Source organism: Saccharothrix sp. HUAS TT1 (assembly GCF_040744945.1).
Classification (GTDB): Bacteria; Actinomycetota; Actinomycetes; order Mycobacteriales; family Pseudonocardiaceae; genus Actinosynnema.
In genome coordinates this window covers 2,719,323-2,833,211 of sequence record NZ_CP160453.1, presented here as the reverse complement: position 1 = coordinate 2,833,211, position 113,889 = coordinate 2,719,323, and the positions used below count along the sequence as shown (strand labels likewise).

The following is a 113,889-nucleotide window of genomic DNA, read 5'->3' as shown; positions in this document are numbered from 1 at the left end:
GCGGACCACTCCCCCGGACGGTTCGAGCGCCCGGTACACGCAGCGCAGCGTGGTCGACTTGCCGCTGCCGTTGGGGCCGACGATGCCGTGCACCTCGCCCGCGGGCGCGTCCAGGTCGATGCCGTGCAGGATGCCGTCGACGGTGACCCGCTCCAGTCGGACGTCCATCAGCGGCCGCCGAACACGTAGCCGCGGCGGCGCATCAGCAGGACGAAGCACGGCACGCCGAGCGCGGCCGTGATGACGCCCAGCGGCAGCTCCTCGGGCGCGGCGAGCAGGCGCGCGGCGACGTCCACCCAGATGAGGAAGCAGGCGCCCGCCAGGGGTGCGACGGCGAGCACCTTGCGGTGGTCGGCGCCGACCGTGAGGCGGACCAGGTGCGGCAGCATCAGGCCGACGAAGCCGACCGCGCCGCTGACCGCGACCAGCACGCCGGTCATGGCGGCGGTGACCAGGAACAACGCCTTGCGGGTGCGGCCGACGTCGATGCCGAGGGTGGTCGCGGTCTCGTCGCCCATGGAGAGGGCGTTGAGGTGCTTGGCGCGGGTCCGCAGGTAGGCGACGCCCGCCAGCACGACCGCGGCGGCGATCGGCAGGGACGTCCACGTGACGCCGCCGAGGCTGCCGAGCAGCCAGAACATCGCGGCGCGCGCCGCCTCGCCGCGCGGCGACTGGAAGACCAGGAGCATCGCGACGGCGGAGAAGCCGTAGGCCATGGCGGTGCCGGTGAGGACCAGGCGCAGCGGCGTGAGGTGGCGGCCGGTGACGACGTAGACCAGGCCCATCGCGGCGAGGGCGGCCAGGAACGCGGCCGTGGACAGGGCGTAGATGCCGAGCGAGGCGAACAGGCCCGTGGTGGCGACGGCGGTGGCGCCGACGCTCGCGCCGGAGGAGATGCCCAGCACGTACGGGTCGGCGAGGGCGTTGCGGACCATGGCCTGGATGGCGACGCCGACCACCGACAGGCCGGCGCCGACGACGGCGGCGAGCAGGACGCGCGGCAGGCGGATGTCCCAGACGATCCGGTAGGGGCCCGCCTCGGCGGCGTCGATCGGACCGCCGGTGACGGCGGCGTGGAGGAAGCGCAGGACGTCGCCGAAGGGGACGGACACCGGTCCGAGCGCGACGCCGCAGACGACCGAGGCGGCCAGCGCGGCGGTGAGGGCCAGGCACAGGCCCGCGGTGGGTGGGCGGCGCGGCGCGGCGGGCGGGGCGCCGCCGGTCGGGACGCCCTCGGTCGGCGTTCGGCTGCTGGTCCGGGTCACCGGTCGCCTCTCGGACGGGTGGCCTCGACCGGCAGGCCGGCGTCCGCTCGTGGCAGGCCGGCGCGCCCGTCCCGCAGACCACGGCAGGAGTGGAGCTTCTTCCCACCGCCCACGGGTGATCGGGCTCGCCGAGCGCGGGGCTCGGCCTACCGTTGCGGGTCAGCGCCGGAATTCGACCGGACTTCCCCCACGGGCGGTACCGGCGACCCTACGGCCCGGAACGCGCTCAGGGCCACCACGACTTCGCCGTGGTGGCCCTGATCACTACTCCACCGCGAGAGTCCTACGCCCAAGTGCCGAGAGTCCTACGCCCAGCGAGGGTGAGTTCAACGCTCAGGTCGGTTCGCACCGCTGCTGAGCGTTGAACTCAGGTGTCCTGGAGGTAGGACTCTCGCGTTCTGGGTGTTGGACTCTCGCGTGCTGGAGGTTGGACTCTCGCGGGGGTCAGGCGGTGCGGACGTTGGAGGAGACCAGGGCGGCCAGGCGGTCGCCCACCGCGTAGGTCGCGCCCGGCGACGAGTGGTCGCGGGTGGCCAGGTCGAACGCCACCGACGCCTCGATCCGCCGAGCCGCCTCCGACTCGCCCAGGTGGTCGAGCATCAGGGCGACGGAGAGGACCGCCGCCGTCGGGTCGGCGATGCCCTGGCCCGCGATGTCCGGCGCGCTGCCGTGCACCGGCTCGAACATGCTCGGGTTGCGCCGCGTCACGTCGAGGTTGCCCGACGCCGCCAGCCCGATGCCGCCGGTCACGGCCGCCGCCAGGTCGGTCAGGATGTCGCCGAACAGGTTGTCCGTCACGATCACGTCGTACCGGCCCGGGTCGGTGACCAGGTGGATCGTCGCCGCGTCCACGTGCTGGTAGGCCACCGTCACGTCCGGGTGCTGCAACGACACCTCCTCGACCACGCGGGACCACAGCGACCCGGCGTGCGTGAGCACGTTGGTCTTGTGCACGAGCGTGAGGTGCTTGCGCGGCCGGTTCGCGGCACGGGCGAACGCGTCGCGCACCACCCGCTCGACGCCGAACGACGTGTTGATCGACACCTCGGTCGCGATCTCGTGCGGCGTGTCCTTCCGCAGGAGGCCGCCGTTGCCCGCGTACAGGCCCTCGGTGCCCTCGCGCACCACCACCATGTCGATCTCCGGCGGGTCGGAGATCGGGCTGCGCACACCGGGGTAGAGCCGGGCCGGGCGCAGGTTCACGTGGTGGTCGAGCTCGAACCGGAGCCGCAGCAGGAGGCCGCGCTCCAGGATCCCGCTCGGCACCGACGGGTCGCCCACCGCGCCGAGCAGGATCGCGTCGTGCTGGCGGAGTTCCCCGAGCACGGACTCCGGCAGCAACTCACCTGTGGCGTGCCAGCGCGCCGCGCCGAGGTCGTAGCGGGTGATCTCAGCCGCTGGAACGACCTCACCGAGCACCTTCAGGGCCTCGGCGACGACCTCGGGCCCGATCCCGTCTCCTGGGATCACTGCGAGCCGCATCCACACACCTCCCAGGTATCAGTCCCAATTCTCGGGACTAGTTTCCTTTGCGAAAGGCTACCGGTCCGAGGCGGTGAAACCGCACACGGAACACCCCTCCGTGGCCATATCTCCCGGACTGCGGGACACCCGAACGGTTCAGTGCCCCCGTTCGGTCGTCACCCGATGCGCGTAAACGGCTCTGGCCGGCCGGGGCAACCCCCGACCGGCCAGAGCGGCGCACGGCGATCAGTCCGCCGAGCGGTTCTTCGACTTGCCCTTCACCTTGACCACGTCCGCCTTGTCACCGGTGGCGTTGTGGTGGTGCAGCACCAGCAGGCTGTCCGCGCCGTCGGCGGCCAGCGACTCGGCGTCGCGGTTGACCACCAGCGCGGTGCCCGGCCGGGACTGGTAGGACAGCGCGGCGTCGCCGCCGCCCTGCACCCACAGGCCCGGCTTGAGCGGGTCGAACGACAGCGCGCCCGGGATCGAGTCGATCAGGCCGTTCGACGTGCCCGGCGCCACGTAGTAACCGGCCACGCCGACCTGGTAGCTGATCCGCGAGGTGTCCGCCGACGGGTCGATGCCCAGCGCCGACAGCAGCACCGGCAGGACCACCACGTTCGTGTCGAACACGTTCGTGTCGACGTCGCCGAACTGGCCGTTGACGCCCTGGATGTCGACCGTCGCGCCGGTGGCCAGGTCGACCGTGGACGCGACCAGCAGGTCGGTGTCGGTCAGCTTGGTCGCGTAGACCTCGTAGTCGAACGCGCCGTCACCGTCGGTGTCGATGTCGACGAACGGGACGGTGTTGTTGCCGAGGTTGTACCAGTTGCCCCAGGTGGCGAGGCCGAACGCGAGCACCGCGTTCTCCGGCTCGCCCTGCGCCTTCGCCAGCGGAGCGGTCGACGTGACGCCGACGTACCGCAGGTCACCGCCCTTGGCGGTGTTGTTCAGCACGCAGTTGGTGGTGACGTTGCGACGGCACTCCGACAGCCTCGGCGAGGACGCCTGGAGCTCCAGCGCGCTCACCAGGGACTGGTAGCCGCCCTGGTTGACGCCCCGACCGGTCAGGTTCAGCACGCCTTGGCCCGAGCCGGAGACCTTCACGCTGTTGGCCACGTTGATGTCCGACACCGGCTTCGGCGCGGAGTACACCGGGACGCGCAGCGCCACCGACGAACCGCCCTTGGGCGTCAGCACGACCCGGCCCGACGCGTCGGCCAGGTACTGGCGCGGCACGTCGAGGTGGTTCGCCTCGATCGTCGGGTCGACCGTCTTGCGCAGGTCGGCCGGGCGGTCGATCTTCAGGGTGACGGTGACGCGGGCGATGCCGCGCGGGCTGAGCCGCACGGAGCCGGTCGACAGCTCGTAGCGCACGCCCGGGATCTGGGTCAGCGCCTCGTAGCCGACGGTGTAGTCCACCCACTTGGTGGACTTGTTGACCACCTTGATGGTCTTGGTCCGGCTGATCGGCCCGGACACCTCGACCGTGCCGAACGACGCGGACACCGCGCCCGGGTCGTCCTGCACGTAGGCGAGGACCTGGTTCTCGACCGCGGCCTTGCCGTCGACGCGGCCGGCGCCGACGCGGTTGGGCGCGTAGGTCTTGCCGTCGGCCTTGACGTCGTGGCCGGCGGTGTTCATGACCGCCGCCTTGACCTCTTCCGGCGTCCAGTCCGGGTGGACCTGGCGCACCAGCGCCGCGATGCCGGAGATGTGCGGCGCGGCCATCGACGTGCCCGAGTTGACCATCGTCTTGTCGCCCGAGCCCACCAGCACCGAGGCGATGGTGTCACCGGGCGCGGCCACGTCCGGCTTCACGACCGGGCCGCGCACGCCGCGCGAGGTGAACGAGCTCGGGGTGTCGCTGATCGAGGGGTCGAACGTGGACAGCGAGGTGCGCAGGTCGCCCGCCTGGCGGACCACCAGCGTGCCCGCGGCCAGCGCCGGGCGCAGCGCCGCGGTGGCCGAGCCGGTCAGCTGGAACACCGGGATCGTCGCGTTGCCGGAGATGCCCGCGTTGAAGTGCTCCAGGTTCGAGGTGAACAGCGCGCCGACGGCGCCCGCGGCGGTGGCGTTGTTGGTCCGGCCGACCGAGCCGCAGCGACGCGTGGCGTCGTTGTCGTCCCACTCCAGCCACACCATCTTGCCCGCGACGGCGGCCTTGTCGGCGGCCGAGAACACCTGGCAACCGTCCTTGTTGGTCGCGTCGCCCATCGCCACGACCGGCGCGGTGACGTTCAAGCCCTCGTAGTTGAACGCCACGCTGTACTGGCCGGGCTTGCGGCCCGCGGCGGAACCGGGCGCGGTCACCTCGACGGCGTCGCGCAGCACGTACGCGTCACGGGTGCTGGCCACGGTCAGCGCCTCGGGGGTGCTGCCCGGCGAGCCGCCGATGTCGTACAGGTCGCCGCCGTTGCCCGCGGAGAACACGGTCACGACGCCGGAGGCGTTGAGCTTGCGCACGAACAGGCTGTCCGGGTCGTCCGGGGCGCCGTAGTCCGAGCCGAGCGACAGGTTGACCACGTCGAGGTGGTCGGAGAAGTCGCCGTCGCCGTCGGGGTCGAGCGCCCAGTCCAGGGCCTGCGCGGTGACGTTGGTCGAGCCCTCGCAGCCGAACACCTTCAGCGCGTACAGCAGGGCCTTCGGCGCGGTGCCGGGGCCGATGCGCATCGCGTCCAGCGCCGCGGGGGTGAGCTTGGTGTAGTCGCCCTCGAAGGTGCTGCCGTCGGCGTTGACGCCGAAGCCCGCCGCGGTGCCGGCGACGTGCGAGCCGTGGCCGTTGCAGTCGAGCGGGTTCGGGTCCGGCTTCGGGGTGTTGACGGCCGGGTCGTCGCTCTCGCCGTCGTAGGCGTTGCCGACGAAGTCGTAGCCGCCGACCACCTTGGGCGTCGGGTAGTAGGACGCGTCGACCTTGGTCTCGTCGATCGCCTCGAACGCCTCGATGGTGCCGGGGCCCGCGAAGTCGCTGTGGGTGTAGTCGATGCCCGTGTCGATAATGCCGATGCGGGTGTCGTCACCGAGCTTGCCGTACTCCTGCCACGCCTTCAGCGTGTTCGTCAGCTGCACGGCGGTGGAGTTCTGGCGCTTCTTCGGCACCACGGTGCGGATGGACTTCACGTCCGCCCGCTTGGCCAGCTCGCGCACCTGGTCCGCGTCGGCCTGGACGACCACGCCCGGGACGCCGTTCGCGGTGCGGTAGAGCTCCTTGGTGGCGGAGTCCTTGCCCTTCAGGTCGTTGACGACCTGGTCGGTGACCCTGCCGGTGTCGTTCCTGGTCGCCTTGGCGGCGTCCTTGGCCTGCTGCTTCGTCGCGCCCTGGTCGGTCTTCTCGGCGAACGCGTCGACGGCGGGCTTGGCCTCCAGCTCGACGAACGCCGTGACCCGGCCGGTGGCGGCCGACAGCCGGTCGGACACCTTCAACTGCAACTTGCCCGCATCCAGCCCGCGCGCGTTGGCGACGGACGGTGCCAGTGGATCTTCCGCGGCCAGCGCGGTACCGGCGGTGGCTCCGGCGACGAGTATCGCGGCCAGCACCGGTACTGCGGATCTGGCGACGACGCGAGATCGGCTCACAACGTGCCCCAAGCGAGGTCGGATTCGACCGGGCAGGCAGCGTCGTCGTGTAGGAGGGCACTGCCCGCGTGGTGCCGTGCCCTCTACGGCACCAGGTCAACCTCGTGGAGGGAACCTAATCGCTCAGTCGAGCGGATCAATTAGCCCGAACGAGTGACGACACCCACAGTTTTAACCACTAACGGTTAACTGTGACACCGCCGAGACCTGCGACGATATACATCGACAGGTCTCGGCGGCATTAGTCCTTTTCGGGGAAATCCCAGCCCCGTCGAACGAGTCAGTCGAAGTTGACCGAGCGCACCGTGCGCGCGCCGACGGCCGCGCCGATCGGGTCGAGCACGGCGGTGTCCACCGGGCGGTCGACGCGCAGCAGCATGAACGCGTCCGCGCCGTCCTTGGTCTGGCTGATCTGCGCGGCCTCGACGTTCACGCCCGCCTCGCCGAGCAGCGTGCCGACGGCGCCCATGACGCCCGGCCGGTCCGGGTACTCCAGCAGCAGCACGTTGCCCTCGGCCCGCAGGTCGAAGCCGCGACCGTTGATGCCGACCAGCTTCTCGACCTGGTCCAGGCCGGTGAGCGTGCCGGACACCGTGATGACCGCGCCGTCGGCCTGCACCGCGCGCACCGTCACCAGGCTGCGGTGGTTGGCGCTCTCCGGCTCCTTGGTCAGCTCGACGCCCACGCCGAGCGAGTTCGCCAGCGCCGGCGCGTTGACGAAGGTGACCTGCTCCTCGACCACGCTGGAGAACACGCCGCGCAGCGCGGCCAGCGGCAGCACCGCCACGTCCTCGTTGGACAGCTCGCCGCGCACCTCGACGGTGACCGCGGTCGGGGCCTTGGCGCTCAGCGCCGCGACCACCGTGCCCAGCTTCTGCACCAGCGGCAGGTAGGGGCGGACCTCCTCGCCGACCACGCCGCCGCCCTGCACGTTCACCGCGTCCGGCACGAAGTCGCCCGCCAGCGCGAGCAGCACCGACTTGGCCACGTCCGTGCCCGCGCGGTCCTGCGCCTCGGTGGTCGACGCGCCCAGGTGCGGGGTGACCACGACGTTCGGCAGGCCGAACAGCGGGCTCTCGGTGGTGGGCTCGGTGGAGAACACGTCGATGCCCGCGCCGCCGACCTGGCCCTCCTTCACCGCTTCCGCCAGCGCCTCCTCGTCCACCAGGCCGCCGCGGGCGGCGTTGACGATGATCACGCCGCGCTTGGCCTTGGCCAGCTGCTCGGCGCCGATCAGGCCCTTGGTCTCCGGGGTCTTCGGCAGGTGGATGGAGATGAAGTCGGCGCGCTCCAGCAGCTCCTCCAGGGTCACCAGCTCGATGCCGAGCTGCGCGGCGCGGGCGGCGCTGACGTACGGGTCGTAGGCGATCAGCTCGGTGCCGAAGGCGGCGATGCGGGCGGCGAACAGCTGGCCGATCTTGCCCAGGCCGACCACGCCGACGGTCTTGCCCTGGACCTCGACGCCGTTGAACTTGCTGCGCTTCCACTCGTGCGCCTGCAGCGTGGCGTGCGCGGCCGGGATCTGGCGCGCGGTGGACAGCAGCAGCGCGACGGCGTGCTCGGCGGCGCTGACGATGTTGGAGGTGGGCGCGTTGACGACCATGACGCCGCGCTCGGTGGCGGCGGGCACCTCGACGTTGTCCAGCCCGACGCCCGCGCGGGCGACGACCTTCAGCTTCGCGGTGGCCTTGAAGACCTCGGCGTCGACCTTGGTGGCGGAGCGGACCAGGAGGGCGTCGGCGTCGGCGACGGCTTCGAGCAGCGCGGGACGGTCGGTGCCGTCGACGTGGCGCACCTCGAAGCCGTCACCGAAGACGTCGAGAACGGACGGTGCGAGCTTCTCGGCGATCAGGACAACGGGCTTGGTCACGGACGTCGCTCCCGGTGGTGTGAACGGGTGGGGAGCGCGGGGGCCGTCGAGCAGGTCGTCACCCGCGCCGGCCGGCCACGGCGATGTGTCCGGGTTGTTAACGAGCATAGTCAGCGCCCGCCCGGCGGTTGACACCCGGGTACCCCGTTTCACCTGGTGGAAAGCGGTACGCGCGTCCTACTAGGACCCCGGCGGACCGTCCTGAACGTTGAATTCAGGGGCCCTGAACGTAGGACACGGTGGTCGCGAACGTAGGACACGCGGGACGTGGGGGTACGACTCGCGCGAGGGTCACCAGGGTTCGTCGAATTCGCCGTCCTTGACGCCGAGGATGAACGCCTCCCACTCGGCGGGCGTGAAGACGAGCACCGGGCCCTCCGGGTGGGCGGAGTTGCGCATCGCCGTGTAGGTCACGCCGTCGGTGTGCTCGACGAACGCGATCTCGACGTGCTCCTCTTCCTCCTCCGCGCCCTCGTCGCTGCGGATCCACTCGGCGGCGGTGAGGTCGAGCTTGCCCCGGACGTGGGCCTTGTCGTCGTAGATGGGCGCGCTGTCGGTCATGGGCCCTAGGTATACCGGAGCCCGCAGCGTCCGGGGACACTGCGGGCTCCGCGGGGTGGCGCCGCCGGTCTCAGGCGGTTTCGGTGATCGGCCGGTCGACCCACGACATGAGGCCGCGCAGCTTCTTGCCGACCTCCTCGATCGGGTGCTGCTCGCCCTCCTGCTGCAACTTCTTGTAGTTGCCGCGGCCGGCGTCGTCCTCGTTCACCCACTCGGTGGCGAAGGTGCCGTCCTGGATCTCGCCCAGGATCTTGCGCATCTCCTCCTTGACGCCGGGGGTGACGACGCGCGGGCCCCGGGTCAGGTCGCCGTACTCGGCGGTGTCGGAGATCGAGTAGCGCATCCGGGCGATGCCGCCCTCGTACATCAGGTCGACGATCAGCTTCAGCTCGTGCAGGCACTCGAAGTAGGCGACCTCGGGCGCGTAGCCCGCCTCGGTCAGCACCTCGAAACCGGCCTGCACCAGCGCGGAGGCGCCGCCGCAGAGGACCGCCTGCTCGCCGAACAGGTCGGTCTCGGTCTCCTCCTTGAACGTGGTCTTGATGACGCCCGCGCGGGTGCCGCCGATGCCCTTGGCGTAGGACAGCGCCAGCGCCTGCGCGTTGCCGGAGGCGTCCTGCTCGACCGCGATCAGCGCGGGCACGCCCTTGCCGTCCACGAACTGGCGGCGGACCAGGTGGCCCGGGCCCTTCGGGGCGACCATGGCGACGTCCACGTTGGACGGCACGCTGATCAGGCCGTAGCGGATGTTGAAGCCGTGGCCGAAGAAGACCGCGTCGCCGTCCTTGAGGTTGGGCGCGATGTCGTTGGCGTAGATGTGCCGCTGCGCGGTGTCCGGCGCCAGGATCATGATCAGGTCGGCCTCGGCCGAGACCTCGGCGGGGGTGCCGACGGTCAGGCCCTCCTCCTCGGCCTTGGCGCGGGACTTGGAGCCCTCGGGGAGGCCGATCCGGACGTCGACGCCGGAGTCGCGCAGGCTCAGCGCGTGCGCGTGGCCCTGGCTGCCGTAGCCGATGACCGCGACCTTGCGCCCCTGGATGATGCTCAGGTCGGCATCGTCGTCGTAGAAGATCTCGACGCTCACTGGTGGTACTTCCTTCCTCGGAACCGGGAAAATCAGCGCACCGCGGTCGCGGTGATGGAGCGGGCGCCACGGCCGATGGCGACCATGCCGGACTGGACGATCTCGCGGAGCCCGTACGGCTCCAGCATCCGCAGCAGCGCGTCGAGCTTCTCGGACGTGCCGGTGGCCTCGACGGTCACCGCCTCCGGCGAGACGTCGACGACCTTCGCGCGGAAGAGCTGCACCGTTTCGAGCACCTGGCTGCGCACGGTCGCGTCGGCCCGCACCTTGACGAGCAGGAGCTGCCGCTGGACCGACGCGGCCGACTCCAGCTCCACGATCTTGATGACGTTGACGAGCTTGTTGAGCTGCTTGGTCACCTGCTCCAGCGGCAGCTCCTCGACCGACACCACGATCGTCATCCGGGAGATGTCCGGGTGCTCGGTGCGGCCGACGGCCAGGGACTCGATGTTGAAGCCGCGCCGCGAGAACAGGCCCGCCACACGGGCGAGGACACCGGGCTTGTCCTCGACCAGAACGCTCAGGGTGTGCCTAGTCATGTCACTCGTCCTCGTCTTTGCGATCCCCGCCGGCGGCCGGCGCGGCGCTACACATCGTCTTCGTCGAACAGCGGGCGGATGCCGCGCGCGGCCATGATCTCGCTGTTGCCGGTGCCCGCCGCGACCATCGGCCACACCTGGGCGTCCTTGCCGACCACGAAGTCGATGACGACCGGCCGGTCGTTGATCTCCATGGCCTGCTGGATGACCGCGTCCACCTCGTCGCGCGACTCGGCGCGCAGGCCGGCGCAGCCGTACGCCTCGGCCAGCAGCTTGAAGTCGGGGATGCGGTGCTTGTGCGTGCCCAGGTCGGTGCTGGAGTAGCGCTCGCCGTAGAACAGCGTCTGCCACTGGCGGACCATGCCCAGGTTGCCGTTGTTGATGACCGCGACCTTGATCGGGATGCCCTCGATCGCGCAGGTGGCCAGCTCCTGGTTGGTCATCTGGAAGCAGCCGTCGCCGTCGATCGCCCACACCTGGACACCCGGCACGCCCGCCTTCGCGCCCATCGCGGCGGGCACCGCGTAGCCCATCGTGCCGAGGCCGCCGGAGTTGATCCACGTGCGCGGCGACTCGTACTTCACGAACTGCGCCGCCCACATCTGGTGCTGGCCGACGCCCGCGGTGAAGACGGTGTCCGCCGGGGTCAGCAGGCCGATCCGCTCGATCACGTACTGCGGCGACAGCGTGCCGTCCTCGGGCCAGTCGTAGCCGAGCGGGAACGTCTCGCGCAGCACGTCCAGCTGCCGGCGCCAGGGCGCCAGGTCGATCGTGCGGGTCGCGTTCTCCTTCTCCGCCCGGACGGCCTCGACCAGCTCGCCGATGATCTCCTTGCAGTCGCCGACGATCGGCACGTCCGCGCGGCGGTTCTTGGAGATCTCGGCCGGGTCGATGTCGGCGTGCACGACCTGCGCGTCCGGCGCGAACGTGGACAGCTGGCCGGTGACCCGGTCGTCGAACCGCGCGCCGAGGGCGACCAGCAGGTCCGACTTCTGCATCGCGGCGACCGCCGACACCGTGCCGTGCATGCCGGGCATGCCCAGGTGCAGCGGGTGCGAGTCGGGGAACGCGCCGCGCGCCATCAGCGTGGTGACCACCGGGATGCCGGTGGACTCGGCCAGCGCCAGCAGCTCGGCCGACGCCTCGGCCTTGATCACGCCGCCACCGACGTAGAGGACCGGGCGGCGGGCCGCGGCGATCAGCTTCGCGGCCTCGCGCACCTGCTTGCCGTGCGGCCGGGTCGTCGGCCGGTAACCGGGCAGGCGCAGCTCCGGCGGCCAGGAGAACGAGGTCATCTCCTGGAGCACGTCCTTGGGGATGTCCACCAGGACGGGGCCGGGTCGGCCGGTGGAGGCCAGGTGGAACGCCTCGGCGATCGCCCGCGGGATGTCCGCGGCGTCGGTGATGAGGAAGTTGTGCTTGGTGATCGGCATCGTGATGCCGCAGATGTCGGCTTCCTGGAACGCGTCGGTGCCGATCAGCGGCCGGGACTGCTGGCCGGTGATGGCGACCACCGGGACCGAGTCCATGTTGGCGTCCGCGAGCGGCGTGACCAGGTTCGTCGCGCCGGGGCCGGAGGTGGCCATGCAGACGCCGACCTTGCCGGTGGCCTGGGCGTACCCGGTCGCGGCGTGACCCGCGCCCTGCTCGTGGCGGACCAGGACGTGCCGGACCTTGGTGGAGTCGAGGAGGGGGTCGTAGGCAGGCAGGATCGTGCCGCCGGGAATGCCGAAGACCACTTCGCAGCCCACCGCTTCGAGTGAGCGGACGAGGGACTGGGCACCGGTCACGCGGACGGGGGCGCCGCTCGGCGGGGCCGGTTTCGGCCGCGGTCCAGGGCGGGGCGACGGAGGCTCGCCGGGAGCCGGTCGCGAGGTTGCGCTGGTCATCTGTCTGCCTCGTGGGTAAGGAGAATGCACGGTCCGGGCACGAAAAAACCCTCGCCAACCCGAACGGGTCGCACGAGGGTCGCGCGTCGACGCAAGCTCGAATGCCTAGGCGTCGACGCGCCTGGGAAGTACGAGAACGAGGTTGCGCTGCATGCCGCTGACGTTAACCGTCAAAGGTGCGGAGCGTCAACTGTGCGGGACGGCACTCCCGGATCGTGGACGGCGCGAGGTGCGTGGACGTGGGCCGGAGTCACCCGCCCGGACGAGGGTGGCAGCATCACGGGCGTGTCGAAAGCCGTGTTCCGAATCCCCACCCCCGCCCTGCTCGCCGCCGGTCTCGCCACGATCGCCGCGACCCCGTTCGCCTGGGGCGCGCCCGGTCTGCAGGCCGTCTACCTGCTGCCGGCGGGGTTCGCGGTGTGGGTGCTGCGCAACCGGACCACGGTGGACGGGGAGCGGCTGGTGGTGCGGTCGACGTTCGGCTCGCGCGTGCTCGCGTGGGACGAGGTGAAGGCGATCAAGCTCACCCCGAAGGGGTGGTTGTCGGCCGTGCTGCGGGACGGCTCGCTGGTCCGGCTGCCCGCCGTCCGGGCCGGCCACCTGCCGACGTTGTCGCTGGTCAGCGGCGGCCGGGTGGCGGACCCGAACGCCACGCCGGAAGCCGGGCCCGCCGAGCCGGACCAGCCGGGCGACGCCGGTCCTGACGAGGACGCAACGCCGCCGCCCCTAAAGTCGCCGGAGTGAGTTCAGACACGCGGACCCCCGGCCGGGTGCCGGTCGTCAGCCTGCTGCTGTCCCTGGCGGGGCTGGCCGTCTCGACCTACCTCACCGTCGCGCACTACACCGCGGGCGCGCTGCTGTGCGCCGAGGGCGAGGTCATCGACTGCGGCACGGTCACCAGCAGCGAGCAGTCCGAACTGCTCGGCATCCCGGTGGCGGTGCTCGGCCTGGCGTTCTTCGCGTTCCTGACCGTGGTGTGCCTGCCGTTCGCCTGGCGCAGCGAGGCGCTGCACTGGACGCGGCTGGTGGCCGTCGGCGTCGGGGTGCTGTTCGTGGTGTACCTGGTGGCGGCCGAGTTCGTGCTCATCGGGAAGGTCTGCCTGTGGTGCACGGCCGTGCACGTGATCACGCTCGCGCTCGCCGCCGTCCTGGTCACCGGCGCGCTGCGGCGGAGTAACCTCTGAGGCACCGCCCCCGCCCCTTTCGCGCCCACCCCACGCGCGGCGTTCGCGTTCCACACCTCCCTTGAGAATTCTGGAGGAGCCGTGCCACCGCTCCGTTCCCGCACCACCACCCACGGCCGCAACGCCGCGGGCGCCCGCGCGCTGTGGCGCGCGACCGGCATGACCGACAGCGACTTCGGCAAGCCGATCGTGGCCATCGCCAACTCGTACACCCAGTTCGTGCCGGGCCACGTGCACCTGCGCGACCTCGGTGACATCGTGGCCGAGGCGATCCGCGAGGCGGGCGGGGTGCCGCGCGAGTTCCACACGATCGCGGTGGACGACGGCATCGCCATGGGGCACAGCGGGATGCTGTACTCGCTGCCCTCGCGCGAGGTCATCGCCGACTCGGTCGAGTACATGGTCAACGCGCACCAGGCCGACGCGATCGTGTGCATCTCCAACTGCGACAAGATCACGCCGGGCATGCTCAACGCCGCGATGCGGCTCAACGTCCCGGTCGTGTTCGTCTCCGGCGGGCCGATGGAGGCGGGCAAGGCGGTCGTGGTGGACGGCGTGGCCGTCGCGCCGACCGACCTGATCACCGCGATCTCGGCGTCCGCGTCGCCGGACGTGGACGAGGCCGGGCTGGCCGAGGTGGAGCGGTCGGCGTGCCCGACCTGCGGTTCGTGCTCGGGCATGTTCACCGCGAACTCGATGAACTGCCTCACCGAGGCGCTGGGCCTGGCGCTGCCGGGCAACGGCTCCACGCTGGCCACCCACGCCGCGCGCCGCGAGCTGTTCGCCGAGGCCGGCCGCACGGTCGTGGACCTGTGCAAGCGGTACTACGAGCAGGACGACGAGTCCGTGCTGCCGCGGTCGATCGCGAACCGCAAGGCGTTCGAGAACGCCATGGCGCTGGACATGGCGATGGGCGGCTCCACCAACACGGTGCTGCACATCCTCGCCGCCGCCCAGGAGGGCGAGGTCGACTTCACGCTGGCCGACATCGACGCGCTGAGCCGTCGCGTGCCGTGCCTGTCGAAGGTGTCGCCGAACTCCGACTACCACATGGAGGACGTGCACCGGGCGGGCGGCATCCCGGCCCTGCTGGGCGAGCTGTGGCGGGGCGGGATGCTCAACGAGGACGTGCGCACCGTGCACAGCCCGGACATGGCGTCGTGGCTGGGCGAGTGGGACGTGCGGGCCGAGTCGCCGTCGGAGCGGGCGGTCGAGCTGTTCCACGCCGCGCCGGGCGGCGTGCGCACGACGGAGGCGTTCTCCACGTCCAACCGGTGGTCGAAGCTGGACACCGACGCGGCGGGCGGCTGCATCCGGGACGTCGCGCACGCGTACACCAAGGACGGCGGGCTGGCCGTGCTGCACGGCAACCTGGCCGAGCGCGGCGCGGTGATCAAGTCGGCGGGCATCGACGAGGAGCTGTGGCGCTTCGAGGGCCCGGCGCGGGTGGTCGAGTCCCAGGAGGAGGCCGTCTCGGCGATCCTGAAGAAGGAGATCCAGCCGGGTGACGTGCTGGTGGTCCGCTACGAGGGCCCGGCGGGCGGTCCGGGCATGCAGGAGATGCTGCACCCGACCGCGTTCCTCAAGGGCGCGGGCCTGGGCCGCAAGTGCGCGCTGATCACCGACGGCCGGTTCTCCGGCGGCACGTCGGGCCTGTCCATCGGCCACGTCTCGCCGGAGGCGGCGGGCGGCGGCGCGATCGGCCTGGTCCAGGACGGCGACCGGATCCTGATCGACATCGGCGCGCGCCGGCTGGAGCTGCTGGTGGACGAGTCGGTGCTGGCCGAGCGGCGGGCGAAGATGGAGGCGTCCGAGCGGCCGTGGCAGCCGGTCGAGCGGGTCCGCCCGGTGACGGCGGCGCTGCGCGCGTACGCCCGGATGGCGACCGACGCGTCCACGGGCGCCGTTCGCGACGTGAACAAGTAGCCGGGGGTCGGCCGGCGGGGTCCCCGCCGGCCGGTTCCTCCCCTACCTGAAGACGTAGAGCGTCGCGGCGGTCGCGCCGGCGGCCAGCACCAGGCAGAGGAAGCCCGCCGGCAGCGGGTGGCGGAACCAGCTGCGGTTGTTGTCCAGGGCCGCCCGGCCCGGACCCGCGAACAGCGCGGCGAACGCCATCGCGGCGTAGGCGACCTCCAGCTCGACGCCGTCGGGCGCGAAGAACCCGCCCCGGTACTTCAGCGCGATCACGTTGGCCATCACGCCGAGCACGCCGGCCGCCGCCAGGGGCGTGAACAGGCCCAGCACCAGCAGCGCGCCGCCGCCCAGCTCGGTCACGCCCGTCACCCACGCCAGGATGCGCGGCTCGCGGAAGCCCGCGGACTGCAGGTACCGGGTGAACCCGTCGATGCCCGGCCCGCCGAACAGGCCGAACACCTTCTGCAGGCCGTGCACGGCGAACGCGCCGCCCAGCGCCAGCCGCAGCACCAGCAGGCCGAGGTCGGGGCCGGCGGTCCAGCCGAACGGCCTGCGCTCGTCGTCCAGCGGGTCGTGGTGCGCGGGCTCGTCGGTCAGGTCGGCGATCGGTGTGTACCCGGTGGTGTCGAAGCTCTGCGTGTCCTTGTCGAACCCGCCGCCGTCGAACGACCGCGTGCCGTCGTCGAAGTGGTGCACTCCTCCGCCCACGCCACTCGTCGAGTAGAACCCGTCGTCGGAGTAGCCGCCCGAAGCCTTCGAGCGGTCGTCGTGAGTAGCCACGCACCCGCACGTTAGGAGGTTCGGCGGACGTCCGCGAGCGTCCGTTCCGCAGCGTCGGTTCACCCGAACGGGCTAGTAATCGCCCTTGACCAGGTTGGCCGGCTGCTCGCCGCGGGCGAACCGGGCGACCTCGGCGGCCACCACGGCGTACGCGCGCTCGGCGTGGCCCGTGCAGCTGCCCGCCACGTGCGGGGTGAGGAACAGGCCCGGCGCCGTCCACAGCGGGTGGTCCGCCGGCAGCGGCTCGGGCTCGGTCACGTCCAGCGCCGCGCGCAGCCGCCCCGACGTCAGCTCGGCCAGCAGCGCGTCGGTGTCGACGACCTGGCCGCGGGCGGCGTTGACCAGGATCGCGCCGTCCCTCATCCGGGAGAGGAACCGGGCGTCCACCATCCCGGTGGTCTCCCCGGTCAGCGGCACCACGACCAGCACCGCGTCGAACCCGCCGAGCAGGTCGGGCAGCTCGGCCACGCCGCGCACCCCGGGCCGCGCGGTGCGGCCGACCATGGTGGCGGTCGCGCCGAACGGCTCCAGCCTGCGCCGGAACTGCTCGCCGAGGTCGCCCGCGCCGACCACGAGCACCTCCTTGTCCTGCAACGTCTCGGTGAGGTGGTAGTCCCAGCGCCGCTCCTGCCGGGCCCGCTCGAACACCGGGAAGTCGCGGTAGACCGCCAGCAGCGCGCCGATCGCCCACTCGGCCGTGCTGCCGCCGTGCGCGCCCCGGCAGGTGGACAGCAGCACGCCGTCGGGCACGACGCCGGTGAACCGCTCCGCGCCCGCCGACAGCAGCTGCACCAGCTTCAGCGACGGCAGCTGCTCGAACACGTCGCGCGGGTCCGTGCCGTGCAGGAACTTCGGCACCAGGACGTCGGCCCGCGCGGCCTCGGCGGGCAGCGGCTGCCCCGGCTCGTAGCGGACGGGCCGCACACCCTCCACGTCGGACAGCACGCGGACACCGAGGTCGTCGGGCACCAGCACGATGAGGCTCACGGGACCGCACGTTACGGCACACTTGCCGCCATGCGGGAGCACGACGTCTTCGCCGCGGACGGCACGCGGATCAGGGTGTGGCGCACCGACGCCGACGGGCCGGACGTGCTGCTGAGCCCCGGTCTCGGCGCGGTGCCCTCGGTGTGGCCCGAGACGCCCGCGGCGCGCGTGCACAGCTGGTACCACCGCGGCGCCCTGGGGTCGGCGCGGCCGGCCGACCCCGGTCGCATCGAGCCGGCCGACCACGTCGCCGACGCGCTGGCCGTGCTGGACGCCGCCGGGATCGAGCGGTGCGTGGTGATGGGCTGGTCGATGGGCGTGACGGTGGCCGTCGAGCTGGCGCTGCGCCACCCGGACCGGGTGAGCGGGCTGCTGCTGGTCGCGGGCACGCCGGGTGACACGTTCGCGAGCGTGCTCGGGCTGCCGGGCGTGCCGGTGCGGCTGCGGCGGGCGGTCGGCGTGGCCGGGGTGAAGGCGTTGAAGGCCGCCGGGCCGCTGCTGAACGCCGTGCTGCACCGGCTGCCGGTGCCGGACGTCGGCGGGCGCGTGGTCCGGACCGTGCGGCACTACCTCCAGCACGACTGGCGCTGGTACTTCACGCTGGCGCTCGCGCTCGGCCGCGCGCCCCGGCTGGACCCAACCGGCGTGACGTGCCCCACAACGGTGCTGGCCGCCCGGTACGACCCGCTGGCGTGCGTGAGCGGGGTGGTCGGCGCGGTCGCCGCGCTGCCGCAGGCCAGGGTGCGGGTGCTGCCCAACACGCACTTCCTGCCGCTGGAGGACCCGCGGGTCGTGGTGGAGGAGCTGGAGCTGCTGCTGGACCGGGTCGACGCCGTGCGCCGGGCCGTGCGCGGCGACGCGGGCGGACCGCTCACCCCGCGTTCACGACCGCGCGCCTAACCTGGGACCCGTGTCGCGTCTGCGTGGAGTGGTGATCGGTTCGGCCCTCGGCCTGCTGGCCGCGGGCTGTGCGAGCTTCCCCGAGCAGCCGGCGCCCGCCGGGTGGAGCGCGGCGCAGCAGCTGACGCCGCAGGCCGGGCCGGTGCCCGAGCTGCCCGGCGAGCTGCCGAAGGGACCGGACCAGGGTCAGCAGCCCGGGCAGCAGCAGGCGCCGGTGCCGCCGCCGCAGGGCTGCAAGGACTTCAACCCGGCCGTCGTCGGCACGTGCCTGGAGCCGGTGTCCGCGGTGGCGCTGACCGACGTGAACCAGACGACCGGCGCGCTGACCGCGCTGGCGACCGAGCGCACCACCGGCCGGCTGCTCAGGGTGACCAAGGACGTCGACCCGGTCGAGGTGGCGAAGTTCGAGGTGGACGCGTCGGGCGACGGCGGCCTCACCGGGCTCGCGCTGTCGCCGACGTACGCCGAGGACCAGCTGATCTTCGTGTACGCGACCACGGCGACCGACAACCGGGTGCTCCGGATCGCGCCCGGCGACGTGCCGAAGCCGGTGCTGACCGGCATCCCGAAGGGGCCGACCGGCAACCGGGGTTCGCTGGCCCACGACCGCGACGGCGCGCTGCTGGTGGCCACCGGCGACGCGGGCTCGCCCGCGGCCGCGCTCGACCCGGGCTCGCTGGCCGGGAAGGTGCTGCGGATCGACGCCAACGGCCGGCCGGCGCGCGGCAACCCGACGGCGGGCTCCGCGGTGGTGGCGAGCGGGCTGAAGTCGCCGGGCGGGCTGTGCGTGTCGGGTGACGGGACGAAGACGTGGGTGACCGACGCGGGCGCGGCGGCCGACCTGCTGTACCGGGTGGACCCGGGCAAGCCGCTCGGCGACCCGGCGTGGTCGTGGCCCGAGCGGCTGGGCGTCGGCGGGTGCGCGTCGTTCTCGAACATGGTGTCGGTGTCGACCGGCGCCACGCCCGGCATGGTGAACCTGCCGATGAACCCGGACGGCAGCTTCACCGGCAAGCCCGAGGCGACGCTGGACGGCGAGGACGGCTTCGGCCGGCTCGGCCCGATGGTGCTGCTGGACGACACGACGGCGCTGGTCGGCACGGTCAACAAGACCGCGGGCGGCGCGCCGGTGTCCAGCGACGACCGGGTGGCGATCGTCGTGCGCCAGGGTCCCGGCGGCAGCAAGGACTGAGCCGCCGCGGCCGGACCTCCAGGGCCCGCCTCACCCCGCGGTGCGGTAGATGGCGTCGGCCACCTGCCGGTACAGGCCCTTCGGGTGGTCGCGGAACAGCGGTTCGGTGCCGAACAGCACCGCCCTGGCGCCGCGCGGCGACGTGCCCGCCACCACCGCCGCCTGGCCCGCCGCCTCCTCCTGTCCCCCCGACCCGTCGGCGCGCGACGCCCAGTGGCCCGCGACCAGGTCCTGGTACCGCTGCCGCGCGCCCACCCCCGGCCCGAGGTCGGTGAACCAGTGCGGCGCGTACACGAACGAGTGGTCGACGCCGCCCGCCCCGTCCACCACCGACACGACGCCGTTCGCGTCCTCCCGACCCGCGACCGCCCGCACCGGCAGCACCCCGGCGTCGGCGTTGAACCGCACGCCGGTGGCGCCGCGGGTCACCACGCCGCCGCGGGTCAGGAACTCGTCCACCGCCGCCCTGGCCGGGGCGCCCAACTGGTCGTACCGCAGCCCCGACGACACCAGCAGCACGTCCACCCCGGTCAGGTCGAACCCGCCGTCCAGCACCGCCGTCGACACCGGCCGCACGTCGAAGCCCATGTCCCGCAACGCCTTCAGCTCGTCCGCCGCCACCGCGCCCGCCACCACCGGGCGCCGCAGCGGCGCGCCGCCCGGACCGGCGGGCGTGAACGCCACCCCGTGCCGGTCCGACACCTCCCGCGCCGCCGAGCGCGCCGACGCGGGCGCCACGATCGTGCCGTCGTCCTGCCTGCGCAGCTCGACGCCCCGGCCGAGCAGGTCGTTCACCGCCGCCACGTCCTCGCCGTCGGTCAGCGCCAGCGCCAGGTCGCCGCTCTCCGGCAGCGAACCCGTCGGCGACGCGGCCAGGACCTCGCGCCCGCGCACGTCCAGCGGCCCGTCCCGCACGACGTCCACCGAGGCGCCCCACAGCAGCCGGTGGCTCCACCCGCTGATGTCGTACATGACGTCGACGCGGTCCGAGAGGTCCCGCCCGGCCTCCAGCATCACGTTCGCCAGCGCCCGCTTCGGCTGGCGCATGTCCACCACGTACGACCCCGCCGGGTACGCCCGCCCGCCCGCCGTGAACGCCCGGTCGGCCCGCTTCACCCGGACGTCGTGCGCGACCAGGTGGTCGACCAGCCGCGCCGCCGCCCGCCCGGAGCGCTGCCCGGCGCCCACCGGCACGACGTAGGCGCGCGGGAACTCCGTGGTGTAGCGGTCCTCGGGGCCGAAGCCCGGCACGAAGCCGTCCGGCAGCACCCGCTGCGGCTCGCCCGCCAGGCCGCGGCGGAACACCTCGATCTGGTTGTCCACCATCGAGCGCCGGTTCTCCCGCGCGTACTCCAGGGCGCTGCGGATCGTCGCCGCCACGACGTCGGTGTTGATCGCCGAACGGCGGCGCAGCTCCGACTCCGGCTGGGTCGTGTACTCGCCCCGGTTCACCCGCAGGGGGACCTCGACCGTGAAGGCCACCGCGCCGTGGTACATCGAGTACTGCGCGGTGTAGATCGGCGCCCACCCGTCCCACACGCCCGGCGGGTGGTCGCGGAAGGGGATGCTCGGCGAGGCCGCCTCGGGGTGGCCGAGCGCCTTGACCGCGGCCTCCATGCGCAACCCGGCCGCGTAGCCGTGCCCGAGGTAGAGGTCGAAGTCGTAGTTCTGGCCGTGCGGCGGCGTGGTCGGCTCGATCAGCGTGCCGTCCACGTACCCGTGCTCGTCCAGCACCAGCAGCGGCTGGATCCGCCGCACCACGTCCCGCATGGCCCGCGACTCCGGCTGCGAGGACGTGACGAAGTCCCGGTTCAGGTCGAACCCGGCCGCGTTCGCCCTGGTGCCGGCCACCCGCCCGTCCGGGTTGGCGGTGACGTTCACGTGCACCCGGTGCCGGCGCAGGAACTCCAGGGTGGCCGGGTCGGTCGCGGAGGCGAGGTCTTCGACGACCCGCAGCGCGCCGTCGGTGCCCTCCCACTCGTCGCCGTGGATGTTGGCGTTGACCCACACGGGCGCCTTGTAGTTGCCGCGCAGGAAGAAGTCCCGAGCCGCGGCGGCCGGGTCGTCCTCGATCTTCCGGCGCCAGGCGTCCTGCCTGCGGGTCTCCGCGGGGCTCTCCGGCGCGGTGAGCGTGATCAGGTACAGGTCGCGGCCCGCCGTCGACTGGCCGATCACCTCGACCGACACCCGGTCGCCGCGGCGCTGGAGGTCGTTCAGGCGCGGCGCGAGCGAGTGGTACGGCGCGAGCCCGAGCTTGGTCGACCGGTCGGCCCGGTCCTCGGGGTGGACCCGCAGCCGGGTGCGGCGCGGGTAGCCGGGGTTGCCCTCGGGCCAGTTGTAGCCCGGGGCGGCGGTGCTCGGCGCCGGGTCGACGGCGGCGACCTGGTTGCGCTCCGGGCCGTTGCCCGGCTCGTGCGCCCGGCCCGCGGCGGGCGAGGGGGACGCGGGTGTGGTCATCGTGGCCAGCAGCAGGACCGTGAGCAGCAACGAGCGCATCGTGCCCCCCGGGGTGGTCGCCGAAGAACTCCTCCACCCTGAGTAGCGGGCGCGCGCGACCCGTGCAACCGGTAGGACGGCCGGTGGTGCGCTATCCCGACCCGAGGCACACGAACGGACGGCGCATCGGGTCCACCGCGATCGCCTCGGCCAGCGCCACCGCCGGCGACGCGCCGCCCGCGAGGATGCGGTGGAAGTCGGCCATCGCCGCCGCCGCCGGCTCGTCGCCGACCCGGCTGGAAGCGGCGATCACCGTCCGGGCGCCGCCCGCCAGCAGGGCCCCGGCGAACCCCAGCGGCTCGTCGCCGGGCCGCACCCGGTTCAGCGCCAGCTCGCACGCGGCCAGCACGACCTGGTGCGGCGGCCGGCGCACCCGGCCGACCTCGTGCGCGAACAGCGCGCCGTCCACCAGCTCCAGCCGGGAGAACAGCGCGTTCTCCGGCTCGTGCTCGCCGTGCGCGGCGATGTGCGCCAGCTCCACGCCGTCCAGCGCCTCCAGCACCGCGCCGACCTTCGCCTCGGTCACGCCGAGCAGCTTCGCGTCGCCGTGGTAGCCCGCGAGCCGGTCGATCTCGCCCTGCGCGGCCTGCAACCCGGGTCCGCGCACCAGCAGCACCCCGTTGGCGGCCTCCCGCTCCTCGCGGATCGCCGACACCCACGCGGTGGCGGACGGCACGGCCGTCGTCGGCCGGTTCGCGCACGTCGGCAGCACGCCCCACGGCACCACGTACAGCGCGCCGGTCGGCACCACGACCAGCGCCCGGTCGCCGATCATCGGCGCCAGCGGGCCGAGCAGCAGCCGGTCCAGCTTCTCCGCCTCGCGGCGCGCCGACCCCGAGATGACCTCCGCCAGCGGCGGCGGCAGGTGGTCCGGCGCGAGCGCGTTGAGGTCGGCGTGCAGCCGGCGCGCGCCCTCGGTGACCGCGGCGGCCGACCCGAGCCGCACCATCCGCACCCGGTCGCCCGCCAGCACGACGGCGATCAGCTCGTCGTCGGACACCGCGAAGCTCACCATGGCCCGGCCGTCCAGCCTGGCCAGCACCTCGTCCGGGGCGACGACCGGGCGCGGCGTGCCCCACGGGCTGGCGCTCCAGCCCATCCGGGTGGCGGCGCGCTGGCTCGCCTTGAGCCGCACCTCCAGCTCGTCGGTCGGCAGCCCGTCCAGCCGGGCGCGCAGCAGGGCCCGGCTGAGCCTGCGCACCTCGGCGATCCGCTCGCCCAGCTCGGAGTCCACAGTGGACTCCGCCGGGTCGTACCGGTACAGCTGCGCGCGGGTGCGCTCCAGCCAGGTGAACAGCCGCTTGGCGTTGGCCGCCGAGTCGCGGCCCCGCAGCACCAGCCGCACGGCCAGCTCACCCAGCTCACGGCCGTGCACGGCGGTGCCGGACACCAGTTCCAGCCCGCCCAGCCGGTCCCGCATCCGGCCCAGCTCGGCCAGCCCGGCCTTGGCCTGCGCCAGCGCCACCCGCTCGTTGCCGCGGGCCAGCGCCAGCTCGGCCCGGCACAGCCGCAGCAGCATCCGGTGGTCGATCGGCGCGATCCGGCGCGACTTCGGCACGCTGCGCAGCAGCTCCGCGCCCCGGTCCGGGTCGCCCCGGCGGATCTCCAGCCGGGCCGCCAGCACCAGCGCGAACGCGGCCTGGTCGACCAGCTTCAGCCGGGACAGCAGCTCGGACAGGTCGATCGCCCGCGTGGTCACCTTCGCGCCGGGGCGCCGGGAGTCCAACGCGCGCACCGCGTCCGCCCGCAGCGTGATCAGCCCGGCCACCGCCGCCCACGCCGGGCTGCCGCGGCCGAGCAGCTTGCGCTGCGCCGAGGCCGCCATCCGCCGGGCCAGCGGGAGGTCGCCGTCCTGCAGCGCCGCCGCGGCGCGGAACAGCTCGGCCTCGGCGACGTCCTGCCCGATGCGCTGGCGGCGCAGCTCCGGCAGCACCTCGTCCAGCAGCCGGCCCGCCTCGTCGGCCAGCCCGACGCTGATCATCGCCTCGGCCTGGTCGATGCGCAGGCGCAGCAGCAGGCCCGGTTCGAGTTCCTGGAACGCCCGGTTCGCCTCGTGGTAGTGCCGCAGCGCGTCCGGGATGTCGCCCGCCCGCTGCACCGCGTTGCCCAGCGCGTGCTTGGCGATGGCGGCGCGCAGCGGCAGGTCGTGCGCGGCGGCGAGGGCGGCGGCCCGGTCGAGGTCGCGGGCGGCCTTGTCGTGCCGGTGCACCTCGCCGTGCGCGTTGCCCCGGTTGGACAGCGCGGTCACCAGCAGGTCGGCGGCCTCCGGGTCGGCGCGCACGGCCAGCCGCCGCTCGCTGCGCTCGATCTCGCGGTCCAGCTGGGCGATGCCCTCGTCGATCCGGCCGACCCGGCACAGCAGCGCGGCCCGGTTCAGGTTGACCAGCGTGGACAGGTGCGCCTTCAGCGCCTCGTCGCGGACGCCGTTCAGCTCGCGGTCGACGCCGTCGAGCTGGGTGAGGCCCGCGGCCACGGTCGCCGTCTCGGCCAGGCAGAACGCCAGCGTGATGAGGATGCGGCTGCGGACGGCGAGCCGGTCCTGCGGGTCGGTGCCCGGTTCCTCCAGCAGCGCCAGGCCCCTGCGCAGCTGCCGGATGGCCTCCGGGTGGCGGTCGGCGGTGGCCGCCTCCAACGCGCTGCGGTGCAACCGCCGGGCCGACTCGACCGCGTGATCCGGTCCCCGACCAGGAGTTTTCGCAGGCACGGTCATATGAGATCACAAGCGACGGGCGAATGCTGCCAGCCAGTGGGCTGGCAGCATTCGCCGCGTTGTCACCGCACGGTCACCCTCCGGTGACCTACTTCGCCTCGACGGGGTCGCTCACCGGCTTGTACGGGCCGCCCATCGGCTTGATCAGCGGCTGGACCTCCGGGTCGTCCTCGACCGGCTTGTACGGACCCCCGTTGGGGTCGTCACCGCCGCCCACCGCGACCACGACCTCGGCCTCGTTCCCGATGACCTCGTCCTCGATGGCGTCGATCTCGGCGACCAGCTTCGGGTCAGTCTGGGTCATGACGTTGCCCTCCCCTACAACAAGACCCCTTTCGGGGCCGTCTTCTCCGTGTCTGCACCGGCATTTCGGAGACCCCCCGGCCTTCCGAACGGCTCAAGCCTTACACAGATGGACGCACCTATGAGGGGGGAATTTACTAAGAGCTACAACAAAGGTGATCTTGAGCTTCGCTGACCAGCGCCGAAGGGGCGTTTCAGGTGGCGTTACCACTCGAATGGGCGAACGCGTTAACAGCCCGGAACCGGGCCTGGAGCCGCAATAAGGCGACCCCGCGTCGTCCGTCCCACGTGGAATCCGCCACCGGCCGGCGCGGTGCGGACACGGCCCGTCCCGGAATGGTGACCGGCGGTGCCCGGAGCGGGCGGATCGCGAGTGGACCGATCGCGAGTGGACGTTCCGCCCGGTGGCGCAAAGGGCTGTGGGGCGGGAGGTCGCGGACCCACCGCCCCACAGCCCATCGGGCACTACGAACAGCGGGCGATGACGAGCTCGCGCACGCGCTTCGCGTCCGCTTGGCCCTTCGTCGCCTTCATCACCGCGCCGACGATCGCACCGGCCGCGGCCACCTTGCCGTCGCGGATCTTCGCCGCCACGTCCGGCTGCGCCGCCAGCGCCTCGTCCACCGCCTGCTCCAGCGCGGAGTCGTCCGAGACGACCTTCAGCCCGCGCGCCTCGACGACGGCCTCCGGCTCGCCCTCGCCCTCCAGCACGCCGGTGACGACCTCGCGGGCCAGCTTGTTGGTCAGCTCACCGGCGTTCACCAGCGCGACGACCCGCGCGACCTGCGCCGGCGTGATGCCCAGCCCGGACAGCTCGACGCCGCGGTCGTTGGCCTCCTTGGTCAGGTAGGACACCCACCACGAGCGGGCCTCGGCGGGCGTCGCGCCCGCGTCCACGGTGGCCGACACCAGGTCCACCGCGCCCGCGTTGACCAGGTCGCGCAGCTCGGCGTCGGTCAGCGACCACTCCTGCCGCACCCGCTTGCGGCGCTCCCACGGCAGCTCCGGCAGCGTGCCGCGCAGCTCCTCCACCCACTCGCGGGACGGCGCGATGGGCACCAGGTCGGGCTCCGGGAAGTACCGGTAGTCCTCCGCGGTCTCCTTCGTGCGGCCCGACGAGGTGGAGCCCGTCGACTCGTCGAAGTGCCTGGTCTCCTGCGTGATCGAGCCGCCCGCCGCCAGCAGCGCCGCCTGGCGGGTCATCTCGAACCGGACCGCCCGCTCGACGCTGCGCAGCGAGTTGACGTTCTTCGTCTCGGTGCGGGTGCCGAACTCGGTCGCGTCCTTGGCCATCAGCGACACGTTCGCGTCGCACCGCAGCGAGCCCTGGTCCATCCGGACGTCGGACACGTCGAGCGCCTTGAGCAGGTCCCGCAGCGCCGTGACGTACGCGCGCGCCACCTCGGGCGCCCGCTCGCCGGTGCCGGTGATCGGCTTGGTGACGATCTCGATCAGCGGCACGCCCGCGCGGTTGTAGTCGAGCAGCGAGTGCTCCGCGCCGTGGATGCGGCCCGTCGCGCCGCCGACGTGCAGCGACTTGCCGGTGTCCTCCTCCATGTGCGCGCGCTCGATCTCGACCCGGAACAGCGAGCCGTCGTCCAGCGTCACGTCCAGGTGGCCGTTGAAGGCGATCGGCTCGTCGTACTGCGAGGTCTGGAAGTTCTTCGGCATGTCCGGGTAGAAGTAGTTCTTCCGGGCGAACCGGCACCACTCGGCGATCTCGCAGTTGAGCGCCAACCCGATCCGGATCGCCGACTCCACCGCCTTGCCGTTCACCGCGGGCAGCGCGCCCGGCAGGCCGAGGCAGATCGGGCAGACCTGGGTGTTCGGCTCGCCGCCGAAGACGTTCGCGCACCCGCAGAACATCTTCGTGCGGGTGTGCAGCTCGACGTGCACCTCCAGCCCGAGCACCGGGTCGAACCGCTCGACGACCTCGGCGTAGTCCATCAGCTCGTGCACCGACGTCATGCCTTCCCGTCCTTCCGCAGACCCCGCACGGCCAGCGCCGCGCCGGTGATCGCCACCAGGATGCTCGCCGCGGCGTTGACCAGCGCGAGCTTGTCGTTCTTGCCACGAGCCGACTTCAGCGTGGAGAACGCGCCCGCCGCCGCGCTCGCGGCGCCCACCAGCGCGAAGACCGTGCGCGCCCGCTTCACCGCGCACCCGCCGGCTGCGGCACGGAGTGGATCACCGGCGCGCCGAGGGCGGCGTCGCGCGCCACCTCGTACGCCGCCGCCACCCGGTACATCCGGTGGTCCTGCAGCGCCGGCGCCATGATCTGCAGGCCGACCGGCAGGCCGTCCTCGTCGGACAGTCCACTCGGGACGCTCATCGCGGCGTTCCCGGCCAGGTTCGCCGGGATCGTGCACAGGTCCGCCCGGTACATGGCCATCGGGTCGTCGGTGCGCTCGCCGATCCGGAACGCGGTGGTCGGCGTGGTCGGCGAGACCAGCACGTCCACGGTGGCGAACGCGGCGTCGAAGTCGCGGCTGATCAGCGTCCGCACCTTCTGCGCCGAGCCGTAGTACGCGTCGTAGTAGCCGGACGACAGCGCGTACGTGCCGATCATGATGCGGCGCTTCACCTCGGCGCCGAACCCGGCCTCGCGGGTCAGCGACATGACCTCCTCGGCGCTGCGCGTGCTGTCGTCGCCGACCCGGATGCCGTAGCGCATGGCGTCGAAGCGGGCCAGGTTGGACGACGCCTCGCTCGGCGCGATCAGGTAGTACGCGGGCAGCGCGTAGTCGAAGCTCGGGCACGAGACCTCGACGACCTCCGCGCCCAGCTGCTTGAGCTGCGCCACGGCCGCCTCGAAGCTGCGCAGCACGCCCGGCTGGTAGCCGTCGCCGCTGAACTGCGCGACCACGCCGACGCGCACGCCGGACAGGTCGCCGCTCGCGCCCTCGCGGGCCGCCGCCACCACCGGCGGGACCGGCGCGTCGATCGAGGTCGAGTCCATCGGGTCGTAGCCGCCGATGACCTCGTGCAGCAGGGCCGCGTCCAGCACCGTGCGGGCGCACGGCCCGGCCTGGTCGAGCGACGACGAGAACGCCACCAGCCCGTAGCGGGACACGCCGCCGTAGGTGGGCTTCACGCCGACCGTGCCGGTGACCGAGCCGGGCTGGCGGATCGAGCCGCCGGTGTCCGTGCCGATCGACAGCGGCGCCTCGAACGCGGCCAGCGCCGCCGCCGAGCCGCCGCCCGAGCCACCGGGGATGCGGTCGGTGTCCCACGGGTTGCGGGTCGGGCCGTAGGCCGAGTTCTCGGTGGAGGAGCCCATCGCGAACTCGTCCATGTTGGTCTTGCCGAGGATGACCAGGCCGGCCTCCTTCAGCCTGCGGGTCACCGTGGCGTCGTAGGGCGGCACCCACCCCTCGAGGATCTTCGAGCCGACCGTGGTCGGCACGCCCTCGGTGGTGAGCACGTCCTTGAGCGCGATCGGCACGCCGGCCAGCGGGCCGACCTGGACGCCGGCCGCGATGTCCTCGTCGACCTTGCGGGCGGCGTTCAGCGCGCCCTCGGTGTCGACGTGCAGGAACGCGTGCACCGCGCCGTCGACCTCGCCGATCCGGTCGAGGTGGGCCTGGGCGACCTCGACCGCGGAGACCTCCCGGCCCGCGATCTTCGCGGCCAGCTCGGCGGCGGTGCTGCGGATCAGGTCGGTCATGCTTCCTCCCCCAGGATGCGGGGCACGCGGAAGCGGCCGTCCTCGGCGGCGGGGGCGCCCGCGAGCGCCTGCTGCTGACCGAGGCTGGGACGCACCACGTCCTCGCGGAACACGTTGGTCAGCGGAACGGCGTGCGAAGTGGGCGGGATGTCCGCGGTGGCGATGTCGCCCACCGTGGCCACCGACTGCAGGATCACGTCCAACTGGCCGGCGAACAGGTCCAGCTCGTCGTCGGTGACGGCGAGCCTCGCCAAGCGGGCCAGGTGCGCGACCTCGTCGCGGGAGATGCTGGGCACCTCGTCAACCCCCGGGGGTCTGGTTTTGTGGTTTTTGGACCTTCCGAGTCTATTGGCTGGTCAGAGCGACCTCCGACCGGGTTGCCCGCGCTCGCGCGCGGGGGTGCGCGATTTTACCCGTGCGCAACGCGGCTGGTGGGTCGGAAAGCGAAGCTGCGTCTGCGAGAATCAGCGACCGGCGAGTTCCCACCCCGACGCTCCACCACAGCCTTGGAGGCGTGCACCGTGTCCTTCCTGATCCGGGTCCAGCTCCCGGACCGTCCCGGCACCCTGGGCGCGGTCGCCTCCGCGCTCGGCGAGATCGGGGCCGACATCCTCAGCGTGGACGTGGTGGAGCGCGGGGCCGGCCTGGCCATCGACGACCTGGTGGTGGAGCTGCCGTCCGGCCGGCTGCCGGACGTGCTGATCACCGCCGCGGAGTCCATCGACGGCGTCGAGGTGGACGCGGTCCGGCCGTACGCGGGGGTGCTGGACACCCACCGCGAGCTGGAGCTGGTGGAGGAGGTCGCCGAGGAGCCCGCGCACGGGCTGGCGGTGTTCACCGAGGGCGTGCCGAAGATCATCCGGGCCGGGTGGGCGGTGGTGGTGTCCTGGGACGGCCGCACCGCCACCCGCCTGACCTCGTCGTCGGCCGCGCCGGAGACCAGGCTGGCCACCCCGCCGTGGCTGCCGCTGGCCCGCGCCACCGTGCTGGACGGCGAGGACGAGTGGGTGCCCGAGACCTGGCAGGAGCTGGGCACCGAGCTGGCCGCCACCCCCCTGGGCAAGCCGGACCGCGTCCTGCTGGTCGGCCGCCCCGGGGGCCCGATGTTCCGCGCCGCCGAGGTGGCCCGCCTGGCCCACCTGGCCGGCATCGTCTCCGTCGTCCTCCCCGACTGACCCGCGAGAGTCCACCGCTCAGGGCGCGAGAGTCCAACGCTCAGGGCGCGAGAGTCCAACGCTCGCGCACCCCGAGTTCAACGCTCAGGCAGACCGGCGGGTATGTCGAGCGTTGAACTCAGCGGTCGTGGACGTTGGACTCTCGCGGGCCGAACGTTGGACTCTCGCGGGTGTGGTGGGGTCAGTCCTTGCGGCCGGTGGCGGCGATGGTGACGCCCAGGCCGATCATCGCCACGCCGCCCGCGCCGCCGACCACGGCCAAGCGGCGCGGTGAGCGGGCGAACCAGTCGCGCGCGGTGGACGCGACCAGCCCCCACGCGCTGTCGCACGCCAGCGCGATGACGTTGAACAGCAGCCCCAGCAGCAGCATCTGACCGGCCACGTGCCCCTGCGCCCGGTCCACGAACTGCGGCAGCACGGCGGCGAAGAACACGATCGTCTTCGGGTTCGCCACGCCGACCGCGAACCCCTCCCACAACGTGCGCAACCCGCCCCGCGCCGCACCGCCCCCGCCGAACGACGCGTGCAGCGACCCGCGCTGCCGCACCGCCTTCACCCCCAGGTGCACCAGGTACGCGGCGCCAATCAGCTTCAACGTCGTGAACACCACCGCCGAGCGCTCCACCACCGCCCCGACGCCGAACGCGACGGCCACCACGAGCGCGTACGCGCCGAGCGTGTTGCCCAGCACGGTGATCAGCGCGGCCCGCCGGCCCTGCGCCAGCGCCCGACCGACCACGAACAGCACGCTCGGCCCGGGGATCAGGATCAGCAGCAGCGACGTCGCCGCGAAGGCGAGAAGCCGGTCGGTGGACACCATGACGTCACAAAACCACGCCAGCCACCCGCGCTACCAGTGCTTTTACCCTCGAGCAAGGCTGACGAGCTGCGCGTTGCCCACCGCCCGCGTGCCGTCACGCGCGATGAGCGTGTCCTCCAGCCCGATGCGCGTGTCCAGCCCCAGCGCCAGCGCGTGGTCGAGCACCGGCCACGCGCTGTCGTCCTCGCCGTGCAGCAGGATCGGCACGCCGAGCGGCGCGAGCAGGTCCACCAGCCGTTCGGCGTGGTCGACGGTCTCCCCCGGCTGCACCTCGGCCAGCACCCGCACCACCCCCGCCAGCACGCCGACGTCCGCCAGCAGCCGCGCCGCCCGCTCGTGGAACACGCCCAGCTCGATCCCGACCCCCGCGTCGCGCAGCGCGGCGGCGACGTCGAGCCAGCCCTCCTCGTGCACGTTCACCGACGCGAAGTCGGGCCGCCCGGACGCCAACCCGGCCCACCCGCGCACCAGCTCCGCCCGCCGCACGCGGTCCGGCACGACCCACGCCGCCGTCGTCACCCCGATCTCCGCCCGCGGCACCACGCCGCGCACCACGGCCACCGCGGTGGCCACCTCGGGCCCGGCCAGCACCTCCAGCCCGACCACGTCCCGCGGGTGCAGGTGGAACGACGTGACGCCCAGCTCCGCGCACGCCGCGGCGTCGGCCGCCAGCTGCTGCGGGGTGATCGGCACACTAGGGTGGCTGCCCGGCTCACGGGCGCCGTTCAGACAAGCCTGGAGCACGAAACCCACCGAACCACAAGGTGTTGGATACCGCCATGCCGACGCTGACCCCAGCCCTGCTGCGCCACCACGCGGGCGCCAAGTCGTACTGGCGCGGGCTGACCTACCGGGCCTCCGTGGTGGAGCTGGCCGTGCGCTCGCGGCACGTCGACGGCGTCGTGGTCGGCGCGGCCGAGTACCTGGTGGCGCTGCGGTGGGAGGACACCCGGCTGGTCGGGAGCTGCACCTGCCCGTACGGGTCGCAGGGGTTCTTCTGCAAGCACTGCGTCGCGGTCGGCCTGGTGCTGCTGGAGCGCGGCCTGACCGTGCCGCCGCCGGACGCGGAGGACGAGGAGCTGCGCGTCCGGCTCGCCGAGCTCGACCACGCGACGCTGGTCGGCCTGCTCTACGACCGGGCCGCGCGGGACCGGGCGCTGCGCGACGAGATCATGCGAGTTCGAGGCTGAACCCGAGCGCGGTCACGTCCACACCGGGCACCGGCTGCCAGTCGCGCTCGGGCGACCGCCGGAACCCCAGCCGCCGGTAGAGCCGGTGCGCCGTGGCCATGTGCTCGGAACTGCTCATCACCAGCCGCCGCACGCCCAGCTCGCGCGCCCGTGCGATCACCGCCCGCACCAACGCCTCACCCACACCGCGACCGCGGGCCGCCGGGCTCACCGCGAGCATCCGGAACTCGACCTCGCCGTCCCGGCTGACCTCGGCGTACGGGGTGCCGGGCCGGACCACCGTGACGGTGCCGAGCACGGCCCCGCCCGCGTCCACCGCCACCAGCAGCTCGCCCTCGCGGGCTCGGGAGGGCGCGTCGACCAGAGTGTCGGCGTACTTGCCGGTGTGGCTGTCGATGTGGCGGTCTGCCTGGTAGGCCGCGACGGTGAGCGCACCCGCCGCCGCCCACTCGTCCTCCCGAGCGGGTCTCACCACGATGTCGGCCATCTGCGACTCCTCCACCTCACCGGACCGCCGTTCCCCGTCCAGACAACTGCGCCGGAAGGGGTGCGATCAAGGCCCGGACCGGAAGTCGCCCCTCGCCCACCCGCGGGACCGCGGAGCGCGATGATGGGCGGATGAGCCTTCCCGGTGCGATCGAACTCCCTGACGGCTCCCGGGTGCGCGGTCGCGGACTGCGCAACCCCACGCCCGAGGGCACACCCGAGTACGCCCTCTACCTCGGTTCGCCCAAGATGCGGCGCGCGGTGATGGCGCGCCCGGACGCGCCCTCGTGGGCGCACGAGTGGGTCGAGTGGCCGGACTTCCGGCTGCCCAGGTCGCCGGAGCAGGCCGTGGCGCTGATCCGCGACCTGCACGCGCGGGCTGTGGCCGGGGAACGGGTCGAGGTGGCGTGCGGCGGCGGTGTCGGGCGGACCGGCACGGTCATCGCCTGCCTGGCAGTGCTCGCGGGCGTCCCTTCGGGTGAAGCCGTGACGTGGACGCGGGCCAACTACAACCGCCGCGCGGTGGAGACGCCCTGGCAGAAGCGGTGGGTGGGCCGCTTCCCGGACGTCACGTCCCGGCGTTGATCGAGCGCTCCCTCAGCGTCACGCCCGCACCCGCACCTATGCCTGCACCCGTATCTGCATCCAGGCCCGCGCTCTCTGTTCAGCCCATGCTGTCCAGCCCATGCTCCACGTCCAGGTCCAAGCCCCCGCTCATGCCTGCGGCTGGCTGTGTTCTCGACACCTGCGGGTGCGAGGCGGGGGTGCTGGGTTGGTTGCGTGGGTTGGGGAGGTCGGAGGTGAGTGGGATGGGTGGGTGGTTGGTGCGGGCCTCGTTGTTTTAACCGACGTTTGGCGGGTTTGGAAACGGCGTTATGTTGAGGTCCGTGGTGCAGGTTCACTCGATCGGGGGCGAGGGGGTGGGAGAAGTGCTGGTCAGAGGGGTGGAGGGAGAAAGGTCGGCAGGTGGGGTGTTGTCGGTGGTTGAGGGGTCCGGGGTGGGAGGGGTGGGGATTTGGGCTACTTCGGTGGCGGCGGTGGGGCCCTCGGTGAGGAGGATTCGGAAGCCTGCTTCGGTCAGGATGGGGACCTTCAGCTGTGCTGCCTTGTCGGCTTTGGAGCCGGGGGATTCGCCTACGACGACGAACGCCGTCTTCTTCGACACCGCGCCCACCGCCTTGCCGCCGCGGGACAGGATGGCTTCTTTGGCTTCGTCGCGGGAGAAGGTTTCGAGGGAGCCCGTGACGACGATGGACAGGCCCTCCAGGTTGCGGGGGATGGAGGTGTCGCGGGATTCGGTGGTGCGCACGCCGGCGGCGCGCCACTTGGCGACGATGGCCTGTCGCCACGGGGTGTCGACCCACTCGCGCACGGCGGTGGCGATGGTCGGGCCCACGCCCTCGGCGGCGGCCAGTTCGGCTTCGGTGGCCTCGGTGATGCGGTCCAGGGAGCCGAACTCCTGGGCCAGGGCGCGGGCGGCGGTGGGGCCCACGTGGCGGATGGAGAGGGCGACGATGACCCTCCACAGTGGACGGCTCTTCACCGTTTCGAGGTTGTCCAGCAGCTTCAGGGCGTTGGCGGTCAGCTCGCCGTCCTTGGTGCGGAACAGGTCGACCTGCGCCAGGCGGTCCGCGTCGAGGGTGAACAGGTCGCCCTCGTCCCCGTACACCGGCGACTCCACCAGCGCCGCCGCGGCCTCGAAGCCGAGGACTTCGACGTCCAGCGCCGAGCGGGACGCCAGGTAGGCCAGGCGTTCGCGGAGCTGGCCCGGGCAGCCGGCGGCGTTGGGGCACCTGATGTCGACGTCGGCTTCCTTCATCGGGCGCAGCGCGTGCCCGCACTCGGGGCAGGTCAGGGGCATCTCGAACGCGCGCGCGTCGGCGGGGCGGGCGTCGATCACCGGGCCCAGCACCTCGGGGATCACGTCGCCCGCTTTGCGGATGACGATGCGGTCGCCGATCAGCACGCCCTTGCGCTTGACCTCGCTGGCGTTGTGCAGGGTGGCGCGCGCGACGGTGGAGCCGGCGACCTTGACCGGTTCCATCACGGCGAACGGTGTCACGCGGCCGGTGCGGCCGACCTGCACCTGGATGTCCAGCAGGGTGGTCGTCGCCTCCTCGGGCGGGTACTTGAACGCGATCGCCCAGCGCGGTGCGCGGGAGGTGGTGCCGAGGCGGCGCTGGGACGAGACCTCGTCGACCTTGACGACCACGCCGTCGATCTCGTGCACGGCGTCGTGCCGGTGCCCGCCCCAGTACTCGACGTGGGCGCTGACCTCCTCGAACGTGCTGAGCACCTTGGTGTGCGGGGACACCGGCAGCCCCCACGCGCGCAGCGCCTCGTAGGACTCGGACTGCCGGCCGGGTTCGAAGCCGTCGCGCTTGCCGAGGCCGTGGCAGATCATCTGCAGCTTGCGGGACGCGGTGACCTTCGGGTCCTTCTGCCGCAGCGACCCGGCGGCGGTGTTGCGCGGGTTGGCGAACGGCGGTCGGCCTGCTTCCACGAGCCTGGCGTTGAGCTCCAGGAAGTCCTCGATGGCGAAGAACACCTCGCCGCGCACCTCGACCAGGGCGGGCACGGGGTAGTCGTCGGAGCCGGTCAGCGCTTCGGGGACGCTGTCGAGCGTGCGGACGTTGAGGGTGACGTCCTCGCCGGTCCGCCCGTCGCCGCGGGTGAGCGCGCGGACGAGCTTGCCGTGCTCGTAGAGCAGGTTGACGGCCAGGCCGTCGATCTTCAGCTCGCACAGGAAGTGGGCGCCCTCGACCTCCTTGGCGACCCGGTCGAACCAGCCGCGCAGCTCGTCGTGGGAGAAGACGTTGTCGAGGCTGAGCATCCGCTCCAGGTGGTCGACGGCCTTGAACTCGGTGGAGAACGTGCCGCCGACGAGCTGGGTGGGCGAGTCGGGGGTGGCGAGGCCGGGGTGGGCCTGCTCCAGCGCTTCCAGCTCGCGCAGCAGCGCGTCGAACTCGCCGTCGCTGACCGTCGGCGAGTCGAGGACGTAGTAGCGGAACTGGTGCGCGCGCACCACCTCGGCCAGTGCGGCGTGCTGGGCGCGCACGTCGGCGGGCACGTCCTCGACGCCCTCGACGGGGGGCGGGTTCACCGGGTCGTTGCTGGTCACGGGGTGAGCGTAGTCAGGGGGTACGACAATTTCAGGGTTCGTCGCCGGTCATCGCGCGGACCAGTTCGCGGAACTCCAGGAGGTCGATCGCGCCGTCCGGTTCGGTCGACGCGGTTTCCACTCGACCGAGTCGTTCACCGGCCAGTCGTTCACCGAGGGTGACGTCCAGGGGCAGGAACGTCAGGGTCTGCCGGGCGGTGTCGTCCAGGGTGGCGAACTCGGGGTGGTGGACGGCGACGTCGACCAGGCCGTCGGAGACCTGGGCGACGACGCGCACGTCGGCGAGCCGGATGCGGCGCGGGCCGAGGTTGATGGTGACGAGGGTCGGGTCGGGGACGGCGGGGACGGAGTCGTGGTACTCCCAGATCATGTCCTCGGGGGGCGCGGCTTTGATCCAGGCGTCCGTGCAGGGGCGCAGCCGGGGGTCTTCGCGGCTGCTGACCACCAGGGCGTAGATGGCGCGGTGGCCGCGTTCGAGGGAGAACTCCAGGTCGGGGTGCAGGGCGGCGACCATCGCGCCGAGGTCGCCCTCGACCCGGTGGGGTTCGCCGTCGCCGAGTGCCGCGCTGACGGTGGGCAGCAGGTCGAACCACTCGTGCCAGAAGGCGACCGCGGCCTCGTCCGGGTTGGGCAGGTGGACGGGTCGGGGTTCGGGTTCGGTGCGGCGGCGGAACCAGCTCATGGCTCCATTGAACTACGGCGGCAGGCGGTGGCGAGGAGTTCCGCGGCGGGTCCGACGAGCTTGCGGCCGCCCGGCCAGACGGCGCGCAGGACGCGGCGCAGGTCGAGGTCGGCGGGCACTTCGACCAGGCGTCCTTCGGCGAGGTCGACGGCGATGGCGAGGACGCTGAGCGCGGCGGGGGCCACGCCGGCGACGACGGCGCCGCGGACGGCGGTGGTGGAGCCGAGTTCGAGCGCGGGCGGGCACGCGTCGGGCAGTGCGCGGTCGAGGGTGTCGCGGGTGCCGGAGCCGCGTTCCCGCATGACGAGGGGTGTGGCGGCGAGCTCGGGCGGGGTGAGGGGTCGGCGGCGGCGGGTCCAGGGGTGTCCTGGCGCGACGACGACGGCGAGTCGGTCCACGGCGACCTTGCGGGACGAAAGCCCTGGCAGGGACCCTGGTGCTTCGACGAACCCGAGGTCGACGTGGCCGTCGCGGACGAGTCGGCCGACGGTTTCGGAGTTGGTCACGCGCAGGCCGACGCGCAGGTCGGGTCGGGTGCGGCGGAGTTCGCCGATCCAGCTCGGGGCGAGGTGTTCGGCGACGGTCATGCTGGCGGCGACGCGCAGTTCGGCTTCCCGCGCGGACCGCAGGGCGCGTGCGGCTTCGACCAGGCCCGCGACCTCGGCCAGGACGCGGCGGGCGCGTTCGGTCACGACGACGCCCGCAGGGGTGAGGACCGAGCCGCGGCGGCCCCGGTCGACCAGGACGACGCCGAGGCGGCGTTCCAGCGTGGACAGGCGCTTGCCGGCCGACGGCTGGGCGATGCCCAGCTCGTCGGCGGCCCGGCCGAGGCTGCCCAGTTCCCCGACCAGCACCAGCAGGCGCAGCGATTCGAGGTCCGGGGTCATAGCCACAGGGTATGACCCCAGAGCGGATGACGGGCTACCGGCGACGTCGGCGCGGTCGGAGGCTGGGTGGGTGCTGATCGCCGCGTTGGTCCTGGGTGTGCTGGTGGGTGGGCGCCTGCCGGACCTGGCCGGTGTCACGCGCCGGTTGCTGCGGGTGGGCGTGGTGCTGCTCGGTCTGCAACTGTCCGTGGCGCAGCTGCTCGACCTGGGGTCACACGTCCTGGTGGCGATCGTCGTCACGGTCGCGGTGACGTTCTTCGGCACGCTGTGGTTGGGGCGTTGGCTGCGGTTGCCGCGCGGGTTGTGCGTGCTGGTGGCGAGTGGTTTCTCGATCTGCGGCGCGTCGGCCATCGCGGCCGTCGAGGGCCGGGTGGAGCGGGAGGACGAGCACGTGGCGACCAGCGTCGCCCTCGTCACGCTCTACGGCACGCTCGCCATGGTCGCGCTCCCGTTGTTGGGCGCCTCGCCGCAGTGGATCGGGTTGAGCGTGCACGAGGTGGCGCAGGTGGCCGCCGCCGCACCGGTCCCGGGTGTGGCGACGGCCATGGCGGTGAAGCTGGGCCGGGTGGCGCTGCTGGCGCCGATCGTGGCCGGTGTCGGCGGGCGCGGCACGCCGCCGGTGCCGCTGTTCCTGCTCGGCTTCGTGGCGTCGATGCTGGTCAGCCCGTTGCTGCCGGCGGTCGTCCTCGGTCCGGCGAAGACCGTGACGACGGTCGTGCTGGCCGCCGCGCTGTTCGGTCTGGGCACGTCGGTGCGTCTCAAGAGCTTGCTGCGGACCAGCCCCAGGGCGTTGTTGTTGGGGCTGCTCGCGACGCTCCTGGTGTGCGGGACCGGTTACCTGTCGCTGCGGGTGGTGTGAGCGCGCCGCAGGTCGGCGTTCAGCCGGGCGATGGTCGTCAGCGGGATGCCCTTGGGGCACGCGGGCGTGCACTCGCCGGCGTTGGTGCAGCCGCCGAAGCCCGACGCGTCGTGCTCGGCCACCATGTCCCGCGCCCGCGAGTACCGCTCGGGCTGCCCCTGCGGCAGCACGCCGAGGTGGGTGGCCTTGGCGGCGGTGAACAGCATGCCCGACCCGTTCGGGCAAGCCGCCACGCACGCGCCGCAGCCGATGCACGCCGCCGCCTCGAACGCGGTGTCCGCGTCCGGCTTGGGCACGGGGGTGGCGTGCGCGTCCGGCGCGGACCCCGTCGGCACGCTGACGTACCCGCCCGCCGCGACGATCCGGTCGAGCGCCGACCGGTCCACCACCAGGTCCCGCACCACCGGGAACGGCTCGGCGCGCCACGGTTCGACGGTCACCACGTCGCCGTCGCGGAAGTGCCGCAGGTGCAGCTGGCAGGCGGTGGTGGCCCTCTCCGGCCCGTGCGCCATCCCGTTGATCATCAGCCCGCACATGCCGCAGATGCCCTCGCGGCAGTCGTGGTCGAACGCCACCGGCTCCTGCCCGGACGTGATCAGCCGCTCGTTGAGGACGTCCAGCGCTTCCAGGAACGACATGTCCGGCGACAGGTCGTCCACGGCGTAGTCCACCAGCCGCCCGGTGTCGCCGCTCTGCCGCCAGATCCGCAGGGTCAGTCTCACGAGTAGCTCCGGGTGCTCGGCGTGACGTGCTCGAAGACCAGTTCTTCCTTGTGCAGCACGGGTGGCAGGCCCACGCCCGTGTACTCCCACGCGGCCACGTAGGCGTAGTTCGCGTCGTCCCGCAACGCCTCGCCGTCCGGCGTCCGGCTCTCCGACCGGAAGTGCCCGCCGCACGACTCGGCGCGGTGCAGCGCGTCCACGCACATCAGCTCGGCCAGTTCGAGGAAGTCGGCCACCCGGCCCGCCTTCTCCAGCTCCTGGTTCAGCCGCTCCCCCGTGCCCGGCACCCGCACCCGCTGCCAGAACTCCTCGCGCAGCTCCGGGATGCGCTCCAGCGCCTTGCGCAGCCCCGCCTCGTCGCGCTCCATGCCGCACTCGTCCCACATCAGCCGGCCCAGCTCGCGGTGGAACGACTCGACCGTGCGGTCGCCGTCCACCGCCAGCAGCGTCTTCACCCGGCCGCGCACCTCGGACACGGTGTCGGCGACGGCCGGGTGGTCCTCGCCCACCGGCTCGAACGGCGCGTCGGCCAGGTAGTCGCCGATCACCCCCGGCAGCACGAAGTAGCCGTCCGCCAGGCCCTGCATCAGCGCCGACGCGCCCAGCCGGTTCGCGCCGTGGTCGGAGAAGTTCGCCTCGCCGATCACGTACAGGCCGGGGATGGTGGACCGCAGGTCGTAGTCCACCCACAACCCACCCATCGTGTAGTGCACGGCCGGGTAGATGCGCATCGGCGTCGTGTACGGGTCGTCGCCGGTGATGCGCTGGTACATCTCGAACAGGTTCCCGTAGCGCTGCTCGACGGCGAGCGCGCCGAGGCGTTCGACGGCGTCGGCGAAGTCCAGGTACACGCCGCGCTTCTCGTCGGAGATGTTCTTCGCCGCCCGTGACGCGATGTCGCGCGGCACGAGGTTGCCGAAGGCCGGGTACTGGCGCTCCAGGAAGTAGTCGCGGTCGGCTTCGGGGATGTCGTTGGGCGCACGGGTGTCGTTCTTGTCGCGCGGCACCCACACCCGGCCGTCGTTGCGCAGCGATTCGCTCATCAGGGTGAGCTTCGACTGGTGGTCGCCGCTGATCGGGATGCACGTCGGGTGGATCTGGGTGAAGCACGGGTTCGCGAACAGCGCGCCGCGCCGGTGCGCCCGCCAGATCGCGGTGGCGTTGCAGCCCTTCGCGTTGGTGGACAGGTGGAACACGTTGCCGTAGCCGCCGGTGGCCAGCACGACGGCGTCCGCGAAGTGCGTGGACACCGCGCCGCTGACCAGGTCGCGCACCACGACCCCGCGGGCCCGGCCGTCCACCACGACCAGGTCCAGCATCTCGGTGCGCGGGTGCATCTCGACCCGCCCGGCGGCGATCTGGCGCTCCAACGCCTGGTAGGCGCCCAGGAGGAGCTGCTGCCCGGTCTGCCCGCGGGCGTAGAACGTGCGGGAGACCTGCGCGCCGCCGAAGGACCTGGTGTCCAGCAGGCCGCCGTACTCGCGGGCGAACGGCACGCCCTGCGCCACGCACTGGTCGATGATCTCGACGCTGACCTGCGCCAACCGGTGCACGTTCGACTCGCGGGAGCGGAAGTCGCCGCCCTTGACCGTGTCGTAGAACAGCCGGTGCACGCTGTCGCCGTCGTTGCGGTAGTTCTTGGCCGCGTTGATGCCGCCCTGCGCGGCGATGCTGTGCGCGCGGCGCGGGCTGTCCTGGTAGCAGAACGACGTGACCCGGTAACCCAGCTCGGCCAGCGTCGCCGCCGCCGAGCCGCCCGCGAGGCCGGTGCCGACCACGATCACGCTCCGGTTGCGCCGGTTCGCGGGGTTGACCAGCCGGGCGGAGAACCGGCGGCGGTCCCAGCGGGTCTCGATCGGACCGACCGGGACGCGGTCGTCGGCGATCGGCTCGCCCTCGGTGTAGAACATGTCAGCTCACCAATCCGGTGAAGACGGCGAAGGGGACGGAGAGGAACCCGGCGCAGATCACCACGGCGACGCCGAGGCCGATCACGCGCGAGGTGGTGACGCCCAGCGTCTGGGTCGCGCTCCACACGCCGTGGCGGATGTGGAAGCCCAGGGCCAGCACGGCGACCGAGTACGCCAGCACCACGTACCAGCGCTGGAAGTCCGCGACCACGTTCGAGTGAATCTCGCCGGGTGCGCCGCGGGGGTTGAGCCACCCGACGGTGAGGTCGAGCAGGTGGTAGACGACGAACAGGGCGATGATCACGCCGCCCCAGCGCATGGTGCGGGCCGCGTAGCTGCCCTGGACGCGGCGGCGGTGCTCGTACCGGCCCCTGGCCTTCCTGGCCCGCGCCGTCAACTGGTAGGCGGCGACGAAGTGCAGCGCCACGCACGCCAGCAGCACGACCCTGGTCGGCCAGACCGCGCCGATCTCGCGCAGCCACCGGCCGTAGCCGTCGATCGCGGCCGCGCCGGAGAAGATCGTGAGGTTGCCGACCATGTGCGCGACCACGTACAGCAGCAACCCCGCGCCGGTGACCGCCATGACCACCTTCTTGCCGACGGTCGTGCGGTAGAGCCCCATCGTGTCCACGCCGCTGACGCTAGGAACGGGGGCGACGAGTCGTCCAATACATCGTTCGCTGCCTGAGGATAGCCTGGGGCTATGACGCTCCAGCAGCTCGTGTACTTCCTGGCAGTGGCCCGGACGAGGCACTTCACCAGGGCCGCGGCGGAGGCACGTGTGGCGCAGCCCTCACTGTCCAAGCAGATCCACGCGCTGGAGAAGGAGCTGGGCGCGGAGCTGTTCAGCCGGGCGCGCGGGAACGTCTCGCTGACGCCCGCGGGCGAGGCGCTGCTGCCGGTGGCCAGCCGGATCCTGTCCGATGTGGACACGGCCCGGCTGGAGGTGGCCGAGCTGCTGGGGCTGCGGCGCGGCCGGGTGCGGGTGGGCGCGACGCCGAGCCTGTGCGCCAGCATCTTCGCCGACGTCATCAAGCGGTACCACGACGCCTACCCCGGCATCCAGGTGTCCGTGACCGAGGGCGGGTCGCGTGACCTGGTGCGGGCGCTGGAGGCCGGTGAGCTGGACCTGGCGCTGGTGATCGTGTCGCCCGCCGACGCCGACCGGGCGCTGACCGTGGTGCCCGTGCTGCGGGAGGAGCTGGTGGTGGCGTCGGCCGCGCCGCTCGGTGTCGCGCGGATGCGGTTGACCGACCTGCGCGACCAGCCGCTGGTGATGTTCCGGCCCGGCTACGACCTGCGGGAGACGACGCTGGCGGCGTGCCGGCAGGCGGGGTTCGAGCCGACGTTCGCGGTGGAGGGCGGTGAGATGGACGCCGTGCTGCGGTTCGTCGAGGTGGGGCTCGGGGTGGCGATCGTGCCGAGCACGGTGCTGGCGACCCGGTCGCTGCACGGCACGCCGCTGGCGCCGGGCACGTCGCGGACCGTGGCGCTGGCGCACCGGACCGACGTGGCGCCGACGTCCGCCGGGCGGGCGTTCCAGGCCGTGCTGCTGGAGTTCCTGCGCGGGGCGGAAATGCCGTCGGGCGTTCACCTGGTGGAGCCGTAGGGTGCTCCCGTGCTGATCCGACGCGAGACCGCGGCCGACGTCCAGGCCATCCACGACGTGACGGAGGCCGCGTTCGCGGCCCGACCCGGCGGGGAGGTGCGGCTGGTCGGCGCGCTGCGCGCGGACGTCGGCTGGATCCCGGCGTTGTCGCTGGTCGCCGAGGTGGACGGCGCGGTCGTCGGGCACGTGGTGTGCACGCGCGGGACGGTGGGGTCCGCGCCGGCGCTGGGCCTGGGTCCGCTGAGCGTGCTGCCGTCGCACCAGCGTTCGGGCGTCGGCAAGGCGTTGGTGCACACCGTCCTGGGTGCCGCGGACGCGCTGTCGGAGCCCCTGGTGGTGCTGCTGGGCGACCCGGACTACTACTCGCGCTTCGGGTTCGTCCGGGCGTCCACGCTCGGCATCACCCCGCCGGAGCCCGACTGGGACCCGTACTTCCAGGCGCGCACCCTCTCCGCCTACACGCCCGCGGCGACCGGCCCGTTCAGCTACGCCGCGCCGTTCGCCGACCTCTGACCGTCACCAGCCCTCGGGCGGCTCCACGAACGCCTTGCCCAGGTCCTCGGTCAACGCCAACGCGCGCCGCACCCACGCCGCGCTCGCGCCGGCCAGCCCGCACGTCGGCGTCGGCACCGCGTTCGTGCCCAGGGTTTCGCGCGGGAACCCCAGGCGGTCCACCAGGTCCAGCGCGGGCTTGGCCAGCGACCGCAGCGTCGGCGGCGTGGTCGGGTCGGTGCTCGGGGTCAGGCCGAGCAGCAGCTGGGTCTTCTCCTCCCACGCCTCGCCGATCTCGTCCCACGTCGTCCCGTCCAGGGCCGTGACGTCGAACGAGATCGCCCGTGCGCCCGCCTGCCGGATCAGCGAGATCGGCGGCTTCGGCGCGCAGCAGTGCACGACCACGTCGGCGTCCAGGGCCTCGATCACGGCCTGGAGCACGGCGCGCGCGTCCGGTTCGGGGACGGCGGGGACCGTGCCGAGCTTGGACGGCGTCGGCAGCAGGCCGCGCAGCACGGCGGGCAGCGCCGGCTCGTCCAGCTGCACGACGACCCGCGCGCCGGTGCGCCGGGCGACCTCGGCGACGTGCCGGTTGAGCCCTTCGACCAGCGACTCGGTGAACTCGCGCAGGGCGCCCTTGTCGGTGAGCACGCGGTGGCCGCGGGCCAGCTCGACGCTCGCGGTGAGCGTCCACGGGCCGGCGGCCTGCACCTTCACCACCGGCGGGGCGAGCGGGTCGGCGGCCTCCTCGAACGCGTCGAGGTCGCGGCGCATCAGGTCCACCGCGCGCCGGTGGTCCCGGCCGGGGTGCGCGGCGGTCCGGTAGCCGGACGGGACCACCTCCACCGGCAGGTCGACCAGGAGGCCCGCGGTGCGGCCGATCATGTCCGCGCCGACGCCCCGCGCGGGCAGTTCGGGCAGGTGGGGGAAGTCGGGGAGTTCGCCGAGGACGATCCTGGCGGCCTCCAGCGGGTCGGTTCCGGGCAGCGAGCCGAGGCCGGTCGCGGCGCCGGCGGACCAAGGGAGGGCATCCACCGGGACAGTCTCCCACCCTGGCCGGTCGACCGTTCACGACGGAAAAGGTCTAGACCCATTGACGGGGTGGTCCAGTCCACCTACCGTCACCTTGTCGGTGCCGACAGTTGCCAGCGGCGCCGCCACGAACGTGGTGTGGGGGCGTGCCGCGCCCCGCGCTCCCGCACCACTCCCACCCCGTTCCCCCCTGCACGGGAGTAGGTAGCGATGTCTCGGAAGCGCAAGAGCCTGGCCGCGCTGGCGGCCGGCGTCACCGCGGTCCTGACCGCCGGTCTGCTGCTCGCCGCCCCGGCGGGCGCGGCGCCGACCCCGACGGCCGTGTTCACCCAGGACTCGACGTGGGGCTCGCAGTACCAGGGCAAGTTCACCATCACCGCCGGCTCGGCCGCGGTGTCCGGGTGGAAGGTCGAGTTCGACCTGCCGGCGGGCAGCACGCCCGGTTCGTACTGGGACGCGACGCTGGTCAGCAGCGGCTCGCACCACACGTTCACCAACCGCGAGTACAACGGCAGCCTGGCGGCGGGCGCGTCGACGTCGTTCGGGTTCCTGGTGAACGGCACGGGCTTGCCCGCCAACTGCAAGCTCAACGGCCAACCCTGCACCGGTGGCACCACTACCACCACCACTTCTACTACCACTACGACCACCACGACCACCACGGATCAGCCGCCGCTGCCGGGCAGCCTGAAGTCCGCGCCGTACGTGGACATCACGATGCCGACGCCGTCGCTGGAGTCGGTCGCCCGCGCCACCGGCCAGAAGGTGTTCACGCTGGCGTTCGCGCTCGCGGACAGCAGCGGCTGCAACCCGTCGTGGGGCGGCACGATCCCGTTGAACGACAGCCGGATCATCAACGACGTGAAGGCGTTGAAGGCGCTGGGCGGTGACGTCATCGTGGCGACCGGCGGCGCGGCCGGACCGTACCTGGAGTACTCGTGCTCCACCGCCGACGCGCTGCTGGCGGCGTACAAGAAGGTGCTCGACGCGGTCGGCAGCAACCACCTGGACGTCGACGTCGAGGCGTCCATCCCGCACGACATGGTGAACACGGCGTTGAAGCGCCTGCAGACCGAGCGCGGCACGTCGATCAGCTACACGATGCGCGTGCAGGGCGACGACTACGGCATGGACCCGTACTCGGTGCAGATCCTGCAGAACGCGGCCGCCAAGGGCCTCACCGTGCTGGTCAACCCGATGACCATGGAGTTCGGCTCGTCCCGGTCGGACTGGGGCGACGCCGTCATCGCGGCGGCCGAGAGCAGCCTGCGGCAGATGAAGCAGATCTGGCCGGCGAAGTCGGACGCGGAGCTGAAGAGGCTGCTCGGCGTCACCCCGATGATCGGCCGCAACTTCAACGGCAAGGTCTTCACCCAGGCCCACGCCCGCAAGCTGGTGACGTGGGCGAACGCGAACCGCATCGGTCTGCTGGGCTTCTGGTCGGTGGGCCGCGACAACGGCGGCTGCCCGGGCGGCGGCATCTCGCCGACGTGCAGCAGCATCAGCCAGAGCCAGTACGAGTTCACCAACATCTTCAAGGGCTTCACCGCCTGAAGCCGCTCAGCAGGATCAGCGCACCGATCACGATCAGCACCACCGGCAGCAGCACGTGTCCCCAGCGGGTCAGGGTGGGGGTTAGGAGGGGGCGGGTGGCGAAGAAGTGGCCGGCTGCGCACCAGATGGCGACGAGGACCAGGAAGACGATCACGTACTCCGTGACGCCGGTGGTGGCGAAGACGGGGACGTAGACGCCGATGTTGTCGCCGCCGTTGGCGAAGGTGACGGCGGCGACGCCGAGGGCGCCGGTGGCCTTCGGTTCGCCGTCCTCGCCGCCGCGCCACGCCTGCCACGCCGCCTTCACGCCCAGCGCCAGGGGCAGCAACCCCAGCCACGGCAGCACCGACGGCGGCAGCAGGGTGGCGCCCAGGGCGGCGGCGATGGCGACGGCGAGGATCGCGGTGAAGCCCAGGTACTGGCCGAGCACCACGCGCCACGGTGGCACGCCCCGCGCGAAGAACAACGCCAGCAGCACGATGTCGTCGACGTTCGTCACCGCGAACAGGCCGATCGCACGGATGATGTCCAGCACCCGCGAACCCTAAGGTGCAGGCATGAACGGACCCGCAGAGATGCTCGCCAACGACGCCGCCTCGACCGCGCTGGGCATCCGGGCGCTGGAGCTGGGTGACGGCACGGCCCGCCTCGCCATGACCATCACCGACCGGATGGTCAACGGCCACGGGATCGGGCACGGCGGGTACGTGTTCCTGCTCGCCGACACCGCCTTCGCCTGCGCGTGCAACCGCCACGGCTCGGTGACCGTGGCGGCGCAGGCGGAGATCGACTTCATCGCGGTCGTGCGCGAGGGTGACGAGCTGGTGGCCGAGGCGGTGGAGCGGGTGCGGTTCGGTCGCAGCGGGATCTACGACATCACCGTCCGGCGTGGCGACGAGGTGGTCGCCGAGTTCCGCGGCCGGAGCCGGACCCTCAGGCCGGCTGCCCCGAACGGCGCAGACCCAGCACCTGGAGGGTGATGAACCCCGCCACGGCGACCGCCTGGGCGACCACCAGGAGAACACCGAGACCGGTCATCGGGAACCACCCGGCGAAAGCGGTGAGCAAGCTGTCCAGCACCCACACCGAATTGCCGATCACGACCACCGCGACCAGCGGGCGGATCGGGCGGAGGCCGAGCAGGAAAACACCCACCCCGTAAGCGACGAGGAAAACGCCGAGCCCGATCACCAGACCACGCGGCAATCCCGTCGGGATGTCAAAGAGGAGGGCGAGGACACCGAGCCCGCCCGAGGCGACACCGTCGAGCTTGAGGGCGAAGCGGAGAAGACCGTCGTTGCGGACCTGAGTTGTCGTCATGGCTCGGAAACTAGGGCCGACGCCACTGCCGGCGGAACGCCGAACACTGCCAACGGCTGCCAATCACCGGGCCTCGACCTGGGAGGACAGGTCTTCGGCCACCAACCGCGCCCCCGCGTTCTGCCAGTTGTGCAGCGTCCGCTCCGGCACCTGGTTGACGAACCACGCCAGCGCCCGGCGCCCCTCCGGGTCCAGGTCCTCGCGCTTGGTCCGCCTGCTGTACGGCCGGATGCCGACCACGTAGTAGAAGTACAGCGCGTTGTAGTGCCGCCATTCGTCGCTGGTGCCGAAATCGCCGTCACGCGGTTTGAGCCGGCGGATGCTCTCCAGCAACAACGACTTCAGCTCGGCCGCGCGTTCCAGCGGTTGGTCGGACGCGCCGCGCGCGGCGAGCCTGGCGCCGATCACCGGCAGTTCCGTCAACGGGCTGGCTACCAGCTTGCCGAGGTCGCCGTAGTTGCTCAGCGCGCGCCGGGTCAGCTTCACGAACTCCGCCGGGTCGAGCGGCGCGCGGCGGGGCAGCGACTCGGCGGCGTCGCGCAGCTGCGCGCGGGACTCGGCCACCTCGGGCACCGCGACCCGGTCCACCAGCAGCGCCAGCGGGTTGGCCAGCACCTGCACGGCGATCGCGGCGGCGACCGTGCCGTACAGCAGCGGCACCAGTCGGTCGTCCAGGAACAGCGCCACCTGCCCGCCGAACACCGCAGCCAGGCCGGCCGACGTGAGCAGCGAGCGCACCATGTCCGCCCGGATCGCCTCGCCCTCGTCGAACGCGTCCGCCACCGCCACGACCACGCCGAGCACCAGCAGGTCGACCCCGGCCGACGCGACCACCAACCACGACGGCAGCACGTCGACCAGCAGCAACGCGCAGCTGAGCCCGAACAGGACCGTCGCCGCTCCCAACAACGCCCGCCGCAGGCGCAGGCACAGCACCAGCGCCGCGGCCAGCGGGACCAGCACCACGACGGGCGCGAAGCAGGCCGCCACCAGCAGCGGCAACGCGCTGTAGCGCCACCACCGGTCGTAGCGAGCCGGCAGCCAGCACACGACGACCCCCGTCCACGCCACCGCGGGCACCGCCATCGCCACCGGCGGCAGCGGGAGGGCGATCACCAGCGCGTACGCGAGCAGCCCTACCGACGCGCGGCGCAGCAGGTGCTTGCGCGGATCGCGCAGGAGCAGGTACAGGCCGAGCCACCAGGCGAGGCCGAAGGTCACCACCGACACCGCGATCACCCGGAAATCCTACGGTTGCGGCGGCTGGGACGATGTGGTTCATGCCGGTCGAGCTGACGCTCCAGAGGGCCGCCGAAGAGGTCGCACGCGGCGACCTGGCCAGCGTGCTGCGCGCGCGGCAGCGGTTGGTCGGCCTGGTGTCGAGCTACCCCGACCGGCTGGACCTGCGGGACCGGCTGGCGTCGGTGTACCGGCTGCTCGGCGACGCGGCGCAGGCCGGGCGCTGGAGCTACCTGGCCGAGGTGCGCGACGAGGCGGAGGTGGCGGCGTTCGAACGCGCCTACCGCACGCCGCTGGCGCGGCTGGAGGCGATGAACTGGGTCGGTGGCGAGGCGGGCGCGGTCACCGAGACCGCCCGGCGGCGGCTGGTGGCGCTGCAGAGCGCGGCGAACGACCAGCTGCGGGCGGAGCTGTCGGTGGCCGACGACCGCGACTCGTCGTGGCGGACGAACGCGCTGGTGCTGGCCGGCCTGGTGATCGCGCTGCTGTGCTTCGTGGTCGGCGCGGTGACGCTCGTCATGTGGGTCTACAGGTGGTTCGCCGGGTGAGCGCATGCTGGGCGCATGACCCCCGACATCGCCGCCGCCGCTGACCGCATCCGCCCGCACGCCCGCCGCACGCCCCTGTGGCGCACCGAGGTCGACGGCAGGCCGATCGTGCTCAAGCTGGAGCACCTCCAGCTCACCGGGTCGTTCAAGCTGCGCGGCGCGCTGAACAGCCTCATCGTCGCGGGTTCGCCCGATCGGGTGGTCACGGCGTCCGGGGGCAACCACGGCCTCGGCGTGGCGAAGGCCGCGCAGCTGCTCGGACTGCACGCCACGGTGTTCGTGCCGGTGAGCGCGCCGGAGGGCAAGGTGCGGCGGATCGAGGCGGCGGGGGCGAAGCTGGTCCGGCACGGCGACACGTACGCCGAGGCGGTGCTGGCGGCCCGCGAGACGCCCGGCCACTACGTCGAGGCGTACGACGACCCGACCGTGATCGCCGGTCAGGGCACGGTCGCGGCGGAGGTGGTCGAGGACGCGCCGGACGTGGACGCGATCGCGGTCGCCGTCGGCGGGGGCGGGCTGGCGGCGGGCACGGCGCTGGCGTCCGGTCGGCTGACGGTCGCCGTCGAGCCGGAGCGGTGCTGCGCGCTGCACCACGCGCTGGCGGCGGGCGAGCCGGTCGACGCCGAGGTCGACTCGGTGGCCGCGTCCGCGTTGGGCGCCACTCGGGTGGGTGACGTCCCGTTCGGCGTCCTGCGCTCGCACCCGGTGACGTCGCTGCTCGTCGCGGACGCCGAGCTGCTGGCCGCGCGCGACCGGCTGTGGGAGGAGTTCCGGCTGGCCGTGGAACCGGCGGCGGCCGTGCCGTTCGCCGCGTGGCTGGCGGGACGGGTGCCGGGCGAGCTGACGTGCGTCGTGCTGTGCGGCGCGAACACCGACTGGACGCCGTAGGAGGGGTTGCCCGGCCCCGTGCCCGGCGAGGCGCCGGGCACGGGGCGGAACACGGACCTGGACGCCCGCTACACCCTCACCACCGCCTACAACGCACTGGACTGACCGCCCGGCTCGGCGGCGCACTCCCCCAGGCCGAGCAGCCCCCGGGCCAGGCCCGGTCGCTCCTGCGGCACGCGCTCCTGCGAGACGCGCGACTGGGACGGCACCTCGACCTCCCGGCAGAGCTCCGGGTCCAGCCGCTCCACCCGTTCGACCATGGCCTCCACCTGGGCGACCAGGTCGGCCCACTCGGGCCGGTGCAGCCGCTCCCGGACCACCCAGCGCAGCGTGCGGACCTCCGCGCGCAGCCGCTCGAACTGCTCCAGGTCGAGACGTTGCGCGGACGGGTGGTCGAGCTTGCTCGACAGCACCCTCACCCGGGTCCCGATGTCCACCAGCGACCTCCGGCGTCGTGCGTTGTCAATCGGCACGCACGCAGTGTCGCAGGCGACACCGACAAAACAACAAGCCGGAGGTCAGCGGGTCGAGCTGATCGTGGCGCTGGCGAGCACCAGATCGCCCGCCGCCGCGTCCTCGCGGTACACCGCGACCGCCTGACCAGGGGCGACGCCGCTCAACGGCTCGCGCAGGCGCACCAGCAGCTCACCGTCGACGACTTCGGCCACCGCGGGCGCCAGGCCGCCGTGCGCCCGCACCTGGGCCACGCACTCGACCGGTCCGTCGAATGAGATCCTGGTCACAGGGCGGTGGGCGACGATCTCGGTGACCTGCAGCCGCTCGGCCGCGCCGACCCGCACCGTGCCGGTCACCGGCTCCAGCGACAGCACGTACCGCGGCCGGCCGTCGGGCGCGGGCGCGTCGATGCCGAGGCCCTTGCGCTGGCCGACGGTGAACTCGTGCACGCCCACGTGCCGCCCGAGCACCGCGCCGGTCGCGTCGTCCACCAGGACACCGGGCTGCTCGCCGAGCTTGCGGGTCAGGAAGCCCTGCGTGTCGCCGTCGGGGATGAAGCAGATGTCGTGGCTGTCCGGCTTCTCGGCGACCTGCAGGCCGCGCTCGGCGGCCTCGGCCCGCACCTGCGCCTTGGTCGAGTCGCCGAGCGGGAACATGGCGTGCGCCAGCTGCTCGCGGGTCAGCGACGCGAGCACGTAGGACTGGTCCTTGCCGTCGTCGGCCGAGCGCCGCAGCTCCAGCACACCGTCCACATCGGACAGCCGGGCGTAGTGCCCGGTGCACACCGCGTCGAAGCCGAGCGCGACCGCCTTGTCCAGCAGCGCCTCGAACTTGATCTTCTCGTTGCACCGCAGGCAGGGGTTGGGCGTGCGGCCCGCCGCGTACTCCGCGACGAACTCGTCCACCACCTCCTCGGTGAACCGCTCCGCGAAGTCCCACACGTAGAACGGGATGCCGAGCACGTCCGCGGCCCGCCGCGCGTCCCGGGCGTCCTCGATGGTGCAGCAGCCGCGCGCCCCGGTGCGCAACGTGCCCGGCTTGGCCGACAACGCCAGGTGCACGCCGGTCACCTCGTGACCCGCCGCCACCGCCCGCGCCGCAGCCACGGCGGAATCAACACCGCCGCTCATCGCCGCCAGCACCCGCATGCCCGTCACACCTCCGCCGTCGCCTTGCCCGCCAGTCGCTTCAACCCCGCGATGCCCGCCGTGCGGGCGCGTTCCACCACCGGTCCGATCACCTCGGCCAGCTCGCGCACGTCGGCCGCCGTGGTCGTGTGGCCGAGCGAGAACCGCAGCGAGCCCCGGGCCAGCACCGGGTCCGCGCCCATGGCCAGCAGCACGTGGCTGGGCTGCGCCACGCCCGCCGTGCACGCCGAGCCGGTGGAGCACTCGACGCCCTTGGCGTCGAGCAGCATCAGCAGGCTGTCGCCCTCGCAGCCGGGGAAGGTCAGGTGCGCGTTGCCCGGCAGCCGGTGCACCGGGTCGCCGTTCACCGCCACGTCCGGCACCACCCGCCGCACCGAGGCGACCAGCTCGTCGCGCAGCCCGGCGACCCGGGCGGCGGTCTCGGCCTGGTGCTCCACGGCGTGCCGCACGGCCGCCGCCAGGCCCACGATCGACGGCACGTCCAGCGTGCCGGACCGCACCTCGCGCTCCTGCCCGCCGCCGTGCAGCACGGGCGTCGTCGCCACGTCCCGGCCGAGCAGCAGCACGCCGATGCCGTACGGGCCGCCGAGCTTGTGGCCGGTGAGCGTGAGCGCCGAGGCGCCGGACGCGGTGAAGTCGACCGGCACCGCGCCGACGGCCTGCACCGCGTCGGTGTGGAACGGCACGTCCCGCCCGGCGGCCAGCGCGGCCAGCTCGGCCACCGGGTTGACCGTGCCGACCTCGTTGTTCGCCCACATCGCGGTGACCAGGGCGACGTCGTCGTCCAGCGCGTCGCGCAGCGCCTCGGGCCGGATGCGGCCGAGCCCGTCCGGCTCCAGCCAGGTCACCTCGGCGCCCTCGTGCTCGACCAACCACTGCACGGTGTCCAGCACGGCGTGGTGCTCCACCGAGGACGCCACCACCCGACGTCGCCGGGGCGTGCGGCGGGACCAGTAGACGCCCTTGACCGCGAGGTTGTCGCTCTCCGTGCCACCGCTGGTGAAGATCACCTCGGAGGGCCGCGTGCCGAGGGCGTCCGCGATGTCCTCCCGGGCCTCCTCGACCGCCCGCCGCGCCCGCCGCCCGGAGGTGTGCAAGGACGAGGCGTTGCCCGTGGTGGACAACGCCCGGGTCATCGCCTCGATCGCCTCGGGGAGCATGGGGGTCGTGGCGGCGTGGTCGAAGTAGGCCATCAGCTCCCCAGGGTATCCCGGCGCAGCCGCCCGGCCAGCACCGCACCGAGCACCGCGACGCCCGCCATCAGCAGGTCGAACGGCACCACGGCGGCCGTCGGCGCGGTGGCCGAGGCGAACGTGGCGACCAGCACACCGCCGAGCCCGACCAGCAGCGCGGAGCCGAGCATGTCGCTGATCTGCAGGGCCGCCGAGTTGAACCCCCGGTCGACCTCGGACGACGCGCCCAACGTGAGCACGCTCAGACTGGACATGGCCAACCCCATCCCCGCTCCGGCGACCGCCCACAGGACGGGTGTGGCCCAGGCGGGACCCCACGACGGTGCGATGAGCGTCACTCCGGAAATACCCGCGGCGTTGAGCACGAACCCCCACCGCACCAGCTTCTCGCGCGGGATGTCCGGTTTGCGCGACTGCCACCAGGCGGCGCTGGACCAGCCGAGCGCGCTCAGCGTGAGCGGGATGCCGGCGGCGATGGCGGAGTAGCCGTGCACGGCGGTCAGCGTCAGCGGGATGAACGCCTCGGCGGCGAAGAACGAGCCCGCGAGCAGCGCGCGGGCCAGGATCGTCACCGGCAGGCCGCGCCGGGCGGTCAGCGTGCCCTTGGGCAGCAGCACCCGCAGCGACGGCGCCAGCACGGCCAGCCCGACCGCCCCGATCACCAGGTCGACGCCGCTCGGGTGCTGCGCGGCCCAGCTCAGCGCCGCGACCCCGAACCCGGCGCCGAGCGCGGCCAGGGGCAGCCCGCGCCGGGTGTTCCGGTCGGGGGTGTGCGCGGGCAGGTTCCGCAGCACCGGCGCCACCAGCAGCACGCCGACCAGCACGAACGGCGCCAGGCCGAGGAACACCCAGCGCCAGCTCAGCGCCTCGGTCAGCCAGCCGGAGACGGCGGGACCGACCAGCGACGGCACCACCCACGCCGACGCCAGCAGCCCGAACACCGCGGGCCGGTCGCGCTCGGGGTAGACCAGGCCGATCAGGACGTAGACCGCGACCACCTGCGCGCCGCCGCCGATGCCCTGGAGCACCCGGCCGAGGAGCAGTTGCGCCATGTCCTGGGCGAGTCCGGCGACGACCAGGCCGACCAGGAACAGCGCGGGCCCGATCAGCAGCGACGGCCGCGGTCCGCGCAGGTCGCTCAACCGGCCGGACAGCACGGTGGCGACCACGCCGGCGGCCAGGAACGCCAGGAACGGCCACGCGTACAGCTCGTTGCCGTCGAGGTCGGCGACCATCCGCGGCATCGCCGTGCTGACGCCCATGTTCTCGAACGCGAGCAACGTGACGAGCAGGATGATCCCGACCGTGGGCCCCCGCCGCTCGGGTGTCCACAGATCACTCCTGGCAGGGGTTTCCGCTGTCGTCACGGCTCAATGGTTCAACCTCTACCTGGGTGGAGGTCAAGGTGGTATGACGCGTTCACGGGTTCCCGACCGGCGAGGCCGCAGAGGCGACCCGGGTGGCGTGCGTGCGCTGCGAGGGCAGTTCGACCGTGCCGCGGGCAACCCGCTCGGACTCCCGCTGCACGAGCGCCGCCAGTTCACGGCGGGTCGACGCGCGGCCGGGCGCGACCTCGTCCAGCACGTGCACCTCCACCGTGAGCCCGCGGGACCGCAGCACCCGGCGCACCGAGTCCACCAGGGTGTCCGACCCGACGAACGCGGGCCGGGTCGACGTCGAGGAGCCCTGCACGTACCGCAGCACCACCGGCCGCACCGGCACACCGGCGTCCAGCGCGGCCTGGAACAGGGCGGGCCGGTAGCGCCCGGACGCCCTGCCGCACCACGTCGTCCCCTCGGCGTGGACGCCGACCGCCGCACCGTCCCGCAGCGCCGCCGCCAGCTCGGCCACCGTCCCCGGCAGCAGCGACAGCCGCTCGCGGTCCAGGTAGACCGTGCGGGCCGCGGTGATCAGCCGGCCGAGCACCGGCCAGTCACGGATGTCCCGCTTGGCCACCAGCCGGATCGGCTGCACCGCGTCGATCGCCAGCTCGTCCAGCCAGGACACGTGGTTGGCCACCACCAGCACGCCGCGGCCGGGGGTGGCCTGGAACACCGGTCCGGCGACCCGCAGCCGCACGCCGAAGGCCCGCAGCAGCGCCCGGAACCACGCCCGCAGCACCACCGACCGCGCCTGCCCGCGCACGCACAGCACGGCGAGCACCACCAGCACCCCGGACAGCATCACCACCAGCGCCGCCACGACCCGGCACACCGCCCGCAGCGGGCCGACGGACGCCGTCGAGTGGTCCACGCACCCGTCACCGCAGGGCGAAGCGGGCATCCACGCGTGCTTGGCGCTCACGCCGTCTCCCCGAGGAAGAACTTCAGGTACCGCTGGTCGACCCGGTCCATCCCGAGCAGCACCGGCAGGTCGGCCACGCCGAAGTCGACGTCCAGCGCGGGCCGCCCGCACACCCACGCCCCCAGCCGCAGGTAGCCCTTCAGCAACGGCGGCAGCACGGTCCGGTCCGGCCGCGGCACGGAGTCGACGTCCCACGGCGTCCACGGCGCCACCCGGTACTCGTCGGGGGCGTGGTGCTTGGCCCGCACGACGTCCCAGACGCCCGCCGCGAACGCGCCGCCGTCGTGCAGCGGCACCGAAGCGCACCCGATCAGCCACGAGTGCCCCGACAGCAGCATGTACCGGGCGATCCCGGCCCACACCAGCGACACCACGGCGCCGTTGCGGTGGTCGGGGTGCACGCACGACCGCCCGGTCTCCACCAGGGACGGCCGCAGCGGGTCCAGGGCCGACAGGTCGAACTCGCCGTCGGAGTACAGGCCACCGGCCTCGGCGGCGCGGTCCGGCGGCAGCATCCGGTAGGTGCCGACGATGTCGCCGGTGCGGTCGTCGCGCACGACCAGGTGGTCGCAGTACTGGTCGAAGTGGTCGACGTCGCGCCCCGGCGCGGTGGTGCGCAGGACGGCGCCCATCTCGTCGGCGAACACCAGGTGCCGCAGCCGCTGCGCGGCCACCACCTCGTCGCTGTCGCGCGCGACGAGCAGGGAGTAGCGCGGGGCGTCGGAAGCGGCGTCGCCGGTGCTGACAAGCAGTTGTGGCTGCGTCATGGGTCTGGTCTACCGACCGGTCGGCGACCGGGAGCAGGTGCTTACGGTGACGCCTCAGTGGCAGCTTCGTTAAGGCCCGGTGAGGTCGGGGACGGCACGGGGGCCGCCCCGCTTCGCGCGGAACGGCCCCCGTGGGTCCTGCGGCTGGTCAGCCCTTGCGCTTGCCGACCTCGTCGGTCAGCTGCGGCGCGACCGCGAACAGGTCGCCGACGACGCCGAAGTCGGCGACCTCGAAGATCGGCGCCTCCGGGTCCTTGTTGACCGCGACGATCGTCTTGGACGTCTGCATGCCCGCCCGGTGCTGGATCGCGCCGGAGATGCCCAGCGCGATGTACAGCTGCGGCGAGACCGTCTTGCCGGTCTGGCCGACCTGGAACTGGTGCGGGTAGTAGCCGGAGTCCACCGCGGCCCGGGACGCGCCGACCGCCGCGCCGAGGCTGTCGGCCAGCTTCTCCACGACGTCGAAGCTCTCCGCGCTGCCCACGCCACGACCACCGGACACGACGACCGACGCCTCGGTCAGCTCCGGGCGGTCGCCGCCGACGATCGGCTCGCGACCGGTCACCCTGGTGACCAGCGCCGGGTTCGCGGCGGGCAGCTCGACGGCCTGCTCGACCGCGTCGGCGGGCGACTCGGACGCCTCCACGCCGCCGGGGCGCACGGCGATGACCGGCACGCCCTTGGTGACCTTGGACTTCACCACGTACGCGCCACCGAAGACGGACTGCGTGGCCACGCCCTCGCCGTCCAGGTCGACCGCGTCGTAGAGCAGGCCGGAGCCCAGGCGCGCGGCCAGCCGGCCGGCGACCTCCTTGCCCTCCAACGTCGCCGACACCAGCACGGCGGCGGGCGACGCGGTGCCCGCGATGGTCGCGAGCGCGTCCACCTTCGGCGTGACCAGGTGGTTGACGGCGTCCTCGGACTCCGCCGCGTACACCTTCACCGCGCCGTAGCGGCCCAGCGACTCCCTCACCTTGCCCGCGGTCCCGGGCGATCCGACCACCACCGCGGCCGGGTCGCCGAGACCGCGCGCGGCGGATAGAAGCTCATAGGTGACCTTCTTGACCTCGCCGTCGACGTGGTCGACGAGGACCAGTACCTCGGACATGATTCCCCTCGCCTTCAGATGAGCTTCTGGCCGACCAGGTACTCGGCGATCTTCGAACCGCCGTCACCCGCGTCCTCGATGCGCTGACCGGCGCCGCGCGGCGGCTTCGGGGCCGCCTCCAGCACCTGCGACCACGCGGCGCCGAGACCGACCTCGCCCGCGTCCAGTCCGAGGTCGGCGACGCTGAGCGTGCTGACCGGCTTCTTCTTCGCCGCCATGATGCCCTTGAACGACGGGTACCGGGGCTCGTTGATCTTCTCGTTGACGCTGACCACGGCGGGCAGGCTCGCCTCCAGGTGCACGACGCCCTCGTCGGTCTCCCGCTCGGCCTTGACCGTGCCGCCCTCGACGGTGAGCTTGCGCACCTGCGTCACCTGCGGCAGGCCCAGCAGCTCGGCCAGGATCGCCGGCACCGCGCCCGCGCGGCCGTCGGTCGCCTCGTTGCCCGCGATGACCAGGTCGAAGCCGTCGATCGTGCCGATGGCCTTGGCCAGCACCTTGGCGGTGGTGAGCGCGTCGGAGCCGTGCAGGGCCTCGTCGGAGACGTGCACCGCCTTGTCCGCGCCCATGGAGAGCGCCTTGCGGATCGCGTCGGTCGCGCGGTCGGGACCCATCGCGACGACGGTCACCTCGCCGCCGTGCGCCTCCTGGAGCAGCAGCGCCTCTTCCACGGCGCGCTCGTTGATCTCGTCGAGCACGGCGTCCGCGGACTCTCGGTCGAGGGTGTGGTCGGAGTCGGCGAGCTTGCGCTCGGACCAGGTGTCGGGCACCTGCTTGACCAGGACGACAATGTTCATGGGTCCTCTTCGACCTCCTGCGGACGGGCGGCGACGTGGTTGGGCGACGGTAGTTGCCTGTGGTCGCCGGATTGCTCGTGACCCTGCCATGCCGTCGCCGCATTGGCATGGTGGTGTCGGCCACCTGAATGTTACCCGCCAGTAGCAGAGGTGCAAACAGCAGCTAGCACCCGCGCCGGGTGATGATGCTCACTGATCGGAAAAGGCTATTAGGACAAGGCTGCGGGCATCGGAGACGGCGTTGCGGACCCGCCGCTATTCGGCCGCACGCCTTGGCGATTGTCACCGGCTCCGCCACGTGCCGGCGCGCCGCCGGGCCCGGCGATCGACCCAGTGATCGGCGCGCACGTCGGGGCAGGGGTGCTCAGGGTGACCGTTTTGCCGGTTTAGACCGGTTGGGAACCCCGTGCGGGGTTTGAGCGTTGACCGTGCAGGGAAGGAGGTGGGCATGGCAAATCTGTTCAGCAAGCTCGCCGCGTTCGCCCGCAGTCCGCAGGGCCGCCGGGTCACCGAACAGGTCAAGCAGGCAGCACGCGACCCCCGGAACAAGGCCAAGGCTCAGCAACTGATCCGCAAGTTCCGCAAGCGCTGAGACCTGACGACCGAGCGGCCCGTCACCGGTTGGACCGGCGGCGGGCCGTGGTCGGTCCGGCACCCGGCCCGGCGGTCGACGGCTTGTCGGCCGCCGGGTCCGGGTCGGTGCGTTCGGGCGCGGTGTCCTCGCACGTGATGGCCTTCGGTGCTGTCGCGCGCAGGACCGGCTCGGGTTGGGCGGGCACCTGGATCAGGACGGGTTCGGCGGACGCGCTCGGCTGCCCCGGCGACGCCGGTTCGACTTGGCCGTCCGGCGAGGTCGGCTCGACCTGCCCGTTCAGCGAGGTCGGTACGACCCGGCCATCCGGTGTGGTCGGCTCGACTTGGCCGTCCAGTGCGGCCAGTTCGACTTGGCCGTCCAGTGCGGTTGGCGCGACCTGCTCATCCGGTGCGGGCGGCTTGATCCGGCCGTCCGGCGCGGTCGGCTGGGCGGGCACGGTGCCGTTGTCCGGCTCGGGTAGTTCGGCGAGCGCGGTGAGGGCGGGCAGCTCGGTGGTTTCGGCGTGGGACAGCAGGCTCGTGGCGGGTTCCGAGCCCTCGCGGACCACGTGCATCCGGCGCACCTCGTCCAGCCGCACGGGCCGCTCGGTCTCCGGCCTCGGGTCGGGGACCAGGACCAGGTTCGGGCGCGGCGGCGGGGAGGGCAGCGCGGTCGGGAAGCCCACGACCGGGTTGCGGTGGATCGGCTTGGTCGCGTAGTCCTGCGGCGGCCACGGTGGTTCGACGCGGGGCGCGGGCGGTTCCGGCGCCGGTTCCGACTCGGGCTCCGGCGGCGCGTCCCGCCTGAGCATGATCGCGGTCAGCACGCAGCCCCCGGCGAACGACAAGGCGCACAACCCGAACACGACCGCCACCACCTCGGACACCAGCGCCCCCTCACCCGACTCGCACGTCGACTCGACCGACACCGCCCGACCGCGGGCGCTGGAACCCCAGCGCCGGACCTGCTCCCACCGCTGTGGCCCCGACCGGTTCGACCGTCGGCCGCACCGGCGCTTTCGCGGGGTGCGTGAACGCGGGCGGACCGGTGGTCGCGACGCCACCGCCCACCGCGAAGGCCGCCGCGGCGAGCGCGGCCGGCACCGCGACCACACCCGCCACCACCAGCCGCACCACCGGGAACCGCACCGCCATCAAGCACCGACCCGCTGGCCGTCGGCGCCCGCGGGTTCGGCGCCCGCCTGCTTCGTGCCCGCCTGCTCTGCGGTCGCCTGCTTCGTGCTCATCTGCCCGGCGCTCACCTGCCCGGCGCTCACCTGCCCGGCGCTCACCTGCCCGGCGCTCACCTGCCCGGCGCTCGTCTGCTCCGGGATCAAGCTCGGCATCCGGTCCGCCGCCGACTCCAGCGCACCGCGCGCCGAGGCGAGCTGAGCCGCCACCGACCGCCGCAGCTCACGCAGGTCGTCGGACTGCTGCTGCATCTCGCCGATGCGCCGGTTCGCCTCCCGCGCCGCCAGCTTGATCAGGAACGCGGCCCGCGCCTTGGCCAGCTCCTCCTGCTCGGCGAAGTGCTGCTCGGCCTCGTGCCGCCGCCGGTTCATGGTCAGCTCGAAGAAGTTCTGCGCCCTGGCGCGCTTGGCATCGGACTCCGCCTCCAGCGCCGCGCACCGCTCGGCCGCCTCCCGCGCCAACCGGTCCGCCTCGCGCTCCGCCTCCGCCACCGCGGCGGCGCACTCGGCCTCCACCTCCTCGGCACGGGCCCTGAGGTGCGCCTCCACCTCGGCCCGACGCCGTTCCAGGTCGACCTCGCACTGCTCCAGCTCCGCCGCCCGCCTGCTCGCGGCCTCGCGCTGCGCGTCCGCGTGCGCGTCGGCCTCCGCGCGCAGCGCGGCCAGCTCCGCCTCCACCTCGCTCCGCCGGGCGGCCACCTCCGCCTCGGTCCGCTCCCGCAGCGCCGCGGCGTCGCGCTCCGCCCGCAACCGCAGCTCGTTCGCCTCGTCCTCGGCCAGCGTCAGCATCCGGTGCAGCCGCTCGGACGCGCCCGCGGTCGTGCTCGGCGACATCTCCAGCCGCTCGACGCGGGTCCTGGCCTCGTCCAGGTCGTGCCTGGTCATCTCCAGCAGCTTGCGCAGGTCGGCCGCCTGGGCCAGCGCCTCGGCGCGGTCGAGGGTCGTGTACTTGAGCTGTTCGTCCAGGTTCTCCAGGTGCTCGATCACCTGGCGGCGGTGGAAACCCCGGTAGACGACGTCGAAACCCGCGTGCAGGGGAACGATCTCCGGCTCTTTAGCACCCATGGCGGCCCCACTCGGTTGAAGATTGCCGAGGGTGCCGAGCGTAAGGCACCCAAGCGGCATACGACCACTCACGACTACCCTGGTACAACACCGTCGATGCACCCTTCTTACAGGGGAAACACCATCAGGGAAGATCCGAAACAGCTGGGTGCAGCTCACCCGATGGTGTTGATTCCAGGAATCAACGACCTCCACCGCGAATGCATATAGCGACAAATTCACACCACCGGGCGGTAGTGCATTCACACTAATCAGTGAGGCCGGACCGGCCGGGCGCTGCCTACCCGTGAGTAACGAGCAACTAGGCTGGTCCGGTGACCGTCGAGCCGCTGCCCCTCACCGGTGAGCGCACCGTGCCCGGGATCGCCGAGGAGAACTACTGGTTCAGGCGCCACGAGGCGGCCTACCTGGACCTCGTCCGGCACTGCGGCGGCGCGGTCGTGCTGGAGGCGGGGTGCGGCGAGGGCTACGGCGCCGCGCTCATCGCCCGGCGCGCCGCGCGGGTCGTCGCGCTCGACTACGACGAGACGACCGCCGCGCACGCCGGCCGCGCGTACCCGGAGCTGGCGGTGCTGCGCGGCAACCTGGCGTCGCTGCCGCTGCGCGACGGGAGCGTGGACGTGGTGGCGAACCTCCAGGTCATCGAGCACCTGTGGGACCAGCCCGGCTTCCTGGCCGAGTGCGCCCGGGTGCTGCGGCCCGGCGGGCGGCTGCTCGTCACCACGCCGAACCGGATCACCTTCTCCCCCGGTCGCGACACGCCGCTCAACCCGTTCCACACGCGCGAGCTGGCGCCCGCCGAGCTGCACGAGCTGCTGGTCGACGCGGGCCTGCGGGTCGAGCTGCTGGCCGGGCTGCGGCACGGTCCGGCGCTGCGCGCCCTGGACGAGCGGTTCGGCGGGTCGGTCATCGACGCGCAGGTGGCCGTCGTGGTGGACGGCGGCGAGTGGCCCGAGGACCTGCTGGCCGCCGTGGCGTCGGTGCGCGCCGAGGACTTCGAGATCACCACCGACGACCTGGACGCGAGCCTGGACCTGGTCGCCGTGGCGGTGCGCCGGTGACCGACGAGGGCACGTTCTGCCTGGTCCTGCACAGCCACCTGCCGTGGCTGGCGCACCACGGCGCCTGGCCGGTCGGCGAGGAGTGGCTGTACCAGGCGTGGGCGCACTCGTACCTGCCCGTGGTCGACCTGCTGGAGCGGTTCGCCGACGAGGGCCGCGAGGACGTGCTGACGCTCGGCGTCACGCCGGTCCTGGCCGCGCAGCTGGACGACCCGTACTGCCTGCGCGGCCTGCACGACTGGCTGGGCGACTGGCAGCTGCGGGCGCACGGCGCGGCGCCCCGGCTGCCGGACCTGGGCGCGCGCGAGCACCGCGCGTCGGCGTGGGCGCTGGAGCGGTTCGAGACGCGGTGGCGGCACGGCTTCTCGCCGGTGCTGCGGTCCCTCGTGGACTCGCGGGCGGTCGAGCTGCTGGGCGGACCGGCCGCGCACCCGTTCCAGCCGCTGCTCGACCAGCGGCTGCGGATGTTCTCGCTGCGCACCGGGTTGGCCGACACCGCGCTGCGGATCGGGTCGGCGCCCGAGGGCATCTGGGCGCCGGAGTGCGCGTACGCGCCGGGCATGGAGCACGACTACGCGCGCGCCGGCGTGCGGCGGTTCCTGGTGGACGGCCCGTCGCTGCACGGCGACACCGCCGCGGCCCGGCCGGTCGGGGACTCGGACGTGCTGTGCTTCGGGCGCGACCTGGAGGTGTCGTACCGGGTGTGGTCGCCCAAGGTCGGCTACCCCGGCGACCCGGCCTACCGGGACTTCCACACCTACGACCACCCCAGCGGGCTCAAGCCGTCCCGGGTGACCGGGAAGAACGTGGAGCCGGCCGACAAGCGGCCGTACGACCCGGACCTGGCCGCCGAGGCGGTCCGGCGGCACGCGGCGGACTTCGTCGACACGGTGGTGCGGCGGCTGCGGGCGTTGAAGGAGCGGCACGGCAAGCCGTCCCTGGTGGTCGCCGCGTACGACACCGAGCTGTACGGGCACTGGTGGCACGAGGGCCCGGCGTGGCTGGAGGCGGTGCTGCGGCTGCTGCCGTCGGCCGGGGTGCGGGTGACCACGTTGCGCGGCGCGGTCGAGGCCGGGCACGTCGGCGCGCCGGTCGAGGTGCCGCCGTCGTCGTGGGGCGCGGGCAAGGGCTGGCACGTGTGGAACGGTCCGCAGGTCGCCGACATCGTGCACGGCAACGCCGAGGTCCAGCGGGAGCTGCTGGCGCTGGACCTGTCCGGCGCGGCGCGCGACCCGGTGGCCGACCAGGCCGTGCGGGAGGCGCTGCTCGCGCTGTCCAGCGACTGGGCGTTCATGGTCACCAAGGACTCGGCCGCCGACTACGCCCGCTACCGGGCCGAGGTGCACGCCGACCGGTTCCGGGAACTCGCCGCCCTGCGGCGGGCGGGGCGCGGGCGTGACCGGGCGGCCGAGCTGCGACTGGTCGACGGCCCGTTCGGCCGGCTCGACGCGCGAGGGCTGGCCGGTTGACGCCGCCGCCCCGGACCTGCGCCACCCGGTCCGCTCCCGAGAAGTGCGAGGATGGCCCATGCGCGTGCTGATGTTGTCGTGGGAGTACCCGCCCGTCGTCGTGGGCGGGCTGGGTCGGCACGTGCACGCGCTGGCCGGGCACCTGGCCGCGCAGGGGCACGAGGTGGTCGTGCTGTGCCGGCAGCCGGCCGGGACCGACGCGGTCACGCACCCGACGTCGGACACCGCCGTCGACGGCGTGCGGCTGATCCGGGTCGCCGAGGACCCGATGCACCTGGTGTTCGAGCGCGACCTGGTGGCGTGGACGCTGGCCATGGGCCACGCCATGGTCCGGGCCGGGTCGGCGCTGCTGCGCGACTGGCGGCCGGACGTGGTGCACGCGCACGACTGGCTGGTCACGCACCCCGCGGTCGCTCTGGCGGAGGCGTGCGGCGCGCCGCTGGTGGCGACCGTGCACGCGACCGAGGCCGGGCGGCACAGCGGGTGGCTGTCGCAGACGTTGAACCAGCAGGTGCACTCGGTGGAGTGGTGGCTGGCGAACCGGGCGGACGCGCTGATCACGTGCTCGGGGGCGATGCGGGCCGAGGTGGCGCACCTGTTCGAGGTGGAGCCGTCGACGATCACGGTGCTGCACAACGGCATCGAGCCGCGCAGGTGGCGGGTGCGGTCGTCCGACGTGGCCGCCGCGCGTGCCGCGCACGGCGCTGCCGGCGCGCCGCTGCTGCTGTTCTTCGGGCGGCTGGAGTGGGAGAAGGGCGTGCAGGACCTGATCGCCGCCCTGGCCCGCATCCGGCGCGTCCACCCCGGTGCCCGCCTGGTCGTGGCCGGCACCGGGACGCACCGCGAGTGGTTGGTGGACCAGGCGCGCAAGCACAAGGTGCGCCGGGCGGTGGACTTCGTCGGCCACCTGTCGGACCGCGCGCTGGCGGCGGTGCTGGCGGCGGCGGACGCGGTCGTGCTGCCGAGCCGGTACGAGCCGTTCGGCATCGTGGCGCTGGAAGCGGCGGCGGCGGGCACGCCCCTGGTCGCCTCCACCGCCGGCGGTCTCGGCGAGGTCGTGGTGGACGGCGTCACGGGCCTGTCCTTCGCGCCCGGCGACGTGGACGCCCTGGCGACCGCCGTCCGCTCCGTCCTGGCCGACCGCCCGTCCGCGACCCGCCGCGCCCGCGCCGCGAAGGCGAGGCTGGTTACCGACTTCGACTGGTCCAGCATCGCCACCGACACCGCCGCCGTCTACCGCGCCGCCACCGTCCGGGCCCACCCCGCCCTGGGCCGCCCGAAGATCCCGACCGGGAACGCGTTCCTCTAGGCGTCCACCAACCGGCGCAGTGCCCATATGGCCGAGGGAAGGTCCGCGAAGTCGCTCTCGTCCTGCGGCGGCGTCCGCGCAGATCGGCTTCGCCGAGCCGCACCTCTGCGGGTCTCACACGGTCAGCACGAGCTTGCCCGTGGTCCGGTTGGCCTCGCCCACCTCGTGCGCCTTGACCACGTCCTCCAGCGGGAACGTCTCGGCGACCACCACCTCCAGCTCGCCGCGTTCCACCAGGCCGGCCAGGTGGTCCAGGGCCGCGTGGTCCGGGGCCACGAACACGGTGGCGGCGCGGACGCCCAGTGCTTCGGCGGCGGCTTGGAGTTCGGGGAGCGCGCCGGGCGTCGGCACGCCGACGTACCGGCCGCCGGGCCGCAGCACGCGCATCGACCGCCGCTCGTAGTCCGCGCCGCCGACCAGGTCGATGACCACGTCCACGGGCTCGACCTCGCCGAAGTCCCGGGTCCGGTAGTCGACCAGCTCGTCGGCGCCCAGGCGGCGCAGCAGGTCGTGCTTGCCGGCGCTCGCCGTGCCGACGACGTGCGCGCCCAGGGTCTTGGCCAGCTGCACGGCGAGGTGCCCGACACCGCCCGCGGCGGCGTGGACGAGGACCCGCTCGCCCGGCTGGACGCGGGCGGCTTCGGTGAGGGCCTGCCACGCGGTCAGCGCGGCCAGCGGCAGGGCCGCCGCGTGCACGTGGTCGATGTTCGCGGGCTTGCGGGCGAAGTGCCTGGCGGGCGCGGCGACGTACTCGGCGTACGCGCGGCCGGGGCGCGGGAAGTGGGGCATCCCGAACACCTCGTCGCCGACCGCGAACCGGTTCTCCCCGGCGGGCACCGACACCACCACGCCGGAGACGTCCCAGCCCGGCACCCACGGCGCGGTCAGCCAGTAGCCCTCGCGCCGCACCTTCCAGTCGGCCGGGTTGAGGCCGATCGCCCGCACCTCGACCAGCACCTCGTCCAGCTCCGGCTCGGGCCTCGGCAGTTCCCGCACCCGCAGCACCTCCGGCCCGCCGAAGGCTTCGACCAGGACCGCTCGCATCTCGTTCGTCATGGTCAAAAGGATCACGTCGGGTGGTACCTCTTGTGAAGAAGGCACCTGAATGGTATCTAGGTACCTCATGTATACCGTCCCTGACCTGCGCGCCCACGGCGGCGCGGACGCCTTCCTCCGCGGCTGCGCGTCACGAGCGGTCCTCGACCTGCTGACCAACAAGTGGGTGTGCCTGGTGGTGAGCGCCCTGCGGCCGGGCACGCTGCGCTTCGGCGAACTGCGCCGCCGGCTCGACGGGATCACCCAGAAGATGCTCACCCAGACCCTGCGGGACCTGGAGCGCGCGGGCCTGGTGCACCGGGCCGTCTACCCCAGCGTGCCACCGCGCGTCGAGTACAGCCTCACCCCGTTGGGCGACAACGTGGCCGGGTTGATGGACTCGATCAGGGTGTGGTCGGAGACGCACATCGAGGACATCCGCACCGCGCAGGAGGAGTACGACCGGAAGGCGGGCGAGGAGCTGCAGCCCGTCTAGGAGCCGTTGCGCGACCGCTCCAGGGCCTCTTCGGCCTTGCGGGCCATGTCGGCGACGGCGGCGCGGCGCACGGCGTCGGCCTCGTAGTCCTCCCGGCGGTCCTTCACGACCCGCGCCGGGATGCCGACGGCGATCTTGAAGTCCGGCACGTCGCCGCGCACCACGGCGTGCGCGCCGACCACGCAGCCGCGCCCGATCCGGGTGCCGCGGGTGACGGTGACCTTCGTGCCCAACCAGCAGTCCGGCCCGATCCGCACCGGCGTCTTCACGATGCCCTGGTCCTTGATCGGCAGGGTGACGTCGGCGGTCACGTGGTCGAAGTCGCAGACGTACACCCAGTCGGCGATCAGCGTGGCCGCGCCGATCTCCACGTCCAGGTAGCAGTTCACCGTGTTGTCCTTGCCGAACACGGCCTTGTCGCCGATCCGCAGCGAGCCCTCGTGGCAGCGGATCGCGTTGCCGTCGCCGATGTGCACCCAGCGGCCGATCTCCAGCCGGCCGTAGCCGGGGCGGCAGTGCAGCTCGACCTTCCTGCCCAGGAACACCATGCCGCGCAGCACCACGTGCGGGTTCGCGATCCGGAACTTCAGCAGCCGCCAGTACCGCACCAGGTACCAGGGCGTGTACGCGCGGTGCCGCAGCACCCAGCGCAGCGAGGCGAGCGTGAGGAACCTGGCCTGCGCCGGGTCGCGGCGCGAGCTGCGCCACCTCGTCCACACCGGGGCACCCCACATGCTCGTCACGAACGGCACTCTAACTCCACCCGCCGACCAGTAGAGTTCCCCGTCGCCGAGCGCACGACGGGGGGAACCGCTTGCCGCGGAACCTGGTTCGACGACGACGGCCGGGCGACCGGCGCAGGCTGGGCCGGGTCAGGACGGCCCGGCAACGCGCACGCGCGCCCGAGCCGCCGCCGCGCGGCCGGTCGTGGAGCTGGTTGGAGCTGGCCGGGCTGCTGATCACCGGCATCCCGATCGCCATGGTGGTGCTGAAGGCGCTGCTGTTCGCCGACTTCGACCTCCAGGTGCTCCGGGTCGTCGCCCGCGGCATGGACTTCGCGGCGGTCGCGTTCAGCACGTTCGGCCCGACGTTCACGCTCCTGCCCGCGTTCGCGCTCGTCGGGCTGTACGCCGTGGTTCCCAGGACCCGCAAGGGCCGCTTCACCCGGGGCGCGCTGTTCGTCGCGGTCCTCCTGTCCTGCTCCCTGCTCCCGCTGGTCTGGGCGGCGATGACGCTGGTCGGGGTGGTGGGCGCGTGGGCGCAGGTGTGGCGGCCTTGGGAGGAGCCCGTCCAGGACCGCCGCGTGGTGACGGCGGTGCTGGCCGTCCCGCTGGTCTGGGGCACGCTCGTGTTCAACCTCTCCATGGTGGCGTTCTGGCTGCCCACCGAGGTGGTCGAGCGCACGGACGGCACCAGGGCGGTCGGGTACGTGGTCGAGTCCGGCGACCACGACCTGACGTTCATCCACCACGACACCCGGCGACCGGAGATCCTGCGGCAGGACTCGGTCCGCGGCCGGACGCTGTGCTCGCTGGTCGAGGAGGACGAGTTGCGCCGCACGGCGCTGACCCCGGCCTACAAGCTCGCGATCGACCGCCGGCCCAAACCGCCGCTGCTGCCGCGCTGCTGACCGCCGTGCCACAGTGGTGCCCGTGACGACCCCGCTCATCATCGACACCGACCCCGGCGTGGACGACGCCTTCGCCCTCGCGCTCGCCGCGGCCAGCCCCGAGGTCGAGCTGATCGGCGTGACCACGGTCTTCGGCAACGTCTCGCTGGCGGACACCACCCGCAACGCCCTGCGCCTGCTCACCCTCCTCGGCCGTGACGACGTGCCGGTCGGCGTCGGCGCGGACCGGCCGCTGGTGCACCCCCACCCGCACCTGTCCAGCGCGCACGGCTCGGACGGCCTCTCCGGCTTCGCCGACACGCTCCCCGAGCCGACCCGCGGCCCCGACCCGCGCGACGCCGTCACCCTCCTGCGCGAACTCCTCGAAGGAGCCGACCGGCCGGTCACGATCGTCCCCATCGGACCGCTCACCAACATCGCCCTGCTGCTCGCCGCGCACCCCGGCCTCAAGCCGAAGATCGGCAGGCTGGTCGTCATGGGCGGCGGCGTGAGCGGCGGGAACATCACGGCCACCGCCGAGTTCAACGTCTGGAGCGACCCGGAGGCCGCCCGCCGGGTGCTGGTCGAGGAGGACGTGCCGACGACGCTGGTCCCGATGGACCTGACCCGCCGGTGCGCAGTCGACAGCGGGTGGTTGGCCGAGCTGGCGCGGACCTCGGACGTCGCCACCGCGCTGGTCGGCCTCACCCCCGACTACCTGGCCTCCTACCGCCGGTTCCTGGGCTTCGACGGCATGGCGGTGCACGACGCGGTCGCGGTGGCCGAAGCGGTCCGGCCGGGCATCCTGGCCGGCACGCCGTTCCCGGTGGACGTCGACTGCTCGTCCGGCCCGAACCGGGGCGCGCTCGTGGTGGACCAGCGGCTGGAGGTGGACGCGCCCAAGACCCTGGACATCGCGCTGGACGCCGACCTCGACGGCCTGCGCGCGTTCCTGTTCGAGCGGCTGGCGAACCTGGCGCCCTAGGTGCGCTCGGCGCGCGCCAGCAGGTAGACCGGGCGGCGGCCGATCCTGGTCAGCGCCACGGTCGCCTCGCCGGACCCGGACAGCTTCAGCCTCGGCCGCAGCGCGTTCGGGTCCACGTCCAGCCCGCGCACCAGGACCTCCAGCCGCCCCACGTCGTGCGCCCGCAGCACGGACCGCAGCGCCTTCTCGCTGTAGTGCCCGTGCTCCACCACCCGGAACGCCCGCACGCCCGGCGGCGGCGTCGGGCCGGTCAGGTAGGCGATCCGCTCGTCCAGCTGCGCCAGCCCGTGCCGCGCCGCGTAGTGCCGCACCAGCCCGGCCCGCACCACCGCGCCGTCCGGGTCGACCAGCCACTCACCCGGCTCGCGCACCGGGCAGTCGTCCGGGTCGGCCGAGGTGATCGTCCAGCCGGGGCCGTCGGACCGCAGCACGGACGCGCGCCGCGCCACGCCGGGCGTGGCCAGGCCGCGCGTCCACAGGCACGCCTCGCGCACCTGGCCGTCCAGCGACACCAGCTCGACCTCGTCCGCCCACGGCGCGACCGCGAAGTCGACGCCGGGAGCGCACTTCACCGCCAGGTCGCGGTCCGCGTAGGCCGACGCCAGCTCGTCCAGCGGCGGCGCGAAGTCCTCCGGCCGCCACGTCCGCCGACCGGTCGCGTCCCGCCGGGCCGGGTCGGCCAGCACCGCCGTGCCGCGCGACACCGGCCGCAGCGCGTCCGCCCGCACCAGCGGGACCGCGTCGCCCAGGTTGTACCGCGCCATGGCCAGCCGCACCGGGTCCAGGTCGGACCCGACCGAGCCGGCGGGCAGCGCCGCGAGGTCCGCGCCGATGGAGCACGTGACGTCGTGCGCGGGCCCGGTGAACCGCCGGGCCCGGTGCGCGGCGACCGGGTGCGCGGTGGCCTGCTGCAGGGCGTCGGAGGTGTACAGCCCGTCGGCGAAGGCGAGCTTGGCCGCCTTGCGCCGCAACAGCAACGTCTCCAGCACCGCCGCGAACCGCTCCGGCGCCGCCTGCCTGGCCAGCCGCGCGTCGGACAGCCGCGACGCGGGCGTCAGCGGTAGGTCCGCCAACGCCGACAGCGCGGCGGACCCGGCGTCCGAGCGCAGGAACGCCACGTCGTCGAGGCTGAACGCGTAGGCCACTAGACCGGCTTGCGACCCGTCACGGAGACGTTGTAGAAGACCTCCCGGGGCAGGACCTTCGACAGCACGTTCTCGTCCACCCAGGACAGCCGCTGCCAGGTCCGGTAGGCGAACATCGCCCAGCCGAAGCCCAGCTTCTCCCGCGGCACGGCGGCCTCGAACGTGCGCACCGGCCAGCCGAACAGCGCCGCCGACAGCTCCTCGGTCACCGCCCGCACGCCGACCGCGCCGGCCGACCGGGCCGTCCGCTCCAGGTCCGACGGGTCGAACGTGTGCAGGTCGACCACGGCCTCCAGCGCGGCGGCCCGCGAGGACTCGTCCAGCTCCTCCTGCGGGCGGCGCCAGCCGTTGAGGGGTTCGAGCTTGGTCACGTTCGTGGTCAGCCACCAGGTGAGCTGGCCGAGCTTGCGCGCGTAGAAGTTGCCCACGTTCGTCGGGTCGCCCGCGAACACGAACTTGCCGCCCGGCTTGAGCACCCGCAGCACCTCGCGCATGGCGGCGGCCACGTCCGGGATGTGGTGCAGCACGGCGTGCCCGACGACCAGGTCGAACGTGTCGTCGTCGTACGGGATGCGCTCGGCGTCGGCCACCCGGCCGTCGACCGGCAGGTCGAGCTGCTCGGCGTTGCGCAGCGCCACCTCGACCATGCCCGGCGACAGGTCGGTCACCGACCCGCGCTCGACCACACCGCCCTGCATGAGGTTGAGCAGGAAGAACCCGGTGCCGCAGCCCAGCTCCAGCGCGTGCCCGTACGGCCCGACGTCGCCCGCGACCGCGCGGAACCGGTCGGTGGCGTAGGTGATGCAGCGCTCGTCGTACGAGATCGACCACTTCTCGTCGTACGTGCCCGCTTCCCAGTCGTGGTAGAGCACGTTGGCGAGCTTGGGGTCGGAGTACGCCGCCTGGACCTCTTCCGCGGTGGCGTGCGGGTGCGGCTTCGGGTCCACCGGATCAACGGCCACGGAACTCCGCCTTCCCCGGGCCGTTCGCGATGAACGACGCCATGCCGGTCTTCTGGTCCTCGGTGGCGAACATCGCGGCGAACAGCTGGCTCTCCAGCTTCAGCCCGCTGCCCAGGTCGGTGTCCAGCCCGCCGTCGATGGCGGCCTTGGCGGCGGCGTACGCGCGCACCGGGCCGTTGACGAACTGCCCGGCCCACCGCTTGGCCGCCTCGTGGACGTCGTCGGGCGCGACGACCTCGTCCACCATGCCGATCCGCAACGCCTCCTCGGCGCCGACGAACCGGCCGGTGTAGATCAGGTCCTTGGCCCGCGACGGCCCGATCAGCCGCGGCAGGCGCTGCGTGCCGCCCATGCCGGGGATCACGCCGAGCAGGATCTCCGGCTGGCCGACCTTGGCGTTGTCGCCCGCGATCCGCCGGTCCGCGCACAGCGCCAGCTCGAACCCGCCGCCCAGCGCGTACCCGGTGATGGCCGCCACGGTCGGCTTGGGGATCTCCTCCACCGAGCGCAGCGCCGACGTGAACGCGCCCGCGCGGGCCGCCATCTCGGCGTACGACAGCTCGGCCATCTCCTTGATGTCCGCGCCGGCCGCGAACACCTTCGGCCCGCCGTAGACGATCACCGAGTAGACGTCGGCCCGGTCGGTCGCCTCCAGCGCGGCGGCCCGGATCTCCTCCTGGACCTGCCTGTTCAGCGCGTTCATCGGCGGGCGGTCCAACCGGATCGTGCCGATGCCGTCCTCGACTTCGAGCCTTGCGAACTCAGCCACAGGTCCTCCTCGACCTCCGTCGGCGGTGCGCCTCGCAGGTTACCCCTGGGTAGTTTTGCGCCGGGCGAAGTACCGGTCACCCGACCGCTGGAGCTCCAGCGGCTGGTCGAACGTCTTGGTCAGGTTCTCCTCGGTGAGGACGTCGTCCAGCAGGCCCTGCGCCACGATGCCGCCGTCACGCAGCAGCAGCACGTGCGTGAACCCCGGCGGGATCTCCTCGACGTGGTGCGTGACCAGCACCGTCGCCGGCGCGTCCGGGTCCATGGCCAGCTCGGAGAGCCGGGCCACCAGGTCCTCGCGGCCACCCAGGTCCAGGCCCGCCGCGGGCTCGTCCAGCAGCAGCACCTCCGGATCGGTCATCAGGGCCCTGGCGATCAGGGTGCGCTTGCGCTCGCCCTCGGACAGCGTCCCGTAGGTGCGGTCGGCCAGGTGCTCGATGCCCATCGAGGCCAGCAGCTCCCGGGCCCGCCCGGTGTCGAGCTGGTCGTACTCCTCGCGCCACCGGCCCAGCACCGCGTACCCGGCGCTGACCACCAGGTCGACCACCTTCTCCTCGCCCGGGATGCGACCGCTCAACGCCGCCGAGCACAGCCCGATCCGCGGCCGCAGCTCGAACACGTCGGTCTTGCCGATCCGCTCGCCGAGCAGGTGCAGCTTGCCCTTGGTCGGGTGCAGCTCGGCGCTCGCCAGCCGGAGCAGCGTGGTCTTGCCGGCCCCGTTCGGGCCGAGCACCACCCAGCGCTCGTCCAGCTCCACGCTCCAGTCGACGTCCCCGACCAGCGTGGTCTTGCCCCGTCGAACCGAAACACCCTGCATGTGGATGACCAGATCTTCGTTTTCCACGCCTGCCCTCGCCCCGTCGATGCGCCGCCGTCGCCATTGTTCTGCAACGCCCCCCGCCCGCGGTCCGGTGGGGGGAGGTTCCCGACGCGGTGGAGCGCGGCGATCACACGCGGTCGGTGTCTGCTGGAAAGATCGGGGGCATGGCTGCCGACTCGATCCTGCTCGCGGGCCGACCGTTCCCCCTCGGGGCGCACCCCGAGGCCGGAGGTGTGCGCTTCGCGGTCTCGGCGCCACCCGCGCACGCCGTGGAAGTGTGCCTGATCAGCGAAGACGGCGCCGAGGAGCGGGTGGAGCTGACCGAGCGCACGTTCGGCGTGTGGCACGGCCTGGTCTCCGGCGTCACGCCCGGCCAGCGCTACGGCTACCGGGTGCACGGCCCGTACGACCCGTCCCGCGGGCTGCGCTGCAACCCGGCGAAGCTGCTGATCGACCCCTATGCGACGCAGATCACCGGCACGCTGTCCGACCTCGACGCGGCACTGGGCTACGTGGACGACCCGATGCTCGGCGGGCCGTCGCCGGTCGACTCGCTCGGCAGCGTGCCGCTGTCCGTGGTGACCTCGCCGGGCGGGCCCGCCACCGGCGTGAAGCCCGAGGTGCCGTTCGAGGAGGCGGTGATCTACGAGCTGCACGTGCGCGGGTTCACGAAGCTGCACCCGGCCGTGCCCGAGCACCAGCGCGGCACCTACCTGGGCCTCGCGCACCCCGCCGTGCTGGAACACCTGACCCGGCTCGGCGTGACGACGGTGGAGCTGCTGCCGGTGCACGCGTTCGTCGACGAGCCGTCGCTGATCCGCGACGGCAGGCACAACTACTGGGGCTACTCGCCGCTGAGCTACTTCGCGCCGCACCCCGGTTACGCCAGCGAGCCCGGCCGGGAGGTGGAGGAGTTCCGCACGATGGTGGCCGCGCTGCACAACGCGGGCATCGAGGTGATCATCGACGTGGTCTTCAACCACACCTGCGAGGGCGGGCCGGAGGGTCCGACGCTGAGCTACCGGGGCTTCGACGCGCCCGGCTACTACCTGCACATCGACGGCGGCGGCACGCTCGACATCACCGGCTGCGGCAACACCACCGAGGCCGGGTCGCCGCAGTTCGTCCGGCTGGTCACCGACTCGCTGCGGTACTGGGCCACCGAGATGGGCGTGGACGGCTTCCGGTTCGACCTGGCCTCCACCCTGGGCCGGCCGGGCGGCGGCCGGTTCGACCGGGCGTCGGCGATGCTGACCGCGATCACCGCCGACCCGGTGCTGTCGCGGTGCAAGCTGATCGCCGAGCCGTGGGACGCCACCGGCGACGGCTACCGGGTCGGCGACTTCGGCGTGCAGTGGGCCGAGTGGAACGGCCGGTACCGCGACACCGTGCGCGACTTCTGGCGCGGCACGACGAGCGTCCGGGACCTGGCCTACCGGCTGTCCGGGTCGTCCGACCTGTACTCCGACGACCTGCGGCGGCCGTGGCAGTCGATCAACTTCGTCACCGCGCACGACGGCTTCACGCTGCGCGACCTGGTGTCGTACAACGACAAGCACAACCTGGCCAACGGCGAGGACAACCGCGACGGCACCAACGACAACCGGTCGTGGAACTGCGGCGCGGAGGGCGAGACCGACGACGCCGAGGTGCTGGCGCTGCGGGCCCGGCAGGCGCGCAACCTGTTCGCCACGCTGGCGCTGTCCACCGGCACGCCGATGGTGACCGCCGGTGACGAGCAGTGGCGCACGCAGGGCGGCAACAACAACGCCTACTGCCTGGACGACGAGACGGCGTGGGTCGACTGGGACCTGGACCGCGCGGGCGAGGCGATGCTGGCGTTCGCCCGCCGGGTGATCACGCTGCGGGCCACGTCGCCCGCGTTGCGCCAGCCGCAGTTCTTCGACGGCCGGACCACCGCGTCCGGTGCGCCCGACCTGGTGTGGTTCCGACCCGACGGCGAGGAGATGGCCGAGACCGACTGGTTCGACGAGGGCCGCCGGTTCCTCGGCATGTGGATCGACGGGTCGAACAGCCTCTCGCGCTCCCGGGACGGCGAGCTGGTGTCCGACGACTCGTGGCTGCTGCTCCTGCACGCGGGCGCGGACCCGGTCGACGTCACCCTGCCGGGGCCGGAGTACGGCGACCGGTACCAGCCGGCGATCGACTCCACCACCGCCGACGGCTCGCCCGCCCTGTCGGGTGACCTGGCGGCCGGGGCGTCGTTCACCATGCCGGGCCGGTCGTTGCTGCTGCTGAGGGCGCCGAACTGATCCATCGGTCCCCGAGGCAATCCTGGCTGGTGGGAGGCCCTGCGCGAAGCGCCGGTCCGTGGCAGCATCGTGGTGTGGCCCGCCCGTTGCTGACCTGGCGCGACCGCACGATCGACCTCCTGCTGGTGGCGTCGTGCGGGTGTAGCCGGACGCGACGCGGCCGGTCCTGTTCGTCCGAGTGACCCCGCGTCGCGTCTTGATCGCTACCCCCGCCCGACCCGTAGCCATCAGGAGCGACCCACCGTGACCGCGACGTTCGCGCGCGCCGACCTGCACCCGAAGCTGGACGTGAGGTTCCTGCGCGACATCATCCACCCGGAACGCGACCTCTGGACGCCGCGCGAGCTGCGCGAGCTGACGTCCACCGTCGCCGCCGAGCTGACCACCCCGTTGCTGGACGTCCTCCGGTACGACCCGGACGGGCGCTGGTGGGCCCGGCTCGGGCTGACCGAGGGCGTCGAGCTGTGGCTGCTGAGCTGGCTGCCCGGCCAGGGCACCGAGCCGCACGACCACGGCGGCGCGGCCGGCTCGTTCACCGTGCTCACCGGAACGCTGTCGGAGGACTACCGCTACCCCGGTGGGCCGATCCGCAGCGCGCTGCGACCCGTCGGCAGCGCCCTGGGTTTCGGCGCGGGGCGGGCGCACCGGGTGCTGAACACCGGGACGACCGGTGCGGCGAGCGTGCACGCCTACTCGCCGCCGCTGGTGCCGACCCGGGAGTACCCGAGCCTGGCCGACATCCCGCACGACATCCCGCCGTTGCCCGCCCAGCGGCTGCCGCTGGAGCAGCTGCGCGTCCTGGCCGACCTGGAGGGTCCGTGAGCGCCGAGGAGTTCCTGGAGGAAGCGCGCCGGTCGTTGACCCGCGTGACGCCGCACGAGCTGGCGGGGTTGCCGGACGTGCTGGTGGTCGACATCCGGCCGCACCACAACCGCGCGGCGGAGGGCGAGGTGCCGGGTTCGATCCCGGTGGAGCGGATCGTGCTGGAGTGGCGGCTCGACCCGGGCGGCGAGCACCGGATCCCCGGCTTCACCGCCGACACCACCGTGGTCGTGCTGTGCAACGAGGGCTACGCCTCCAGCCTGGCCGCCCGCGACCTGCAGCGCGTGGGCCTCCCCCGGGCGACGGACCTGGTCGGCGGCTTCCGCGCCTACGCCGCCGCCGGCCTCCCCGTCCGCCCCGGCGCCACCCAAGCCGTCACCTGATCCCCGGAAATGGGCGTGATCGAATATTACGCCCATTATTCCATTCGACGGGCGAAAACCGATCAAGGCACAATGCGATCGCCTTCCCCCTGATCGACCGCGTCGTTGTTGACCGATCCGTCCCCGCGTTGGCATACTCGCCCGGGTTCGGATTCACCAGCGACGCTCGACTATGGGGGAAGTGTGTCGTTCCTCGATGCTGTCCAGGAAAAGCTCGGCAATTTACGCCGACCCGATCCGGCCCAATTGAAGCAAGCCACGCTCGACCTCAACGCCGATCTCGACGCCCTGACGCCGCACCTCGGTGAGCCCGGGATTTACCCGTACGGTCGCAAACCGCTGTTCTCCAACGGCGTGGTCGAGGCGATCGTGATGAACTGGGCAGCCGACCGGGAATGCGCGCCGCACGACCACGGCCGGTCCTTCGGTTGGATCCAGGTCGTTTCCGGGACGATCGACCACCGGCTTTACACGCTCGACCAGGACGACATCCCGACACCGTTCGCCGAACGCGTCGAGAACACCGGTTCATTCATGTTCGCGCCGCGCGGCGCGGTGCACAGCATGGGCAATCGCAACGGTGACGTGACGGTCACGCTGCACGTCTACGCGCCCCCGATCGCCGGGATGGTGGTCTACGACCTGGAGAAGTGCGCGGCCTGCGTCGTCGCCGACGACTGCGGCGCCTGGTGGCCGGAGGACCAGCGGCAGCGGTTGCGGGAGATCAAGCTCAGCCGCCGCCTCGACGTGGCGGAGGTCTGACGTGCCGGGCGTGGTGATCGGCCGGGACCACTTCCTGTCCGGCCGGTTCTCCGCCGACCTCCGGGTGGACGACGTGCTCGACCTGGCCGCCCTCGACATCTCGGCCCCGTGGTCGCCCGGTGAGGGCGACGGCCGGACCGTGCGCGCCTTCCCGCTGGACCGCCCCGGTGCGAGCCGGCTGGTCCGCCCGGCCGGCGGCCGGACGTTCGTCGGCGCGGTGAGCGGCCGGTTCTGGCTCACCTCGCCGGACGCGTCGGCGGACGAGCCCCCGGAGCTGATCGGGCCCGGCGAGCTGACCCGGCTGCCCGACGAGGGCAGGGTCGTCACGCGCGTCAGCGGGGCGGGCGACGCCGAGTTCGTGGTGCTCGACGTGGCGCGCGTCGCGGACGTCGAAGAGGCCGACGACCGGCAGCTGCCCACGGGCGACCTGGCGCCGGACTACTACTACGGCTACGCCGACCGCTACGAGGAGGTGTACCGGCACGGCGCGATCAGCTGGGAGACCGCCGACCCCAACGACGTGCTGGTGAGCCTGCTGGAGCGGAACGGGATCGAGCCCTGCCGGGTGATCGACCTGGGGTGCGGGGAGGGCCGGGACTCGGTGTACCTCGCGGACCGCGGTTTCGAGGTGCTGGGCGTGGACGTCGCGCACAGCGCGTTGGAGAAGGCGCGGCAGCGCGCGCGGCAGCGGGGGGTCGACGCGACCTTCATCGAGCGGGACGTGACGCTGCTGCGCGGCGTCCCGGCGGAGTCGTTCGACCTGGCCATCAACATGGGCTGCCTGCACATGATCCCCGACCCGGTGTCGCGGGCCCGGCACCTGAGCCGGGTGTTCGAGGTGCTGCGCCCCGGCGGCAGGTTCATCCTCGCGCACTGCCGGGAGAACTGGCTGGAGGGGTTCTGGTCGGTGCCCGACGCGGAGTCGGTCGGCCGCGCGGTGCCCGGTCGGGTGATCGACCGCAAGATCCGCACGGAGGACGGCGTCAAGCTGGTGCCGCTGGTCCTGGTGCCCTACCACGAGAGCCACGAGGACGAGTTGGCCGCCGAGTGCGAGAAGGCGGGCTTCGCGGTGGCCGAGGTGCTGACGCAGAACGCCGACGCGTTCGGCAACACCGCCGTCCTCATCCTGGAGCGGCCTCGATGACGGACGCCTCGGCACGCCGACCCGTGCTGATCTTCGCCCTGCTGTGCTTCACGTGGGGCACCACGTGGTTGGCGATCAAGGTCGGCGTGACCGAGGTGCCGCCGCTGTGGTTCGCCGCCACCAGGTTCGTGGTGGCGGGCGCGCTGCTGCTCGGCTTCGCGCGGCTGCGCGGTCCGTGGCAGCTGCCCACGGGCCCGCAGTTCCGCGGGCTGCTGGTCATGGGCGCGCTGTGCATCGCGATCTGCTTCGGGCTGATCTTCTGGGGCGAGCAGTACGTGGACTCCGGCATCGCCGGGGTGGTGGTGCAGGGCTTCGTGCCGATCGGGCTCGTGGGCTTCGCCGCCGTGCTCGGCCGCGAGGAGGTCCGGGCGCCGGCGTGGATCGCCGTGGGGCTCGGCGTGGCGGGCGTCGCGCTGATCGCGTTCGACTCGTTCGGCCACGAGCTGGGCAGGTACTTCCTGCTGGGCCTGCTCGCGGTGGCGATCGGCACGCTGTTCTACGACTTCGGGTCGGTGCTCGGCGGCGACCTGCTCAAGCAGATGTCGGCGGTCACCGCGTCCGGGTGGGAGAACCTGCTCGGCGGGCTCATGCTGCTCCCCGTGGCGCTGCTGCTGGAGGGCGACGAGCTGGTGAGCACCCGGTGGTGGGTGTCCGGCGACGCGTGGCTGGCGTGGGGCTACCTCGTCGTGTTCGGCTCGCTGATCGGGTTCACCTGCTACACCTACCTGCTCAACGCGTGGGGACCGACCCGCACCTCCGCCTACGCGTTCATCACGCCGGTGCTGGCGTTCGGCGTCGGCTGGTGGTTCGGCGACGAGAGGTTCAGCCCCGTCGTGGCGCTCGGCGCGGCGGTCGTGGTGGTCGCCGTGGCGGTGCTGTGGGTCGACCGGCGGCGCACGGCCGCGGCCGTGGCCGACCTGCCGGAGAAGACGAGCCGATGAGCCGGGAACGGGAAGCGGGTCGGTAGCGTCTCCAGGTCCGTGTGGAAAGTGCTGACCGGGTTGGTCCTGGTCGTCCTGGTGCTCTGGCGGCCGAGCGTGGCGTCGTTCGGCGGGGCCGCCTGCGGCGCCTGGGCCGCGCTGGCCGTGCTCCAGGTCGGGCTGCTGCTGGGCGCGCTGCTGTTCGGCGTGCGGGTGCCGCTGGTCGTGATCGGCGTGGGCGGCGAGCTGCGGACGTGGACGCGACCGCACCTGCGGGTGGTGTGGCGGACCGTGCCGCTGCTCGTGTCGGTGGGGCTGACCTCGGTCAAGCCGCCGGTGCGGCGCCGGCTGTGGCTGACCGCGGCCACCGCCGCCCTGCTGTGCGCGGCGGTCGTGGTGGTGGCCTGGTCGGGCGCGCTGGTCTGGTCGGACGGCGACCGGCCGTTCGCGCGCGGTTTCGCGGTCGCGGGGACGGCGGTGCTGCTGAACGGGCTGTGGCCGCGGCGCGGCGCGGGCACCACCTCGCCCGGCTGGTTCCTGTTCGCGCTGCCCCGCCTGTCCGGCCGGACGGCGGCGGAGTACGAGGCGACGCCGCTGGTCAACCAGGTGTCCGACGCGCTGGAGGTCGGCGACCTGGACCGGGCCGAGTCGATCGCGGACGAACTGGTCGAGCGCCACCCGACGCTGCTGGTCGCGGTCGGCGCGCGGATCGCCGTGCTCACCCTGCGCAGCCGGTACGGCGAGGCGTTGCAGCTGGTCAGCGGCCTGGTCGGGCGCACGGACCTGGAGCCGCGCGACATGGCGTTCGTGCTGGCGGAGATGGCCAGCTCCACGGCCAACGCGGTCGAGGGCGGCCAGGTGCCCGCCGAGGTCGGCGTGCCGACCGCGAAGCGGGCCGTGGACGGCGCGGTGGGGTTCGGCTACCCGCGCTACCGCTGCACGGGCACGCTGGCGCAGCTCGCGCTGCTGGAGGGCGACCACGCCGTCGCGCTCGCCCTCGCCACCCAGGCCAGGGCGACCAGCGAGAGCGCCCTGTCCCGCGCCGACGCCCTGGCCACGATGGCCAGGGCGCAGATGGCGGCGGGTGACAACGCGGCGGCCCGCGCGACGCTGGTCGAGGCGCGGGAACTGGCCGGTTGGATGCCCCGGGTCGCGGAGACCACCGCCCGGCTCGACGTCACCTGACCCGCGTCACGGCGTTACGCGGGCGGTTTCGGGAAAGCCGGCATTCCGCCCTCGGGCACCGGCAAGGCGCAATTCGCCAGCATGTCGTTCAGCGTTTTCAACCAGGTCTGCACTTCGGCGCGCAACTTCCCCGGGTCCGGCGCGACCGCGCCCGGCACGATCTTGCCCAGCGCGCTGAACGCGCCGGCGAACGTCATCATCGAGTGCGACAGGCACAGCTCCGGCCCCTGGTACTGGACCTCGCCCGGCGGCGGCGCGCTCAGCGGCGGCGGCGGCAGGCAGCGGAGCGCCGTCATCCCCGCCAGCGTGGCGAGCACGTCGCCGAACGGCGGGGCCGCCTTGTCCGGTGTCGGCGGGTCCGCGGCCAGCGGGTCGATCACCTGCTTCACCGCGCCCGCGAGCTGCGCCACCACCCCCGCGCACGCGGCGGGGGGCTCCGCCTCCTCCTGCTCCGCCGTGGCGGCCGGGATCACGGCGACGGCGAAGAGGACGGCGAGCGTTGAGCCGATTGTCGCGAATTTCTTCACACCGAAAGCGTAAGCGCGATCAGGGAGACCTGACAGCGGAGCAGCCGAGTTCACTCGCCCGGAGAAAACAGCCCCGGAAGTGTGAGTGAATTCGATTCGGATGACCGCCGGTCATTCCGGCGGTCATCCGAACGGGAGGTTCAGCCGGCCAGGACCACCCGGCCGAGTTCAGCGGGCGACGCGAGCAGGTCGTGCCGCGGCAGCACCCGCACCGTGTAGCCGACCGCGCCCGCGTGCGGCAGCGGCACCTCGACCTCGTAGTTGCCGTTGCCCGCGTACCGCATCCCGTGCGCCACCACGTCGTACAGCTCGTCGGAGTCGCCGACGCGGCCCAGCGCCACCTGCACGTCCACCTCGGACGGCTCCAGCCCGGCCAGCTCGACCCGGGCCCGCACGCCGACCGGCGCGCCCAGCTCCGGCGTCGCCGAACCGTCCAGCGCCATCTCCGAGTCCAGCACCCGGACCCGCGTCCACGACGCCCGCAGCCGGTGCCGGTACGCGGCCAGCTCCTTCGCCCCCCGGTAGCCCTCGCCGACCACCGAGGCGGCCGACGACGCGGCGGGCGCGTACAGGTTCTCGACGTACTCGCGCACCATCCGCGACGCCTGCACGGCCGGGCCGAGCGAGGCCAGCGTGTGCCGGACCATGGCCAGCCAGCGGTTCGGCACGCCGTCGTCGCCGCGGTCGTAGAACAGCGGCGCGACCTGGTTGCCGAGCAGGTCGTACAGCGCGGCGGCCTCCAGGTCGTCACGCCGGGTCGGGTCGGTGACGCCGTCGGCGGTCGGGATGGCCCAGCCGTTGCTGCCGTCGAACAGCTCGTCCCACCAGCCGTCCCGGATGGACAGGTTCAGCCCGCCGTTGAGCGCCGACTTCATGCCGGACGTGCCGCACGCCTCCAGCGGGCGCATCGGGTTGTTCAACCACACGTCGCAGCCCCAGTACAGGTACCGGGCCATGGACATGTCGTAGTCGGGCAGGAACACGATCCGGTGCCGCACGCCCGCGTCGTCGGCGAACCGCACGATCTGCTGGATCAACGCCTTGCCGCCGTCGTCGGCCGGGTGCGACTTGCCCGCGACGACCAGCTGCACCGGCCGCTCCGGGTGCAGCAGCAGCGCGCGCAGCCGGTCGGCGTCGCGCAGCATCAGCGTCAGCCGCTTGTAGGTCGGCACCCGCCGGGCGAAGCCGACGGTCAGCACGTCCGGGTCGAACACCGAGTCGGTCCAGCCCAGCTCCAGCGCCGACGCGCCGCGCTGCAGCCACGACGCGCGGGTGCGGCGGCGGACCTCGTGGACCAGCTTCGAGCGCAGGTCGTTGCGCAGCTCCCACAACCGCTGGTCGGTGACCGGCTCGAACCCGTGCGGGCCGGCGCCCGCGTCCTCGGTGTCGCCGACCAGCCTGCTCATCTCGGTCGCCGCCCACGTCGGGCCGTGCACGCCGTTGGTGACCGACCCGATCGGCACCTCGGCGGCGTCGAAGCCCGGCCACAGGCCGCGGAACATGTCGCGGCTGACCGTGCCGTGCAGCTTGGACACGCCGTTGGCGCGCTGCGCGAGCCGCAGGCCCATGTGCGCCATGTTGAACAGGCCGGGGTTGTCCTCCGCGCCGAGCGCCAGGACGCGCTGGGTGTTCACGCCCGGCAGCAGCGCCTCGGAGCCGAAGTAGTGCTGCACCAGGTCGACCGGGAACCGGTCGATGCCCGCCGGCACCGGCGTGTGCGTGGTGAACACCGTGCCCGCGCGGACGGCCGCCAGCGCCTGGTCGAAGTCCAGGCCCTCGCCGGTGACCAGCTCGCGGATGCGCTCCAGGCCGAGGAAGCCCGCGTGGCCCTCGTTGGTGTGGAACACCTCCGGCGAGGGGTGCCCGGTCAGGTCGCAGAACGTGCGCACGGCCCGGACGCCGCCGACGCCGGCCAGGATCTCCTGCCGGATGCGGTGGTCCTGGTCGCCGCCGTAGAGCCGGTCGGTGACGCCCCGCAGGTCGTCGTCGTTCTCCTCCACGTCGGAGTCGAGGAGCAGCAGCGGGATGCGGCCGACCTGCGCCTTCCAGACCTTGGCCCGCAGCACTCGGTCGCCGGGCATGGCGACGTGCACCAGGATCGGCGCGCCGGACGGCTCGGTCAGCAGCTCCAGCGGCAGGCCGCGCGGGTCCAGGACCGGGTAGTGCTCGATCTGCCAGCCGTCCAGGCTCAACGCCTGGCGGAAGTAGCCGGAGCGGTACAGCAGACCGACCGCGATCAGCGGGACGCCCAGGTCGGAGGCCGCCTTGAGGTGGTCACCGGCCAGCACGCCGAGGCCGCCGGAGTAGTTCGGCAGGGCCTCGGTGACGCCGAACTCCATCGAGAAGTAGGCGATCGCGCTCGGCAGGGGGTGGGTGTCGTGGTCGCCGTGCTCGTGGCGCTGCCCGATCTCGCCCTGGCGGCGCTGGAACCAGCGCGGCCCGGTGGTGTAGCGGTGCAGGTCGTCGGCCAGCGCGTGGGCGTGGGCGAGGAACTGCTCGTCCCGGGCGAGGGCGTCGAGGCGTTCGGGCGCCACCACCGACAGCAGCCGCAGCGGGTCGCCGCTCTCGGCCCACAGGTCGGGGTCGACCGAGGCGAACAGGTCCTGGGTGGGCTGGTGCCACGTCCAGCGCAGGTTCGTGGCGAGGGTGCCCAGGGCCGCCAGCGGCTCGGGCAGACTGGCTCGGACGGTGAACCGGCGAAGTGCTCGCATGGCGTCGGACCTTATCCCCCATCCAGCGGTGCGGAGCAACGGTCACCCGAACCGATGCAGGGACCGATCCAGCTTGACCAGGGCGGATGCCGCTCTGCAAGTTATTTCGCCCGCGTTGCGCAAGTGGTTACAGGACCGTCCGGGCGGGGTTCACCCGTTACGCCGATCGGTGGCCAGGAGGATGGTCTCGTTGACGGGCGCCCGACCGTCGGCACGGCGTTCGAGCAGCGTCACCCCGGCGGCGATCCTGCGGAACGTGTCTCCAACTTTCTCGGCGCCACCTTCGTCAGCTTCGATCGCCAGGCAGAGGGCGTGGACGCGGAGCACAGTGGCGATTTCGGGAGTCATCGGCCGCGCTCCGGCGATGGTGGGGTGTCCGATGGACCACACAACCTCTTTCACCTCGTTGTTCAGGTAGCTTCGAGTGCCACGCGACAGCCTCGGTTCGACGGATCGCATGAGTCGCGCTGTGTTTTCCGGTGAGATGATGTGGTCACGTTCGTGGATCCGAGAGCGGTCGATGAACGCACGCGCCTTTTCCGGACTGACGAGCGCCATGCTCACGCTCGCCAAGAGGCCCTGCAACGCCGTGATCAGCGCTTCCTCACGGGCAGAACGGGAGCCCTTCACCGGACGTGGCCGATAGATCCAGTCCAGGTCGACGGCTACATGCTCACTCAACATGTCAGCCGACACCGAGTAGGGGTGGGGCGTGCTGGGTGGTGTCCACAGCTCCAGAACGTCCAACCAGATCGAGTGAGCCGGTTGCTTGGCCAACACCCGGCGGACTGCGGGGTGGTCCAGTTCGGCACGACGGGGTAGGCGGTAAGTGCGTGAGACAGTGCTCGCCCACTCGGCGAACCAGGCAGCGTCCGCGCTGGTCACGCCCAGTACCGGGTCGTTGTTCGACTCCCTGACCCGGTACAGGGCGTACACGGCGTTGGTGATCGGCCTGGTGGCGAGAAAGACTCCGTCACCGACCTTGATGGTCTGGCGTTGGTGGCGAGCGACCATCACGCCCGCGATGAGCTTTCGACGTTCGGGGTCACGAGTGGTCGGGTCAAGGACGTCGTCCAACTGTCCGCGCAGCCTAGGTGCAAGTTCTGCTGCGTGTTCGGCGCAGTCGAAGGCCAGCGACAGCGCTGTGACCGTGCCGGACGCCAGGCACACCGCGACGATCGGATCGGCGTCGGCACGAGCTACGTACAACAGCGTCGTCTCCCGCCACCAGTCGTTGTCGACCTCGTCAACCAGTAGGTGAGTCAGGCCCTTCTCCCGGATATGGGCAGCTGCCAGGTACTCCTGGAACGTGAAGTGGGCGAACGAGTAGACATCGCTCTCGCGTTCCACGAGCAGGCCGCTGGAGGTGACGTCCTCCAGCAGCGACTCCTCCGTGAGGCTCGTCGCCATCCGGCTGAGAGCCGGACGGAACTCGTTCAGCACGGTGTCCCGCGTAACGTCCCGCACTCCGCGTTGCATCATCGTCAACGCCAGCCCTCTGAGCAGCGACTCCTTCTTGTCGCCGTCCAGTTGTACGGGCAGGCGCTTGGCCTCGTGCCGGCGCCACAGCATGACCTCGCAGATTTCCCGATACAGCTCGGCGCGGTTGTCGGGCAGCTTGCTGCCGAAACGGTGGACGTTGGCGACCATCGTGAGCAGAAGCGGGTTGGCGGTGAGGTCGTAGAGGTTCGGGTTCGAGTGCAGGCGGGTGAGCAGCTCCTCGGCGGCCTCCTCGGCACGCAGCCGAACAGCCTCGCCGTTGGCCTGAGTGCTCAGCTTCTCGATCGCTAGGTACCAACTGCGCACGAATCGCGTGACCTGCTCGTCGGTGAAGTTGCGAACCTGGAGCACGTAGGCCCCTGCGACGGGGGCGGAACGATAGCCGTGGGGACGGGAGGTGACGACGAAGTCATTCCCGGCGTACTGGCGAGTTTGGCGTTCGACCCAGTCGGCGACGAGGCGGCGGTCTTCCTTACGTGCGACCTCGTCCAAGCCATCGAGGAGGACCGTGCAGACTCCCTCCGCGAGCCGCTGCTCGAACCAGCCGGGCGGTTCGACCGCGCTGTACCGGCCGAGCTTGGCGCGAAGCAGGTCGGTCAGCAGGATGTTTGGTTTGGCGGTGATGGCGCTGACGTGGTCGCGCAAGTAGAGCAAGACAGGCACGCGACGGCGGCCGCTCGAGCGGCTCAGTGTCAGGGCGAGGTGGCGCAGCAGGGTGGTCTTGCCGCTGCCGGGCACACCGATGATTGCCAGGACGGCAGGTTGCGGACGGCCGAGGAACTCGGTGATCGGACGGCGATCGGTGACGCTGAGGCGGGACAGGACGCCGGCGGGCGCGTTGTGCGGGGTCTGGTGGGCCAGGCTGACGTCGACGAAGACGTCCTCGAACTCCGGGGTGTGAAACCCGACGACGACGAGGCCCTTGAGGTCGATGTAGCGCAGGCTCGCCAAGACGTACTCGCGGTACTGCCGCTCGAACCGCTTGGACCGGGTCCAACCTAAGTGCACCGCGACAGTCAAGTGCAGGACTGCGCGGTCCTCACTCGCCCGATCGTGTGATGGGTCCGCGCTTCATCGCGGAGCGGTAGTTGCGCAAGGCTTCCGGGAACAGGCGGGCGCACCGCTCCAGGGCCCGCTCGGACATGATCAGTTGGAACGTGCTGTCGCCTTCGAAGGAGAACTCGACGGACTCGTCCTGCGTGTCGACCGCGTACACGATTCGCGTGCCGTCGTGCACCTTCGCCCAAGCACCGATAGCCACATCTGCCATAGACCGAAGTTAGCGTGCTTAGGCACGCTTCACAGCTCCCTGAAGGGGTGAACCGTGGGCAAGACCGTGCAGACCATCCCCCGCCGCCTGCTCGGCGGTGAGCTGCGACGGCTCCGGCTCGAAGCCGGCAGGTCGCAGGCTCAGGTCGCTCGGGCGATCGGCAAGGACCAGGCCCGGATCAACAAGCTGGAGGACGGCCAGACCAACCTCAAGCCCGAGGACCTGGCCGCGCTGCTGGACTTCCTCGGCGCGAACGACGAGGACCGGGCGAAGATCACCGCGATGGGCGTGGAGGCGCGGAAGCGACAACCCCGGTCACGGGCCTATGTGGACCTCCTGCCCGGCTCCTACAACCGCATCGCGACCATGCAGGGCCAGGCGAGTGCGATCAAGTCCTACGAGCGCGGCATCTTCCCCGGCCTGCTCCAGTGCCACGAGTACGCCGAGGCCATCGTCGCCGCGTGCGACGGGCTGTGGTGGGAGAGCTCCGAGCGGGAGAGGGCCAACCGGGTGGCTTTCCGGTTGGAGCGCCAGCGCCGGGTGGTCGCCGCCGAGCCGCCCAAGGACCTCGAGTTCATCGTCACCGACGACGCGCTGCGCACCCGGTTCGGCGGCCCTGAGGTGATGCGCCGCCAGTTCGAGCACATCCTCGAGGTCACAGCGGACCGGCCCAACATCGAGATGCGACTCCTACCGGCGACCGCTGCCGACAACCCCGCCCCGCACGGTGGTCTGACCCTGCTCAGCTTCGCCGAGCCCGCGCCGCCGGTCGGCTTCGTGTCGGTGGTCTACGGGCCTTCGCCCTACCTCGATCAGCGCTCGGACACCGAGGCGCTGACCCGGGTCTTCGACCAGCTCCGGGGAATGGCGCTCAGCCCGGCAGAATCCAGGGCAGCACTCGAAGAGGCCCTGAGGAGATCCTGACCATGCCCTCCCCCACCGGCTGGTTCAAGAGCAGCTACAGCGGCGGCGCCGACGACAACTGCGTCGAAGTCCGGTTCACCGATGACGTCGTCGGAGTCCGCGACTCGAAGAACACCGAGGCAGCCCTCGCCATCAGCCAGTCAGGCTGGCAGGCGTTCATCGCAGGACTCGCCAGGTGACCGGCACTGCGGTCGTCCGCTCGCGCTGGTTCAAGAGCAGCTACAGCGGCGCTGCCGACGACAACTGCGTCGAGGTCCGGTTCGCCGACGACGTGGTCGGAGTCCGGGATTCCAAGAACCCCAGGACCGCCCTGACCACCACCCCATCGAGCTGGCGGACGTTCATCGGCATGATCAACCGCTCGATCGTGTGACCGTTGACCGTCCGATCGGCACCGGCGTGGCGTCTATCACAAAGTGGGACCCTGATCTTCCATGACGAGACGCACGCCACGCCACGGTTGCAATCCAACCAGAAGGGGTAGGAACACCAAGGACGGGTCCCGGTGACGGCGCTGCCGATCGCTGAGGGCAAACTTGAACGTGCAAGCGTCAGACCAGTGAGAAGGGCGCTGCCGATGAGCGGACGACTCGGAATCGACGATGTCTCCCCGACCGTGAGCAACGGTCGCTACCCGGCCAAGGCCGTGGTCGGCGAACACGTGCCGGTCGAGGCCACGGTGTGGCGCGAGGGCCACGACGCCGTGGCCGCCACAGTGGTGTGGAGGGGGCCGAACGACCGGGTCGCCAGACAGACGCGCATGGCGCCGGAAGGCGTCGGGCTGGACCGCTGGGCCGCCACCGTCGTCCCGGACGCCGAGGGCTCGTGGACGTTCCGCGTGGACGCCTGGAGCGACCCGTGGGCCACCTGGGTGCACGCCGTCGAGGTCAAGATCGCCGCGGGTCAGACCGCCCACGAGCTGCACAACGACCTGGAGAGCGGCGCGCTCCTGCTGGACCGCGTCAGCCGCCGGCCGGACCGGCGCAAGGACAAGCCGCTGCTGGTCAACGCCGCCAACGCGCTGCGCGACGAGCACCGGCCGCTGCCCGAGCGGGTCGCGCCGGCCCTGGCGACCGACGTCCGCCGGATCATGCACGACCACCCGGTGCGCGAGCTGGTCACCAAGGGCAAGCCGCAGAAGGTCTGGGTCGACCGCAAGCGGGCGGCGTTCGGGTCCTGGTACGAGTTCTTCCCCCGCAGCACGGGCGGCGTGGACGAGGCGGGCGTGCCGGTGCACGGCACGTTCGTCACCGCCGCCAAGGAGCTGGACCGCATCGCGGCCATGGGCTTCGACGTCGCCTACCTGCCCCCGATCCACCCGATCGGGCGGGTGAACCGCAAGGGCCCGAACAACACGCTCACCGCCACCGAGGACGACCCGGGCTCGACCTGGGCGATCGGCGCGGACGAGGGCGGGCACGACGCGATCCACCCCGAGCTGGGCACGATGGAGGACTTCGAGGCGTTCGTCGCCCGCGCGAACGAGCTGAACATCGAGGTCGCGCTGGACCTGGCGCTGCAGTGCGCGCCGGACCACCCGTGGGTGCTGAAGAACCCGGAGTGGTTCACCACCCGCCCGGACGGCTCGATCGCCTACGCGGAGAACCCGCCGAAGAAGTACCAGGACATCTACCCGGTCAACTTCGACAACGACCCGCAGGGCATCTACAACGAGGTGCTGCGCGTCGTGCTGCACTGGGTCGACCACGGGGTGCGCATCTTCCGGGTCGACAACCCGCACACCAAGCCGCCGGACTTCTGGGCGTGGCTGATCTGGGCGGTCAAGGACCGGTACCCGGACGTGCTGTTCCTGTCCGAGGCGTTCACCCGCCCGGCCCGGCTGTACGGCCTGGCCAAGCTCGGCTTCACGCAGAGCTACACCTACTTCACCTGGCGCACGACCAAGGAGGAGCTGACCGAGTTCGGCGCCGAACTGGTCGAGCACTGGGACGAAGCGCGGCCCAACCTGTTCGTCAACACCCCCGACATCCTGCACGAGTCGCTGCAGCACGGCGGCCCGGGCATGTTCGCGCTGCGCGCGGCGCTGGCGGCGACGATGGCGCCGACCTGGGGCGTGTACTCGGGCTACGAGCTGTTCGAGCACGAGGCCGTCAAGCCGGGCAGCGAGGAGTACCTGAACTCGGAGAAGTACCAGCTCCGCCCGCGCGACTACGCGGCGGCGGTGGCCGAGGGACGGTCGTTGGAACCGTGGTTGCGCAAGCTGAACTCGATCCGCCGGGGTCACCCGGCGCTCCAGCAGATGCGAACACTGCGGTTCCACCACGTCGACAACCCGGCGTTGATCGCCTACTCGAAGCAGGACCCGGGCACCGGCGACACCGTCGTCGTGGTGGTCAACCTGGATCCGCACGACGCGCAGGACGGCACCGTCTGGCTGGACCTGCCCGCGCTCGGCGCCGACTGGCACGAGCGGCTGATCGCGCACGACGAGGTGTCCGGGGAGACCTGGGACTGGGGTCAGGCGAACTACGTCCGCCTGGAGCCCTGGCGCGCCCCCGCGCACGTCGTGAGCGTGCAGCGCCGCTTCAGCAGCTAGTCGACAACCAGCCCGGTCCCCTTTCCCCAGTCCCCGTGCCCGCCGAAGAGCACGAGGGGCGATCGAACGCACCCCCAATGAGGTGGGACGAGGTGGAGCACACATGCGAGAAGAGGCCCGGCCTGACGCCGCGCTGGTAGGCCTGGAGAACGTGCCGCACACCGGCGAGGCCATCGGCGCCGACGGCCTGCTGGTCGAACCGCAGGCCGAGGACTTCCGGTCGGCCAAGCTGGTGCCGCGCGAGCGCGACTGGTTCAAGGGCGCGGTGTTCTACGAGGTGCTGGTGCGCGCGTTCAGCGACAGCAACGGCGACGGCACCGGTGACCTGAGGGGCCTCGCGTCCCGGCTGGACTACCTGGAATGGCTCGGCGTCGACTGCCTGTGGCTGCCGCCGTTCTACGCGTCGCCGCTGCGCGACGGCGGGTACGACATCTCCGACTTCCGCGCGGTGCTGCCGGAGTTCGGGTCGGTCGAGGACTTCGTGTACCTGCTGGACGAGGCGCACCGCCGGGGCATCCGGGTGATCACCGACCTGGTGCTCAACCACACCAGCGACGCCCACCCCTGGTTCCAGCAGTCGCGGATCGACCCCGACGGCCCCTACGGCGACTACTACGTGTGGAGCGACGACGACCAGCGCTACGCGGACGCGCGGATCATCTTCGTCGACACCGAGTCCTCGAACTGGACCTACGACCCGGTGCGCGGCCAGTTCTACTGGCACCGGTTCTTCTCCCACCAGCCCGACCTGAACTTCGAGAACCCGCACGTCCAGGAAGCCATGCTGGACACCCTGCGGTTCTGGCTCGACCTGGGCATCGACGGGTTCCGGCTCGACGCCGTGCCGTACCTGTTCGAGGCCGAGGGCACCAACTGCGAGAACCTGCCGCGCACCCACGACTTCCTCAAGCGCTGCCGCAAGGTCGTGGACGACGAGTACCCGGGCCGGGTGCTGCTCGCCGAGGCCAACCAGTGGCCGTCGGACGTGGTCGAGTACTTCGGCGACCCGGCGGTCGGCGGCGACGAGTGCCACATGGCGTTCCACTTCCCGCTGATGCCGCGCATCTTCATGGCGGTGCGGCGCGAGTCGCGGTTCCCGATCTCGGAGATCCTGGCGCAGACGCCGGAGATCCCGTCCGGCGCGCAGTGGGGGATCTTCCTGCGCAACCACGACGAGCTGACGCTCGAGATGGTGACCGACGAAGAGCGCGACTACATGTACGCGGAGTACGCCAAGGACCCGCGGATGAAGGCCAACATCGGCATCCGGCGGCGCCTGGCGCCCCTGCTGGAGAACGACCGCAACCAGCAGGAGCTGTTCACCGCGATGCTGCTGTCCCTGCCGGGGTCGCCCGTCCTCTACTACGGTGACGAGATCGGCATGGGCGACAACATCTGGCTGGGCGACCGCGACGCGGTGCGGACGCCCATGCAGTGGACCCCGGACCGCAACGCGGGGTTCTCCAACTGCGACCCGGGCCGGATCTACCTGCCGGTGATCATGGACCCGGTGTTCGGCTACCAGGGGCTCAACGTCGAGGCCCAGCTGAACAACCAGTCGTCGCTGCTGCACTGGACCCGGCGGATGATCGAGGTGCGCAAGCAGCACCACGCGTTCGCGGAGGGCGACTTCAGCGACCTCGGCGGCTCGAACCCGAGCGTGCTGGCCTACCGGCGGCGGTGGCTGCGGCCCGACGGGCGCGAGGACGTCGTGCTGTGCGTGAACAACCTGTCGCGGTTCCCGCAGCCGGTCGAGCTCGACCTGTCGGAGCACCACGGCAGCAGGCCCGTCGAGCTGACCGGCGGCGTGGTGTTCCCCGCCGTCGGCGACCTGCCCTACCTGCTGACCCTGCCCGGTCACGGCTTCTACTGGTTCCAGCTCGTGGAAGCCGGCGACGACAGCGAGCCGAGGTGATGGACGTGACCGAACCGCACGACCTGGTCGACAAGGTGATGGCCGAGCTGCCCGAGTGGCTGCCCGCCCAGCGGTGGTTCGGCGGGAAGGACCGCCCGGTCACCTCCGTCCGCCCACTGCGGACGTCGGTGCTGCGGGCCGGCGACCCGGCGCTGGTGCACCTGGTGGTCGAGGTGGAGCAGCCGGACCGGCGGGAGCCGTACCAGCTGCTGCTCACCGACCACGCGGACCACCACGACGCGACCCACGTGCCGGAGCTGACCGGCGTGCTGCTCGACCTGATCGCGGAGAACGCGCAGGTCGGCGGGTTGCGGTTCGCGCACGAGCCGGACGTGGAGCTGCAGACCGGGCTGCGCGGCAGGCCGATCACCTCCGAGCAGTCGAACACGTCGCTGGTGTTCGGCAACCAGTACATCCTCAAGCTGTTCCGCAAGCTGACCTACGGCGAGAACCCGGACCTGGTGCTGCACCGGGCGCTGCGGCAGGCCAGGTGCGAGCACATCGCGCCGCTGCTCGGGTCGATCACCGGCAAGCTGGACGGGCAGACCACCACGGTCGGGATGCTCCAGCAGTTCATGCCGGACGCGGTGGACGGCTGGGCGATGGCCACCACGAGCGTGCGCGACCTGATGGCCGAGGCCGACCTGCACGCCGACGAGGTGGGCGGCGACTTCGCGGGCGAGGCGCAGCGGCTGGGCCAGGCGGTGGCCAGCGTGCACGCGGACCTGGAGCGCGCGCTGGGCACGCAGAACGCGGACGCCGGCGACATCGAGGCCACCGTGCGGGCGATGATCGCGCGGCTGGACTCCGTGGTCGCCGCGGTGCCGGAGCTGCGACCGTACGTGCCCGCGCTGCGGGAGGCGTTCGAGCAGGCCAGGAACACGCCGGACGCGGTCGCCATCCAGCACATCCACGGCGACCTGCACCTCGGCCAGGTGCTGCGGACCGTGCAGGGGTGGCTGCTGATCGACTTCGAGGGCGAGCCCGGTTCGCCGATCGCCGAGCGGACCGCGCTGCGCTCGCCGCTGCGCGACGTGGCCGGGATGCTGCGGTCCTTCGACTACGCGGCGCACCAGCTCCTGGTCGGCCAGCCGGAGGACCACCAGCTGGCCGTGCGGGCGCTGGAGTGGGCGCGGCGCAACCGCGCGGCGTTCGCCGAGGGCTACGCGGAGGCGGCGTCGGACTCGGTCGGCGACCCGCGCGAGCGCGGCTACCTGCTGCGGGCGTTCGAGCTGGACAAGGCCGTGTACGAGGTCGCGTACGAGCACGCGAACCGACCGGAGTGGTTGACGGTCCCGTTGTCGTCGATCGCGCGGATCACTGGAGAGGGAGCGGTGCAGTCATGATCTCGCCCGAGGACGTCGACCGGCTGCTGGCCGGGGCGCACCACGACCCGCACTCGGTGCTCGGCGTGCACCGCGTCCCCGAGGGCGTGGTCGCGCGGGCGCTGCGGCCGGGTGCGACCGCGGTGGCGGTGATCGCGGCCGACAAGCGCTTCGAGCTGGACCGGGTCACCGACGGGCTGTTCGCGGGCGACCTGCCCGAGCACCCCGGCGGCAACTACCGGCTGGAGGTCGAGTACGGCGACGACGTCGTCGAGGTGGACGACCCGTACCGGTGGCTGCCGACCGTCGGCGAGCTGGACCTGCACCTCATCGGCGAGGGCCGGCACGAGCGGCTGTGGGACGTGCTGGGCGCGCGGGTGCGCACCTACGACACGCCCGACGGCGTGATCTCGGGCGTCTCGTTCGCCGTGTGGGCGCCCACCGCGCGCGGCGTGCGGGTGTGCGGCGACTTCGACGGCTGGGACGGCCGCGCGAACCCGATGCGGTCGCTCGGCTCGTCCGGCGTGTGGGAGATCTTCATCCCGGGCATCGCGGAGGGCGCCCGGTACAAGTTCCGCGTCCTCGGCCGGGACGGCGGGTGGCACGAGAAGGCCGACCCGATGGCGTTCGCCACCGAGACGCCGCCCGCCACCGCCTCGGTCGTCGCCGGCACCGCCCACGAGTGGGGCGACGACGAGTGGCGGGCCAGGCGGGACGCCACCCAGTGGGTCAACGCGCCGATGAGCGTGTACGAGGTGCACCTCGGCTCGTGGCGACCCGGCCTCGGGTACCGGGAGCTGGCCACCGAGCTGGCCGACTACGTGGTGAGCGCCGGTTTCACGCACGTGGAGCTGATGCCGGTGGCCGAGCACCCGTTCGGCGGGTCGTGGGGCTACCAGGTGACGTCGTACTACGCGCCGACGTCGCGGTTCGGCTCGCCGGACGACTTCCGGCACCTCGTGGACGCGCTGCACCAGCGCGGCATCGGCGTGATCATGGACTGGGTGCCCGCCCACTTCCCGAAGGACTCGTGGGCGCTGGCGAAGTTCGACGGCAGCGCGCTGTACGAGCACGAGGACCCCCGCCGGGGCGAGCACCCGGACTGGGGCACGCTGGTGTTCGACTTCGGGCGCAACGAGGTGCGCAACTTCCTGGTCGCCAACGCCCTGTACTGGATCGAGGAGTTCCACATCGACGGCCTGCGGGTCGACGCGGTGGCCTCGATGCTGTACCTGGACTACTCCCGGCAGGAGGGGCAGTGGCTGCCCAACCAGTACGGCGGCCGGGAGAACCTGGACGCGGTGCGGTTCCTGCAGGAGCTGAACGCGACCGTCTACAAGCGCCACCCCGGCGTGGTGATGGTGGCCGAGGAGTCGACGGCGTGGCCGGGCGTGACGCGGCCGACGCACCTGGGCGGCCTCGGGTTCGGGTTCAAGTGGAACATGGGCTGGATGCACGACTCGCTGCACTACCTGTCGCGCGAGCCGGTGCACCGCTCGTTCCACCACAACGAGATCACGTTCTCGCTGGTGTACGCGTGGAGCGAGAACTTCGTGCTGCCGCTGTCGCACGACGAGGTGGTGCACGGCAAGGGCTCGCTGTGGCAGCGGATGCCCGGCGACGACTGGAACAAGGCGGCGGGGCTGCGGTCGCTGCTGGCGTTCATGTGGGCGCACCCCGGCAAGCAGCTGCTGTTCATGGGCGGCGAGTTCGGGCAGCGCGGCGAGTGGTCGGAGAGCCGGTCGCTGGACTGGCACCTGCTGGACGACCCGCTGCACGGCGGCCTGCACCGGCTGATCTCGGACCTGAACGCGGTCTACCGGGACTCGCCCGCGCTCTACAGCGCGGACAACAAGCCCGAGGGGTTCTCGTGGGTCGACGCGAACGACTCGGCGGGCAACGTGCTGAGCTTCCTGCGGATCGGTGAGGACGGCTCGGTGCTGGCGTGCGTGGCGAACTTCGCCGGGCAGCCGCACCACGACTACCGGGTCGGCCTGCCGCTGGCCGGGCGGTGGCGCGAGGTGGTGAACACCGACTCCGAGGCGTACGGCGGGTCGGGGGTCGGCAACTTCGGCGGTGTGGAGGCGGAGGAGCGCCCGTGGCACGGGCGGCCCGCTTCGGCGGTGCTGCAGCTGCCGCCGGCCGGTGTGCTCTGGCTGGCGCCGGAGAAGTGACGCGACGGGGCCCTCGGCGAGGGCCCCGTTCCGCGTAGCGGCTTCACGTCGTGTCGAACGTCGGCAGCAGCACGGGCAGGCGTTCGGCCCCCCGCTCGGTGACCAGCAGCTCCCGCGTGCCCTCCTGGCGGCGGACCAGGTCGTCGGCCACGAACGCGTCCAGCACGAGCCGGCCGAGGACGCCGCCCAGGTGCGGCACCCGGTGCGTGCGGTCCAGGCAGGCGGTGGCCAGGCGGCGGCGCGGTTCGACGGCGCCCGGGTCGACGCCGAGGCGGTGGAACGCGGACGGGTCGTCGCCGAGCGCCAGCTCGCCGGCGCGGCCGTCGGGCGGCTTGAGCGCGCCCGCGTCGACCAGGGTGGCGAACACCGAGGTCCCCAGCCGGCCGGCGGCGTGGTCGTAGCAGGTGTGGGCCACGTCCACCGGTGTGGACGAGCGCTCCGGCGTGGTGAGGTCGCCGCGGTGGGCGTAGCGGGCCAGTGCGGTGAGCACGTCGGCGATGTCGCCGCGGGCCACCCGGTAGACGGCGTGCCGCCCGGTGTGCTCGACCGTGACGAGACCGGCGGCGCGCAGCCGGGCGAGGTGGTTGCCCAGGCGCGGCGCGGAGACGCCGATGGCGTCGGCCAGCTGCACCATCGTGTGCGGCCCCTCGGCGGCGAGCATCTGCAGCGCGGTGAGCCGGACCGGGTCGGCCAGCTCGCGCGCCAGCGCCACGGCCGCCGCCTGGACGGCGTTGCCCGAGTCGACCCAACCCACCACGCGGCCGACCGTATCACCATTCACGACTTCCTGAACGTTGATTGCGGGCGCGATCGTGCCGCGTTACCGTCCACTCACCATTCAGGACATCGTGAAGGGTGAGTGCGATGAGACTGGGCGCGACAGGTCTGGGCGTGCTGCTGTGGGGCCGTGGCGTCTCCGCGCTCGGCGACGGCCTGTGGTTCACCACGTGGGCGTTGTTCTTCACCCGCGTGCTGGAGCTGCCGCTGGTCGTGGTCGGTGTCGGGATGGCGGTGGCGGGCGCGGCGGGGCTGCTCGCGGCGGTGCCGCTCGGCGGGTTGGCCGACCGGGTCGACGCGCGGGTGGTGCTGGCGGCCGTCACCGCCACCCGCGGCCTCGCCATGGCCTCCTACCTGGTGGTGGACGGCACGTGGTCGTTCCTCGCGGCCACCGTCCTGTTCACCGCGCCGGCCAACGGCGGCAACGCGGTGCGCACGGCGTTGATCGCGGCCCTGGTCCCGGACACCGCCGCGCGGGTGCGGGCGCTGGCCCGGCAGCGGGTGGCGCAGCACGTCGGCTACGCGATCGGGGCCGGGCTGGGCGCGCTGGTGCTGACCGCCGACAGCCCGTCCGCCTACGCCCTGGCGATCACCGGCAACGCGGTCACGTTCGGGGTCCTGGCGGTGACGTCGCTGCTCGTGCGGACACCGCCGGGGCCGCGGCGCGGGACGTCCCGGCCGGTGTTCCGCGACCGCCCCTACCTGGCCGTGGTCGGCGTGACCTCGGTCCTCTCGCTGTGCTGGGCGATGCTGTCGACCGGCCTGCCGCTGTGGCTGTCCCGCTCGACGGACCTGCCGCTCGCGCTCGGCGGCGTCGTGGTGGTCGTCAGCTCGGTGGGCATCGCCGTGTTCCAGGTGCCGTTCTCGCGCTTCGCCCGCACCCCCGACCAGGCCGCGCGCACCGCCGTGCGGTCCGGCCTCGTCCTCGCCGCGAGCTGTGTGCTGCTGGCCACCACCTCGGGCGGCGCGGGGGCGGTCGGCACGGCGGTCGTGGTCGCCGCGGCGGCGCTGCACGTGGTCGGCGAGCTGGGTTACGTGGCGGCGAACTGGGGTCTGTCGGTGACGCTCATGCGCGAGGACGCCCGCGGCGCGTACCAAGGGGTCAACGAGGCCGCGACCGCCACCGTGCAGCTGTTCGGGCCCGCCGTCTTCACCTTCGCCCTGGGCGGCTTCGGCGCCGGCGGCTGGCTCGCCGCGGCCGCCGTCTTCGCCGCCGCCGTCGCGCCCGTCCCGGCGCTCACCCGGTGGGCGGTGCGCACCAGGGAACCCGCCACCTCCGGGTCCAACAGCCCACCGTAGGGGTTCCGGGCAGGCACAATGGGCCAATGCGGCTCGCATCGGCTCAGCTGGTCATGGTGGCAACCGTCCTGCTCACGGCCACCGCCTGCACCCAGGTGGTGACGGGCGAACCGGTGGCGGGCGAGGCGGTCACCAGGGGCACGGTCGACCCGGGCTTCATCCGCGGCACCGACGGCGGCGCCATCGACCAGCTCGCGGCCACCGCCATCACCGACATCGACGCGTTCTGGGAGCAGGCGTTCCCGGCGACGTTCGACAAGCCCTGGCAGCCGATCGAGGGCGGCATCTACTCGGTCGACACCTCCGACCCGTCGGCCAAGCCGCCGCCGTGCACCGAGAAGGCCAGTGACGTCGAGGGCAACGCGTTCTACTGCCCCAGCGCCGACGCCATCGCCTGGGACCGGGCCGCGCTGCTGCCCGTGCTCCAGGACGGCTTCGGCGACGCCGCCGTGGTGATCGTGCTGGCCCACGAGATGGGCCACGCGGTGCAGAACCGGATGGGCATCACGCCGGAGGCCGAGCGGCGCGACCCGGGTCGCTACCCCACCATCCTCACCGAGGCCATGGCCGACTGCTTCGCGGGCGCGTTCGTGAAGTGGGTCAACGACGGCGAGTCCGAGCACCTGGACATCGGGTCGGACACGCTGGACTCGGCGCTCGGCGCGCTGATCACGTTCCGCGACCCGGTCGGCACCTCGCCGACCGACCGGTCCGCGCACGGCAACGCGTTCGACCGGGTGTCCGCGTTCCAGGACGGCTACCAGCAGGGCACCGGGTTCTGCGCGGCCATGACGGTGGAGAACCGGCCGTTCACCCAGCAGGCGTTCACCTCCGCGGACGACCGCGACCGCAACGGCAACCTGCCGTTCGACGAGATGCTGGAGAGCATCACGCCCGACCTGAACGCCTACTACAAGGCGCTGGTCACCCAGTCCGGCGGCACGTGGACCGACCCGAAGGCCACGCCGACCCAGGAGGAGCCGGACTGCTCCGGCGACCAGGGCCCGGTGGCCTACTGCCCGGCGGACCAGGCGGTCGAGGTCGAGGTCGAGTCCGAGCTGCCCGAGCTGCACGCCGAGATCGGCGACTACGCCACCGGCGTGCTGCTGGCCAGCCGGTACGCGCTGGCCGCGATGGCGGCCGTGGACGTCGACCTCGACGGCGAGCGGGCCGCCACCAGCGCGTTGTGCCTGGCCGGCGCGTACACCAGGGAGGTCTTCACCCGGCAGGAGGGCTTCGGGCTCTCGCCCGGCGACCTGGACGAGGCGGTCCGGGTGCTGCTCGCCTACGACTACGCGGCCCGTGACGCGCGGGGCTCGGCGACCCTCGAACCCGGCTTCAAGCGGGTCGAGGTGTTCCGCGGCGGCGTGCTGGAGGGCACGAAAGCCTGTGGTTTGACCTGATCGGGCGAGCCGGCCAAGTAGGGTTCGGGCTCGGATCGGCACGGACCTGGGATGGGGCTTGGGCATGGCTCGACGGGCTGGGGTGGCCGCGGCGCTGGCCGCGGCGATGGCGTTGACCGGGTGCACCCAGGTCGTGACCGGTCACGGCCGGTCCGAACGACCGGACGTGACGAAGGTCGCCGGGCTGGAGATCACCACCGGGGAGAGCGGCGCGAAACCGGGCGTGCCCGACGCCGACCTCCAGGTGGAGAACGGCGACGGCGGCGAGATGGACCGGCTCGCCATCAACGCGCTGGCCGACGTCGAGGAGTACTGGACCGAGCAGCTGCCCGCCCGGTTGGGCAAGGAGTTCGAGCCGGTGAAGCGGCTGGTGTCCTACGACTCCAACGGCAAGGGCGTCGACATCTGCCGCACCAACACCGCGGGCGTGGCGAACGCGTTCTACTGCTCGCTGGACGACTCGATCGCGTGGGACCGCGGCGAGCTGCTGCCGATGCTGGACGACGCGTTCGGGCCGATGTCGGTGGTGACCGTGCTGGCGCACGAGATGGGCCACGCGATCCAGTACAAGCTGGGCGCGGAGGGCGGGGTCACCCAGGCCACGCCGTCGATCATCAAGGAGCAGCAGGCCGACTGCTACGCGGGCAACTTCTTCCGGTGGGTGGCCGAGGGCAAGTCCAAGCACTTCCGGATCTCCACCGGGCCCGGGTTGAACCAGGTGCTGGCCACCATGTTCTTCATCCGGGACGCGGCGGGCACGTCGGCCGAGAAGCAGGGCGCGCACGGCAGCGCGTTCGACCGGGTGGCGGCGTTCCAGTTCGGGTTCGCGGGCGACCCGCGGCGGTGCGCGCAGATCGACGAGGCCGAGATCAAGTCGCGGATCACGCAGCAGCGGTTCGACTCGCAGGACCGCGACACCGGGCAGGGCAAGGGCAACCTGAAGGTGGACGACGAGCAGTCGCTCGACCTGCTGGAGGAGTCGCTGCGGGAGGCGTACAAGCAGTCCGGCGCGACCCCGCCGTCGCTGTCGACGTCCGGGTCGCGGTGCCAGGACGGCACGCCGACCTCGCCCGCGACGTACTGCGCGTCGACCAACTCGATCTCGATCGACCTGCCGGAGCTGGTGAAGATCGGCACGCCGCCGAAGCGCGGGCAGAAGGGCGGCATCGGCGACTTCGCCGCGTTCGCCGAGGTCGCGTCGCGGTTCGCGCTGTCGATCCAGAAGGCGACCGGGTACGGGCTGGAGGGGCCGGCCGCCGGGCTGCGCACCGCGTGCCTGACCGGGTCGTGGGCCGGGACGACCAACCAGAGCGGCGCGAGGCTGCGGCTGTCGTCCGGCGACCTGGACGAGGCGGTGGCCGAGCTGCTGGCCGACAAGAGCCTCATCGCGGCCGACGTGAACGGCACCGTCGTGCCGTCCGGGTTCGCCCGGGTCGAGGCGTTCCGGGACGGCTTCTACCAGGGTTCGGGCCTCTGCACCCGCAAGTACTCGGGCTGACGGGGTCCCGCGCGGTCGCGATCTCCCCGATCTCCCCGATCCCGCAACAACGCCCCGTGACCGGGGTTATCGTGATGGTGACGGAACTGCGGACACCAGAGCGGAGCCAACGCGTGGCCGACTTGACCCTGCGTGTCGTCGCGGACGGCGCACCCGACCGCGAACTGCACCGGCTGACCACGTCCCTGTTCAACGACATCCGCCGGACCGGCGGGGTGGACGTGGCGCGCGGCCGGGCCGAGGCGCCGGCGGGCAGCAAGTCGGGCGCCGCCGCCCAGCTGGCCGAACTGGTGGTCACCGGCGCGCTCTCCGCCGCGACGCTGACGGCGGTCGGCAAGGTCGTCATCGCGTTCGTCAACCGCCAGAAGGAGCGCAGCGTGAAGATCGAGCGCGGCGACGAGACCTGGGAGTTCACCGGCATCTCCGCCGACGACCAGCGGTTGCTGGCCGAGATGCTGCGCACCGCGGAGGACCGACCGGAACTCGAACGGTGACCGGGTGGGCAAGCGCATCGCACTGCTGATCGCGACGTCCCGCTACCTCGACCCGAAGCTGACCACGCTGGCCGCCACGGTCACCGAGGCGCAGCAGCTGTCCCAGCTGCTCGTCGACCCGACCCTGGGCGGCTTCGAGTCGGCGCCCGTCGTCATCGACGGCAGCAAGAGCGCCGTCGAGCGCGCCGTCGAGGACTTCCTGCGCGGCTGCGGCGCCGACGACGAGGTGCTGCTCTACCTGACCGGCCACGGCATCAAGAACGACCACGACCAGCTGTTCTTCGCCACGAGCGACACCGACACCCGGCGGCCGTACTCGACCGCGATGCCGAGCGCCACGCTGCGCAGCCTCCTGGAGGAGTGCCCGGCCCGCGCCAAGCTGGTGCTGCTGGACTGCTGCTACAGCGGCGCGTTCACCAAGAGCCCGACGCACATGTCGGACGAGTGGACCACCGTCGGCGACCAGTTCGGCCAGGGCACCTACGTGCTGGCGGCCTCCAACGAGCTGGAGTTCGCCTACGTCCAGGAGCAGCTGTTCTACGAGGAGCGCCACCGCTTCTCGGTGTTCACCGACGCGCTGATCAAGGGCATCGCCACCGGCGCGGCGGCGCGCGGCCTGGCCGAGGTGATCACCGCCGACGACCTCTACGCGTTCGCGCACGACGAGGTCCGGCGCATGGGCGTCGAGCAGACCCCGACCAAGAGCGACAAGTCCGAGGGCCAGTTCGTGGTCTCCCGGGTCCGGTCCCGGCAGATGGTGGTGGACAGCGACTCCCAGTCGCCGAAGCTGGCCGACCTGCTGGCCCACGGCGACGCGCACGACCAGGACCTCGTCGCGCCGCTCGGGGTGGCCCAGCACCACGGCGCCTACCGGGACTCGGTGCTCCGCGTCGACCTCGCCGGGCCCGAGGGGCACCTCGCGGTCGTCGGCCGGATCTACTCCGGCAAGTCCTCGCTCCTGCACACCCTGGTCAGCGGCTTGGCGCACGGGAAGACGCCGAAGCAGGTGACCTTCCACCTGCTCGACGGCGGCGGCAGCCTGCGCGCGCTGCACGACCTGCCGCACGTCGACCAGATCATCCCGCCGACGAAACCGCGAGCGGTCGAGGCGCTGCTCGACCGGCTGGCGCGGGTCGTGTCCACCCGCGACCGGATCTTCCGCACCCTGGGCATCCCCCGCGCGGCCACCTACCGCGAGCTGCGCAACCGCGACGCCCTGAAGACCGGCGACCACAGCGACGTCTTCCTGATCATCGACGGCTGGACGCAGTTCGCCGACACCGTCCCGCTGCTGGAGGACGCCGTCCACCAGGTCGCGGGCTCGGGGCTGCGGTTCGGCGTGCACGTCGTCGTCACCGCCCGGCACTGGGGCGAGCTGCCGCCCCGGATCACGCCCCTGCTGCGCGGCCGGGTCGAGCTCCAGCTGGACGACCCGGCCGAGTCCAAGCTGAACCCGGACCTGGCGGGCACCCTGCCGGACCAGCCGGGGTGGGGGCTGTACAACGGCCGCCGGTTCCTCAGCGCGATCGCCTACCAGGACAACGACGACAAGTACGTGTTCGAGGTGCTGCGCCGGTTGGAGGACCCCCGGTTCACGAACTGGATCTCCGGTGAGGACGACGACTCGGACAACTTCGACGCGGCCGGCGCCGCGGCGAGGTTCATGGCGGCGCACGGGCTGCCCAAGGAGCCCGGCTCCTGGGACCCGGACCCGGCCTGGGGCCCCAAGCCCGCGCACGACCGCTACCAGGTCCCCTTCGGGTCCGACGACCTGGGCCGGCCCGTCTCGCTGGGCCTCGGGGACGCCGAGCTGAAGGGCATCGGCTCGCACGGGTTGATCGTCGGCGCGCCCGGCTCGGGCAAGTCGGAGTTGCTGCGGACGATCGTGCTGGGGCTGCTCGCCACCCACTCACCCGACGACCTCAACGTCGTGCTGGTCGACGTCAAGGGCAGGACGACCTTCCACGGGTTCGACCGAGCGCCCCACGTCGCGGCGGCCCTCACCGAACTGGCGACCGACACCGCGCTGCTGGACCGGCTGGGCGACGCGCTCGGCGGCGAGGCGGTCCGCCGCCGGGACCTCCTGGCCGAGGCGGGCGGGTTCAAGGACCGCCGGGAGTACGAGGCCGCCAGGGAGGGCGGCAAGCCGCTGCCGCCGCTGCCCCTGCTGCTGGTGTGCGTCGACGGGTTCTCCGACGTGCTGACCGCGCGGCCCGGGTTCGCCGACGTGCTGCGCCGCGTCCTGCAGGTCGGCCGGAGCGTGGGCGTCCACCTGCTGCTCGCGTCGCAGCAGTTCACCCCCGAGGTGCGCGCGTTCGAGGCGTTCCTGGCCTACCGCATCGTGCTGAAGACGTTCTCCGCCGGCGAGTCGCAGGCCGTCATCGGCGTCCCGGACGCGTTCGAACTCCCGCCGGTGCCCGGATCGGGTTACCTGGCGGTCCAGGGTCGGCCGCTGGTCCGCTTCGACGCCCACTTCGTGTCGGGCCTCAGCGGGACCGACGGCCGGTCGCTGACGCACGTGCTGGTCGACCGGATGGAGGGGCGGGGCTCGCCCGCGCACGAGGTGTGGCCGCCGCCGCTGGACGAGCCACCGCCGCTGGAGGCCCTGTTACCGCCGCTGGAGGTGACCGAGGACCGCGGCCTGACCGCGCCGGGCTCACCCGGCAACGGCGGGCTCCGGGCGCCGGTGGCCGTGGTGGACGTGCCGGCCGAGCAGCGGCGGGGCACCCTGTGGGCGGACTTCTCCGGCGCCGCGGGCCACGGCGCGGTCGTCGGCGGTCCGCAGTCGGGCAAGTCGACCTTGTTGCGGACGTTGATCACGTCGATGGCGTTGACGCACACGCCGGAGGAGGCGCAGTTCTACTGCCTGGACCTGGGTGGCGGCACGCTCGCGTCGTTGCAGGACCTGCCGCACGTGGGCGGCTTCGCCGGCCGGTGGGACGTGGACAAGGCACGTCGGGTGGTGGCCGAGCTGTCGGGCCTGGTCGCGGCGCGGGAGCAGCGGTTCCGGGCGCAGGGGATCGACTCGGTGGTCGAGTTCCGCGACCGCAGGCGGCGCGGTGAGATCCGGGACGACGATTTCGGCGACGCGTTCCTGGTCGTGGACGGTTGGATGAACTTCCGGCAGGAGTTCGAGGCGCTGGAGCCGGCGGTCCACCGGTTGGTGGCGCAGGGCCTGCCGTACGGCGTGCACGTGGTGGTGGCGGCGAACCGGTGGGCGGAGATCCGGCCCGCGATGAAGGACCTGCTGGGCACGCGGTTCGAGCTGCGGTTGGCCGACACCAGCGAGTCCGAGGTGGACCGGAAGGTCGCGGTGAACGTGCCGGCGGACCGGCCGGGCCGTGGTCTGTCGCCGCAGAAGCTGCACTTCCTCACCGCTCTGCCGCGCGGCGATCCCGGGACCGACGCCGCCGACCTGGTGCGGCGGATCGCCCGGGCGTGGTCCGGGGCGTCCGCTCCCGAGATCCGCCTGCTGCCGGACCTCCTGCCGTTCAGCGAGCTGACGTCCCAGGTGGGCGAACCCGCGCCCGGCTCGGGCCACCTGGTGCCGATCGGCGTCGGCGAGGACGGGCTGGCGCCGGTGTACCTGGACTTCGACTCCGACCCGCACTTCATGGCGCTGGCCGACGGCGAGTCGGGCAAGACGAACATGCTGCGCACCATCGTGCGCGGGATCATGACCAGCTACACCTCCAGCGAGGCGCTGATCATGCTGGTCGACTACCGGCGCACGATGCTGGGCTACATCGAGACCGACCACCTGCTGTCCTACGCGGTGTCGTCGGCGCAGCTGACGGACATGATCAAGGACGTCCGCAGCTCGATGGCCAGCCGGCTGCCCGGCCCGGACGTCACCCGGGAGCAGTTGGCGAACCGCTCGTGGTGGCGAGGCCCGGAGCTGTTCGTGGTGGTGGACGACTACGACCTGGTCGCGCCGCAGGGCGGGCTCAACCCGCTGCAGCCGCTGGCGGAGTTCATCCCGCAGGCCAAGGACGTCGGCCTGCACATCGTCGCGGTGCGCCGGATGGGTGGCGCGTCGCGGGCGATGTACGACCCGATCCTGGGCAAGCTGAAGGAGATCGCGGCGCCGGTCCTGATCGGTTCCGGATCGAGGGACGAGGGCGTGATCGTGGGCGACCTCAAACCGGCGCCGGAGCCGCCCGGCCGGGGCACGCTCGTCACCCGCAAGTCCGGCCACCAGCGGGTCCAGGTGGCGTGGATCGACCCGGGCTGACCGGCCGGTCCGGTGCGGGGGCTGTCGACCAGCCCCCGCACGAGGGTCAGTACAGGGCGCTGGCCAGGTTGCGGCGGGCCTTGGCGACCCGGTCGTCCTCCGGCGGGAACAGCTCGAACAGGCCGACCAGGTGCTCGCGGACCCGGTCGCGGTCCTCGCCGTAGACCCGCCGGACGGTGTCGACCAGGCGCTTGAACGCCTGCTCGACGTCGTTGGTCGCCAACTCCAAGTCAGCCGCGGCGAGCTGGGCGGCCACGTCGTCCGGGGCGCCGTCGGCCTTGGCGATGGCGTCCGCCGGCACGGCCTCGGCCCGCGCGGTGAAGCGGACCTGCGCCAGCGCCGCCTTCGCCTCGGCGTTGGCGGGCTCGGCGGCCAGGATGGCCTCGTACGCGGCCTCGGCGGCGGCGAAGTCGCCCTGCTCGAACGCCTCCTCGGCGGCGGTGAAGCGGGGGTCCTCCGGCTCCTCCACGGGCTCGGCCGCGGGCGCGCCGCCGTTGGCCTCGGCCGCCTTGATGCCGGGCAGGCGGTCGCGCAGGGCGTCCAGCAGGCGGGCGATCCACTGGCCGAACTCGGCCTCCGGCAGGGGGCCCGCGAACGCGTCGATGGGCTGGCCGCCGGCGATGGCGACCACGGTCGGCACCGACTGCACGCCGAACACCTGGCCGATCCGCGGGCTGGCGTCCAGGTCGACCCTGGCCAGCAGCCAGGCGCCGCCGCTCGCCCTGGCGGCGCGTTCGAGCACGGGTGAGAGCTGGCCCGCCTCGGGGCTCCACGTCGCGGTCAGCTCGACCACGACCGGGATCTCCAGGGAGCGCTCGACGACCGACTGGAACGTCGCCTCGGTGACGTCCAGCACCCACGGGCTCGGACCGGCGTCCGGAGCTGCGGCCCCGCCCGGCGACGGGGGTGGGGTGGTGGCGCGCTGCCTCGCGGCGTCGGCTCGGGCCTTCAGCGCGCCGAGGTCGACCGCCCCGGACAGCGCGGCGGACAGTGCGGCGGTCTTTCGGGGGTCTGGCCTTGTCACGCCTTCCATCCTGGCACGAGTCCGGCGGTGCGCCGCGCGCGGCTAGCCGGGGAGTTGCGCGACCGGGTCGATCGCCATCGGGTTGGTCCGCATCGCCTCGTTGAGCCGGCCGAGGCGACGGGCGATCGGGGTCATCAGCTCCGCGAACCGGGCGGCGCCCGCCGCGCCCAGGACGTCCCACGGACGGGCGGCGGCCTCGTCGGTGCGGCGTTCGACGTCCTCGCGCAGCGCCCGGCCGGCCGGGGTCAGGCCCAGGTCGCCGTCGAGCAGACCGCGCCCGGCCAACGCCGCTTCGGCTTCCCGCCACTCCCCCTCGGACCACCCGCGGGCCTGCCGCATGTACGCCGGGTCGAGCCCCTTGTCCGCGCTGAACAGCACCAACGCCTCGCACGCGCCGAGGTCGGCGGCCACCAGCGCCGCCACGTGGCCGTCACCGCGGGACTCGCGCAACGTCGTGCACGCCTGCCACAGCGCCAGGTGCGGTTCGGCGGGCACGGGCAGGGCGCGGTTCGCGGCGGCCAGCACCCGGCCCTCCAGCGGCGTCGCCGCGGCGGCCCGGCCGGCCAGCTCCGCGGCCTCGGCGACGTCCAGGGTCTCCAGCATCCGCCGCAGCGCGCCGTCCACGCCCTTCAGCCTGGCCTCCAGGAACCGGGCGGGATCGGCGACGCCCCACGCGTCGGGCAGCGCGCGGGCCACCATGCGGGGGTGGAAGCTGAAGAACGCGGCGGTCACCACCTCGGGCGGCACCGCGCCCAGCGGTGCCGCGCGCTGGCCGAAGTAGCCCATCCAGCCGCCCTTGCAGCCCAGCTCGTCGGTCACCGCGCGTGACTCCGGCGAGAAGTAGGTGACGTCGTGGTAGGTCTCGAAGCGCAGCCACAGGTCCCGGGGCGTCGTCATGCCCACCAATTTAGTAGGACGTCCTACTATTTGTCGCGCTTCACGGCAGGTCGTCGGCGAGGTGCCGCTCGACCCGTTCCACCTTGGCCGTGAGCTGCCCCTCGTAGCCGGGCCGGATGTCCGCCTTGAGCACCAGGCTGACCCGGGGCGCGTGCGCCTGCACGGCCTCCGCCGCCCTCTTCACCACCGCCATCACCTCGTCCCACTCGCCCTCGACCAGGGTGAACATGGCGTTGGTCTCGTTCGGCAGACCGGACTCCCGGACCACCCGGACGGCCTCGGCGACCGCCGCCGCCACCCCGTCGGACTCCCCGCCGAGCGGGCTGACGCTGAACGCGATGAGCACTTGCCACTCCTGCCGTCGGTACCCACTGGTAGCTTCGCGGCATGACGTCCCAGCCGCTGCCGTTCGACCCCATCGCGCGCGCCGCCGAGCTGTGGGAGAAGCGGATCGGACCGTCGACGGCGATGGCGGCGGTCACGAGCGTCATGCGAGTACAGCAGATCATCCAGTCCGCCGTGGACGCTGCCCTCAAACCGCACGGGTTGACGTTCGCGCGGTTCGAGGCGCTGGTGCTGTTGACGTTCGCGCGCACGGGCAGCCTGCCCATGCGGGTGATGGGCGAGCGCCTGCAACTGCACCCGACGAGCGTCACGAACATCGTGGACCGGTTGGAAGCCGACGGGCTCGTGCGCCGCAACCCGCACCCCACCGACCGGCGCACCACGCTGGTGGAGATCACCGAAGCCGGGCACGCCCGGCGCGAGGCCGCCACCGAGGCCGTGACGAGCGTCGAGTTCGGCCTGCGCGGGTTGACCGACCGGCAGACCGGGCAGCTGACCGAGCTGCTGGCGAAGGTCCGCCGCGCGGTCGGCGACTTCGAGGACTGAAATCGGGTCGACACCGCTCGGGGGCGCGGCCATCCTGCGGTGGTGCGGGAGATCAGGGCGCTGGTGACGGTCCGCGGTCGGTACGTCGGCGCGGCCGAGCCGTTCGCGGTGGACAGCCCGTGGTGGAACCACGTCGAGCCGGTGACCGCGCACCTCGACCGCGCGCTGGGCGTGCCGACGAGCGTGCTGCGGCTGGTGGACGTCCGGGGCGGTGCGGTGACGTACCAGGTGGAGGCCGACCGCGTGCCGGAGCGGGGGTTGTCCCGGGTGGGGGACCACGAGTTCCCGGACCACCCGCTGCGGCTGCCGTGGGCGCGTCCCGGCGGGCCGGCGGCGCTGGTGGCGTGGGCCCGGCGGCACGTCGACGTGACCGGACCGCCCGTGCAGGTGAAGACGTGGAACCTGTCGTGCCTGTACCGGCTGCCGACCGCGCGCGGGACCGCGTGGGCGAAGGCCACCCCGCCGTTCCTGGTGGACGAGGCCGGGGTGATCGGGCTGGTGGCGTCGGTCGACCCGGCGCTCGTGCCCGCGGTGATCGCGGCGGAGCCCGGTCGGGTGCTGCTGGAAGACGCGCCCGGCGAGGACTGCCGGCGACCCGCGCCCGACGTCGTCGAGCGGATCGTGCCGCGGTGGGTGGCGGCGCAGGCGGCGTTGGCCGGTCCGCCGCGGGTGCGGGAGTGCGAGGTGCGGGTGCCGGACTTCGGGTTGCCGTCGACGTTGCTGCACGGCGACTTCCACCCGGGCAACTGGCGTTCCGGCGGCGTCGTGCTCGACTGGGGTGGCGCGTACTGGGGGCACCCGGCGCTGGACGCGGGGCGGCTGATCGGGTTCGTGGCGCCGGAGTTCCGGCCGTCGATCGAGCGGGCGTGGGTCGACGCGTGGCTGGAGCACTACCCGTCGAGCGACCCGGTGGGCGCGCTGCGGCACGCCCGGCCGGCGTCGCACCTGCTCGGGGCGCGGATCTACCAGGGGTTCCTGGACAGCATCGAGCCGAGCGAGCAGGTGTACCACCGCGACGACCCAGCGGAGGAGCTGGCGCGCGCTCAGTCCTTCGCGGTCTGAGCCTCGTCCAGCCGACCGGTGCGGTTGGCCCAGCGCTCGAAGATCACCGTGCCGAACGGCGGGATGCTCGCGACCAGGCCGAGGAGCAGCGTCTTGCGGTCCCAGCGGTGCGCCAGCATCAGCGTGACCAGGACGTAGCCGACGAAGATCGCGCCGTGCAGCGGCCCGAACACCTTCACGCCGATCTCGTTCCCGACCACCACGTACTTGAAGAACATGCCGACCAACAGCCCGGCCCACGACACCGCCTCGGCCAGCGCGAGGAGCCTGAACCGACCAACAGCGCTGCTAAACATGCCCCCATTGTGGCCAGTGACCCCCCTCACCCCACCCCCACCCCCACCCCTCGCGAGAGTCCAACACCCAGCTCGCGAGAGTCCAACGTCCAGGACACCTGAATTCAACGCTCAGGACCGGACGGCTGTGCTCTGAGCGTTGAACTCACGTGCTCCGAACGTTGGACTCTCGCGTCGTGAACGTTGGACTCTCGGGGTCAGTCTTCCCAGCGGAAGATCTTGGCGGCGATGAAGCCGACGACCAGGGTGAAGGAGATCAGGACGGCGGACGGGAGCAGCAGGGCCTCCACGCCCTTGCCGCGCACCAGGACGTCCAGCATGCCGTCGTTCATGTGCCGCAACGGGAAGATGTTGGACACGGTCTGCAGCCACGCCGGCGCGTTCTCCACCGGGAAGAACGTCCCGGACAGGAACGCCATCGGCATGATCACGATGTTCGCCGCGCCGGACGCCGCCTCCTCGGTCTTGCAGAACGCGCCGACCAGCATCCCGATCGCGAAGAACGCCGTCGTGCCCAGCACCAGCAGCGGCAGCGCCAGGTACCACTGGTTGGTCAGCTTCAAGCCGAACATCGGCAGCAGCGCCACCGCCACGAACACCACGCCCTGCGCCAGCGCCGTGCCGATGCTCACCAGCACCCGCGACGTCAGCACCGTCCCGGCGCCGACCGGCGCGAGCCGGATGCGCCGCAGCACCTGCTTCTTGCGCCACGACACCATGGTCAGCGCCGCGCCGAACACGCCCGAGATCGAGATGGCCCACGACAGGATGCCCGGCGTCAGGTACTGGATCGGTTTGAGCGAGGCGTCCTCGACCGACTTCGCCTCCAACGTGAACCGCGGCGTCACGTCCGCCGCGCTCAGGTTGATCTTGTCGACCACGCCGGACACGATGCCGAGCACGGTGCCCGCCGCGACCTGGTCACTGGCCGCGTAGAACAGGTCGACCCGGTCCCCGTCCACCACCACGGCGGCGGGCAGGTCGCCGTCGTCCACCTTCCGCCGGGCGTCGTCGGCGGAGTCGTGCTTCTCCAGCTCCAGCGCCCCGGTCTGCTCCAACGTCGTCAGCACGGGCCCGTCGCCCACCGCCGCGATCTTCGTCTTGTCGTCGCCCGAGTCGCCGAGCAGCAGCCCGAACACGACCAGGAACATCAGCGGGAACAGGAAGACGAAGAACAACGTCATCTTGTCCCGCAGGAAACCCTTGACCATGGCGGCCGAGAGGCTCTTGAACGCGTTCACGCGCGGTACTCCCGTCCGGTCAGGTCGAGGAACACGTCCTCCAACGTGGCGGTGCGCACCTGGAGCCCGTCCAGGGTGCCCCGCTCGGCGAGCGCCGACAGCACCGGCGCGGGCCTGCGGGTGGAGATGGTCAGCGAGACCTCGTCCTCCTGGGCGTCCTCGACGCCGGTGATGCCCCGCGCGGCCTCACGCGTCAGCACGCCCTTCTGCAGCACCACGTGCGTGGGCGCGTCGAGACCGCGCACCAACGTCGCGGGCGCGTCCATCGCCAGGACGCGACCCCGGTCCATGATCGCCACCCGGTCGCACAGGATCTCGGCCTCGTCCAGGTAGTGCGTCGTGTAGACGATGGTCTTGCCCCTGGCCTGGATGGCGCGCAGCACGTCCCACAGGTTGCGGCGGGCCTGCGGGTCGAGCGCGGCGGTCGGCTCGTCCAGGAAGACGAGGTCCGGGTCGTGCACGAGGGCGCACGCGATCGACAGCCGCTGCCGCTGGCCGCCGGAGAGCTTGTTCTCCTGCACGTCGGCCTTGTCGGTCAGGCCGACCAGCTCCAGCATCTCGTCGGCCTTGCGCCTGCTGACGCCGTACAGCGAGCCGAACGTCTGCAGCTGCTCGCGGGCGGTCAGCTTCTCGAAGAAGCTCGACGCCTGGAGCTGCACGCCGATGCGCGGCAGCAGTTCGGGGTTGCGCGGCCACGGCTGCTCGCCGAGCAGCGTCACCCGGCCGCCGTCGGGCTTGCGCAGCCCTTCGACGATCTCCAGCGTGGTGGTCTTGCCCGCCCCGTTCGGCCCCAGGATGCCGAAGAACTCCCCCTCGGCGACGGTGAACGAGACCCCGTCCACCGCCTTCAGCTCGCCGTAGCTCTTTCTGATGTCGGCTACCACGACGGCCGGTATGCGTGCCCCAGTCATGACCGGGACGGTAATCCGAGCCGTTCTCGAGCGGTGCCACTTCACCTCCGCCGACGACGGAAGTAGTGGCCGATCGAGACTTTCGGCCCATCGGGCGTCGCGCTGCGCGTGCCCCCGACTACGACACGTGCTCACCGGTGCAGACGGAGGGCGGCGCGGACGACGGACCGGTGGCCCACGTCGCCTCGTCCGGGTCGACGGTGAGGGTGTGGTCGAGGCGGGCGCCCGACCTCAGCAGTTCGAGGTCCACAAAGGCCCGATCCGATGACACGCCGTCCACGTCCAGGGACCGCACGTACTGGAGCACCGCGGGGTCCGCGCCGGCGGCGGTGATCGTGACGTCACGGCCGTCCTCCAGGTGGACCACCGCCCGCTCGAACCTCGGCGCGTTCAGCACGAACTGCCCGGTGCCCGGCGTCACCGGGTACAGGCCGAGCGCGCTGAACACGTACCAGGCCGACATCTGCCCCAGGTCGTCGTTGCCCGTCACACCGCTCGGCCCGGCCACGAACAACGTCTGCGCCGCCCGCACCACCGCCGACGTCTTCCACGGTTGGCCCATGAGCGCGTACATCCACGGCACGTGCAGGTCGGGCTCGTTGTTCGGGTTGTACCGGAACTGGTCGTAGTAGTCGTAGGGCCCGACGACCCAGTGCTCGCGGACCGCGCCGGCCGGGTCCGCGACCAGGTCCGGGTAGGCGAAGAAGTCGTCCAGCCTGGCCCGCGCCGCGTCCGGGCCGCCGAGCAGCCCCACCAGGCCGGCGACGTCCTGCTGCGCCAGCCACTGGTACTGCCACGCCGTGCCCTCGTGGAAGCCGTCCTGGCCCTGCGGGCCGTACGGGTCCAGCCACCGGCCGTCGCCGAGCTTCGGCCGGGGGAAGCCGGTGAACCCGCGGTCGGACACCGCGCGGTCCCACAGCACCCGGTAGTTCAGCGCGCGCCCGCGCAACGCCTCCGCGTCGTCGCCGTGCCCCAGCGCCCGGGCCATGATCGACAGCGAGGCGTCGGCCAGCGCGTACTCCAGGGTCGCCGACGCGCCGTGGTGCGGGTCGACGTCCTGCCCCTTCTTGGGGAAGTGCGGGTCGTGCTGCACGAACCCGTTCGCCAGGTACAGCGGGTTGCCCGCCCGCCCCTCGAACGGCGACGACGCCGGCGGCACGCCGGTCGCGTTCTGCCACAGCGCCTGGTACGCCTGCTCCTCCAAGCCCTCCAGCGCGCCGAACCGCCACAGGTCGACCAGGAACGGGGTGACCGGGTCGCCGGTCATGGTGTTGGTCTCCTGGTTGGCGTACGCCCAGCGGGGCAGCCAGCCGCCCTGCTCGTGCACCGCCAGCACGGACCGCGCGACGTCCCGGGCCCGCCCCGGTCGCAGCAGCGCCAGCAGCTGGTTCTGCGCCCGGTAGGTGTCCCAGAGCGAGAAGTACTCGTAGTACGTCCAGTCGTCGGCGGTGTGCACGCGACCGTCGAACCCGCGGTACCGGCCGTCCACGTCGTTGCCGGTCAGCGGCTGCAGCAGCACGTGGTAGAGCGCGGTGTAGAAGACCGTGCGGTCGGTCCCGCCGGCGGTGACCTCGACGCTCGACAGCTCCCGCCGCCACGCCTCCTGCGCCGCCGCGCGCAGCTCGTCGAACGACCTGCCCCTGGCCTCGCCGAGGTTCTTCGCCGCGCCCTCGGCGTCGACCTGCGAGAGCGCGGTCGCCACCGTCACCGGGCCGCTGTCGAACGTCACCCACTGGCCGCGCAGCCCCGCGCGGCCCGCCTCGCCGCCCCAGTTCCCGGTCGTCCTGAACGGCCGGTCGAACGTCGTGGTGAAGTGCGTCGTGTACGGCTTGCCGCCGCAGAACGCCTGCGCGACCACGGTCCCGGCGAGCGTCCGGTCGTCCACCACCCGCACGCTGCTGGCGGACACCGGTTCCTTGTCGTTGGCCTGCCCCACGTTCACCAGCACGTGCGGCGTCACCCCCGCCGGGAACGAGAACCGCTCGACGCCGGTCCGGGTGGTCGCCGTCGTCTCCACCTCGATGCCGGACCCCAGCCGGACGCGGTAGTAGCCGGGTCGGCCGACCTCGCCCTCGTGGGTGTACGCGGCGCCGTAGCGGCGGTGGTCGAAGCTGCCCGGCAGGCCGGTGGTCGGCAGGATCGACACCAGCCCGCCCTGCTCCCAGCACCCCGCCCCGGACAGGAAGAAGTGGCCGAACCCGCGGATGACCGGGTCGTCGTACCGGTAGCCCGCGTAGTGCGAGCCGATCGGGCTGGAGTGCGCCTTGCCGAACGGCATCGACGCGCCGGGGAACGTGTTCCCCTCGTCCTGGGTGCCGATGAACGTGTCCACCGACTCGACCGGGTCAGGGCTGCTCATCACTTCACGCTACCGCGATCGCGGGGCGTCGACCCCGATGCCGACCGCTGTCCGGTTCGGGACAGGGCCGGACGTTGACAGACGTGACCTCCGGGTGTGTGATTCGCGCACTATGACAACGTTGTCCCCGAACGGCGCGGCAGGCGCCCGCAAGGTGCGGCGTGCCACGATGAACGACGTGGCGCGGCTGGCGGGCGTCAGCATCAAGACCGTCTCGCGCGTGGTGAACGACGAGGCAGGCGTGCACCCGGCCACCGCCGAGCGGGTGCTCGCGGCGATCGACCAGCTCGGCTTCCGGCGCAACCTCAGCGCGCGCAACCTGCGGCGCGGCTCGTCGACCGGCACGGTCGGCCTGGTGCTGGAGGACGTCGGCAACCCGTTCTACTCGGGGGTGACGCGCGCGGTCGAGGAGATAGCGCGGCTGCGCGGCAGGCAGGTCATCACCGGCTCGTCGGACGAGGACCCGGCGCGGGAGCGGGAGCTGTCGCTGGAGTTCTGCTCGCGGCGGGTGGACGGGCTGCTGATCGTGCCCGCCGGGTTGCAGCACGGGTACCTGGTGCCGGAGATGCGGGCGGGCACGCCCGTGGTGTTCCTGGACCGGCCCGCGGGCGACGTGGTGGCCGACACCGTGCTGGTGGACAACATCGGCGGCACCGCCGAGGCGGTCGCGCACCTGGCGTCGTTCGGGCACCGGCGGATCGCGTTCATCGGCGACGCCCCGGACATCTTCACCGCCAACGAGCGCCTGCGCGGCTACCGCGAGGGGTGCGTGCGGGCCGGCATCGGCTACCACGAGTCGCTGGTGGTCATGGGGCCGCACGACGAGGAGTCGGTGCGCGAGGCGTTGCGGGGCCTGGCCGGGGCCGCCGACCCGGCGACCGCCGTGGTGACCGGCAACAACCGGATCACCGTGCACGCGGTGCGCGCGCTGGCGGGCAGCGCGGTCCGGCCCGCCCTGGTGGGCTTCGACGACTTCGAGCTGGCCGACCTGCTGTCGCCACCGGTGAGCGTGATCGCGCACGACGCGAGCGCGCTCGGCAAGGCGGCGGCCGACCTGCTCTTCGCCCGGCTGGACGGCGACGGCTCACCACCGCGCCGCGTCGTCCTGCCGGTTCGCTTGGTGGCCCGTGGATCAGGAGAGGTACGCGCATGAGTTCCGACACCCAGCCCGTCGCGCTGGAGGCCAACCAGCCCCGGCAGTTCTACCTGGGCGGTGCGGCCATCGCGGCGTTCCGGAGGCGGGACGACGCCGACGGCGGGCCGGAGGACTGGGTCGGGTCGACCACCGCGCAGTTCGGCAAGGACGAGGCCGGGCTGTCCCGCTTGCCGGACGGCCGCCTGCTGCGCGACGCGGTGGCGGCGGACCCGGTGACCTGGCTCGGCGAGCGGCACGCGGCGGAGTTCGGCGCGGACACCGCGCTGCTGGTCAAGCTGCTCGACGCCGGGCAGCGGCTGCCGGTGCACTGCCACCCGTCCGACGCGTTCGCGGCCACCCACCTCGGCTGCCGGCACGGCAAGACCGAGGCGTGGATCGTCATCGGCACGTCCGGCCCGGACCCGACGGTGCACATCGGCTTCCGCGAGGACGTGCCCGCCGCCGTGGCCGCCGAGTGGGTGTCCACCCAGGACTCGGCCGCGATGCTCCGGGCGTTGAACCCGGTCCGGGTCTCCCCCGGCGACACGGTGTTCGTGCCCGCGGGCGTGCCGCACGCGATCGGCGAGGGCGTGTTCATCGTGGAGCTGCAGCAGCCGACGGACTTCTCGGTCACGCTGGAGTGGCAGGGGTTCCTGGCCGACGCCGAGGCCGGGCACCTGGGGCTGGGCTACGACAAGGCGCTGGACTGCCTGGAGCGCCGCGCCCAGTCGCCCGACGACCTGGTGCGCCGGACGCAGGCGCTCACCGGCGAGTCGGTGGACCTGTTCGACGCCCAGGCCG

Annotated in this window: 105 protein-coding genes and 1 riboswitch (2 of these 106 running past the window's edge); of the genes, 45 read left to right on the top strand and 60 right to left on the bottom strand. The window is 72.5% G+C overall.

The genetic code is table 11. The features are described from left to right. From AB0F89_RS14005 to AB0F89_RS13965, 9 genes are all read right to left on the bottom strand, one after another. A protein-coding gene (locus AB0F89_RS14005; protein ID WP_367136201.1) for a heme ABC transporter ATP-binding protein crosses the window boundary here: on the bottom strand, nt 1–168 show its beginning. It extends 585 nt beyond the left edge of the window; 168 of the gene's 753 nt are visible here — the first part of the coding sequence; it begins with the start codon at nt 166–168; the stop codon falls past the left edge of the window. After that, complete coding sequence (locus AB0F89_RS14000) at nt 168–1,175, bottom strand: FecCD family ABC transporter permease (RefSeq protein ID WP_367138866.1); 1,008 nt, start codon at nt 1,173–1,175, stop codon at nt 168–170. The genes AB0F89_RS14005 and AB0F89_RS14000 overlap by 1 nt, the downstream gene beginning before the upstream one ends. Nucleotides 1,176–1,378: 203 nt before the next feature. Next, a riboswitch (cobalamin riboswitch) is annotated at nt 1,379–1,453 on the bottom strand. Between the two features lie 256 nt (nt 1,454–1,709). After that, complete coding sequence (locus AB0F89_RS13995; protein ID WP_367136199.1) at nt 1,710–2,747, bottom strand: 3-isopropylmalate dehydrogenase; 1,038 nt, start codon at nt 2,745–2,747, stop codon at nt 1,710–1,712. Between the two features lie 228 nt (nt 2,748–2,975). After that, complete coding sequence (locus tag AB0F89_RS13990) at nt 2,976–6,305, bottom strand: S8 family serine peptidase (RefSeq protein ID WP_367136197.1); 3,330 nt, start codon at nt 6,303–6,305, stop codon at nt 2,976–2,978. A gap of 280 nt (nt 6,306–6,585) precedes the next feature. Further along, on the bottom strand, nt 6,586–8,175 hold the full coding sequence (gene serA, locus AB0F89_RS13985) for a phosphoglycerate dehydrogenase (RefSeq protein ID WP_367136194.1): 1,590 nt from the start codon (nt 8,173–8,175) through the stop codon (nt 6,586–6,588). Nucleotides 8,176–8,466: 291 nt separating this feature from the next. Next, complete coding sequence (locus AB0F89_RS13980; RefSeq protein ID WP_367136192.1) at nt 8,467–8,736, bottom strand: DUF397 domain-containing protein; 270 nt, start codon at nt 8,734–8,736, stop codon at nt 8,467–8,469. 70 nt (nt 8,737–8,806) lie between these two features. Continuing rightward, nucleotides 8,807–9,820, bottom strand: a complete 1,014-nt coding sequence (gene ilvC / locus AB0F89_RS13975) for a ketol-acid reductoisomerase (RefSeq protein WP_367136190.1) — start codon at nt 9,818–9,820, stop codon at nt 8,807–8,809. A gap of 32 nt (nt 9,821–9,852) precedes the next feature. Beyond that, nucleotides 9,853–10,359, bottom strand: coding sequence for an acetolactate synthase small subunit (ilvN, locus tag AB0F89_RS13970; RefSeq protein ID WP_367136188.1), 507 nt, complete (start codon nt 10,357–10,359; stop codon nt 9,853–9,855). Between the two features lie 47 nt (nt 10,360–10,406). Further along, complete coding sequence (locus AB0F89_RS13965; RefSeq protein WP_367136186.1) at nt 10,407–12,248, bottom strand: acetolactate synthase large subunit; 1,842 nt, start codon at nt 12,246–12,248, stop codon at nt 10,407–10,409. 285 nt (nt 12,249–12,533) lie between these two features. On the opposite strand from AB0F89_RS13965, the gene AB0F89_RS13960 reads away from it, so the two are divergent. The 3 genes from AB0F89_RS13960 to ilvD all read left to right on the top strand — a co-directional run bounded on the left by AB0F89_RS13960 (nt 12,534) and on the right by ilvD (nt 15,358). Then, complete coding sequence (locus tag AB0F89_RS13960) at nt 12,534–12,992, top strand: PH domain-containing protein (RefSeq protein WP_367136184.1); 459 nt, start codon at nt 12,534–12,536, stop codon at nt 12,990–12,992. Then, a complete protein-coding gene (locus AB0F89_RS13955; protein ID WP_367136182.1) occupies nt 12,989–13,432 on the top strand; it encodes a vitamin K epoxide reductase family protein in 444 nt (147 codons plus the stop codon). Before AB0F89_RS13960 ends, AB0F89_RS13955 begins: the two co-directional genes overlap by 4 nt. Nucleotides 13,433–13,513: 81 nt before the next feature. Beyond that, nucleotides 13,514–15,358: a dihydroxy-acid dehydratase gene (ilvD, locus tag AB0F89_RS13950; RefSeq protein ID WP_367136180.1), complete on the top strand. Its 1,845-nt coding sequence runs from the start codon at nt 13,514–13,516 to the stop codon at nt 15,356–15,358. A gap of 42 nt (nt 15,359–15,400) precedes the next feature. On the opposite strand, the gene AB0F89_RS13945 is transcribed toward ilvD, so the two are convergent. Together AB0F89_RS13945 and AB0F89_RS13940 are read right to left on the bottom strand one after the other, a co-directional pair. After that, nucleotides 15,401–16,126, bottom strand: coding sequence for a DoxX family protein (locus AB0F89_RS13945; protein WP_367136178.1), 726 nt, complete (start codon nt 16,124–16,126; stop codon nt 15,401–15,403). Nucleotides 16,127–16,198: 72 nt separating this feature from the next. Next, entirely contained in the window at nt 16,199–17,113 is a 915-nt protein-coding gene (locus tag AB0F89_RS13940; RefSeq protein ID WP_367136176.1) for a 2-hydroxyacid dehydrogenase, read from the bottom strand. A gap of 30 nt (nt 17,114–17,143) precedes the next feature. On the opposite strand from AB0F89_RS13940, the gene AB0F89_RS13935 reads away from it, so the two are divergent. Next, a complete protein-coding gene (locus AB0F89_RS13935) occupies nt 17,144–18,013 on the top strand; it encodes an alpha/beta fold hydrolase (RefSeq protein WP_367136174.1) in 870 nt (289 codons plus the stop codon). A 10-nt stretch (nt 18,014–18,023) separates the two neighbouring features. Then, nucleotides 18,024–19,205: a PQQ-dependent sugar dehydrogenase gene (locus tag AB0F89_RS13930; RefSeq protein ID WP_367136172.1), complete on the top strand. Its 1,182-nt coding sequence runs from the start codon at nt 18,024–18,026 to the stop codon at nt 19,203–19,205. A 30-nt stretch (nt 19,206–19,235) separates the two neighbouring features. Here the strand turns inward: AB0F89_RS13930 and AB0F89_RS13925 are convergent, their stop codons facing one another. The 7 genes from AB0F89_RS13925 to gatC form a co-directional block, all read right to left on the bottom strand. After that, nucleotides 19,236–21,701: a M14 family zinc carboxypeptidase gene (locus AB0F89_RS13925; protein WP_367136170.1), complete on the bottom strand. Its 2,466-nt coding sequence runs from the start codon at nt 21,699–21,701 to the stop codon at nt 19,236–19,238. Nucleotides 21,702–21,792: 91 nt separating this feature from the next. Further along, a complete protein-coding gene (locus AB0F89_RS13920) occupies nt 21,793–24,405 on the bottom strand; it encodes a CHAT domain-containing protein (protein ID WP_367136168.1) in 2,613 nt (870 codons plus the stop codon). A 94-nt stretch (nt 24,406–24,499) separates the two neighbouring features. Then, a complete protein-coding gene (locus AB0F89_RS13915) occupies nt 24,500–24,715 on the bottom strand; it encodes a hypothetical protein (protein ID WP_367136166.1) in 216 nt (71 codons plus the stop codon). A 464-nt stretch (nt 24,716–25,179) separates the two neighbouring features. Next, a complete protein-coding gene (gene gatB / locus AB0F89_RS13910; protein ID WP_367136164.1) occupies nt 25,180–26,682 on the bottom strand; it encodes an Asp-tRNA(Asn)/Glu-tRNA(Gln) amidotransferase subunit GatB in 1,503 nt (500 codons plus the stop codon). Continuing rightward, entirely contained in the window at nt 26,679–26,870 is a 192-nt protein-coding gene (locus tag AB0F89_RS13905) for a hypothetical protein (protein ID WP_367136162.1), read from the bottom strand. Before AB0F89_RS13905 ends, gatB begins: the two co-directional genes overlap by 4 nt. Further along, nucleotides 26,867–28,381, bottom strand: a complete 1,515-nt coding sequence (gatA, locus tag AB0F89_RS13900) for an Asp-tRNA(Asn)/Glu-tRNA(Gln) amidotransferase subunit GatA (protein ID WP_367136160.1) — start codon at nt 28,379–28,381, stop codon at nt 26,867–26,869. Before gatA ends, AB0F89_RS13905 begins: the two co-directional genes overlap by 4 nt. Further along, nucleotides 28,378–28,677 carry an Asp-tRNA(Asn)/Glu-tRNA(Gln) amidotransferase subunit GatC gene (gene gatC, locus AB0F89_RS13895; RefSeq protein WP_015104569.1) on the bottom strand — a complete coding sequence of 100 codons (300 nt, stop codon included), beginning with the start codon at nt 28,675–28,677 and terminating at the stop codon, nt 28,378–28,380. Before gatC ends, gatA begins: the two co-directional genes overlap by 4 nt. Nucleotides 28,678–28,902: 225 nt before the next feature. On the opposite strand from gatC, the gene AB0F89_RS13890 reads away from it, so the two are divergent. Further along, nucleotides 28,903–29,556 (top strand): amino acid-binding protein, encoded by a 654-nt coding sequence (locus AB0F89_RS13890; protein ID WP_367136158.1) that lies wholly within the window; start codon nt 28,903–28,905, stop codon nt 29,554–29,556. Nucleotides 29,557–29,737: 181 nt separating this feature from the next. Here AB0F89_RS13890 and AB0F89_RS13885 read toward each other — a convergent pair whose 3' ends face one another. Together AB0F89_RS13885 and AB0F89_RS13880 are read right to left on the bottom strand one after the other, a co-directional pair. Further along, nucleotides 29,738–30,376 (bottom strand): LysE family translocator, encoded by a 639-nt coding sequence (locus tag AB0F89_RS13885; RefSeq protein WP_367136156.1) that lies wholly within the window; start codon nt 30,374–30,376, stop codon nt 29,738–29,740. Nucleotides 30,377–30,418: 42 nt separating this feature from the next. After that, entirely contained in the window at nt 30,419–31,129 is a 711-nt protein-coding gene (locus AB0F89_RS13880; RefSeq protein ID WP_367136154.1) for a 3-keto-5-aminohexanoate cleavage protein, read from the bottom strand. A gap of 26 nt (nt 31,130–31,155) precedes the next feature. Here AB0F89_RS13880 and AB0F89_RS13875 point away from each other — a divergent pair, with 26 nt between their 5' ends. Continuing rightward, entirely contained in the window at nt 31,156–31,566 is a 411-nt protein-coding gene (locus tag AB0F89_RS13875; RefSeq protein WP_367136152.1) for an SWIM zinc finger domain-containing protein, read from the top strand. Here the strand turns inward: AB0F89_RS13875 and AB0F89_RS13870 are convergent. Beyond that, nucleotides 31,547–32,053, bottom strand: coding sequence for a GNAT family N-acetyltransferase (locus AB0F89_RS13870; RefSeq protein WP_367136150.1), 507 nt, complete (start codon nt 32,051–32,053; stop codon nt 31,547–31,549). The two genes, AB0F89_RS13875 and AB0F89_RS13870, sit on opposite strands and share 20 nt — an antisense overlap. Nucleotides 32,054–32,184: 131 nt before the next feature. Between AB0F89_RS13870 and AB0F89_RS13865 the strand changes: the two genes are divergently transcribed. Further along, nucleotides 32,185–32,637 carry a protein-tyrosine phosphatase family protein gene (locus AB0F89_RS13865; protein WP_367136148.1) on the top strand — a complete coding sequence of 151 codons (453 nt, stop codon included), beginning with the start codon at nt 32,185–32,187 and terminating at the stop codon, nt 32,635–32,637. 313 nt (nt 32,638–32,950) lie between these two features. On the opposite strand, the gene ligA is transcribed toward AB0F89_RS13865, so the two are convergent. Genes ligA through AB0F89_RS13850 form a run of 3 tightly spaced genes read right to left on the bottom strand, consistent with a single transcriptional unit; the run spans nt 32,951 to nt 36,742 of the window. Further along, the gene (gene ligA, locus AB0F89_RS13860) at nt 32,951–35,173 is read right to left on the bottom strand and encodes an NAD-dependent DNA ligase LigA (RefSeq protein WP_367136147.1); all 2,223 of its coding nucleotides are present in this window, start codon (nt 35,171–35,173) and stop codon (nt 32,951–32,953) included. Between the two features lie 31 nt (nt 35,174–35,204). Beyond that, nucleotides 35,205–35,855: a hypothetical protein gene (locus AB0F89_RS13855; protein WP_367136146.1), complete on the bottom strand. Its 651-nt coding sequence runs from the start codon at nt 35,853–35,855 to the stop codon at nt 35,205–35,207. Then, the gene (locus tag AB0F89_RS13850; RefSeq protein ID WP_367136145.1) at nt 35,852–36,742 is read right to left on the bottom strand and encodes a LysR substrate-binding domain-containing protein; all 891 of its coding nucleotides are present in this window, start codon (nt 36,740–36,742) and stop codon (nt 35,852–35,854) included. Before AB0F89_RS13850 ends, AB0F89_RS13855 begins: the two co-directional genes overlap by 4 nt. 70 nt (nt 36,743–36,812) lie before the next feature. Here AB0F89_RS13850 and AB0F89_RS13845 point away from each other — a divergent pair, with 70 nt between their 5' ends. Next, entirely contained in the window at nt 36,813–37,601 is a 789-nt protein-coding gene (locus AB0F89_RS13845; protein WP_367136143.1) for a YeiH family protein, read from the top strand. On the opposite strand, the gene AB0F89_RS13840 is transcribed toward AB0F89_RS13845, so the two are convergent. From AB0F89_RS13840 to AB0F89_RS13830, 3 genes are read right to left on the bottom strand one after another with little or no spacing between them, the layout of a single operon-like run. Next, nucleotides 37,577–38,323: a succinate dehydrogenase/fumarate reductase iron-sulfur subunit gene (locus AB0F89_RS13840; RefSeq protein WP_367136141.1), complete on the bottom strand. Its 747-nt coding sequence runs from the start codon at nt 38,321–38,323 to the stop codon at nt 37,577–37,579. The two genes, AB0F89_RS13845 and AB0F89_RS13840, sit on opposite strands and share 25 nt — an antisense overlap. Then, the gene (locus tag AB0F89_RS13835) at nt 38,320–40,233 is read right to left on the bottom strand and encodes a fumarate reductase/succinate dehydrogenase flavoprotein subunit (protein WP_367136139.1); all 1,914 of its coding nucleotides are present in this window, start codon (nt 40,231–40,233) and stop codon (nt 38,320–38,322) included. The genes AB0F89_RS13840 and AB0F89_RS13835 overlap by 4 nt, the downstream gene beginning before the upstream one ends. A gap of 1 nt (nt 40,234) precedes the next feature. Further along, on the bottom strand, nt 40,235–40,855 hold the full coding sequence (locus AB0F89_RS13830) for a succinate dehydrogenase cytochrome b subunit (RefSeq protein WP_367138864.1): 621 nt from the start codon (nt 40,853–40,855) through the stop codon (nt 40,235–40,237). Nucleotides 40,856–40,936: 81 nt separating this feature from the next. Between AB0F89_RS13830 and AB0F89_RS13825 the strand changes: the two genes are divergently transcribed. Then, nucleotides 40,937–41,842, top strand: a complete 906-nt coding sequence (locus AB0F89_RS13825) for a LysR family transcriptional regulator (protein ID WP_367136137.1) — start codon at nt 40,937–40,939, stop codon at nt 41,840–41,842. A 9-nt stretch (nt 41,843–41,851) separates the two neighbouring features. Then, a complete protein-coding gene (locus AB0F89_RS13820) occupies nt 41,852–42,355 on the top strand; it encodes a GNAT family N-acetyltransferase (protein WP_367136135.1) in 504 nt (167 codons plus the stop codon). Nucleotides 42,356–42,358: 3 nt separating this feature from the next. Here AB0F89_RS13820 and AB0F89_RS13815 read toward each other — a convergent pair whose 3' ends face one another. Next, on the bottom strand, nt 42,359–43,369 hold the full coding sequence (locus AB0F89_RS13815) for a methionine synthase (RefSeq protein WP_367136133.1): 1,011 nt from the start codon (nt 43,367–43,369) through the stop codon (nt 42,359–42,361). A 207-nt stretch (nt 43,370–43,576) separates the two neighbouring features. Between AB0F89_RS13815 and AB0F89_RS13810 the strand changes: the two genes are divergently transcribed. After that, on the top strand, nt 43,577–44,920 hold the full coding sequence (locus AB0F89_RS13810) for a cellulose binding domain-containing protein (RefSeq protein WP_367136131.1): 1,344 nt from the start codon (nt 43,577–43,579) through the stop codon (nt 44,918–44,920). On the opposite strand, the gene AB0F89_RS13805 is transcribed toward AB0F89_RS13810, so the two are convergent. Then, nucleotides 44,910–45,455 carry a cadmium resistance transporter gene (locus AB0F89_RS13805; RefSeq protein WP_367136129.1) on the bottom strand — a complete coding sequence of 182 codons (546 nt, stop codon included), beginning with the start codon at nt 45,453–45,455 and terminating at the stop codon, nt 44,910–44,912. The two genes, AB0F89_RS13810 and AB0F89_RS13805, sit on opposite strands and share 11 nt — an antisense overlap. 22 nt (nt 45,456–45,477) lie before the next feature. Between AB0F89_RS13805 and paaI the strand changes: the two genes are divergently transcribed. Then, the gene (gene paaI, locus AB0F89_RS13800) at nt 45,478–45,900 is read left to right on the top strand and encodes a hydroxyphenylacetyl-CoA thioesterase PaaI (protein ID WP_367136127.1); all 423 of its coding nucleotides are present in this window, start codon (nt 45,478–45,480) and stop codon (nt 45,898–45,900) included. Here the strand turns inward: paaI and AB0F89_RS13795 are convergent. Next, entirely contained in the window at nt 45,854–46,240 is a 387-nt protein-coding gene (locus AB0F89_RS13795; RefSeq protein ID WP_367136125.1) for a hypothetical protein, read from the bottom strand. The genes paaI and AB0F89_RS13795 overlap by 47 nt on opposite strands. Before the next feature lie 63 nt (nt 46,241–46,303). After that, complete coding sequence (locus AB0F89_RS13790) at nt 46,304–47,479, bottom strand: hypothetical protein (protein ID WP_367136123.1); 1,176 nt, start codon at nt 47,477–47,479, stop codon at nt 46,304–46,306. Nucleotides 47,480–47,520: 41 nt separating this feature from the next. Here AB0F89_RS13790 and AB0F89_RS13785 point away from each other — a divergent pair, with 41 nt between their 5' ends. Further along, nucleotides 47,521–48,027 carry a DUF6584 family protein gene (locus tag AB0F89_RS13785; protein WP_367136121.1) on the top strand — a complete coding sequence of 169 codons (507 nt, stop codon included), beginning with the start codon at nt 47,521–47,523 and terminating at the stop codon, nt 48,025–48,027. A 15-nt stretch (nt 48,028–48,042) separates the two neighbouring features. After that, nucleotides 48,043–48,915: a serine/threonine dehydratase gene (locus tag AB0F89_RS13780; RefSeq protein ID WP_367136119.1), complete on the top strand. Its 873-nt coding sequence runs from the start codon at nt 48,043–48,045 to the stop codon at nt 48,913–48,915. An 86-nt stretch (nt 48,916–49,001) separates the two neighbouring features. On the opposite strand, the gene AB0F89_RS13775 is transcribed toward AB0F89_RS13780, so the two are convergent. The 8 genes from AB0F89_RS13775 to AB0F89_RS13740 all read right to left on the bottom strand — a co-directional run bounded on the left by AB0F89_RS13775 (nt 49,002) and on the right by AB0F89_RS13740 (nt 56,688). Beyond that, complete coding sequence (locus AB0F89_RS13775; RefSeq protein ID WP_367136117.1) at nt 49,002–49,352, bottom strand: hypothetical protein; 351 nt, start codon at nt 49,350–49,352, stop codon at nt 49,002–49,004. A gap of 81 nt (nt 49,353–49,433) precedes the next feature. Beyond that, complete coding sequence (mnmA, locus tag AB0F89_RS13770; protein ID WP_367136116.1) at nt 49,434–50,519, bottom strand: tRNA 2-thiouridine(34) synthase MnmA; 1,086 nt, start codon at nt 50,517–50,519, stop codon at nt 49,434–49,436. Between the two features lie 5 nt (nt 50,520–50,524). After that, on the bottom strand, nt 50,525–51,712 hold the full coding sequence (locus tag AB0F89_RS13765; protein WP_367136114.1) for a cysteine desulfurase family protein: 1,188 nt from the start codon (nt 51,710–51,712) through the stop codon (nt 50,525–50,527). After that, a complete protein-coding gene (locus tag AB0F89_RS13760; RefSeq protein ID WP_367136112.1) occupies nt 51,712–53,079 on the bottom strand; it encodes an MFS transporter in 1,368 nt (455 codons plus the stop codon). The genes AB0F89_RS13765 and AB0F89_RS13760 overlap by 1 nt, the downstream gene beginning before the upstream one ends. Nucleotides 53,080–53,131: 52 nt before the next feature. Then, nucleotides 53,132–54,016 carry a lysophospholipid acyltransferase family protein gene (locus tag AB0F89_RS13755; protein ID WP_367136110.1) on the bottom strand — a complete coding sequence of 295 codons (885 nt, stop codon included), beginning with the start codon at nt 54,014–54,016 and terminating at the stop codon, nt 53,132–53,134. Next, nucleotides 54,013–54,783 (bottom strand): GNAT family N-acetyltransferase, encoded by a 771-nt coding sequence (locus AB0F89_RS13750; RefSeq protein WP_367136108.1) that lies wholly within the window; start codon nt 54,781–54,783, stop codon nt 54,013–54,015. The genes AB0F89_RS13755 and AB0F89_RS13750 overlap by 4 nt, the downstream gene beginning before the upstream one ends. Before the next feature lie 148 nt (nt 54,784–54,931). Next, a complete protein-coding gene (locus AB0F89_RS13745) occupies nt 54,932–55,891 on the bottom strand; it encodes an electron transfer flavoprotein subunit alpha/FixB family protein (RefSeq protein ID WP_367136106.1) in 960 nt (319 codons plus the stop codon). Nucleotides 55,892–55,905: 14 nt separating this feature from the next. Further along, nucleotides 55,906–56,688, bottom strand: coding sequence for an electron transfer flavoprotein subunit beta (locus AB0F89_RS13740; protein WP_367136104.1), 783 nt, complete (start codon nt 56,686–56,688; stop codon nt 55,906–55,908). A 448-nt stretch (nt 56,689–57,136) separates the two neighbouring features. Between AB0F89_RS13740 and AB0F89_RS13735 the strand changes: the two genes are divergently transcribed. Then, the gene (locus tag AB0F89_RS13735) at nt 57,137–57,280 is read left to right on the top strand and encodes a hypothetical protein (RefSeq protein ID WP_367136102.1); all 144 of its coding nucleotides are present in this window, start codon (nt 57,137–57,139) and stop codon (nt 57,278–57,280) included. Nucleotides 57,281–57,302: 22 nt separating this feature from the next. Here AB0F89_RS13735 and AB0F89_RS13730 read toward each other — a convergent pair whose 3' ends face one another. Genes AB0F89_RS13730 through AB0F89_RS13720 form a run of 3 tightly spaced genes read right to left on the bottom strand, consistent with a single transcriptional unit; the run spans nt 57,303 to nt 59,516 of the window. Beyond that, entirely contained in the window at nt 57,303–58,148 is an 846-nt protein-coding gene (locus AB0F89_RS13730; RefSeq protein ID WP_367136100.1) for a hypothetical protein, read from the bottom strand. A gap of 10 nt (nt 58,149–58,158) precedes the next feature. Then, the gene (locus AB0F89_RS13725; protein WP_367136098.1) at nt 58,159–58,416 is read right to left on the bottom strand and encodes a hypothetical protein; all 258 of its coding nucleotides are present in this window, start codon (nt 58,414–58,416) and stop codon (nt 58,159–58,161) included. Further along, nucleotides 58,416–59,516, bottom strand: coding sequence for a hypothetical protein (locus AB0F89_RS13720; RefSeq protein WP_367136096.1), 1,101 nt, complete (start codon nt 59,514–59,516; stop codon nt 58,416–58,418). Before AB0F89_RS13720 ends, AB0F89_RS13725 begins: the two co-directional genes overlap by 1 nt. Nucleotides 59,517–59,830: 314 nt before the next feature. Here AB0F89_RS13720 and AB0F89_RS13715 point away from each other — a divergent pair, with 314 nt between their 5' ends. The 3 genes from AB0F89_RS13715 to AB0F89_RS13705 are packed head-to-tail and all read left to right on the top strand — an operon-like array spanning nt 59,831 to nt 63,355. Then, nucleotides 59,831–60,577, top strand: a complete 747-nt coding sequence (locus AB0F89_RS13715) for a methyltransferase domain-containing protein (protein ID WP_367136094.1) — start codon at nt 59,831–59,833, stop codon at nt 60,575–60,577. After that, nucleotides 60,574–62,046, top strand: coding sequence for a 1,4-alpha-glucan branching protein domain-containing protein (locus AB0F89_RS13710; protein WP_367136093.1), 1,473 nt, complete (start codon nt 60,574–60,576; stop codon nt 62,044–62,046). The genes AB0F89_RS13715 and AB0F89_RS13710 overlap by 4 nt, the downstream gene beginning before the upstream one ends. A 58-nt stretch (nt 62,047–62,104) precedes the next feature. After that, on the top strand, nt 62,105–63,355 hold the full coding sequence (locus tag AB0F89_RS13705) for a glycosyltransferase family 4 protein (RefSeq protein ID WP_367136091.1): 1,251 nt from the start codon (nt 62,105–62,107) through the stop codon (nt 63,353–63,355). 114 nt (nt 63,356–63,469) lie between these two features. On the opposite strand, the gene AB0F89_RS13700 is transcribed toward AB0F89_RS13705, so the two are convergent. Beyond that, nucleotides 63,470–64,411, bottom strand: coding sequence for an NADP-dependent oxidoreductase (locus AB0F89_RS13700; RefSeq protein ID WP_367136089.1), 942 nt, complete (start codon nt 64,409–64,411; stop codon nt 63,470–63,472). 67 nt (nt 64,412–64,478) lie between these two features. Here AB0F89_RS13700 and AB0F89_RS13695 point away from each other — a divergent pair, with 67 nt between their 5' ends. Further along, nucleotides 64,479–64,886, top strand: coding sequence for a winged helix-turn-helix transcriptional regulator (locus AB0F89_RS13695; protein ID WP_367136087.1), 408 nt, complete (start codon nt 64,479–64,481; stop codon nt 64,884–64,886). Here the strand turns inward: AB0F89_RS13695 and AB0F89_RS13690 are convergent. Then, nucleotides 64,883–65,629: a DapH/DapD/GlmU-related protein gene (locus tag AB0F89_RS13690; protein WP_367136085.1), complete on the bottom strand. Its 747-nt coding sequence runs from the start codon at nt 65,627–65,629 to the stop codon at nt 64,883–64,885. The genes AB0F89_RS13695 and AB0F89_RS13690 overlap by 4 nt on opposite strands. 71 nt (nt 65,630–65,700) lie before the next feature. Here AB0F89_RS13690 and AB0F89_RS13685 point away from each other — a divergent pair, with 71 nt between their 5' ends. Beyond that, nucleotides 65,701–66,516, top strand: a complete 816-nt coding sequence (locus AB0F89_RS13685; RefSeq protein ID WP_367136083.1) for a hypothetical protein — start codon at nt 65,701–65,703, stop codon at nt 66,514–66,516. 22 nt (nt 66,517–66,538) lie between these two features. Beyond that, a complete protein-coding gene (locus AB0F89_RS13680; protein ID WP_367136081.1) occupies nt 66,539–67,480 on the top strand; it encodes a nucleoside hydrolase in 942 nt (313 codons plus the stop codon). Here AB0F89_RS13680 and AB0F89_RS13675 read toward each other — a convergent pair. Genes AB0F89_RS13675 through AB0F89_RS13660 form a run of 4 tightly spaced genes read right to left on the bottom strand, consistent with a single transcriptional unit; the run spans nt 67,477 to nt 71,172 of the window. Further along, entirely contained in the window at nt 67,477–68,625 is a 1,149-nt protein-coding gene (locus AB0F89_RS13675; RefSeq protein ID WP_367136079.1) for a class I SAM-dependent methyltransferase, read from the bottom strand. The genes AB0F89_RS13680 and AB0F89_RS13675 overlap by 4 nt on opposite strands. Beyond that, entirely contained in the window at nt 68,625–69,587 is a 963-nt protein-coding gene (locus tag AB0F89_RS13670; RefSeq protein WP_367136077.1) for a class I SAM-dependent methyltransferase, read from the bottom strand. The genes AB0F89_RS13675 and AB0F89_RS13670 overlap by 1 nt, the downstream gene beginning before the upstream one ends. Then, on the bottom strand, nt 69,577–70,356 hold the full coding sequence (locus AB0F89_RS13665) for an enoyl-CoA hydratase/isomerase family protein (protein WP_367136075.1): 780 nt from the start codon (nt 70,354–70,356) through the stop codon (nt 69,577–69,579). The genes AB0F89_RS13670 and AB0F89_RS13665 overlap by 11 nt, the downstream gene beginning before the upstream one ends. Nucleotides 70,357–70,395: 39 nt before the next feature. Beyond that, the gene (locus tag AB0F89_RS13660) at nt 70,396–71,172 is read right to left on the bottom strand and encodes an ABC transporter ATP-binding protein (RefSeq protein WP_367138862.1); all 777 of its coding nucleotides are present in this window, start codon (nt 71,170–71,172) and stop codon (nt 70,396–70,398) included. Between the two features lie 167 nt (nt 71,173–71,339). Here AB0F89_RS13660 and glgX point away from each other — a divergent pair, with 167 nt between their 5' ends. The 7 genes from glgX (at nt 71,340) to AB0F89_RS13625 (ending at nt 78,664) form a co-directional block, all read left to right on the top strand. Continuing rightward, nucleotides 71,340–73,448: a glycogen debranching protein GlgX gene (gene glgX / locus AB0F89_RS13655; protein ID WP_367136073.1), complete on the top strand. Its 2,109-nt coding sequence runs from the start codon at nt 71,340–71,342 to the stop codon at nt 73,446–73,448. A 243-nt stretch (nt 73,449–73,691) separates the two neighbouring features. Beyond that, a complete protein-coding gene (locus AB0F89_RS13650) occupies nt 73,692–74,270 on the top strand; it encodes a cysteine dioxygenase family protein (RefSeq protein ID WP_367136072.1) in 579 nt (192 codons plus the stop codon). A gap of 35 nt (nt 74,271–74,305) precedes the next feature. Continuing rightward, nucleotides 74,306–74,653, top strand: a complete 348-nt coding sequence (locus AB0F89_RS13645; RefSeq protein WP_367138860.1) for a rhodanese-like domain-containing protein — start codon at nt 74,306–74,308, stop codon at nt 74,651–74,653. Between the two features lie 183 nt (nt 74,654–74,836). Then, on the top strand, nt 74,837–75,415 hold the full coding sequence (locus tag AB0F89_RS13640; protein ID WP_367136070.1) for a cysteine dioxygenase family protein: 579 nt from the start codon (nt 74,837–74,839) through the stop codon (nt 75,413–75,415). A 1-nt stretch (nt 75,416) separates the two neighbouring features. Further along, nucleotides 75,417–76,559, top strand: coding sequence for a class I SAM-dependent methyltransferase (locus AB0F89_RS13635; protein ID WP_367136068.1), 1,143 nt, complete (start codon nt 75,417–75,419; stop codon nt 76,557–76,559). Next, nucleotides 76,556–77,500 (top strand): DMT family transporter, encoded by a 945-nt coding sequence (locus AB0F89_RS13630; protein ID WP_367136066.1) that lies wholly within the window; start codon nt 76,556–76,558, stop codon nt 77,498–77,500. Before AB0F89_RS13635 ends, AB0F89_RS13630 begins: the two co-directional genes overlap by 4 nt. Before the next feature lie 39 nt (nt 77,501–77,539). Next, nucleotides 77,540–78,664: a hypothetical protein gene (locus AB0F89_RS13625; RefSeq protein WP_367136065.1), complete on the top strand. Its 1,125-nt coding sequence runs from the start codon at nt 77,540–77,542 to the stop codon at nt 78,662–78,664. A gap of 14 nt (nt 78,665–78,678) precedes the next feature. Here AB0F89_RS13625 and AB0F89_RS13620 read toward each other — a convergent pair whose 3' ends face one another. The 4 genes from AB0F89_RS13620 to AB0F89_RS13605 form a co-directional block, all read right to left on the bottom strand. Continuing rightward, complete coding sequence (locus AB0F89_RS13620) at nt 78,679–79,191, bottom strand: hypothetical protein (protein WP_367136063.1); 513 nt, start codon at nt 79,189–79,191, stop codon at nt 78,679–78,681. A 140-nt stretch (nt 79,192–79,331) separates the two neighbouring features. Then, a complete protein-coding gene (gene glgP, locus AB0F89_RS13615) occupies nt 79,332–81,902 on the bottom strand; it encodes an alpha-glucan family phosphorylase (RefSeq protein WP_367136061.1) in 2,571 nt (856 codons plus the stop codon). A gap of 150 nt (nt 81,903–82,052) precedes the next feature. Further along, nucleotides 82,053–84,422, bottom strand: a complete 2,370-nt coding sequence (locus tag AB0F89_RS13610) for an NACHT domain-containing NTPase (RefSeq protein ID WP_367136059.1) — start codon at nt 84,420–84,422, stop codon at nt 82,053–82,055. Between the two features lie 19 nt (nt 84,423–84,441). Beyond that, entirely contained in the window at nt 84,442–84,672 is a 231-nt protein-coding gene (locus tag AB0F89_RS13605; RefSeq protein WP_367136057.1) for a hypothetical protein, read from the bottom strand. Nucleotides 84,673–84,726: 54 nt separating this feature from the next. Between AB0F89_RS13605 and AB0F89_RS13600 the strand changes: the two genes are divergently transcribed. The 7 genes from AB0F89_RS13600 to glgB all read left to right on the top strand — a co-directional run bounded on the left by AB0F89_RS13600 (nt 84,727) and on the right by glgB (nt 93,567). After that, nucleotides 84,727–85,596 carry a helix-turn-helix domain-containing protein gene (locus AB0F89_RS13600; RefSeq protein WP_367136055.1) on the top strand — a complete coding sequence of 290 codons (870 nt, stop codon included), beginning with the start codon at nt 84,727–84,729 and terminating at the stop codon, nt 85,594–85,596. 2 nt (nt 85,597–85,598) lie between these two features. Then, complete coding sequence (locus AB0F89_RS13595; RefSeq protein WP_367136053.1) at nt 85,599–85,775, top strand: DUF397 domain-containing protein; 177 nt, start codon at nt 85,599–85,601, stop codon at nt 85,773–85,775. Further along, nucleotides 85,772–85,969 (top strand): DUF397 domain-containing protein, encoded by a 198-nt coding sequence (locus AB0F89_RS13590; protein ID WP_367136051.1) that lies wholly within the window; start codon nt 85,772–85,774, stop codon nt 85,967–85,969. Before AB0F89_RS13595 ends, AB0F89_RS13590 begins: the two co-directional genes overlap by 4 nt. A 204-nt stretch (nt 85,970–86,173) precedes the next feature. Further along, nucleotides 86,174–88,153 carry an alpha-1,4-glucan--maltose-1-phosphate maltosyltransferase gene (locus AB0F89_RS13585; RefSeq protein WP_367136049.1) on the top strand — a complete coding sequence of 660 codons (1,980 nt, stop codon included), beginning with the start codon at nt 86,174–86,176 and terminating at the stop codon, nt 88,151–88,153. 103 nt (nt 88,154–88,256) lie between these two features. Then, nucleotides 88,257–90,068: a maltose alpha-D-glucosyltransferase gene (treS, locus tag AB0F89_RS13580; protein ID WP_367136047.1), complete on the top strand. Its 1,812-nt coding sequence runs from the start codon at nt 88,257–88,259 to the stop codon at nt 90,066–90,068. A gap of 5 nt (nt 90,069–90,073) precedes the next feature. Further along, nucleotides 90,074–91,414, top strand: coding sequence for an aminoglycoside phosphotransferase (locus tag AB0F89_RS13575; RefSeq protein WP_367136045.1), 1,341 nt, complete (start codon nt 90,074–90,076; stop codon nt 91,412–91,414). Then, nucleotides 91,411–93,567 carry a 1,4-alpha-glucan branching protein GlgB gene (glgB, locus tag AB0F89_RS13570; RefSeq protein WP_367136043.1) on the top strand — a complete coding sequence of 719 codons (2,157 nt, stop codon included), beginning with the start codon at nt 91,411–91,413 and terminating at the stop codon, nt 93,565–93,567. The genes AB0F89_RS13575 and glgB overlap by 4 nt, the downstream gene beginning before the upstream one ends. A 43-nt stretch (nt 93,568–93,610) precedes the next feature. Here glgB and AB0F89_RS13565 read toward each other — a convergent pair whose 3' ends face one another. Further along, complete coding sequence (locus AB0F89_RS13565; RefSeq protein ID WP_367136041.1) at nt 93,611–94,324, bottom strand: ArsR/SmtB family transcription factor; 714 nt, start codon at nt 94,322–94,324, stop codon at nt 93,611–93,613. 107 nt (nt 94,325–94,431) lie between these two features. On the opposite strand from AB0F89_RS13565, the gene AB0F89_RS13560 reads away from it, so the two are divergent. The 5 genes from AB0F89_RS13560 to eccCb all read left to right on the top strand — a co-directional run bounded on the left by AB0F89_RS13560 (nt 94,432) and on the right by eccCb (nt 103,272). Next, nucleotides 94,432–95,643, top strand: a complete 1,212-nt coding sequence (locus AB0F89_RS13560) for an MFS transporter (RefSeq protein WP_367136039.1) — start codon at nt 94,432–94,434, stop codon at nt 95,641–95,643. A 26-nt stretch (nt 95,644–95,669) separates the two neighbouring features. Beyond that, nucleotides 95,670–97,046, top strand: a complete 1,377-nt coding sequence (locus AB0F89_RS13555) for a neutral zinc metallopeptidase (protein ID WP_367136037.1) — start codon at nt 95,670–95,672, stop codon at nt 97,044–97,046. Between the two features lie 64 nt (nt 97,047–97,110). Then, a complete protein-coding gene (locus tag AB0F89_RS13550; RefSeq protein ID WP_367136035.1) occupies nt 97,111–98,544 on the top strand; it encodes a neutral zinc metallopeptidase in 1,434 nt (477 codons plus the stop codon). A gap of 113 nt (nt 98,545–98,657) precedes the next feature. Then, nucleotides 98,658–99,038: a hypothetical protein gene (locus AB0F89_RS13545; RefSeq protein WP_367136033.1), complete on the top strand. Its 381-nt coding sequence runs from the start codon at nt 98,658–98,660 to the stop codon at nt 99,036–99,038. A gap of 4 nt (nt 99,039–99,042) precedes the next feature. Further along, nucleotides 99,043–103,272: a type VII secretion protein EccCb gene (gene eccCb / locus AB0F89_RS13540; protein WP_367136031.1), complete on the top strand. Its 4,230-nt coding sequence runs from the start codon at nt 99,043–99,045 to the stop codon at nt 103,270–103,272. A gap of 46 nt (nt 103,273–103,318) precedes the next feature. Here the strand turns inward: eccCb and AB0F89_RS13535 are convergent, their stop codons facing one another. Genes AB0F89_RS13535 through AB0F89_RS13525 form a run of 3 tightly spaced genes read right to left on the bottom strand, consistent with a single transcriptional unit; the run spans nt 103,319 to nt 105,539 of the window. After that, nucleotides 103,319–104,305 carry a co-chaperone YbbN gene (locus tag AB0F89_RS13535; protein ID WP_367136029.1) on the bottom strand — a complete coding sequence of 329 codons (987 nt, stop codon included), beginning with the start codon at nt 104,303–104,305 and terminating at the stop codon, nt 103,319–103,321. Nucleotides 104,306–104,338: 33 nt separating this feature from the next. Continuing rightward, on the bottom strand, nt 104,339–105,193 hold the full coding sequence (locus AB0F89_RS13530; RefSeq protein ID WP_367136027.1) for a hypothetical protein: 855 nt from the start codon (nt 105,191–105,193) through the stop codon (nt 104,339–104,341). A gap of 40 nt (nt 105,194–105,233) precedes the next feature. After that, nucleotides 105,234–105,539 carry an MTH1187 family thiamine-binding protein gene (locus AB0F89_RS13525; RefSeq protein ID WP_367136025.1) on the bottom strand — a complete coding sequence of 102 codons (306 nt, stop codon included), beginning with the start codon at nt 105,537–105,539 and terminating at the stop codon, nt 105,234–105,236. Nucleotides 105,540–105,580: 41 nt separating this feature from the next. Here AB0F89_RS13525 and AB0F89_RS13520 point away from each other — a divergent pair, with 41 nt between their 5' ends. Together AB0F89_RS13520 and AB0F89_RS13515 are read left to right on the top strand one after the other, a co-directional pair. Then, nucleotides 105,581–106,084: a MarR family winged helix-turn-helix transcriptional regulator gene (locus AB0F89_RS13520; RefSeq protein WP_367136023.1), complete on the top strand. Its 504-nt coding sequence runs from the start codon at nt 105,581–105,583 to the stop codon at nt 106,082–106,084. Nucleotides 106,085–106,126: 42 nt separating this feature from the next. Then, entirely contained in the window at nt 106,127–107,146 is a 1,020-nt protein-coding gene (locus tag AB0F89_RS13515) for a phosphotransferase (RefSeq protein ID WP_367136021.1), read from the top strand. Here the strand turns inward: AB0F89_RS13515 and AB0F89_RS13510 are convergent. From AB0F89_RS13510 to AB0F89_RS13495, 4 genes are all read right to left on the bottom strand, one after another. Beyond that, nucleotides 107,128–107,442 carry a DUF3817 domain-containing protein gene (locus AB0F89_RS13510; protein ID WP_367136019.1) on the bottom strand — a complete coding sequence of 105 codons (315 nt, stop codon included), beginning with the start codon at nt 107,440–107,442 and terminating at the stop codon, nt 107,128–107,130. The two genes, AB0F89_RS13515 and AB0F89_RS13510, sit on opposite strands and share 19 nt — an antisense overlap. 197 nt (nt 107,443–107,639) lie before the next feature. Beyond that, a complete protein-coding gene (locus AB0F89_RS13505) occupies nt 107,640–108,683 on the bottom strand; it encodes an ABC transporter permease (protein ID WP_367136017.1) in 1,044 nt (347 codons plus the stop codon). After that, a complete protein-coding gene (locus AB0F89_RS13500) occupies nt 108,680–109,594 on the bottom strand; it encodes an ABC transporter ATP-binding protein (RefSeq protein ID WP_367136015.1) in 915 nt (304 codons plus the stop codon). The genes AB0F89_RS13505 and AB0F89_RS13500 overlap by 4 nt, the downstream gene beginning before the upstream one ends. A gap of 118 nt (nt 109,595–109,712) precedes the next feature. Continuing rightward, nucleotides 109,713–111,953: a GH92 family glycosyl hydrolase gene (locus AB0F89_RS13495; RefSeq protein WP_367136013.1), complete on the bottom strand. Its 2,241-nt coding sequence runs from the start codon at nt 111,951–111,953 to the stop codon at nt 109,713–109,715. 169 nt (nt 111,954–112,122) lie between these two features. On the opposite strand from AB0F89_RS13495, the gene AB0F89_RS13490 reads away from it, so the two are divergent. Together AB0F89_RS13490 and AB0F89_RS13485 are read left to right on the top strand one after the other, a co-directional pair. After that, nucleotides 112,123–113,106, top strand: coding sequence for a LacI family DNA-binding transcriptional regulator (locus tag AB0F89_RS13490; RefSeq protein WP_367136011.1), 984 nt, complete (start codon nt 112,123–112,125; stop codon nt 113,104–113,106). Beyond that, nucleotides 113,103–113,889, top strand: the 5' portion of a protein-coding gene (locus tag AB0F89_RS13485) for a class I mannose-6-phosphate isomerase (RefSeq protein WP_367136009.1). Its footprint extends 209 nt past the window's final position; the window shows 787 of its 996 coding nt (coding positions 1–787); the start codon lies at nt 113,103–113,105; its stop codon lies off the right edge, out of view. The genes AB0F89_RS13490 and AB0F89_RS13485 overlap by 4 nt, the downstream gene beginning before the upstream one ends.

Coding starts and splice junctions, on each gene's coding strand:
- AB0F89_RS13995 (WP_367136199.1), bottom strand. CDS start 2,747: ATGCGGCTCGCAGTGATCCCAGGAGACGGGATCGGGCCCGAGGTCGTC.
- AB0F89_RS13980 (WP_367136192.1), bottom strand. CDS start 8,736: ATGACCGACAGCGCGCCCATCTACGACGACAAGGCCCACGTCCGGGGC.
- ilvN (WP_367136188.1), bottom strand. CDS start 10,359: ATGACTAGGCACACCCTGAGCGTTCTGGTCGAGGACAAGCCCGGTGTC.
- AB0F89_RS13965 (WP_367136186.1), bottom strand. CDS start 12,248: ATGACCAGCGCAACCTCGCGACCGGCTCCCGGCGAGCCTCCGTCGCCC.
- AB0F89_RS13935 (WP_367136174.1), top strand. CDS start 17,144: ATGCGGGAGCACGACGTCTTCGCCGCGGACGGCACGCGGATCAGGGTG.
- AB0F89_RS13925 (WP_367136170.1), bottom strand. CDS start 21,701: ATGCGCTCGTTGCTGCTCACGGTCCTGCTGCTGGCCACGATGACCACA.
- AB0F89_RS13915 (WP_367136166.1), bottom strand. CDS start 24,715: ATGACCCAGACTGACCCGAAGCTGGTCGCCGAGATCGACGCCATCGAG.
- gatB (WP_367136164.1), bottom strand. CDS start 26,682: ATGACGTCGGTGCACGAGCTGATGGACTACGCCGAGGTCGTCGAGCGG.
- gatA (WP_367136160.1), bottom strand. CDS start 28,381: ATGACCGACCTGATCCGCAGCACCGCCGCCGAGCTGGCCGCGAAGATC.
- AB0F89_RS13885 (WP_367136156.1), bottom strand. CDS start 30,376: ATGGTGTCCACCGACCGGCTTCTCGCCTTCGCGGCGACGTCGCTGCTG.
- AB0F89_RS13875 (WP_367136152.1), top strand. CDS start 31,156: ATGCCGACGCTGACCCCAGCCCTGCTGCGCCACCACGCGGGCGCCAAG.
- AB0F89_RS13870 (WP_367136150.1), bottom strand. CDS start 32,053: ATGGCCGACATCGTGGTGAGACCCGCTCGGGAGGACGAGTGGGCGGCG.
- AB0F89_RS13865 (WP_367136148.1), top strand. CDS start 32,185: ATGAGCCTTCCCGGTGCGATCGAACTCCCTGACGGCTCCCGGGTGCGC.
- AB0F89_RS13855 (WP_367136146.1), bottom strand. CDS start 35,855: ATGAGCTGGTTCCGCCGCCGCACCGAACCCGAACCCCGACCCGTCCAC.
- AB0F89_RS13850 (WP_367136145.1), bottom strand. CDS start 36,742: ATGACCCCGGACCTCGAATCGCTGCGCCTGCTGGTGCTGGTCGGGGAA.
- AB0F89_RS13835 (WP_367136139.1), bottom strand. CDS start 40,233: ATGTTCTACACCGAGGGCGAGCCGATCGCCGACGACCGCGTCCCGGTC.
- AB0F89_RS13830 (WP_367138864.1), bottom strand. CDS start 40,855: ATGGGGCTCTACCGCACGACCGTCGGCAAGAAGGTGGTCATGGCGGTC.
- AB0F89_RS13825 (WP_367136137.1), top strand. CDS start 40,937: ATGACGCTCCAGCAGCTCGTGTACTTCCTGGCAGTGGCCCGGACGAGG.
- AB0F89_RS13810 (WP_367136131.1), top strand. CDS start 43,577: ATGTCTCGGAAGCGCAAGAGCCTGGCCGCGCTGGCGGCCGGCGTCACC.
- paaI (WP_367136127.1), top strand. CDS start 45,478: ATGAACGGACCCGCAGAGATGCTCGCCAACGACGCCGCCTCGACCGCG.
- AB0F89_RS13795 (WP_367136125.1), bottom strand. CDS start 46,240: ATGACGACAACTCAGGTCCGCAACGACGGTCTTCTCCGCTTCGCCCTC.
- AB0F89_RS13785 (WP_367136121.1), top strand. CDS start 47,521: ATGCCGGTCGAGCTGACGCTCCAGAGGGCCGCCGAAGAGGTCGCACGC.
- AB0F89_RS13780 (WP_367136119.1), top strand. CDS start 48,043: ATGACCCCCGACATCGCCGCCGCCGCTGACCGCATCCGCCCGCACGCC.
- mnmA (WP_367136116.1), bottom strand. CDS start 50,519: ATGCGGGTGCTGGCGGCGATGAGCGGCGGTGTTGATTCCGCCGTGGCT.
- AB0F89_RS13765 (WP_367136114.1), bottom strand. CDS start 51,712: ATGGCCTACTTCGACCACGCCGCCACGACCCCCATGCTCCCCGAGGCG.
- AB0F89_RS13750 (WP_367136108.1), bottom strand. CDS start 54,783: ATGACGCAGCCACAACTGCTTGTCAGCACCGGCGACGCCGCTTCCGAC.
- AB0F89_RS13745 (WP_367136106.1), bottom strand. CDS start 55,891: ATGTCCGAGGTACTGGTCCTCGTCGACCACGTCGACGGCGAGGTCAAG.
- AB0F89_RS13740 (WP_367136104.1), bottom strand. CDS start 56,688: ATGAACATTGTCGTCCTGGTCAAGCAGGTGCCCGACACCTGGTCCGAG.
- AB0F89_RS13735 (WP_367136102.1), top strand. CDS start 57,137: ATGGCAAATCTGTTCAGCAAGCTCGCCGCGTTCGCCCGCAGTCCGCAG.
- AB0F89_RS13725 (WP_367136098.1), bottom strand. CDS start 58,416: ATGGCGGTGCGGTTCCCGGTGGTGCGGCTGGTGGTGGCGGGTGTGGTC.
- AB0F89_RS13720 (WP_367136096.1), bottom strand. CDS start 59,516: ATGGGTGCTAAAGAGCCGGAGATCGTTCCCCTGCACGCGGGTTTCGAC.
- AB0F89_RS13705 (WP_367136091.1), top strand. CDS start 62,105: ATGCGCGTGCTGATGTTGTCGTGGGAGTACCCGCCCGTCGTCGTGGGC.
- AB0F89_RS13700 (WP_367136089.1), bottom strand. CDS start 64,411: ATGACGAACGAGATGCGAGCGGTCCTGGTCGAAGCCTTCGGCGGGCCG.
- AB0F89_RS13695 (WP_367136087.1), top strand. CDS start 64,479: ATGTATACCGTCCCTGACCTGCGCGCCCACGGCGGCGCGGACGCCTTC.
- AB0F89_RS13660 (WP_367138862.1), bottom strand. CDS start 71,172: ATGCAGGGTGTTTCGGTTCGACGGGGCAAGACCACGCTGGTCGGGGAC.
- glgX (WP_367136073.1), top strand. CDS start 71,340: ATGGCTGCCGACTCGATCCTGCTCGCGGGCCGACCGTTCCCCCTCGGG.
- AB0F89_RS13630 (WP_367136066.1), top strand. CDS start 76,556: ATGACGGACGCCTCGGCACGCCGACCCGTGCTGATCTTCGCCCTGCTG.
- glgP (WP_367136061.1), bottom strand. CDS start 81,902: ATGCGAGCACTTCGCCGGTTCACCGTCCGAGCCAGTCTGCCCGAGCCG.
- AB0F89_RS13605 (WP_367136057.1), bottom strand. CDS start 84,672: ATGGCAGATGTGGCTATCGGTGCTTGGGCGAAGGTGCACGACGGCACG.
- AB0F89_RS13595 (WP_367136053.1), top strand. CDS start 85,599: ATGCCCTCCCCCACCGGCTGGTTCAAGAGCAGCTACAGCGGCGGCGCC.
- AB0F89_RS13585 (WP_367136049.1), top strand. CDS start 86,174: ATGAGCGGACGACTCGGAATCGACGATGTCTCCCCGACCGTGAGCAAC.
- treS (WP_367136047.1), top strand. CDS start 88,257: ATGCGAGAAGAGGCCCGGCCTGACGCCGCGCTGGTAGGCCTGGAGAAC.
- glgB (WP_367136043.1), top strand. CDS start 91,411: ATGATCTCGCCCGAGGACGTCGACCGGCTGCTGGCCGGGGCGCACCAC.
- AB0F89_RS13560 (WP_367136039.1), top strand. CDS start 94,432: ATGAGACTGGGCGCGACAGGTCTGGGCGTGCTGCTGTGGGGCCGTGGC.
- AB0F89_RS13555 (WP_367136037.1), top strand. CDS start 95,670: ATGCGGCTCGCATCGGCTCAGCTGGTCATGGTGGCAACCGTCCTGCTC.
- AB0F89_RS13550 (WP_367136035.1), top strand. CDS start 97,111: ATGGCTCGACGGGCTGGGGTGGCCGCGGCGCTGGCCGCGGCGATGGCG.
- AB0F89_RS13535 (WP_367136029.1), bottom strand. CDS start 104,305: ATGGAAGGCGTGACAAGGCCAGACCCCCGAAAGACCGCCGCACTGTCC.
- AB0F89_RS13530 (WP_367136027.1), bottom strand. CDS start 105,193: ATGACGACGCCCCGGGACCTGTGGCTGCGCTTCGAGACCTACCACGAC.
- AB0F89_RS13520 (WP_367136023.1), top strand. CDS start 105,581: ATGACGTCCCAGCCGCTGCCGTTCGACCCCATCGCGCGCGCCGCCGAG.
- AB0F89_RS13510 (WP_367136019.1), bottom strand. CDS start 107,442: ATGTTTAGCAGCGCTGTTGGTCGGTTCAGGCTCCTCGCGCTGGCCGAG.
- AB0F89_RS13500 (WP_367136015.1), bottom strand. CDS start 109,594: ATGACTGGGGCACGCATACCGGCCGTCGTGGTAGCCGACATCAGAAAG.
- AB0F89_RS13495 (WP_367136013.1), bottom strand. CDS start 111,953: ATGAGCAGCCCTGACCCGGTCGAGTCGGTGGACACGTTCATCGGCACC.
- AB0F89_RS13490 (WP_367136011.1), top strand. CDS start 112,123: ATGAACGACGTGGCGCGGCTGGCGGGCGTCAGCATCAAGACCGTCTCG.